Source organism: Brumicola pallidula DSM 14239 = ACAM 615 (assembly GCF_000428905.1).
GTDB lineage: Bacteria > Pseudomonadota > Gammaproteobacteria > Enterobacterales > Alteromonadaceae > Glaciecola > Glaciecola pallidula.
The window spans coordinates 115,343-230,685 of record NZ_AUAV01000008.1 but is presented as its reverse complement, the minus strand read 5'-3'; the positions used below and the strand labels follow the sequence as shown (position 1 = coordinate 230,685).

Below are 115,343 nucleotides of genomic sequence, written 5' to 3'. Positions count from 1 at the left end.
AAGGGTGTAGTAACTGATGCACGTGCTCTGACGATAGACCTAAGAAATCATCAATAGGCTCGTCGTTTTTTGCGTGCATAAACTGGTCAGTAAGTGACTGTAATTGTTCCAGTGACTCACCCTCAAACTGAGACAGAAACGCCGACAGCTCCTCGTTCACCTCACTCGCTAAACTGCTTCGCTCATTACTTTGCGTTAGTAAGCAACATTTTTTGTATTTCTTGCCGCTTCCGCAGGGGCATGGCGAATTTCTGTTGATTTTGATAAGCACAGCTCCGGATGACTTTTAGTCATGTAAATGCGACAAACATATCTTTTTCCAGTGTGTCATTTGAACAAAGGTCAGCAAATAACATACTGCATATTACATGTGCTACAAAATAGCTTATTTTCATATGAGCTGGATCATAAGCTGACTGCCACGGGTTACTCTAAACTAGGCAAAAAATTAACCGAATTAATCGCAGCCGGTGGGTATCCCTCAGCACTGAATCGAAAAAGGGCAAGCAGAAGAATGTCATGGTATAAAGACTTTACAAATACGCTCATTCAACGTGATATTAAAGACATCGCAAGCATTCAACATATCAATGTCATGCCTAAGTTATTGCGTTTGTGTGCCAGTCAAACAGCTTAACTATTCAACGTATCAGACCTCACTTCTCCATTTAATATTAGCCGCCCTACTATTAAGGAATATATTGGATTACTTAAACAACTATTTTTAGTTGAACAAATTCAGCCTTGGCACACCAACCGACTTAGCAGACTTATCAAAACACCAAAAATGCACCTTACAGACACACGTCTAATTTGTGCTTTACTCAATATAAAACCAGATGATTTAAAAACTGACCGAAACCTGTTAGGGCAACTTTTAGAAACTTACATATTTCAGGAATTACAGAAATATATAGGCTGGCAAGATTCGGCATTCGACGTTTATCATTTCAGAAATAAGGATAAAGTAGAAGTAGACTTCATATTACGAAACGGAAACTACATCACAGGTATCGAGGTTAAAGCTTCAGCAAGCATTCAAATGAACGACTTCAAAGGTTTGATTAAACTGCGTGATTCAATCGGTGATAAGTTTATCAAAGGTGTCGTATTTTATGATGGCGAATCGATTCTTTCTTTCGGCGATAGGCTATTTACGATACCTTATGGCGCTTTCCTTTTGAAATAAAAAAGCCCGTAGACTATAAAATCTGCGGGCTTTAATACTGCTACATTGCAATCTTATGCAATGCACGACAATGCAATCTAATGCAATCTAATGCAATCTAATGCAATCTAATGCAATCTAATGCAACTACATCATGCCGCCCATACCACCCATGCCGCCCATATCAGGCATTGCAGGGCTATCTTCTTTAGGAGCTTCAGCAACCATTGCTTCAGTTGTGATCATTAAGCTAGCAATTGACGCTGCAAATTGTAATGCAGAGCGAGCTACTTTAGTTGGGTCAAGAATACCCATCTCTAGCATGTCGCCGTATGTGTCATTAGCAGCATTGTAACCGAAGTTACCTGTGCCTTTTTTAACTGCATTAATAACTACAGATGCTTCTGCACCAGCGTTAGTAGCGATTTGACGTAGAGGAGATTCCATTGCGCGTAGTGCTAATTTAATACCCAATGTTTGGTCTTCGTTATCACCAGTTAAGTCAGCTAACTTCGCTGCGGCACGAACCAAGGCAACACCACCACCAGGTACAACACCTTCTTCAACTGCTGCGCGTGTTGCATGAAGTGCATCTTCAACACGTGATTTCTTCTCTTTCATTTCAACTTCAGTTGCGGCACCTACTTTGATTACTGCAACACCGCCAGCTAGTTTAGCTAAACGCTCTTGTAGTTTTTCTTTGTCGTAGTCTGAAGATGAATCTTCAATTTGTGCGCGAATTTGGTTGCAACGACCTTTAATCGCTTCTAGTTCGCCAGCACCATGAATAATCGTTGTGTTATCTTTTGTGATGACAACACGTTTTGCAGTGCCTAAATCTTCAAGCTGAACTTTTTCAAGTTCTAAACCGATTTCTTCAGAAATCACAGTACCGCCAGTTAATGTGGCGATATCTTGTAACATGGCTTTACGACGGTCACCAAAACCAGGTGCTTTAACAGCCGCAATTTTAACAATACCGCGCATGTTATTCACAACTAACGTGGCTAGTGCCTCGCCTTCAACGTCTTCAGCAATAAGTAACAATGGCTTAGATGCCTTTGCTACAGCTTCAAGCGTTGGCAACAACTCACGAATGTTAGTTACTTTCTTATCTACTAATAGAATGTACGGTGCATCTAGCTCCACAGTACCATTCTCTTGATTGTTCATGAAATAGGGAGAAAGATAACCGCGGTCAAACTGCATGCCTTCAACAACGTCTAATTCGTTGTGAAGTGCTTGGCCTTCTTCAACGGTAATGACGCCTTCTTTGCCCACTTTATCCATTGCTTCAGCAATGATCTGACCAATAATTTCATCCGAATTAGCAGAAATAGTGCCTACTTGTGCAATTGCTTTGGTATCTGCACATTCTGTAGAAAGTTTCTTTAGTTCTTCTACAGCAGCAATAACCGCTTTGTCGATACCGCGCTTAAGATCCATTGGATTCATGCCAGCAGCAACAGACTTAAGACCTTCAACTACGATAGCTTGTGCTAAAACAGTCGCAGTAGTTGTACCATCGCCCGCTTCGTCATTTGCTTTAGACGCAACTTCTTTGACCATCTGTGCGCCCATGTTCTCGAATCTATCTTCTAATTCGATTTCTTTAGCAACTGATACGCCGTCTTTAGTGATAGTTGGAGAACCATAAGACTTTTCTAAAATAACGTTACGGCCTTTTGGACCAAGCGTTACTTTAACTGCGTTTGCTAGAATGTTTACGCCATTTAACATTTTATTACGAGCATCAATACCGAAACGTACTTCTTTTGCTGCCATGATTAATTTCCTCTAAATTTATTGCTATCAACTTTTCGTTTTTGTGGGAATAAGACCCATAAAACAAAAAGTCCTAATTAAACGTTAATAATTAAACCGGAGTCGTTATTCAACAATCGCTAAGATGTCGTTTTCGCTAAGGATAAGCACTTCTTCGCCGTCTAATTTTTCAGTTTTCACACCGTAGCCGTCACTAAAGATGACCATGTCACCTACTTTTACGTCTAAAGCCTTAACGTCGCCGTTTTCTAAAACGCGACCGTTACCCACTGCGATGACTTTACCGCGAGTGGATTTTTCAGCTGCAGAGCCTGTTAATACAATGCCACCAGCTGATTTACTTTCTTGCTCTTCGCGTTTAATTATGACGCGGTCGTGTAAAGGACGAATTGCCATTTTCAAATCTCCTGAAAATTCCAATATAATTGGTTTAAGTTAAAACAACTGATTGTTACAAAATAATCAGCCGCGATTTTGTAGTAGTTTTACTACGAGTAAAATTTGGATTGCGTGTAAAATGGGGTTGCGCTCACATAACTCAAGGGGCTTTTATAAAATAATATCAATTTGGGCGATTTTTTTCTTTATTATCATCTAAATCGCTATTGCTTTGCACATCAGATGACGCTTTATAAGCAGACGGGTCGGATTTACTATCGTCTTTTCTATCAATTTTTTTATCAATTTTTTTATCAATGGAAGGCACATCAGTACTTGTTGTTGCCGAATTAGTCGTGTCCTCATACTCAGCATCGAATACACTGCCCTGTTGATCATTTCGATCGGACTTTGAGGACGCTGAAGCATTAAAACCTTGCTGATTAAATGAAAAACCTCCCTGTACTTTACCCGACTTCAAAAAAGATTTTACTAAAGCAGCCGCAATCGGAGTTCGGGTGAATGGAATGGTAAAGAGTAAACCAAGCACATCCGTAATAAAGCCAGGGGTAACCAAAAGCACTCCGGCAACCAGTAATAACAAGCCTTCGCTTAGTTCTTTACCTGGCATTTGTCCTTGTGCCATTTTTAGTTGCACATCACGCAAGGTGTTGGCGCCTTCTCTGCGCACAAAATAGGCACCAAAAAAGGCAGTAATAAGTACTATTGCAAACGTATTCCAGCCACCGATATTGTCGCTCACGTTGATCAACAACATGATTTCGAGAATAGGCAGTATTGCAAAAAGTATAAATAAGCGACCAAACATGCCGTCTCCTGATATCTTAAGTTTCTGTTAATAAACCTTGTATAAGGTATCTATATTAGGGCTGACGACATTATTTCAAGAGTAGCTTGCGTAACGGCCTTGCCCGTATATTTGCGCATCTAATTAACCTCCAATTGCGTATAAGAGTGCTAGGTGAAATATATAAATAGATGCTCGGTGCCTTCATCAGATACAGAATAAGATTAATTAGGCCTGCAAAATAATTCGAAAATAGTCAAACGTATGTGAAAGAAGACAAGGTTACAGCAGGTCTTGTTGCATGCAATGACTATAAAGAGACATACTGCATACAATTGGATAAGAGGTTACAACGTTTTATGAAGTTTTTTCAGCAATTCAGAATGTCACTAAGATCGTGGACGCTAGTTATGATGGCGGTTTTTATAGGCTATCCGCAAATTAGCCAAGCACAGATCGATGTGTCACCTCAAACTCTTTTCCAAGACACACCCAGTTTTCTAAAAGTAGACCAAGCCTTTCAAATGGATTTTGAACAATCCGGCAATGAATTAATTGTAAAGTGGGACATTGCACAAGGGTATTATTTATACAAGAAGCAATTTAGCATTGAAGCCGATGGCGCACTTTTAGGCGAACCTGTTTATCCGAAAGCAGAACAAATTGAAGATGAGTATTTTGGATTATCTGAGGTATTTAAACGAGATATTAAGGTTGTTTACCCCATTATTAGAGCAACTCAAGATGCTGTAATTAAGGTAAGATTTCAAGGTTGTGCGGAAGCCGGTCTATGTTACCCGCCAAAACAAAACGATATCTATCTCGACGCAGTAGCAGTTAATGCAGCGGCTACGAGTGCAGGGCAAGCTAGTCGATTTGCCGATGATACCAAAAGTAATAAGTCTGATAAAAAAGATTCATTACAAAGTCTATTTGACGATCAACCTACATTTTTAAAAGTGGAAGAAGCATTTGGTTTTGCATTTGAGCAAGTAGACGGAAAACTCGTCGTTAACTGGGACATTGAAGACGGCTACTACCTTTACAAAAAACAATTTAAAACAGTAGTCAAAAACGCAGAATTAAGCGAACCAACTTATCCAAAAGCCACCCAAATTGAAGACGAATTTTTTGGTATTTCAGATGTCTTTTTTGAAGATATGGTGGTTGAGTATGACATTATTTCTGCCCAGCAAGACGCTATAGTTAAACTTCGATTTCAAGGTTGCGCAACGGCCGGCTTATGTTATCCCCCGACGACCAAAGTGATATATTTAGACGCCGAAGGGGAGGCTTCACTCGCCTCTTCTGACGCAGGCGATCCAGCACCAGAATCAGAACAATTCCAACTAGCTGATCGTCTGCTCTCAAACGACAGCTTGTTAATCACCTTGAGTTTATTCGTTTTGCTTGGCTTAGGACTCGCATTTACTCCGTGTGTATTCCCTATGTACCCCATCTTGTCTAGCATTATTGTAGGTGCCGGTAAGGAAAAACTAAGCACATCCAGAGCATTTTTTCTCTCTTTTGTTTACGTTCAAGGTATGGCAATAACCTACTCTTTATTAGGTTTAGTTGTCGCTTCTGCTGGCGTACAATTTCAAGCAGCATTGCAGTCCCCGGTTATTTTAATCACTTTTATTATTTTATTTGTGGCGCTTGCTATTGCCATGTTCGGCGGCTATGAGATTCAGTTACCATCCAAATGGCAAGAAAAGCTCAATGGCGTAAGTAACAGCCAAAAAGCAGGTAATCCAACCGGTGTCTTTATTATGGGCGTTATCTCGGGCTTAGTTGCATCACCTTGCACCACCGCGCCACTAACCGCAATTTTACTAGTCATTGCACAAAGTGGAGACCTAACACTGGGCTTTACCGCTCTGTATGCATTGAGTATCGGTATGGGCATTCCACTCATCTTATTTGGTATGACTGGTGGTAAGTTATTACCTAAAGCGGGTCAATGGATGAACGTAGTGAAAGCAAGTTTTGGTTTCATGATGCTCAGCGTCGCCATTTTATTTGTAGAACGATTTATTATTGCAGATTGGACAGTGTTACTTTGGGTAGCACTCGGTTTGGCCGTATTTAGTTACTGGTTTGTAGTTAACCAAGATACCAAAACGACCTTCTTAAAAGGCCTTCGTACACTGTTTATAATAGTTGGATTGGTTCTATCAATTGTTGCTGGTATCAGCAGCACTGCGAAATTGGGTTGGCATAGTTTGTCGTTTCCAACGTCCAAATCAGAGGCACAAAACACGCAAAATGCGATTAGTGAATTAAGAGATGAAGCTGATCAATTAAGAGATGCAATTAATGCATTAATCGTATCGGGTCGAGACGAAAGTGCGCCCATAGCGCTGCTTGAAAAAAGCACAGCTACTGCGCTAAACGAAAAAGGTCATCCTGAATTCATGGTTGTTAAAAGCCTAGAAGACCTCTACGTTAAAGTCGCCGCAGCTAGCGCTGACGGCAAATCAGTGATGGTCGATTTATATGCTGACTGGTGCGTTGCGTGTAAAGAGTTTGAGGCCCGTACCTTCCCCGATCCAGGTGTTATCAAGGCGCTGTCGAATACAGTGTGGATGCAGATTGATCTGACCGTCAACACACCACAAGGACTCGAGTTTCAAGAGCAATTTAATATTACAGGATTACCCACCATACTGTTCTTCGACAAAAATGGTTACGAATTACCCCGTGCGCGAGTTACGGGCTTTATGAAAGCGGAGCCTTTTGCACAGCATGTAGAAAAATCTCTGAATTAAAGCGAAATGTTTATGATTTCAGTACGTCTCTATTGTTCTCTGGTTTCTTCAAAGATGGTTATCTTATTGCGGACATCTTCTTTAGACGCATAGAGTGTTTGGTCAGCTTGATTAACTGCATGAGGTAAACTTTCGTTTTGTGCCAAGCCAGCAACGCCGACACTAAATAGCCGTTTGTTGAGCTCTTTTATATTTTGAAAATGTTCAACGTTAAAATTAAACTCAGAAACCAATGCCGATATGGCGATCCCCGAAGACTTGACATCGTCAACAATCGCAATATTCATGCGTCGATTAGATTTTGCCGAAATGCTCGCACTTTCGCCAATTGATTGAAAGCTAAAAAAGTCATTATTTTCAATTAGCAAAGGCTTAGGTGTCTTTTGAGTGTTGAGAATAAGTTTATTCATCAGTGCGTCGATGCTGAATATTAAAGATCGATATTGAGGACTGACATCTGGCTTGTTGCATTCCTGATTTGTATCGAATGCGTGCATCATTAACTTGTCACGTACCGGTATTGGATTTTCCCTGTGGTTTAGTATGATCCCATCGCCTTAACTTCGCTGATTAGACCAGTAATTTGCTGAATCTTTGTAGCGATCTGTGTATATTTCACATATCAGATAATTTAAGAACGATTTTAAAAAAAAGCGACCGCTTATTGGCACCTCAGGAACTAAAATGTCAAAATACGGTCAACTTAACGACTTAATCAACGAAAATATAAGCATTTTAATGAATATTTTAGTTTTAAATGGGCCTAACCTTAATCTTTTAGGAAAACGCGAACCGGAAGTTTATGGTTCAAAGACGCTAGACGTTATCTTGGCTGATCTTACTGGTTATGCTAATAGCCAAAATGTGATGCTCTTTCACTTTCAGTCAAATGCAGAGCACGAACTTATTGATCGGATTCAATCTATCCTTATTGAGGGTGCAGCATCGAACGCGCCAATTGACGCTATTATCATCAATCCTGCAGCGTTCACTCATACCAGCGTAGCGCTGAGAGATGCGCTACTTGCAGTCAATCTGCCATTCATTGAGGTGCACCTTTCCAATGTGCATAAACGTGAAAGCTTTCGTCATCATTCCTATTTTTCAGATATCGCACAAGGCGTGATAGTCGGCTTAGGGGAACAAGGCTATCGCTTTGCTTTAGATGCATTAATAACAACATTACAGAATAAGAGTAAAAATTAAACTAGCCCAGTTAACACTGACTTCGGGTTTGTCACACAACTATTAATACAAAAAAGAGACAGAGTATGGACATTAGAAAAATAAAAAAACTTATCGAGCTTGTCGAGGAATCAGGCATATCTGAACTTGAAATTACCGAAGGTGAAGAATCGGTACGTATTCACCGCGGCGGTTCTTCTGCGGCTGTTCAATATGCACCACAAATGATGCACGCACCTATGATGCAGCCGCCTCCAGCGATGCCAGCCGCTGCACCAGCCGAAGTCCCAGCCCCAGTGCAAACGGGGCATATTGTTAAATCTCCAATGGTGGGTACTTTCTATCGTTCGTCTTCTCCCGAGTCAAAAACCTTCGTAGAAATTGGTCAAAGCGTTAATGTAGGTGATACTTTATGTATTGTCGAAGCGATGAAAATGATGAACCAAATCGAATCTGATAAAGCAGGTGTGGTCAAAGAAATCCTAGTGGATAACCAAGAACCTGTTGAGTTTGATCAACCTATGTTCGTTATCGAATAAGGCGACAACTATGCTTGATAAAGTACTCATAGCCAATAGAGGTGAAATTGCACTGCGGATATTACGCGCATGCAAAGAACTAGGCATAAAAACTGTGGCAGTACATTCAACTGCTGACCGAAATCTTAAACATGTTTTACTAGCAGACGAATCAATCTGTATTGGTAAGCCAGCAGCCAATGAGAGCTATCTAAATATACCGCGACTCATTGCTGCTGCAGAAGTCACAAACTCAGTTGCCATTCATCCTGGTTACGGATTCTTAGCTGAAAGCGCTGAGTTTGCTGAAGCCGTTGAAAAAAGCGGTTTCGTCTTTATTGGTCCCACAGCTGAAACTATTAGCTTAATGGGCGACAAAGTCTCAGCTATCGCTACCATGCGAAAAGCAGGCGTGCCTTGCGTACCAGGTTCAGATGGCCCATTAAGTGACGATATTGAAAAGAATAAAACAATTGCCAAGCGCATTGGCTATCCAATGATTGTTAAAGCCGCAGGCGGTGGCGGCGGTCGTGGCATGCGTGTTGTACGCAGTGAAGCTGAGCTAGAAGAAGCGATTAGCATGACGAAGGCGGAAGCGGGTGCTGCGTTTAATAATGACGTCGTTTATATGGAAAAATTCTTAGAAAATCCACGTCACATTGAAATTCAAGTGCTGGCGGACGGTCAAGGCAATGCAATTCATTTAGGTGAACGAGATTGTTCAATGCAACGACGTCACCAAAAAGTTGTTGAGGAAGCCCCAGCACCGGGTATTTCTGAGCAAATGCGCGAAAAAATCGGAGAACGTTGCCGTCGAGCTTGTATCGAAATTAACTACCGTGGCGCAGGGACATTTGAGTTTTTATATGAGAATGGTGAATTTTACTTCATTGAAATGAATACACGTATTCAAGTAGAGCACCCAGTATCAGAAATGATCACTGGCGTTGATTTAATCAAAGAACAACTGCGCATTGCGGCAGGGCAACCATTATCAATTGAGCAGTCGCAGATTCAAATTCGCGGTCATGCTATTGAATGCAGAATTAATGCCGAAGACCCACAAACTTTTATACCTTGTGCTGGTAAAATAACCATGTTTCACGCCCCAGGTGGGTTAGGCGTTCGTTGGGAGTCTCATATTTATTCTGGTTACACGGTTCCTCCGTATTACGATTCAATGATAGGTAAGCTGATCACCTACGGTGACACTCGAGACGAGGCTATAGCAAAAATGCGCCATGCCTTACGAGAGTTAGTAGTTGAGGGTATAAAAACTAATGTGCCTCTGCAACAGCTTATCATGGCCGACGAAAACTTCTCTAATGGTGGCACTAACATCCACTACTTGGAAAAAAAGTTGGGTTTGTTTTAAGCTCTGTTGACGAAAGAAGCTCTGTTGACGAAGGACGCTCTGTTGACGAAGGACGCACTGTTGACGCAAGACGCGCTGCATTAACCGCGTAAAAATATCAAACGCCCAGTTCATCGAAAGACTATTGGGCGTTGTTTTATAATGAGGTTCGACTATGCAGGCATTAAACGAATACTGAAGGGGATCCTCTTCGTCCATGATGAATTGACCATCAAGAAGTGAGTCAACAGTGCCCATGATCAATTTAACCTTGCAAGCGTATAAAGCTGATAATAATTTTAGGTAATAGGTAGCAAGATGAATGACAAATCTGATGCGTTTAGGTCTGTAATATCTCATATTAGAAATTCAGGTTTTTACAATGCGCTAAACGCTGATCTTAGCCTCTCAAGTCTTTTTATTTATCGCTACCTGCTCGATCAACCTAATGACATTGTTAACCTTCAGAAAGACATTCAAGACTTACCTTTTTTTCCAGAACGATTGAATGCAAGCTATCAGGACGAATGGATTATTTTTTGTAAAAAGGCAGTCAGTAAACTAGGATTCAAAGATTTGAGTAAACTTAACCTAGCATTTTTAACAGATGAACTGAATGCCCATGATCAGCAACGTTTGATAGATCAGGAATACCCGAGACCAGAGACCTTGATAGCGTTAAAAAAACGTTTTATGTGCATGCAAGAAAGTCAAGAGTTTGAGCAGCAATTTAAACAGCTCTGTCTAGTTGAAAGCCTATTTTCTAATAACGGAGTTGCAATATTAAAAAGCCAACAACAACGAAAAATAGAAGACTTTATTAAATAGTTAAAAAGAAGTGCACCAAAAAACAGCTTGTACGTATATATTTACACACTATAAAATTCAGGAAAAATTATGTTCGGTTTATTCAAATCTAGTCCAACAAAAAAGCTTCGCAAAGCTTACGACATGAAGCTTGAGCAAGCAATGCATGCTCAGCGTAAAGGCGATATCAAAACATATTCTATGTTAACTGCTGAATCAGAGTCCATATGGACCGAAATACAAACCATTGAAGAAAAGGAAAAAAATAAATAAGTATTAGGGCTCTCCCTACTTGCTGATTTTTGCAGCGAATGGCTATTGCATAGTAGCCATTGAGTCCGTTACAGTCTAAGATTCAATCAATCAGCGTACTATTTTTAAAGAAAAAGTCATAATGAAGTATTACCCCGCAGCCCATTTGATGTATATTCCCCCCCCTCGCTAAAACAGTTGGTAATTAACATGCGACAATTCGCAGAAAAAGACCAACAGCGACCGTTTTTGAATGATGAATTAAGGGTAATAAATGGCTTGGCAACAATTAAAAATAAACGTGAAAGCTGAACATGCTGAAGCCGTTGGCGATATGCTAACGGCCAACAAAGCACAGGCTGTCACTTTTGTTGATGCTAAAGACACTCCTATGTACGAACCTAAACCAGGCGAAGTATTACTATGGCCTGACACACAAGTAGTTGGTTTATTTAATGCCAGCGACGACCTGAGCTTAGTGATTAAGCGTTTGCAGAAAGCCAGAGTGCTGGGCAAAGATTTTGTGTATGTTGTCGACCAATTAGAGGACAAAGATTGGGAGCGCGAGTGGATGGTAAATTTCCATCCCATGCAATTTGGTAAACGCTTATGGATCTGTCCAAGTTGGTTAGATGCTCCGGACTCAACTGCCGTTAATATATTACTCGATCCCGGTTTAGCCTTTGGAACCGGCACTCACCCAACCACATCACTATGCTTACAATGGCTCGACCAAGCAGACGTAAAAGACAAAACAGTCGTCGATTTTGGCTGCGGCTCAGGCATCTTAGCCATTGCAGCACTTAAACTGGATGCTGAAAAAGTGATTGGTATTGATATTGACCCGCAAGCATTGCAGGCAACCATGGACAACGCCTCTCGCAACAAGGTAGAGAGTCGACTTTCAGTATTTTTGCCTGCCGACCAGCCAGAATTGAAAGCAGATATAGTGATGGCTAATATTTTGGCCGCTCCATTAAAAGAATTGAGTGCTGTAATATCAAATTATTGTGCCAAAAACGGGCAACTTATTATGTCTGGCATATTGATCGAGCAAGCCGAAGACGTAAAATCACATTATGAAAATCAGTTCACTTTTCAACCAACCGAAATACAGGGCGAATGGGTTCGACTCAGTGCACAAAAGACGTCTTAACTGGTCGTTTAAAACCACTTTTTGATCTATTAAGTACTTGTAATTAAAGGGATGCCTTGAAAAAAAATCAATTTAAAATTCACACTTAACTAATTGACATAAATCAAAATATTTTTTTTGAAGCATGTTATTCGGTTATTAAAAAAAACTTTGTGCTTTTTTTTTGTACAGAAAGTAGTAATATGCGCACATTGTAGCCCAAGGTAGACCAGTTACAATTTTGTGATTCTACGATAGTCGTTTTAATTTAGCATGCGTAGGAAAATAGGAATTCTAATTGAAAATTGGTCCTTACATCTTAGACAACAACTTGATACTTGCTCCAATGGCTGGAGTAACAGATAGGCCTTTTAGGCAGTTGTGTAAAAATATGGGCGCTGGTTTGGTTGTATCTGAAATGCTATCGAGTAATCCGAAAGTGTGGAACACAACTAAATCGCAACTAAGAATGAATCATCAAGGTGAATCGGGTGTACGTTCGGTCCAAATTGCTGGTTCAGAGCCATCATTGATGGCGCAAGCAGCGCAGTTTAATGTCGATAATGGTGCACAAATCATCGATATCAATATGGGCTGCCCGGCTAAGAAAGTGAATAAAAAGTTTGCAGGTTCTGCTTTGCTGCAACAACCCCAATTGGTTGAGGCTATTGTGAAAGCAGTAGTCGACGCAGTAGCAGTTCCGGTTACTTTAAAGATCCGTACAGGGTGGGACACTGATAACAGGAATGGTGTTCAGATTGCTCAAATTGCTGAAGCAAATGGCATTCAATCACTCGCAGTACATGGAAGAACGCGTGCCTGTATGTATAAAGGGAATGCGGAATACGATACGATCAGAAAGATTAAAGAGACTATCAGTATTCCAGTCATCGCTAATGGAGATATAATGTCCGTAGATGACGCGAAAGAAGTTCTTAGATACACCGGGGCAGATGGAATAATGATTGGCAGAGGAGCACAAGGTAACCCTTGGATTTTTCGTCAAATTAGTCATTTTTTGAGTACCGGAGAATATTTATTAGAACCATCAATCGCTGAAAAATTAGACGTGCTTACACAGCACATTCAAAATGTTCAGCAATTTTATGGCGACACGACGGGCGTGCGTATTGCTAGAAAACATGTTGGTTGGTATGTCGATAAATATGATTCTGATAGAACCTTTCGGCGCGCATTTAATGCTATCGAAGAGGGCGAAAGCCAAATTGAAGCATTAGTTGCTTATTTTTCGTCGCTGCCAGAGCTAGACAATTTGTCTGTATCGCCTGCGGCATAGTTTTTACTTAATAAAGAGCAGTAAAAGTATTATGTTCGATCAAAACTTAACTTCACCATTTACAACAACCGTAACTACGCCAACCCAAGCTCAAACTCAAAAGCCTCTTAGAGCGTCAGTTAAGCAAGCGGTTAATAAGTATTTAAAAGAACTAGAAAATCAAGATATCGACAACTTGTATGACTTAGTTCTGGCTGAAATTGAAGCGCCGTTGTTGGAAGAAGTAATGACATACACCCGTGGCAACCAAACAAGAGCAGCAAACTTGATGGGGATCAATCGTGGTACATTACGAAAAAAATTAAAACAGTATGGCATGAATTAATAAAGCTTTGATTGTTGTTTGGCATTATTAGATGCTGTCTTACATTGCCAAAACTCACTCCCAAGTTTTACATTTGTCAATAAAATTAAAGCTGATATGGATTAATCCACATCAGCTTTTTTATTGTCTTAACAAGTTACTCTAGACACCTGCAATTAGCTTTGCGCGTTAAAAATAATTAGCAAACGACTGCTTGACACTTTCGTAGTTGCGGATGGCACGAGAATGCGCATCTTGATATTCGGGAATAAGCTCAATAAGCTCAAGCATAGAGATTTCCAACGAGTCTATTTGCTGCCTAATTTCAAGTCTCTCGGCACGCACCAAACCATCAGCTATCATCAAATTATTTTTATCTAATATCACTTCTTCAAAATTTTCAATTCTTATATAAAGACGCTCTAAAGTTTCATCGGCTGAATCTATGACGCGCTGCGCAGAATAAATTTGCTTGCCATCGGTTAGGCCTCTTAAAAATACAGGCGCTAAATCTTGGGGGCAATTTCGATTATAATTTTGCCCTTTCATTCCAAGGAAAAAACCATTGGTCTGAGTGCAGTACTTTTTAGACCCTTTGTCGTGACCATGCAAATAATCCTCAATATTCGCAGTGATACCATATTTAGCACATTCTTGACGATGTTGCGAGAACTGCGAATCACGAGCACCAGCAGCACCGTCTTCATAGCCAATTGCTTGCCAGTTAGCTGTTTCGCACTGTGCTTGGTTCATATTTGCGCAGCCACTGATGCCAATGATGTTAAGTGTTACAATTGAAATTAACACTGACTTTCTTATGTTCATACGATTATCCTTCGTCATTCGTGGCTGCATCGTTAAATGTATCAGTACGCAAGGCCAAATTAGATTTAGCATTACTTTAAGTACAGTATAACAAGGTGATTACGAAAGAAGGTATAGTATTGTGCAACATCAACCAATATTTTTGATGCTAAAAACAGCAAAATTTAGTATCATCTGCTCCCATCCAGAGACCGTTAAATCCCTCAATTTGTTAGTTGTAAAACGCTGACTTTAGAATCAATAACGTTAAAGCTATTATCATAAAGCGAATAACCGTAGAGAACACAATGCAAAAAGCTAAACCTATCCAACGAGCCTTATTAAGCGTTTCAGACAAAACCGGTATCATCGACTTCGCTTCGGCTTTAGTTGACCTAGGCGTAGAGCTTCTTTCTACTGGCGGCACCGCCAAATTATTGAGAGAAAATGGGATCTATGTCAAAGATGTCTCTGAGCACACTGGGCAAGCAGAAATCATGGATGGTCGCGTCAAAACATTACATCCGAAAATTCATGGCGGTATTTTAGGTCGCCGCGATATTGACCAAAGTGTAATGCAAGAACAAAATATTACGCCTATCGATTTAGTGGTTGTGAACCTTTATCCATTCGCTGCTACTGTGGCAAATCCAGATTGTAGCCTGGCCGACGCTGTTGAAAATATAGATATTGGCGGCCCAACTATGGTGCGTGCTGCAGCTAAAAACCATAATGATGTCACGATCGTGGTGAACGTTAATGATTACACTAAAGTGATGCAAGAAATGCATGACAATCGCGGCAGCGTTACTTTCGCTACGCGTTTTGATTTAGCCATTAAAGCATTCGAACATACTGCTGAATATGACGGCATGATTGCTAACTACTTCGGCGCTAAAATTGAAGAGGTGAGTCAATCATGTGAGGAAGATTGTGGGCATGATCATAGCGAATTTCCGCGCACATTTAATATTCAAATGACCAAAAAGCAAGACTTGCGTTACGGTGAAAATAGCCATCAAGAAGCTGCTTTTTACGTTGAGAACGAAATACAAGAGGCGTCAGTTGCCACGGCAGTGCAATTGCAGGGTAAAGAATTATCCTTTAACAATATTGCCGATACCGATTCAGCACTTGAATGTGTGAAAGAATTTGAAGACCCAGCCTGCGTTATCGTTAAACATGCCAACCCCTGTGGTGTGTCAATTGCTGAGGATATTTATGCAGCATATGACAACGCTTATAAAACAGACCCTACTTCAGCGTTTGGTGGCATTATCGCATTTAACCGTGAGTTGGATGCTAAAACAGCCCAAGCCATTATTGACCGCCAGTTTGTTGAGGTCATCGTTGCCCCTGCCGTAAGCGCTGAAGCGCAAAAAATAATATCGGTAAAACAGAACATACGCTTACTTGTGTGTGGTGAATGGCAGGGTCAATTAACTGAAGGTTATGATTTTAAGCGCGTTAACGGAGGCTTATTGGTACAAGAAAGAGATTTCGGTATGGTCGAAAAAGATGACTTAAGCATAGTCACTGAAATGCAGCCGACTGATAAGCAATTAGACGACTTACTATTTTCTTGGAAAGTCGCGAAATACGTAAAATCAAACGCCATAGTATATTGCCGTGACGGCATGACTATTGGCGTTGGAGCTGGTCAAATGAGCCGTGTATATTCTGCAAAAGTAGCAGGTATTAAAGCGGCTGATGAAGGTTTGCAAGTTGATGGCTGCGTAATGGCCTCAGACGCCTTCTTCCCATTCCGTGATGGTATTGACGCAGCGGCGGCGGCTGGTATTAAAGCGGTTATTCAACCAGGCGGTTCAATGCGTGACAATGAAGTAATTGCAGCAGCCAATGAACACGGTATCGCGATGGTATTCACAGGTATGCGACACTTTAAGCACTAATATATGTCGCGATAATATAGTGTCGCGATAATATACGCATAAGAGAATTGTGCGGCAGCGTTCGAAGTACTGGTTTGGTTTTTATTCTTATTTTTATAAAAAACCAACGAATCCAAGTTAACAAAATTCAGTAAATTGAGAAAGTAAATGAAAGTATTGGTTATTGGTGGTGGTGGCAGAGAGCATGCTTTGGCGTTTAAAGTAGCGGAATCAAAGTTGGTCACCGACGTTTTCGTTGCCCCCGGCAATGCAGGTACAGCACTTGAATCTAAACTGACTAACATTGCGATAGCAGCTGAAGATAACCAAGCACTGTTAGATTTTGCTTTGTCTGAAAAAATAGGGCTTACTATTGTTGGCCCAGAAGCACCGCTAGTTGCTGGTATTGTTGATTTATTTCAAGCGCATGGCCTCGCTATTTTTGGCCCGACAAAAGGAGCTGCTCAGCTAGAAGGCTCAAAAGCATTCACAAAAGACTTTTTAGCTCGGCATAAAATCCCAACCAGCGACTATGCTAACTTTACTGAAATAGAACCTGCTCTTGCTTATGTGCGAGAAAAAGGCGCGCCTATTGTGATTAAGGCAGATGGCTTAGCTGCAGGAAAGGGCGTTATTGTGGCAATGACGTTGTCTCAAGCAGAAGATGCGATTAAAGACATGCTTGCTGGCAACGTGTTTGGCGACGCCGGGAGTCGTGTTGTTGTTGAAGAGTTTTTGGATGGTGAAGAAGCCAGCTTCATTGTGATGGTAGACGGTAAAAACATTCTGCCCTTTGCTACTAGCCAAGATCACAAACGTGCTTACAATCAAGACCAAGGGCCAAACACTGGCGGCATGGGCGCTTATTCACCCGCGCCTGTAGTCACGCCTGAAATTTTTGACCGGGTGATGCAAGAAATTATTGAACCCACTGTTGCGGGCATGGCTGACGAAGGTAATCCTTACTCTGGGTTCCTCTATGCGGGATTGATGATTGATGCTAATGGCACGCCAAAGGTCATAGAATACAACTGCCGTTTTGGTGATCCTGAAACGCAACCGATTATGATGCGCCTGCAATCTGACCTGGTGCAACTGTGCATGTTAGCTTGCAAGCAACAACTCGATACAGCACAAATTGACTTTGATGAGCGCGCTGCGGTTGGCGTGGTACTTGCTGCAGCGGGCTACCCCGGTGCGTATCCAAAAGATGACGAGATACATGGCTTAGAAGACGCCGCAGCATTGCCAGGTAAGGTATTCCATGCAGGCACCAAAATAGATGGTGATAAAATTGTGACCAATGGCGGTCGCGTTTTATGTGCAACCGGTTTGGGCAAAACAGTTACCGAAGCTCAGCAAAATGCATACGCCTTAGTTGATGCAATCGACTGGCAAGGTGTCATGTTTAGAACCGATATTGCGTACCGTGCAATTGCGCGTGAAAACAACGAGAACTGAAAAACACCTTGACTCCTGTTCAGGGTTGCTTATAACTAGGGTAATTCAATTACCCTAGAAGCCTATGTCATTAAAACATCCTATTATTGCAATAACCGGCTCATCCGGTGCTGGCACGACCACAACGACTAATGCTATAAGGCATATATTTCGAAACCTGAAGGTGAATTCAGCCTCTGTTGGCGGCGATAGCTTTCATCGTTTCACGCGTCCTGAAATGGAAGTTGAGATCCGAAAGGCACAGGAACAAGGTCGGCATATTAGCTATTTTGGCCCACACGCTAACGATTTCGAATTACTGAGTAAGTTGTTTGTAGAATACGGCGAAACGGGCAAAGGCCAGCACAGGCAGTATCTGCATAGCTTTGATGAAGCGGTGCCGTTCAACCAAATGCCCGGCACTTTTACACCTTGGCAAGACTTGCCTGAAAATACCGATTTATTATTCTATGAGGGCTTACACGGTGGCGTTAAGACCGACGAGGTTGATGTCGCCTCTCGCGTCGACTTATTAGTCGGCATGGTACCTATCGTAAACTTAGAGTGGATCCAAAAAATCGTACGTGATACCACCGACAGAGGGCATTCTCGCGACGCCGTCATGAGTAGCATTGTGCGTAGTCTGGACGATTACTTTCATTACATTACGCCGCAGTTTTCGCGTACCCATGTTAACTTTCAGCGAGTGCCTACGGTTGATACGTCGAACCCATTTAGTGCGCGCGAAATTCCGACTCAAGATGAAAGTTTTGTGGTCGTACGTTTTCGTCGTGAAATGAAAAGTGTTGACTACCCTTATCTCCTCAAAATGATCGACGGTGCATTTATGTCACGCATCAATACGATTGTTGTGCCTGGTGGCAAGATGGGCTTAGCTATGGAGTTAATTCTAACACCGTTAATTGAAGAGTTACTCGACCAAAAACGCCGAGCTGGTTACCAGATGGATTGGTTAGCAGAAAATAAATAGACTAATGTCTGGAGTGATGAATAAATTCCTCATTCGGACAATAAGTTAGCGCAAAATTTGAGCTTTTTCTAGCATTAAGTATTGTATAAAAATAGCAAAATGCTATCTTGTGGATGTAGTGAAGAAAAACAGCTAATTCGTTGATTGCGTGGATTAGTTGTACCGCCGTTTATCGGCGGTTTTTTTTGATTAAAATTCAGTCGTTGCATTATTTCGCTTGCACCAAGCAGGTATATATTGATATCTGAAATCATTTGTAACAATCATCACCCTATCGCCTCTTTCGACTTTGTCATTGATGGCATATAGTATGGGTTATTAAATAAAGAGTTGAGTAATAGCCATGGGTCAGGAAACCTCGAAGATTTTAGTTGTTGATGATGACATGCGTTTACGCTCTTTATTAGAGAGATACCTAGTTGAGCAAGGCTACCAAGTACGCACTGCTGCTAATAGTGAACAAATGGATAGATTGTTAGAACGCGAAAATTTCCATTTGATGGTTCTAGACCTAATGCTACCGGATGAAGACGGTTTGTCTATTTGCAGACGTTTACGTCAACAAGAAAATCAAATCCCGATCATTATGCTAACTGCAAAAGGTGATGAAGTAGATCGCATCATCGGTCTTGAAATGGGCGCAGATGACTATCTACCAAAACCGTTTAACCCCAGAGAGTTGCTTGCCAGAGCAAAAGCGGTTTTGCGGCGTAAAACGACCGAAGCGCCCGGAGCACCGTCGCAGTCCGAGCAAGTCGTTAGCTTTGGTAGTTACAAACTCAATTTAGCCACCCGCGAAATGTCAGATAATGGTAAACCGCTGACACTCACAAGTGGTGAATTTGCCGTTTTAAAATCGCTAGTAACACATGCTCGCGAGCCACTTTCACGCGACAAATTAATGAATTTAGCCCGCGGCAGAGATTACAGCGCATTGGAAAGAAGCATCGACGTACAAGTATCTCGACTGCGCAGAATGCTTGAAGAAGACCCGACTAACCCACGCTACATACAAACAGTCTGGGGCTTAGGTTATGTATTTGTTCCCGACGGTGCAGTAGACGTTTAATCCACGTGCGATTCCTTCCTAAGAGCACCTTTGGGCAAACAGTTATGTTGATTGCAGGTTTATTGCTAATCAACCAAATCGTTACCTACATATCCGTCATCAATTATTTTATTCGCCCCAGCTACCAGCAAATAAACGCCTTAGTTGCCACCCAAGTTGAACAGATATTTTTACAGGGCCTCAATTCCCCAGATAATCCCCTGCATGAAGAATTTATGGAGACCACTGGCACGCGCTTTCATACAACAGAAACGGCTATGCATGCTGGATTGCGAGACGCTACTTATTACAGCTTTATGTCTGATGAAATTTCACAGCGTCTTGGTGGTGAAACCGATGTTAGAACCACCGGTGGCGTTAATTATTTAATTTGGATACGTCCACCGCAAGACCCCAATATTTGGATTTCAATTCCAATGCAAGGATTGGAAGAAAGCGACTTTTCACCACTTACCATCTACCTCATTGTTATCAGTATTTTAAGTGTTGCTGGCGGTTGGTTATTCGTAAGGCGATTAAATAGGCCCTTGCAAGCACTGCAGAAAGCCGCACGTAAAGTGGGTAAAGGGCAGTTCCCCGACCCGTTGCCGCTTGAAGGTAGTAGTGAAATGGTTGCAGTAAGCAATGCCTTTAATAAGATGTCACAAGGCATTCATCAACTAGAAAGCGATCGCGTATTGATGACAGCTGGTATATCACACGACTTACGAACGCCGTTAACTCGGATCCGGTTGGCCAGTGAAATGTTGCCCGACGATCAGGATTGGGTGAAAGACGGTATTGAGCATGATATTGAAGACATGAATGCGATTATCGACCAATTTATTGACTATGCGCGGCAAGACCAACAAGAAGCATCTGAAAACGTCGACTTAAACCGCCTCATAAAAGAACTCATTGAAGGTCGATTGCTAGAATCTGGACATAATATTGAACTACAAATAACACAGTTACCAAATGCAAAATTACGCGTTATTGGCATAAAGCGCGTGCTCGATAATTTGATTGAAAACGCCTTTCGATACGGTAGCAAGAACATTTGTATTATCACTAAAGTTGATCATCAATCCAAATCCTTGATTTGCAATATACGTGACTATGGCAAAGGCATTCCTGAATCTGACATTCCCATGCTGTTCGCGCCATTCGCACAGGGCGACAAAGCACGCGGTTCAGTTGGATCAGGACTCGGCCTCGCGATAACCAAACGCATTGTCGAAAGCCACGGCGGTAAAATGCTATTCACAAATCACGCGTCTGGTGGCCTTTCTGCTGGCTTTAGCCTTCCCTATAGCAGCTAACTCACTTTTATGTTGCTGGCTTAAGCTTTTGCGCTGTCATAAAAATAAGAACAACGATAAGAACGACAAGAAGAGCAACAAAAAGAACAAAAAAAAGGCCCATCAGAATACCAACAACGCCATCATGAGAAACTCGCTTTAAGTTATTTTTACAAGATAAATATATCTACCGAGTTTTACTACAGAACAAGTGCAGTTCACTCTAAAAACGGTTATACGACTCTGTTGGGCAATGATGTGTTCGAAAAGAAAGCATCCAAATTGTCAGCCGCAACCATTCCCATCGCGGTACGAACTTCTTCGGTTGCAGAACCAACATGTGGCAAAAGCGTAACATTATCTAAAATGCGCAGTTCGTTAGGTACCACAGGTTCATCCAAGTAAACATCAAGGCCCGCGCCTGCGATTCGATTTTCGACCAGTGCTGCTACTAATGCTGCTTGATCAATACTGTCGCCTCGAGCTGTGTTTATCAAATAAGCTGTGGGTTTAAGTAGCGCAATATGTTTTGCCGTCACCGTAGGGGATGACCTACTGCCAGGCACATGCACCGACACTACATCAGCCGACGCCATAATTTGATCAATTGTATCTACTTGCGTTGCCTCGAAATCGAGTTTCGTAATGGGTGAACGATTATAAAAGACGACCTTCATTCCTAAAGCAAATAATGCACGGCGCGCCGTCGCTTGACCTATACGCCCCATACCGATAATACCAATAACTTTGCCCTGCATGCTTCTACCTAAACCGTCTATAAGCGAAAATCCCTCCCATCGACCTTCGCGCAACTTGCGCTCTGCAGCATAGGCGCGGCGTGTCACGCTCAGTATCAATAGCAACGCTATATCTGCTGTTGCGTCGGTCAGAACATCGGGTGTATTCGAAACCGTAATGCCTTCGTCACCTGCCGTTTTAGTATCGATGTTGTTATAGCCAACGCCAACGTTAGCAATAAGTTGAACTTGACGTTCACCGACCTTCAGCACACTTGCATCGAGCGGATCGCTGACTGTTGACACCAAAGCATCAAAATTCGACATCGCGACTGACAACTCTGCTTTGCTCATAGCTTGGTCAGTCGTATTAAGCGTTACTGCATACGTTAAACGCAAACGATCTTCCACCACCGTTGGCAGTTTACGAGTAACTAACACCTTTGGACGTGTGCTGTGCATATCCTCAGGTCCTTTGTGTTTCAAACTTAGCCCAAGCCGATTCAAGTTTTTCAATATTAAAGTCTTTTTGACGGGCTGGCTCGAGCACGATAGCTTCGTTGAAAACAACAGTTTCTATTGCCGCTTTGAGATGTGGGATCACGTCACTGGGGATCACTAGGGCACCATGACGATCGGCATGAATTAATTCACCTTGTGCCACAGTGAGACCAAATATATTAACGACTGTTCCGATTTCTAGCACATGAACGAAACCATGACTCACCCCTATTGATCCTGCCAATACTGGAAATCCGTCATCGATCACGTCAAGATCGCGCATTACGCCATTAGTAATGGCACCTTTGAGGCCTAAACCTTTATGCACGGCGACGTTCACCTCACCCCACCAACCGGCGATACAACTGGGATAGTCCGTATCTTGGATAACAGCCGCCGATGGACTCGGTCCAGCAGCCATCGATCTAAAATAATCCATTCTGCGCGAACGGATCACTGATGAAGGGTCATTAAATCATCGGGTACTAAGTGTTCAGCCATAATTTAATTTCTTTGTTGGTTAATTCGGATTGTTCCAATACTGGCAGATGACCAGCACCGGAAATGACGGCGAGGCGTGCCCCCGGAATCAAATCGCACATCATCACATGCCTTTCGAGCGGGCATACAGTATCCTGTTCACCACAAAGGATTAGCGTTGGCATATCGATTCCTCGCAAGGTATCGCACTGATCTGGTCGTTGCTGCAGGGCTCTGGATTGTTGCGTAAAAACGTCCTCGCCCAGTGCTTCAGCCATTTCCATACATAAATTGAGCAAATGTGCATTTTTTGAGCTATCAGCTAAGTAGTTCGGTAACATCTCGTCGCGCATTACCAATCTCAAGCCATTATTACGAACGCGATCTATTTGCGCGTCACGCTCCGTTGCGCGGGTCGCTCGCTCAGCCAAAGGATTGGTGTCCATTAAAGCTAAGCGCGAAACGCGTTCCGGTGCCTGACGGACAATTTCCATCGCGATAATGCCACCCATCGACAGACCCGCAAGCGCAAATCGGGGCGGCGCATGAGCGAGAATATCTTTAGACAGCGCTGCAAATGTTGATTGCCCGGTCAGAGCGGGGATCATTACAGGATAGTCTGCAGAAAACTCACTTATCTGTGCAGCGAATAATCGTGCGTCACACATCATTCCCGGTAGAAGAAGAAGTGGCTCGTTCACCCCTGTTCTCTGGTTTGCAGCAATATTTGTTTCCAGATAGCGATATCATCAATCAAGGTTGTTTCTCGACGCAGACCCCATGGCCCAAATTCAGCATGGCTGACTCCCATAACATGCACCTCTGCGCCAGTTGGCGCTCCATAGCGACCATAACCCTCATGTTTTCCCGTCAAGGACCAACGGATTGCACTGCGCGGACTTAGCATTTGGTCGTGGCGACCAATTTGGTGTTCAATTTTAAAGATCGCTGAAGGAAGTGCGCTGCGTAAACCAATATAAAATTCTTTAGCAGCAGAAGTACCATGTGCCTCCACGCCGCAAGGTAAAGCCAGATGACAAGCGCGATCATAGGTGTTTTCGATAATCGAAAATTCAGCATTCATGACCTGTTTTAATATCTCGGCATGTTTTTGTCCCCATTCATTGTCGTTGCCGGCACTGGTATAGGGTCCAACAACGTCGGAGTTTGGTGTCAATGGTAATGCTAGATCCCCTGAATCAATCTGAGCTTGGGCTGCTATTTGGGGAGTCTGCCCTAATTGTGTGGCGATCGCCCCATTATCACGTATCAACCATTCATCCCATACCCTATTCTGGAGACAGAATGTGTCGGCAATGGTACGAAAAGTAACAGGGCGTCCGGTTGCTGGGCCGAAGGAACCGCCGCAGTGTGTTGCCGTTGATACAATCCGATGAGACGATAGAAAACCTGACTGGTCATCGCCGCACCAAATCACATCTTCACCTAGCAATTGACGGTCTGGAAACTCACTGAGCGCTGCCATAGTGTTTGCTTTTCCTGCAGCACTGCCATGGTTTATGCCTGCTGGAGTTCTTACCATAAGATTTTCACCATAGTGCCAATCAAGCGCAGCTATATCACGACCTTCCCAGATCTGAGCAGTGCACTTGAGGATGTAGTCCGGTAAGTCTGTAAAACGAGGGTTAAAGCCTTTCACAAAGTCACCCGTTCGGAGTTCAAAAGACGGGTGGTTTTGTCATTACAATCCACATTGTGGTTGCTAGCATAGTCTTCTTTGGGCAGTGATTGTATTGAGGGAATTCGAAAGCCACTAAATTCGCATTTCATGTTTTTCTCTTCTATTATCTAATTGCAAGAATGAGTTCAACTATTTATGTTCTGATAAATATCCTTTAACTCAGACTGAGTAAAATCAGGCGGCCCATCATTAAGCTAACATCTTACTTCTTCTAGAATTTTTAAATCATTATATTAACAATATTGAACCAAGGATAATTATGGTACATTTTGACTTCGAATGCAATGCCGTGTAAATCAAAACAATATTGTTATATACCACTCTGATATATAACAATAATATTTATATTTTACATCTTAAAAACTTGAAATATTATTTGTGTTTCGACATGATTTTAACTTACGTGAATGAAGTTAAATAAGCACAAAATCTGCACCTAATTAATGCAGCAGGGGCGATATTTATTCAACTGAATATGACGCCACCGGCAATTAGTGCCTTTGTTCGTCAACCACCACGTTGTCGGCATGTATATTTTCAACATCAATCGCATCAAAACGATATTCTTGATGACAAAACTGGCAATTCATCACAACAGCACCTTCCTCAGCTACAATCTCAAGCAAATCAGCTTTAGACACATTTTGTAATGCAATGGCACTGCGCTCTTTTGAGCAATCACAACTAAAAGTAACCGGCTGAGAGTCGAACAGACGTATTTTTTCTTCGTGATACAAGCGATGCAAAATATCTTCCGTTGGCAAGCTAAATAATTCTTCAATTTTTAGCGTGTTCATCATGTGACCTAAATGTTCAAAATCAGGGTTTTCGCCGGCTTGAGATGTTTCACTACTTTCAGGAACCACTTGCAACAACATACCACCGGCAACAGCGCCGTTGTCATCACGTTGCGTGAACAAACTCACCTTTGTTAGTAACTGTTCAGATTGCAAAAAATAGTCTTCTAAGCATTCGGCCAATGTCGGCTTGTCCAGCGCTACAATACCCTGATAACGTTCACCATCTTTAGGTGCTAATGTAATAGCCAAATAGCCTTTTTTAAATAACTCGGCAAAACAAGAGGGCAACTTAAATTGTTCGTTCCAGCGCGCAACACCGCGTAACTTTTGGTCATGTGTGCCATTAATAACCACATATTTAACCAAGCCTTCGCTTTGAATTTGCAGGGACACTTCGCCTTCAAATTTCAGTGTTGCGGTTAACAAACAGGCAGCCGCCATTAGCTCACCCAAAAGATCTTGAATAATAGCGGGATAATGATAAGAGTCTAAAATACCCTGATAACTATCACACAATTTGACTAATTCGCCGCGCACATTGCGATCTTCAAATAAGAATCTATCTAACTGGTCTTGCTTAACTGTCATAAATCTCTACTTAAGTCATAAACTATCTACTGATGTTTAAATTGAATAATTTGTCGACGCTGCTTCTTATCCGGTCGACCGTCTGGTCTTGGGCTATGAAAAATGCTTAATTTTCTGGCCACTGCATTCTTTTCACGAAGTGCAATACTCTCTGCTGTCTCCTCATACAGCAATTGCGCCAATTGTGCGCTTCTACGTTGCCCGATAACCTCTTTGACTATTACTATTTTTTGATCAAAACCGGCTGGAATTTGAATTGTCGCGTCCAACTCAACCAACTTGCTGGATTTACAACGCTGTTTATTATACTGAACCTTGCCCGATTGCACTAATTCTCTGGCAATCGCACGTGTTTTACAGAACCGTGCAGCCCATAACCATTTATCAATTCGCACATTTTTTGCGTCTTGATCCGCCTTAGCTATATTATTTTGGCTGGCGTTTTTTTTGTTTGTATTTGCACTATTTTGTTTTTTCATTGTCTTTTAGCTATCACCAGTTATTTTTAAGTGTAAAAAATTGTATCTCTTATGAGCTTAGCTATTGTTCAGGTCCTTATGACTAGATATGATGCACACAGCTACAGTTCATAATATTAATATTACAGAGAAAATGACAGTAACCAATTTATCATTGCAACCTGCTTTACGAATGTATAGTCAGCACCAAAACAAAATCATACTTTTGATTGTTGTGCTGCTCTCGCTATATCTTATCGCATTCGCAGCCGAACTAACTTGGCGACTTGTCCCGCAGCCTGAATCGTCGCAATCGAGGCTGCTCAACAATTCTAACACTTCGACGGCCCAATCCGCATCTCGTTTGGATATATCGCCACTGACTAAATTGAATTTATTTGGCAACCCTGATGCAAAACCGATTGTCACTGCGTTAGCTGAGATCACCGATGCACCCGAAACTAAATTAAACCTCACACTGACTGGCGTAGTTTCCAGTACTGACCCAAAAGTGGGGGCAGCCGTTGTAGAAAACAATGGGAAACAAAATACTTATGGCGTGGGTGATAAGATTGATGGCACCAATGCCACGTTAGACCAACTGTATATTGACCGCGTAATTATCAAAAACGGCTTGGCTCGCGAAACACTGATGCTAGACGGCATTGATTTTAATGAAGCAAATCAAATTAGGCAACAAGGGTACCCTCAACAGGCGCAAGAATTTGAGACCCCACAAGGCCCTGTTGAATTTCAAATGCCGGACAGTGATCCAGATCAGTCTTCCGCTAGCGTTAGGGAAATGCGCGAGCAAATTAATCAGTCGCCAACCAGCTTCACCGACTTTATTGCCATCAAACCTCATGCACCGAATGGAGCGTTAATTGGCTATCAAGTGTCACCCGGCAAACAAGCTGAATTTTTCAGTAATGTCGGATTGCGCTCAGGTGATGTTATTACCCAAATCAATGGATTGGATTTATCTGATCCAGCACAATCACTAGAAGCAATAAACGTTCTTAGAGAAGCACAATTTCTGCAGATGGAAGTGCTAAGGGGCGATGAGGCTTTGTCACTTGATATCGACATTCCGTCGTCTGAAGAATAATTAAAAAGGTCGTATTATGAGGCAGGACAGCCAAAGAACCACCAGCATTCGTCAATTCTTAAAGATGACGACAATTGCTGCAAGTATAGCAGCGACCTTGTTCGTTGCCGGTAATGCTTACGCAACGAAATATAGTCCGAATTTTAAAAATACCGAAATTACTGAGTTTATTAATATTGTCGGTAAAAACCTGCAACGGACGATTATCGTCGACCCTAATGTGCGCGGTAAAATAACCGTTCGTAGCTACGACTTATTGACGGAAGAACAATACTATCAATTTTTCATGAACGTGCTGCAAGTATATGACTTCGCGGTTGTTGAGATGCCAAGTGGTATACTCAAAATAGTCCGTTCAAAAGACGCCAAAACATCAAATATCCCCGTCGTCGATGGCGATCTTCTGAAGGGCGATGAAATGATTACCCGAGTGCTTCCAGTATACAATGTGCCCGTACGTGAACTGGCACCTATTCTTCGTCAATTGAATGACCAAGCCGGTGGCGGTAACGTGGTGAGCCATGACCCATCAAATGTAATGATGCTAACTGGACGCGCGGCGGTGGTAAACCGCTTAGTAAAAATTATCGAAAGCGTTGACCGCGCTGGTGATGAAGAAGTAGAGGTCATCAAACTTAAATATGCGTCTGCGACCGAAATGGTGCGTATCATTGAAAGTATTAATAAATCGCAAGGTAAGTCAGCCGGTGGAGTGGGTAAATCAGACCCTCGTGTGGTCGCAGATGACCGCACAAACAGCATCATTGTCAGCGGCGATATAAAAGCGCGTCAGCGCTTAATTAACCTTGTTAGTCGCATGGATCAAGAATTGGAAACCAACGGCAATACGCGTGTGATTAGCTTAAATTACGCCAAAGCTGAAGACTTAGTCAACGTATTACAAGGCGTCAGCGCTGGTATTCAGGCCGATAACCAAGGTGGTAGCACAACCCAGCGTCGCGGTGGCAATAGCAATCGTGATATCAGTATCGATTCGCATGAAGACTCTAACTCATTGGTGATCACTGCTGAGCCCGACATGATGCGCTCACTTGAAGACGTTATACGCAGACTCGATGTACGTCGTGCACAAGTGCAAGTTGAAGCGATTATCGTTGAAGTATTCGAAGGCGACGGCACTACATTAGGTGTACAGTGGGTATCAGAAGAAGGCGGAGGTACACAATTTACGAATGGTGTCATTGGTGTTGGTTCACTCGGCGTTGCTTTGCGTGAAGCAGAAAGTACTGAAGTGAAAGGCTTTACGACTAATTCAAATGCTGACACAGTGGCAACAACCACTACTGTAGAAGGTAACTATGCGCCACTTGCTGCCTTACTTGGCGGTGCTAATGGTTTGCTTGCTGGCGTTGTCAACAATGGTTGGGGCGCCGTTGTGCAAGCGGTCAGCACAGACACCAATTCTAATATCCTAGCAACACCGCACTTAACCACGATGGATAACGAGGAGGCCTTTTTTATAGTCGGCCAAGAAGTGCCAATCATTACTGGCTCTGCTACCGGCTCGAATAACGCTAACCCATTCCAACAAGTTACGCGTCAAGATGTTGGTATTAAACTCAAAGTGACGCCGCAAATTAACGAAGGTGACGCTATTCAATTGCAAATAGAACAAGAAGTATCCAGTGTATCTGGTGCAACCTCGGTTGATATTTCAATTAATAAGCGTGAAATCAAAACCACGGTTATTGTGGATGATGGCGGTACAATTGTGTTGGGCGGCCTAATTGATGAGGACGTTCAAGAAAGTATTTCTAAAGTGCCTTTACTAGGCGATATACCCATTCTTGGCCACTTATTTAAGTCAACAACAGTGAGCAAGCGCAAACGTAATTTGATGGTATTTATTCGTCCTACCATCATACGAGACGGTATCACCTCAAATAAAATTAGCTTACAAAAGTATAATTATATTCGTGCAGAGCAGTTAAAACGTCAATCTGAAGGTGTACCATTAATGCCATTCACCGAAGGGCCTGCGTTACCTGCATGGGATGACTCGATGACTTTACCGCCTTCTTTTGATACTTACTTGCGAGACGAAGAAAAGAAAGCCAAACAAGGTAACGATTAGCGATGTCGGACGTTATCAATGATCTTAGTTTAGTAGAAACCGAGGCACTCGTTACCGACGAGGTTACGCAAGGCGCAATTGAAGAAGCTGAACCCTTAGCTGCACTGCAACTGCCATTTAGCTTTGCCAAACGCTTTAAAGTGTTAGTCGAGTCGGCGCACGAACCGGTTAAGGTCTACCATACGCCAAGCACCGAATTGTCTGTATTTGCTGAAGTTCGACGCTTTCTAAAGCAAACCTTTGTGCTTGAAGAAATTGCTGAAAACCGTTTTGAAGAATTGCTGACCAGTAGCTTTCAGCGCGATTCAAGTGCCGCCAAACAGTTAATGGAAGACTTAGGTAACGAAAGCGATTTGCTATCATTAGCCGAAGACTTACCCGACACAGAAGACTTACTTGAAAGTGAAGGCGACGCACCGATTATTCGCCTTATTAACGCCATGCTTGGGGAAGCAATTAAAGAAGGTGCTTCTGATATTCACATCGAGACCTTTGAAAATCAGTTAGTCGTTCGCTTCCGTGTTGATGGCGTGTTGCGTGAAATATTACGTCCTCACCGCAAAATGTCTTCTATGTTGGTGTCGCGTATTAAAGTCATGTCAAAAATGGATATCGCTGAAAAACGTGTACCCCAAGATGGGCGTATAAGCTTGCGGATCGCAGGACGTGCAGTTGATGTGCGTGTATCCACTATGCCCTCGAGTCATGGCGAACGTGTGGTATTGCGCTTACTCGATAAAAATAATGCGCGTCTTGATTTACAAGACTTGGGCATGACCCTAGATAATCGCATTCACTTCTCTGGTCTTATTCGCAAACCACATGGCATCATGTTGGTCACCGGCCCCACAGGCTCAGGTAAAAGTACCACGCTATATGCCGGTTTAAGCGAGATAAATTCTAAAGACCGCAACATTCTTACGGTTGAAGATCCGATTGAATTCGACTTGGAAGGTATTGGTCAAACACAAGTTAACCCGCGTGTTGACATGACGTTTGCAAGAGGCTTAAGAGCCATACTACGCCAAGATCCTGATGTGGTTATGGTCGGTGAAATACGTGATTTTGAAACAGCACAAATTGCGGTACAAGCAAGTTTAACCGGCCACTTGGTATTGTCAACGTTGCATACAAATACCGCGGCTGGCGCCATTACTCGCTTAGAAGACATGGGCATTGAGCCGTTTTTGTTATCGAGTAGTTTATTGTCAGTGTTGTCACAACGCCTAGTTCGCAAATTGTGCAAGGAATGTAAGAAGCCTCACGAACCAACCGTTACTGAGCGCGAAACATTGAATATTGCGAATGGCGAACAAGTGGTTATATATCGCCCCGTTGGTTGCACTGCTTGCAACCACACTGGCTACCGAGGCCGAACCGGTATTCATGAACAGTTGATCGTTGATGAACGTATCCGCGAAATGATGCACGAAGGCAAGGGTGAGCAAGCGATTGAAAAGCACATACGCAAAACCACTCCTTCTATTCGTCAAGATGGCTGCGACAAAGTATTACTCGGAGTCACTTCTTTAGAGGAAGTATTACGAGTTACCAGAGAGGAATAATATGGCAGCCTTCGCATATAAGGCCATGGATGCCAATGGAAAATCCAAAAACGGTGTATTGGAAGGCGATAACGCCCGCCAAATCCGCCAACAAATTCGTGAGCAGGGTTTTATTCCACTTGAAGTTGAGCAAGTAGCTGAGCAAGAGAAGAAGAATCAGGCCTCCTTCTCATTATTTAAAGCTAAGATTTCGGCCAGTGAACTGGCCTTATTAACACGTCAAATGGCGACGTTGATTGAGTCAGCTTTGCCCATTGAAGAAGCCTTACTCGCCGTTGCTGAGCAGTGCGAAAAACCACGTCATAAAAACATGATGATGGCGGTGCGCAGCAAAGTGGTCGAAGGCCACGGATTTGCCGAAGCATTATCTGAATTTCCTTATGTTTTTGATAACCTATTTCGCGCCATGGTCGCCGCAGGTGAAAAATCTGGACACTTGGATACCGTACTAAACCGACTCGCCCAATACACTGAAAATAGAGAAAAAACGCGTAATCAGATTATTCAAGCCTTGGTCTACCCCTTAATAATGATGACTGTTGCTGTTGCCGTTGTGATTATGTTGTTAGTGCAAGTCGTCCCTACTATTGTTGGCCAGTTTGATCAAATGGGACAAGAGTTACCCACCATCACCAACGTTCTTATTACCATCAGTAACGCGGTGCAAAACTACGGAATTTATGCGGCTATTTTGTTTGTGCTAATTATATTTTTAGTGGCGAAACTATTAACTATCCCTCGCATACGATTAAAATATGATAAGAAATTATTACGTATGCCCTTTGTTGGTCGTTTGACAAGGAGCACCAACACTGCAAGATTTGCTCGCACATTGAGCATATTAACCGCCAGTGCTGTGCCTTTATTAGAATCAATGCGCATTGCAGGCAACGTGTTAGAAAACCTTCACCTTAAAGGCGCAGTCAAAGAGGCAGCCTCAAAGGTAAAAGAAGGATCGAGCTTAAGAAGCGCGTTGGACCATGCCAAAATTTTTCCACCAATGATGATGCATATGATTGCATCCGGTGAGCGTTCTGGCGAGTTACAACAAATGTTAGCGCGAGCCGCCGACAACCAAGATAGAGAGTTTGAGTCGACCGTGAGCATCTCTCTGAAAATATTCGAGCCCGTGCTGATTGTTGTTATGGCCGGTGTTGTACTATTTATAGTAATGGCAATTCTAATGCCTATATTGGCATTAAACAGTTTAGTCTAAGAGGTAATTTTTATGAGTAATCAGGCACGTGTTATGGCGTTAAATGAACGCAAACAGGCAACTCGCAACGGCACAAAGCATGAGTTGGGTTTTACCTTAATCGAAATTATGGTGGTACTTTTTATTATCGGTATGATGGCTGCATTTGTGGCACCACAGATTTTCGAAAACCAAGGCACAGCTCAGATCAAAAAGGCGGCTGTTGATATTCAAACGCTCGAAGGTCAACTGGAAATGTTTAAGCTACGCACCAATCGTTTTCCGACCACAGAGCAAGGGTTAGACGCGTTGGTAACCATGCCTACCATTGAACCTATTCCAAGAAATTACCCGAACGAAGGCTTTATCAAACGTCTACCGCTTGACCCTTGGGGGAATCCGTATCAACTGCTTAGTCCCGGCGAAATCGATATCGTTGACATTTATTCTTTTGGACCCGATATGGAAGAAGGTACCGACGATGATATTGGTACTTGGAATATCAACGATTATCTTCAGTAAAAAAATCGACTTAATAAAAGCGAGGGATAACGTGCGCAAGCAGCAAACAGGTTTTACACTCATCGAAATAATGCTCGTACTTGCACTGATGGGTCTAATGATCTCTGTTGTTTCCTATACTGCTCTTGGCACCAACAACTACGACAAAGTCAACCAACAAGCAAAACGCTTTCAAGTCGTATTTGATATGGCCAGTGACTACGCCATATTGAATCAGGTTCAACTGGGCATTCGTATCGATGAAGAAGAAAACACCTATACCTATGTTGCCCTCGATGATGACGACGACTGGGTAGAGTTAGCCGGGCAAAAACTGTTTGAAAGCTATCAATTGCCCGAGGACATGACACTTCAGCTTTTCCTCGACGACTTGCCATGGCAGCAAGAAGAGCAACTATTTGACCGTAGCCTATTTGACGAAGAATTAAGCGTCAGTGACGACGGTGTTGAAATAGGCAATGAAGAGGACATTGTGCCGCCGCCACCGCAACTATTTTTGCTTTCAAGTGGTGACCTTACGCCATTTGAATTAACAATTACGTTTGAGGACACATTCAGCAACGAGGGCCCTATTACCTTTACATTACGAGCCAAAGACGTAACTCCAATAGAACGTATTGTGCCAGAGGACATGCAGCAATGAGTAAAGTATTAACCTGTGCAAAAGGTGTTCAGTTTAAGCCTCAACAAGCTGGTTTTACGCTACTCGAAGTCATGGTCGCTATGTTTATTTTTGCCGTTGCTGGCGCCGCTATTATTAAAACCACGACTGAGCACATCAATTCTGTCGGCAAGCTCGAGGAAATGACCTTTGCCACTTGGGTAGCTAACAATCAATTGACACGCGCGACATTGCAGTCTGAAAACACTTGGCCACCAAAAAATAATGAACGTGGCAGCGTCGACATGCTGAACCGAACTTGGTATTGGAAACAAGAAGTGCAAGCTACTACCGACGAAAAGCTCAAGGCGATTATCATCTCTGTGGGCAATGACCCTGAATATAAAGGCACTATTCTTTCAGTCACTACCTATGTAGCGAAGTCTAATGGGTAGACTCAATAAACACCCAATAAATACTAAGCAATCGGGTTTTACACTGATTGAAATTCTTGTTGCGATGGCTATTTTTGCGTTGATTGCGGTAGGTTCCGTTGCTATGTTGACCGCAGTTTCGGCTAAAAACGACTTATCAGACCAACGCATGCAATCACTGCAGGCAATGCAACGGGCCATGCTGATTATTGAGCGCGACTTTTTGCAAATGGTACCACGTAAGACCAGACTAGAAGGCGAAGTATCAGACACCTTAGTATTTGCCGGTAGGTTCGCCTTTGAAAGTGAAAGCGACGGTTTAGGCTTTGTGCGTTCAGGTTGGCATAATCCACAATTAACCTTACGCAGAAGTACATTACAATCGGTCGCCTACAGAACGCAGAACAAAGAACTTCAGCGTTTATATTCGACTTATGTTGATAATGCGATTGGTTTTGAGCCCAAAGTGCGCGTTTTGCTCGAAGGGGTTGAATCAGTAAGCTTCGAATTTTTAGAAAAATTTGATAAAAAATCATTTGAATGGGAAGAAGCAAAGTCGGTTGATGAACTCCCTATTGCAGTTGCCATTATTATTAAATCGGAAGTCTACGGCGAAATTCGACGCGAATTTAAGGTGCGTCGATGAAGCTAAATCGAGCCAACGTGCAGCGCAAGTATTTATCAAACCTGCAAGCTAGATCACAACGCGGCATTGCCCTTTTAGTTATTTTACTTATTGTCGCTATTGTGAGCGTCCTAGCCACTGAAATGATGGCGCGATTACAACTCAACATAGCCAGAACAGTAAACATCAAAGACAACAATCAAGCCTATTGGTATGCCGTTGGCGCCGAGCAATTTGCCGAAAAATCGTTGAACCAACTCATGACCTTGTCGCCTGATAGTATGAATTTAGGTCAACCTTGGGCTCAAGTATTTGAGTACCCAATTGATGGTGGTGGCATTCAAGCTGAATTAGTTGACTTGCAGTCTTGTTTTAATTTAAACACATTGAGCCTGCCTCAACCTCAGGAACCACAAGATCCAAACAAAGCAGCAAACGGCACGGCTCAAGCTTTTTATAAGCTCATGCTTTTAAGCATCGACGATGTTGACTCATTTACCGCTGACACAGTGCGCGATTCACTCATTGATTGGCTTGATGCCGACGGCGATATTACCGGTTATGGCGCTGAGGACGCAGAGTATGAGTCATTGCGTTTCCCCTATGTCGCAGCAAATGCATTAATGACAAATAAATCGGAATTACGTTTAATTAATGGCATTGAAATGAGTGATCTGCGTAATTTACTACCGCATGTTTGTGTTATTCCTGATTTAGCATTTAACATCATGGAAATAAATATTAACACCGTAACAGAAGAGAATGCGCACGTACTTGGCGCCATCCTGAATATTACGGTGGATGCCGCAAAACGCATTATAGCATCGCGTCCACTGGATGGATTTGCAAATACCAACGACTTTTTCTCTGAACCAGAAATTATGGCCAAACAACTAACCGATGATCAGAAAAAGTGGTTTGTTTTAAAAACAAATTATTTCATGCTATTGACTAAAACCCGTTACAATAATGCGACGTTTAAAATGACCAGCATTTTTAAACTCGATGGCGATAGTGGAAGCGTTAGCGTGATAAGTAGAGAATTTGGAGGCATTAATTAATGGAAAAACTAGCGATCCGTTTGGGTTCAACAGCCCACGACCCTGTTCACTGGTTGGTATGGTCTGATACTGAAAAAGAAATCATTGCATCAGGTGAACTGCCTAATATTGACGCTTTAGCACAACTAAAAGAACGCGCACCTCATGCTGAAGTGGTGTGTATTGTGCCTGGTTGTGATGTGGTATTAAAAACCGTGCAATTACCCGCTAGAGCAAATCGAAAAGTGCTAAACGCGATCCCTTTTATGTTGGAAGACGAAGTTGCGTCAGACATCGCAAAGTCATTTTTTGCATTCGGCAAACGCATCGGTGATTCCCAGCAAGTAGCCGTGGTTTTGCGTGAACAACTTGAATTTTGGCAAGACGCACTAAAACAAGCTGACTTATATTGCGATTTACTGGTTCCCGATACGCTCGCTCTGCCTTATTCAAAAAACACCATTAGCTTATTAAGTTTAGGTCGTCATGAGCAATCTGCATTTATTGTTAGGGCCGATGAATGGACTGGATATCAGGGTGAAAAAAGTTGGACCTCGGTGCTTTTAGAAAGACAATTAAACGCCAAACCACAGTCGGTGGTTACATATTCAGAGCAACAGCAGATTGAGTATTTAGAAGCATTTTTTGCACAAACTGATACCGCGGAGGAAGCTAAAAGCGACGCTCCAACGTTAACAGCAAACTACGATAAGCTGCCGATGCAACTATTGTTGGACGGCGCTTTAGACGCTAACTTTAATTTACTACAAGGCGATTTTGCGCTTAAACGAAAAACCACGGCCCAGTGGGACAAATGGCGCCTTGCTGCCGTGCTCGCGGCCGTCGCCTTGTGTGTCAACTTAGTCAGTAAAACGGTTGAATTAAACTCAATTAAAAGCCAACGCCAAAATATTGAAACGAGCTTACAAAGCAGTATTAATCAAGGCTTTCCTGAGTTACCCAAATCAAGAAATAAAGAAGTTGCGATTAGAAATGAAATGGCACGTCTGGAACAAGGTGGCGGTGGTATCTCAATGTTAGTGATGCTCACTCAAATGAGTCCATCTTTTGCCAACACCGGTGTTACGCCGCAGTCAATTCGTTATGATGCTACGCGCACTGAGTTGCGCATGCAATCGGTAGCCAGTAACTTTGAATCTCTTGAAAAATTTCGCCGCGAAGTTCAAGCCTTAGGCTTTGAGGTTGACCAAGGCGCTATTAATAATAAAGGCGACCAAGTGGTCGGAACGATCATTATCAAAGGCTAAACGCGCTATCACCGGCAGCGGTTAAGGCAAGCGATTAAGGTATGCTACTACTGTATGCCACTAAGGTAAAAACATGAAAAAATATTTTGGATGGTTTTATGCGCTCTCAGAGCGCGAACAAAAAATGGTCAGCTTGGCTGGCATAATTTCCGTCTTCGTGATTTTCTATTTCGCAATATGGGCGCCACTAAACAACACGTTGGCACAGCAAAAAGGCTTGCTTGAAAGTCAAACCGCGTTTGCTGCTTGGGTAGATGAACAGGCTGTTAGAGCCGCCAAATTAAGACAGTCAGCTTCTGGTGCAAGCTTTACAGGTTCACTTACACAACTAGTTAATCAAACCACTCGCACGAGCAACATACAGGTAGCGCGCATGCAACCGGTCGGTGACAACCTGCAAATTAGTATTGATGACGTGTTATTTTCCGACCTCGTCACCTGGCTCGATTTAATTGAGCGCCGCGGCGTTGTTGTCATTCAATCCGACATAACCGAAACAAACAATGCCGGCTACGTGCAAGTTCGTCGCCTACAATTAGGAAGTCGTTAAATGATCGAAATGAAGCCTTGGAAGTGGGTCTTATTAGCTATTTTTACTTATGTAATTTTACTCATTGCTTATATCCCTGCCATTCACATAGTTAACTACGTGCAAACTAATAATCCTTCATTACCTGTCGCGTTAGGTAAGGTTGAAGGCACATTGTGGACCGGTAAAGTAGACCAGATTATTACTCAAGGTATTGTTATGAATAACGTAACCTGGGAGTTATCGCCTTGGTTTTTATTCCTTGGTCAAGCAAATATTGACCTTAAAGGCGGCAAAATTAGAGAAAGCGAGCAAGCGTATGTGAGGGGCAATATTAGTGCGTCGCTGTTTAATCCAAAAAATGTAAGCGCACACGACTTAAAAGTATTTTTACCTGCACGCAGCGTAATGGCACAAGTACGACTACCCGTTCCCGTGACAGCCGATGGTCGTTTTAGAGTTGATATAAAAGAATTTGAGTTCGACAATGCATGCGTCAACTTAACTGGCAAAGGAAGTTGGTTAAAAGGCACGGTTAGTGGTCCTACGGGCGTGATTGATTTCGGCAATTTCGATGCAAATCTTGCTTGTGAAGGCGACCAATTTGCAATACAAGTGATGCCACAGAACAAACTAAACCTTGATGCCACGGTATTATTGTCTGTTTCTGGAAAATACAAAATTAACGGGCGGTTTAAGCCCTCAGATGATATGCCAAGAGAAGTCCATCAAGCAGCTAACTTTTTCGGAGCAGCGGATAATCAAGGATTTCGTAAAATCGACTTATAGAGGGCTTCATTATGCTCAATATTAGCGAACGATAGTCAACGATCCTGCCTTTATTAATGCAGCCGTTTGGAGTCATTAAACAAACAGTTCAGGGTAAAAGAACGCACTTAAAGTCAATAATGTCGCGCTCACATAGATACTTTCTCGCGTCTCTAGTCCATTGGTTAGTTGGCCAATGGCACCGCCTTTTTGCTTAATGTTTACCGTATTGAACATATTGTCCATTGCTGGGCCCAGCTCTTCGCCCATTTTAAGCTTTTGATATATTTGATCAGGCAATGGCAGTGATGCCGTTCTGCCAGTCTGCCGCTTTTTTGCATTGGCAATACAGACCACAGCATAGGTACTAGGGATATCATCTAAAATATCCACACCACCTTCATAACTCACGTAGTAATCTGCCTCATAGCGTTGTTGGCAATACGTCACTCGATTAACAGCGCCATCCCGAGTTTCTTGAGTACTCATCGGTTGGTCACTGACTAAGGAAGGCGCATCAACGGTAATGATTTCAATTTCATCATTAGCATAGGCCATACAAAAACTCTTTCGAACCGCTTCAATTTTAACCGGATTTTTAGACGCAATGATAATTTTCATAATGCTTTATTACTTCCTAAATTTGCAGGGCTAGATAAATGACTGTTGCTGTACCTTATATAATATCGTCCAACAAACGCAAATAGTCGTTAGTCGTTACATGCCCATGTAACTCGTTTTCTGGCATTTTGCTATCCGGGTTGGTAATCCCTAGGGTGTATCCAATACCGTACTCTTTTGCTGCATCTAGTATCACTTGGCTGTCGTCTACAAATAAGGTTTTTGCAGGATCAAACTTTAGATGTGCTTGAAGTTTCTGCCATAATAATTGAGACTCCTTAGTCACACCAAACTGATGCGTCGAAATAAGCTCATCGATATGCTCATCCAATTGTGTTTTTTCTACTTTTAACGACAAACTTCCGGGGTGTGCATTCGTCACCAATACCACTTTTTTCTTGTTTGCTCTTAATGCATCTAAAAACGGCAGTGTATCGGGACGAAGGCTAATTAAATCAGCTATTTCACGCTTCGCCTCAACGATATCCAAATCCAATTGCTCGGTCCAATAGTCGAGGCAGTACCACTGTATTTGACCTTGTACTTTGGCACAGGAATCGCGCATTTCTTGCCTGCATTGTTGTAAACTTTTACCGTGTTTAAGAGCCAGCTTTAACGGAATATGTTCAAGCCAAAATTGGTTATCAAAATGCAAATCGAGCAGTGTTCCATCCATATCGAGTAAAACAGTTTCTATGTTATGCCAAGGTAAGAGTGCCAAGCGAATTTCCTTGTGATAATGTAGCGATATGAGATGTTAACGAACCCATAGTTTATCGTGAATTCGGAGTGAGTAAAATAGATAATAAAAAAGAGTTACCTACAATTCATAAGACCGAAATAGTTGCTAAATCTAAGTTTTTCAAAGTAGAAAGGCTTGACCTTGAATTTAGTAATGGCGCAACACGCGAGTTTGAGAGAATGGTCGGCGGTGGGCGCGGCGCGGTAATGATTGTGCCATTAAAAGATGCTGATACCATGCTACTCATTCGTGAGTATGCCTGCGGTACGCATTCCTATCAACTTGGTTTTCCTAAAGGCTTAATTGACCCAGGCGAAACCCCAGAGCAAGCAGCTAATCGAGAGTTACAAGAAGAAGTCGGTTACAAGGCCAGCAAATTACATGCCTTGCACACAGTGCACATGGCGCCGACATTTTTTGATGCGAAGATGCATATTTTAATTGCTGAAAACCTGACACCGCAATCATTAGAAGGCGATGAACCTGAGCCTCTCGATGTTATCGAGTGGCCGGTATCAAAAGCTGATGAATTACTCGCAAGAGACGACTTTGTTGAAGCCAGATGCATAGCCGCATTGTTGTTATTACAAAAGTGGATGAAGGAAAATAGTTAAGTGCATCATTCTATTGCAGAATTACTAGAAATTGCCAAAGAAGCAGCCTGTATTGCGGGTCAAGAAGTACTGGATATTTACGACAAAGGCGTTTTTGAAGAATATGAAAAAGAAGACGAGTCGCCAGTAACGAGTGCCGATTATCGCGCTAACGACATCATTATGAAAATATTGAAAGAACAAACGCCAGATATTCCGGTGATGTCCGAGGAGACCCCTCAACTGCCTCTAGCCGAACGCGTAAAATGGACTCGATATTGGCTTGTTGATCCCATTGACGGTACGCAAGAGTTTATCGCCCGTTCAGGCGATTTTGCAGTAAATATTGCGCTTATTGAACATAACAAGCCGGTAATTGGAGTTATTTATTGGCCTGCCGGCGAAACTTTGTATTTTGCAAGCAGAGACCACGGTGCCTATAAACGCTGCAATATCGAAACTAAAAAGATTAACGTTAGGGAGTTTAAGGTGCCCAGCGAAGACGTGATCATGATCGCTATTAGTCGCCGACAATCGCGCGAAAAAGTGTTTGAGAGAATGTCGCAAAAACGCGTTTATCAGACTCTACCTGCTGGCAGTTGTTCCTTAAAAGCCTGCTTTATTGCCGAAGGCAAAGCCGATGTTTTCATGCGCTTAGGTGTTACTGGTGAGTGGGATACAGGCGCATCTCAATGCATTATTAACGAGGCGGGCGGAAGAATTGTCGCCGCTACATTTGATGAACTCAGTTACAATCAACGCGACTCAGTCGAAAATCCAGACTTCGTTGTCCTTGGCGACCAGCGTGTTAATTGGAAAGGCATTATTCGTTATAAGTAGTTAGCTTATAAGTAGTTAGCTTATAAGTAATTGGGTAATTAGCAAAGCACGACAATACCGGTTTTCTTGGATGACTTGGTGCCGTGCTTATATCTATATTTACCAGCTACAAACTTTCTAGGAATGCCAACAATGCAAGCTGATTTTCAGTTGTCATTGCCGCGTATGCTTGTTTGGATGCTTCGCCTTCCCCACCATGCCACAAGATAGCTTCATCGATAGTACGAGCTCTGCCATCATGCAAATAACCAATGCGAGTATCATCATCACTTCGACCCGCTAACGAAACTTCATCGTTTCCTTTTGCGTCACCTAACATAACACTTTTTGCATGGCCCAAGCCCCAAAGTGCAGCCGTACGCCACTCTGCACCAGAAGCAGATCCTTCAGCCAAGGTATCTGCCAGCCCTTCTCCCATATCGTGCAAGAGTAGGTCAGTATAGGGTTGAATAGTTTGATTTCGAAGCTCTGCCAAAGGATGAAAAGCGCTCGTCGTCATTGACGGCCGATGGCAGTTTGCACAACCTGCATTTTCAAATAATGTCTCGCCACTGCTAACATCATAGTCGCGGCGAGCACCAACACCGAGTAGACTTAGGTACTTAACCAGTTTGTCTAGCTCTTGGTTTGATAGCTCAATATCAGCACTTCCACAGTCTTGCTGCTCACTGCCACAATCAGGATTAGGCTGCATCGAGGTCATTACGCCGATATCGGTATTAAATGCACTAGCACTTTGATGTTTTACGCTAAAAGTACCTGCTTTGTAACCAAAACGACCGAGGCGTTGAACCCCCGTTGTTGGATCCTGGACTATTGAAGCTCGTCCCGAAATTCCATCGTTGTTGTTATCGTTGCTATCTACCCAACTTAGTATTTGTTCTTCTGGTACCGCTTCAAGTAAACCTAATCCAACCAGTTGCGGGGCTATTCGTGCGGAAAACTGAGCTGGAGTACGCCCAGAAAAAACATAGTTAGGTGAGCGTAATCCGTTTGCATGTTCAGTCCATTCACCGAGTGTTACGTTTCCTTCGGGAGTTCCGTTTGACTCTATTTTCGGTTGTAATACTCGTCCTATTAAACTGTCTGGATCACCATTTTCATCACCTACTTTGAATACCCACTTATCTAAGCTGCCGCCCACATCTTCAACCAATGCTTTACCATTTCTAACATGGCACCCCGCGCAAGAATGGTTGATATAATGATTTCCTATTTTACCAATTTGTTCTGTCCATACTGGGTTGTCGCTTCGCTCGTCATGCGTGCCGTCGTCAAAATTAGTATGGTGGACACGTCGACCTTCGACAAAAGCCTGTGCATTGTGGGAACTTAAGTTGGTCGCCATTTGCATAAATCTGCCTGCGGGCTCTTCGCTATAATTAAAACCAAGAGTTGTATTTCCTCCCAATAGGCCCTGAGATGGAATTGGGGTTCCATCATTTGAGCCACCCTGGTTTTCAATATCCCGTTGCCATTCAAAAGGAACCACACCAAGTTGCCCAACAACATAGACAAATGAGGTGCCATAATAATTTAAACGCGCACCAGCAGGCGGATTAAGTAAGAATTGGCTGACTTCAAATTCCATGTTAGTACCCGTTGCAAGTGCTGTCTGTACTTGACCTCCAGTTGCCCACTTGTTAACAATATCGAGTGTATACTTGTGTTGCGTTCCCTCATCACTAATTTTTTCAAAGTTATCGTTCCAAGTTCCTTTACCAACAAACACAACGCCGGTTTCATTTTGACTTACCTTTTCTTCCTCTTTTTGTGGGTTGAAGTGGAATTGGCCTGTCGTATTGCGACCCCAGAACCAGACTCGAAATTCTCTGGCACCTAATTTCGCTTCAGTAATAAAGGTCGCTCTAATCAAGCTTTGACCGCTTGGAACATAATCTTCAAGCTGAATTCGAGCCGTTCTAAACTGCCAATAGTGAGCTAGGTAATGGTCGTAGTGGTCTTGAATTGTAATATCTTTAGCGTGACGATCCCTGCCGCGGTCACCAATTCTTGTTACCAATACGCCGTCATCTCGAACAAAACGGCTCAGCGGCTCTAGGACAGTATTTTCATCAAACAACGCAACTACGCTTTGCGCGCTGCCATCTTCAGGAACAGTGCAACCGGTTGAATCGACAACATCTCCCGCAGGCGAATTTAAACAGGCGTCAGTGGAATCGACAACGCCATCATTATCTCCATCTTGAACGATCGGAAGCGGTTCAGGGATCGCCACCGGTGTTGCGCTACCGGAGTTGCCGCCACAAGAGGATAAACAAAAAATAACAGTAGCGCTTAATAATAGGGTAGATTTCATGAATATCCTGAGAATAAAAGTGGTGCCGATGGCGTCGCATAAAAATGAAACAAAAATGTAACATAAATGTTAATTATCGAGTAGGAAATACGATGGAAGGGTTTTCTTTAGGGTTAGGAGGGAGATAAACGCGGAGATACTCACTACTATATGAATACAACCACTTTATTGACACTGAATTAATTGTTACAGACATTTTGCTTATTGAATAATGATAAAAAGCAATCGCATTGTATTTGATGCAAGCTTAGGCTCGATTGTGAGCAAAGATTATTATTCGCCACGTAAGCGGGTCAAAAGATTGGTCATCTTTGGAACTTTTTAATGAATACCGGCGAAAAATAGATGACGTTATTAACGATTATCGTAATGTAATATCTACCGATTAACTATGCTCCCACGAAATATCTAGACCACTTACCTAATACTAATTTGCAGACATAGGCAGTGAAAACGCTGATAACGAGCACAAGTACTAGGTTTAAAATGGCGATTAACAGAATAAGCGCGAAACTTACCGGAACGGCGATTTTTTGGATACACCAATACGAGGATGTACCAAAAAAGAAAATCTCGCTCCTCCGGTGATCAAGTTCTTAGCAACTAAAGCAATGAAGAATAGAGCTATTTGCGCTGGCTCTTAATGTTTGCTTTGTCGGTTTATTAAGACTACGAACAAGTACCATGTACAGACCGCTAAATGACCAAAGCAAAAACTGCAGCCCAACAAACAAGATTAGCTATCGGTGATATTGACGCATCACAGCTACCATTTAAAACTCACTAAACTGCTTCCTCAATTGCGCTCGCTTATACATTAAATAGATCACGGGTAAAATTAGCAAGGTTAGCAGCAGTACACTAACCATTCCGCCGACCATTGGTGCTGCAATTCTACTCATCACCTCTGAGCCTGTGCCGACACCATAAAGTATCGGCATTAGGCCTATGATAATGGTCGCTGCAGTCATCATCACCGGTCGCACTCGCATTGCAGCGCCATGCAATACGGCGCTAAACAAGCTATCTCGGGTGGGTTGTATACCTTTTTCACTGCAATCTTTAAGCATGCTATTGAAAGACTGGTTTAAATAAACCAACATAATAACGCCTATTTCAACGGCCACCCCCGCTAAAGCAATAAAGCCGACACCAACAGCAACCGAGAAATTAAAGCCTTCCAAATATATCAACCAAATACTACCAATCATTGCTAAAGGCAGCGTACCCATAATCATGGCAACTTCAGCAATATTTTTGAAGTTTAAATACAATAAAACAATAATGATCATTAAAGTCAGCGGCAACACATATGACAATTTTTCTTGGGCTCTAAGCATGTACTCATATTGTCCTGACCATGCTATTGAATATCCCGCAGGTAAATCAAGTTGCTCATTCACCGCAATTTGAGCAGCGGCAACATAACTACCTAAATCAATATTCTCAATGTCGATAAAAACCCAACCGTTGGGTCGTGCATTTTCACTTTTAATGCCCGGCGGACCGTCTTCAATAAATATATTGGCAACATCAGCAAGCGCAATACGTTTTCCTTGCGGCGTAACAATCGGTAGTATAGCCAACGTTTCAGGAGAAGCACGGTAGGATTGTGGATAACGGATATTTACGGGGTATCTTTCTAATCCCTCTACGCTTTGGGTCACATTCATGCCACCGACAGCACTGGCTACGACTGATTGTACGTCGGCAATATTTAAACCGTAGCGTGCGGCTTTTTCACGTTGAATATCAACTTTGATATAACGCCCACCGGCAACGCGCTCTGAGTAAACTGATGCGGTGCCTTCAACTTCACTTAGTATTTTTTCAAGCTGTTGGCCAATTTTTTGAATTTCATTCAGATCTCGTCCACCTATTTTAATACCAACAGGGGTCTTAATACCCGTCGCCAACATATCGATACGGGTTTTAATCGGCATTACCCAAGCGTTAGTTAAGCCAGGAATAGTTAGCAAACTATTAAATTCATCAATCAGAGATCCCGTGGTTAGTCCTTCACGCCATTGCTCTTTGGGCTTTAATTGAATAAAACTTTCAATCATAGTTAGCGGTGCTGGATCGGTTGCTGTTTCGGCGCGCCCGACTTTTCCAAAGACGGTCTCAACTTCTGGAACACTGTAAATAAGCTTATTCGTTTGTTGTAGAATTTGTCTCGCTTTGCCAACAGATATACCTGCATACGTGGTCGGCATATACATTAAGTCGCCTTCATCCAGAGGCGGAATGAACTCGCTGCCAATTTTGTTAACAGGCCAAAAACCCACAAGCAGCAAAAGTAAGGCTGCGAACAACGTAGCTTTAGGGTTACTCATCACTGTTTTAAGCGCGGGTAAATAGATCCAGGATAAAAACCGATTAACTGGGTTTTTATGCTCTGGAAGTATCTTGCCGCGAATAAAGTAGCCCATTAATACCGGCACTAAGGTAATGGCGAGTACCGCAGCCGCGGCCATAGCATAAGTTTTAGTATAAGCAAGGGGCGCAAACATCCGTCCTTCTTGGGCTTCGAGCGTAAACACGGGTAAAAAACTAACCGTGATAATGAGCAAACTTGAAAACAATGCAGGCCCAACTTCAGTGGCAGAATTAATGACTATTTGCCATCTATTTTCATTCGTAAGGGGTGTCTTTTCGATGTGCTTGTGCATATTTTCTATCATTACAATAGCACCATCAATCATCGCACCGATTGCAATAGCAATGCCACCTAAGGACATAATGTTGGCATTGATACCTTGAAAATACATAATGATAAAGGCAATAAAAATACCGACGGGCAAACTAATGATGGCAACCATCGATGAGCGAACATGAAATAAGAACGCAATACATACAAGCGCTACTACAATGAATTCTTCGACCAGCTTACTACTTAAGTTATCCACTGCGCGCTCTATTAATGCGGAGCGATCATACACCGGAATTATTTCAACCCCTTCGGGTAAGCCCTTTTTCAATTCGTCGAGTTTTATCTTCACGGCATTAATGGTTTGCTGAGCGTTTTCGCCAAAGCGCATCACTACAATGCCACCAACGGCTTCACCTTCGCCATTCAGTTCAGTAACGCCACGACGCATTTGTGGACCAACAACCACGTTGGCAACATCCTTAATTAACAAAGTAGCACCTTTGCCGTTAGTGCTAGCACCTAATGGAATATTTTCAATGTCCTGTTGGTTTTGAATATAACCGGTTACTCGCACCATGTATTCCGCTTCGGCCATTTCAATTACTGAAGCGCCTATCTCTTGGTTACCGCGTTGAATTGCTATTTGTACATGCGACAACGGAATGCCATATGCGCGCAGTTTTTCAGGGTCAACTGTTACCTGATATTGTTTAACCATGCCGCCAGCGGAGGCGACTTCAGAGACACCAGGAACGGTTTGTAACTCGTATTTTAGAAACCAATCCTGCAAACTTCGCAGCTCACTGATGTCGTGCTGCCCCGTGGTATCGGTCAACGCATAAATATATACCCAACCCACGCCTGTTGCGTCTGGCCCTAATTGAGGTTTGGCGTTGTCCGGCAAACTCGGCGTGACTTGTGACAGATATTCAAGAACACGGCTTCTTGCCCAATATAAATCGGTATCATCATCAAAAATGACATACACAAATGAATCACCAAAGAACGAAAAACCTCTCACTGTTTTCGCACCCGGCACCGACAACATGGCCGTAGTTAGCGGATAAGTTACTTGATCCTCGACTACTTGTGGTGCCTGACCCGGATAGCTAGTTTTAATAATGACTTGCACGTCAGACAAATCTGGAATGGCGTCAATCGGTGTGTTTTTAAGCGTGACTAAACCACCACCGACGATAATAAAAGTGCACAATAGTACGAAGAATCGGTTATATACCGACCATCTAATAATAGCCGCAATCATGCTTTAATACCGACGACTTCGAACATTCCTGATACCGGTTTTTTGAGTGATACCTGCATCGTCTTGCCCGCTTCTAATTTAGTGAAATCGACCTCCTCAGCGACCATAAAAATCATGCTCATACCGGGCATTTCCCAAGCATCGATATCTTCATGCGTTAGTCGCACCATCCTGTCCTCTGGCATGACATCATCAACAGTGGCTTGAACCCATACAGCGGCGCTCATGTCGTCCACACCTTGGCTCTGCATATCACTCATATCAATTATCCCGTACGTATGATCATTCTCAACATGCCTGTCCGTTTGAGCAGACAGATCCGCGTCGCCACCAATACGGATAAAATCAGAGCTAATACTACTTTCAGAGTCCAATAAAAATTGAGCTGAGGTTACGACTAAATCATCCTCCATTAAGCCGGACAAAATTTCAGTGTAACTGCCTGTTGGTAATGGTTCGTGCATTGTTATGCCAGGCGCAGATGCAGGTAAGCTTGCATTAACCTCAACAACATTTCCTATCAGCACCTCCACCGACTTGAACTTACCATCGCCTAAGGCTAGTACAACTCGATTTTGCGACCCGGTGCGGATCACGGCTTCTGACGGTACAACGATGTTGGGTTGCTCGGCAGCACCGCCATTCATTGGAGGCAAACTCGTAAAAATACTTACTTGAGCAAACATATTGGGCTTTAAGAAATAGTCCTCATTGTTAAATCGCAACCTAACACGGAGTGTGCGGGTGCTTGCATCCAAAGTAGGATAGATATAATCTACTTTTCCTCGCCATGTTTTACCGGGTAGATATTCCATTGTCATCAGTACTGGCAATCCTAGCTTCACTAAGTTTGACTGACGTTCAAAAACCTCTGCATCAACCCAAACTTCATCCAAAGCACCAATGGACATAAGTGTCATACCCGGCTTGACGTATGAACCTTCACGGATATTGAGGTTGTCAATAAAACCAGTTTGCGGGGCAGGAAATACAACCGTTTGCTGCACTTTTTCAGACGCAATTAATTTTTGAATAGCAGCCTCAGGCATCTGTAGTGCTTTTAAACGAGATTTTGCAGCTGCCATTAAGTTTTTGTTAGCGCGCCTTACTGCCAGTAAAAACTCATCCTGTGCATTCACTAATTCAGGTGAATATAGCGCATATAATGGCTCTCCTTTTTTTACATATTCACCAGCAGCTTTAACATTCAGTACTTCTATCCAACCCTCAACACGGGGTTGAACATGCACCAGTGTGTCTTCGTTATACTGCACGTAACCCAATGTTTGTATTGTTAAATTCAATAACTTGCGTTGTACTTTAGCGGTTCTTACACCCAAATTATTCACCACATTTGGGTTAATCTTAATCGTTCCCGGGCTAGCTTGCTCATCACCACTAGCGGTATTTTCATATACCGGCACCAAGTCCATACCCATCGGCGATAAGCCAGGCTTGTCCCGTTTAAAATTTGGATCCATCGGCGCCACCCAATACATGGGTTCGTTAGGTGTGTTTTGAAGGCGGTCTGAGGACAGACTGTTTGGCTCCAGCACAAACGTGGCGATAGCGACGGTTAAAGCGACACCAACCGCCAAACCTATTCCAAGTAAGGTAAGAGTTGACAAGGACCGACGTTGAGTTTTATGTGTTTTGTTCATGCTTATTGCCCTACCTTAACTGCTGTTGCAAAAACGGCTGTTGCAAAAAAATAATTCAGCTCAACTTGTGCCTTTAATAGATCAACTTGAATATTAAGCACGTCAATTCGCACGTTTAAATCATCAATACGAGCTCGCACAACGTCAGAAAAATCGCCGTCGTCATTGGTATATGCCGTCAGGGAGGCTTCTGCTTGCTCTCTTATCTGCACTAAAATATTATCGTCAAATATGAGTTGGCGTTTACGCATCCGTTGGTAACCAGACCAGGTTGATTGTAATTGTGAAAGTAGTCCTCTAAGTGCAAGTAGTTTGTCAGTTTTAATAGCTTCAGCTTCTCTCACTGCCGCTGACACTTTTTTATCTTGTGAACTTTGCGTCAGCAAAGGCAAATCAAATGACACCCCAATCGAAAAGAAATCAGCCCGGCTTCGACCTAATTGATCGTCAGCCCTGTAGGCATAGCTTGCATTTACACCCCATTGCGACTTGTAGGATTGTTTGGCCAATTCGACAGCGGTTTTACCGGCATCAATACGTTGCTCAATGGCGAGAACAGCAGGGTGAGCGCCTAGCAATTGCGCGAGGCCTTGCCTATCGTTGGCGGCTAATAAGGTTAGCGCAAACGGATCTAATCTAGCAATCATAGGCAGTTTAGCGGACACGCGTTTATATTGCGTGAAGTCAGCCGAAGATAACTGCCAATCGTGACCATTACTCAACCATTCAAGCAGTTGCCCGCTCGCTTGTTCTTTTTGCGACATCAATGTATTTAGCCTGTCGTCAAGGCGCGTAAGTTCAAGCTGTGCACGCACAATATCTTGTTGACGCAGTTTACCCACTGCAGATGAGTAGCTGACTTGTATTATTTCGGCTAATTGCTGAAACAACGCTCTATCGTTTTCTATTAAAGCTACTGTTTGCTGGGCTCTGTAAATCTCGAGCCAAAGTGACGACACTATTACCTTGGTTTTAGCCATTCGGTCTTGTCGTAATAACGGATGTTGTAGGGCAAGTTCTTGCAGTTGCTTAACCTGAATATCAAGACTGTTGCCGCGCGGAAATTGTTGCATCACACCCGCTTTCAATTGCGTCATGGGTTCTTGGTCAAAAACCAAACCATCGGTGGGCAAGTTAGCTAAGCCAATAGAAACGATAGGATTAGGCAATGAATCAACAGCTTCACTGGTATCCATCATGGCCTTTTGACGTAACTCACTGCGGGCGAGCCAAGGGTCATTTTCAATCGCTATGGATACCGCTTGTGTCAGACTCAGTGGGGGCTGATTGTGGTTATTTTTATTGTCGCTTTGATTCGCGCTGACACTAAAACTCAGCATTGCGCTATTAAATAATATTACGCTAACCGATGCCACTCGCAGCGCACGTAAATGATCTACTTTGGAAAATTTCATGGTTGACTCTTTTTGGACTAAGACTAACTTTTGGCTTATGCCTAATTATGGCCTATGCCTAGATACTGTCGATTTAGGTAAATCAATGCGACACCTGACGAGTCTGTCGGCAATAACTTAACGCATAACTTCAAAGAATTGGAAGTCGACACTAAAACTCTACTAAGAGTGAAATGGAACCAATGTAGTTTTCACTTACTACAGTATTCAATCAACACTGTAATTAGGATCGAACAGGTAGTTTCAAAACATCAAGAAATGGCGAGATAGTCTCTTTGAAATTGCCAGACAGATCTAGGCTGCGAAAGATAAAGGCAATTTTGGGGGGCGTTTCTGACTTGGGATAAAGGCATGGACTAGACGACGTTCGCTGTCAATTTTTTGCTCGTCGGTTAAATGCGAAATGACTTGAATATTAATCTCAATAAGCACGGCAAGCGAAAGCATGCCCGCAGGACAATCGCAGTCTTGCTGGCAACATTCATGTTCGGTCATTTCTTTATTTACTGATGTCGGGCCCAACATGCCATCATTAATGGCCATTATGTGGCTCTGTTCAGCATTCATGGTCCCGACAACAACATGCTCGTCGCTATGCATCATGCTTTCACTCATCATCATTTTACGCTCGTGACTGAAACAAGCCATTGAAGAGACAGCAAAAGACTCTCCTGCCTGCGCGACGAGCAAAAGGATGACCATTGTGATACTGATGAAGCGATTAAACACGCTGTTCAAACCACCCTAATATTAGTATAAACGCACATTACGCTTTCGTATTATTGCGCTCATTGAATTAATTGCTATGGCATAAACCACAGAGTCGGGAAGCGAGTATAGTATTAATTTCAACAATAGTAAAAAAACATTAGATTTGACCAAGCTAATAATTAATAACAAACATACATTCGCAAAAGTTCATTTGCTAATACATGTTTACATAAAAACTAAATGACGACATGAAACAAACTATATTGCTTGTTATATTGTGCACTCCAAATAAGTCTAAGATTATTAGCACAACTACATTTAGTCTTGATGAAGGCGTGGCCGCGTTGCAACAAGTGGCGATGTTGAAAAGTATTTCTAAAGCGGTGCCCTTGAGTTTTAGCGCTACTTTTAATCAATAAAATAAATAAGTCCATCAATAAATAAGTCCATCAATAAATGAGTCAGGCAGTGAATGGATCAGCCAAGTCTCCTAAGTAGGGTTCAAAGTGAGTCCACTGCTCAAGCCCTGTTTTATAAATGGGCTGGCGGACTTGCTGAGCACTCGGCGTTTTTACTGCTCGTTTATTTTTGTGAAAGTCGATGCAAGCTAGCTCAAAAGGGAGGTCACAAAAATCGAGCAGACGCCTTATTTGTGTTTCAGTATCATTCACTACATCTTCATGGTTAACCTGTAAAATTTGATTCGGGAATACGTGTTGCCAGTGGTCCATTAGTTTGACGTAATTTTTATAATATTGCGCAAGATCACTTAACGAATAGCTAAATTCTTGGCCTTCGCCAAACAATTGCTTAAATCCACTAAAACAACATGCCATAGGCTCACGCCTGGCATCAACGATTTTTGCATTCGGCAAAATAAGTTTGATTAAACCTATATGCATATAATTATTTGGCATTTTGTCAATAAAGTACGCACCATTTTGTCTATATACTTGGGTGTCCTGAATGAATTTTTGGCCTAGTTGAGCAAAATAAGGTTCGGGAATACTGTCTATATTGTGTGGATAAACCGGTTTACTACCTTGCTTTTTACTCAAGTTACTGGCTAAGCCTAAAATCTCGTGCAGCTCCATAGTGCCATCTACTTCAGAGTGAGAGGCCAGTATTTGTTCAAGAAGTGTAGAACCTGCCCTCGGCATTCCGACAATAAATATGGGGGACGGGTCCGGATGACCTACTTTTGCGAATTTTGTAACTAGTTCAGGTGTGAATGCGCTAATTTGTGATTGTACAAACTGCGCGTGGTTATCACTAGAGTAAGTTAATGTTGTACTCTGTAATTTATTGCCCAAATCGTAGTGTAAAAAAGAAGGCGCATATTGCTTCTCATCTTCATAAGCTTTACCTAAAGCAAAATGTAAATGCACTTTGTCTTTTAAGCTAACATCACTGCTTTCCGTTCCAGCCAGCATATGTTGTATTTCTTCGGCGTTAAACTGGTAAGTTTTTGTATTGGCTAAACTCCAATATGCATCACCGCAGTGACGCTCGAGTTTATAAGCCTGCTGATAAGCTATTACCGACTGTTCAATGTTGCCTTGGGTTTTATATGCATGACCTAGTAACAAATACACATTCGATTCTGCTTTATTGTCATTAACGATCTGTAGATAAATATCTATGGCTTTTTGAATGCCTCCCACACCCACTAATGCCGTCGCTTTCGCTACCCGATAGAAAATGTTGTTAGAGTCTTGTTGAACTAGGATGTCTCCCAAAGAGAGTGCTTTAGCAAACTTGCCTAATTTGCTATAAATTTTAAATAATTGATAGTGGGCCTCCAAATTAGTTGGCGATAACTGTATGCAAGTTTCTAATATAAATTCGGCCTCAGATATCGCTTTTGAAGACACTGCGATTTCTGCTAACAACATCAAGCCATTTAGGGAATGTTTATTTTCTTGCAGGTAACGACGGCATAATGCATCAGCCTCGACTATGTTGCCTTCATACAACAGGTCAGTTGCGGATAGTAAGGACTTGGGTAATCCACTCAAATGGGTAATTTGGTTTGTACATAACACAAGCGCTTCTTGCTGATCCGCTTGTTGATAAATCGGCAGTAGGGCCTGCCATGCAGATAATAATGCTGGGTTTAGCTTAGTCGCCTTATAAAAATGAATACTAGCTAACTTACCTTTTTGTAAAGTACGGTAGTTATAGCCTAACTCTTGATGCGCCCTAGCGTGCTCGGTGTTGATTTTGAGTAACTGCTGAGCCGCGTCAATGGCAGTCTCATGTTGACCTTGAAGTCGTCTACATACAGCCAATAAATACCAGCACTGTGTTTGTGCTTCAACATCAATCTTGTGCCTCAATAATGCAATAGCGCTTTGTTCAGCATCGACGAATTTACTTTGTTGAAGCAATTGCTGAATGCGTTTGAGTTCATTCTTAGGAGATAGTGTTTGTACTGACATAGTGTCTGACATAGTGTCCCAAATAGTTGCCTAAAATTATTTTATTCGTTCGCGTAATCTAACACAAAAAAGCCCCTTAAAAAGGGGCTTAAACATACTACAATGACAAGTTATATCATGTTACTTAGAAAAAGTCGTATGATAATCTGAAGCCAATAGTACGTGGTCTGTTACTCACAACCTTCGGTGTGAACTGCTGATTGTCTATATGCAGGATAGCGCGTTCATCAAACAAGTTATCAATGTATATCTCCGCTTTCCATTCATCATTAGTAATACCAAAGGCAACGTTAGCGAGTACGTAACTATCTTGAATGTAGCGTCCACCTGCGAAGAGCTCTCCGTTAGTGTCTCTGTAGCCAACACCTTCAAATACGCTGGCTTCATTTTCAATACTTAGTCCACTACCTGTGCCGTACACAAGTCTTGTTGTATCTTCAAGTACGTAAGCATCCATTGTCATACTGGCTAAACGGTCACCTGTGTAAACAAGTGAACCATTCACAAAACCGGTTAAACCATTGTCCATTTCATAGAAATAACGCGCTCTGATATTACCAGAGAACGAAGCTGAATAAGGTAACTCACTGCCCACTGGCGGCGCAATACCATCTAACTCAGAATTAACGCGAGTAAGCTCTGTGTTTAACAGACTGAAAGACGCATCTAAAATTAAGTTATCAGTAGCAAGCCACGTAATATCACCGTCAATACCTTGGATTTCAGCATCACCAACGTTATCGGTAAATACTAAGAAACTAATATTGGTCGGGTCAAATCGAGACGTTTGTAAGTCAGTAATCTCAGAAAAGAAAGCCGTTGCGTTAACACGGAAAATACCGTCAAAGAAGTCCGCTTTCATACCGAACTCGTAGTTTGTAAGCGTATCTGTGGTTGAATAAACGGGAATTCTGAAACCATCAAACGCGCCCTGTTGATTGGTCGCTAAGCCACCACCAACTCGGTTAGTTACCGGCGGTCTGAAACCTTCACTATAAGTAGCAAAAAACAGCATATCACTACTTGCTTTCCAATCGACAGATGCCTTATAAATGACATCATCAACAGTAAGTGCGCCGTCGTCATCTAGTAACGACACATCTAACTGTCCGCTCGCTATAGCTGCGTCAATCGCCGCTGGGTCTTCACCCACTTCAATCAGTTCAGCAGGGTCCAATGTGCCAAACGCTCTGAGTCTACGGGTAACGTCTACCGTAGTCGTGGAACCCTTGTAGCTATCCTCGATTTCATACCAACGAGCACCTAAGCTTACCGTTAGCGTATCGGATAGGTCATATTCTGCTTGGCCGAAAACCGCAATTTGGTCGATACCGTGGGTTACATCATTAACGAAACCAACTTCTGATTCAAACGGGCCGCCATCGCTGTTAATGCCTTCTTGGCCAACGGTCTTTCTGGCTAGATCAGGAAAAAGCTCGGTATTGGGTATTTTAAATTTACCCACTGTGCTCAATTCCTGTGAATCGTAGAAAATACCAGCGGTAATGCGCCAATCTCTGCTAGCATCAGTGTTGAGTCTAAGTTCATGGGTTACGCGCGACGTATCTGTTTCTTCTTTATAGAATTTGCTTGGATCTAGGCATTTTACATCAGCAGGTGTGGCCGCTGTGTAATGGTTGCACACATAATATGCGGCAAATAAGCCACCATTCGTATAGCCAGTATAATCTACAGTAGACGCGATATCGCGATTCAATAAGCCACCTGTGTAAACTATGTCAAGTTCGTCTAAACGTCCGCTAAGCGTCCATGTAGTTAAACCAAATACATCTGAGTTTTTGTCTGCTTGAAAGCGATTGACCGACTGGGTGCCTTCAAGGTTAGGATCGTATGCAAATACGCCTTCAGTATCTAACTGCTGCTGAGTATGCTGAACTAACAAATCCCAGTCATCGTTCACTTCGTAAGCAACACCGAGTCTAAAACCGGCATAACTTGCGTCGTTAGCATCTTCTTCAACTAGGTTATCATTATTGGGTGCAATTACTTCTATGTTGTCAGGATCAGTCAGTACACCACCTGAAATTCTGTTAATAACGACGGCGCTTCCACCAAAACCACCTTGCTCCGGATCGTTACGAATATTATCTATCCAACCACCTTGGTTATCGTTATATACAGTAACACGAACAGCTAAATCGTCAGCTGGGGTGAAGTTTAAAAAGGCTTCAACAGAGTTGCTCATTTCACCGTCTTTTGTGAAACTTGAGCCTAAATCGACGCCACCAGCGAAGCCACTAAAATTAGGCTTGTTGGTTATCATGCGGACCGTACCGGACTGCGAACTTGCACCAAACAAAGTCCCTTGAGGACCAGGTAAAACTTCAACTCGTGCAACGTCAGCAGCATAAATATCAAGGTTTCGACCTTGCATCGACACTGGTTGCTCGTCTAAGTAAAAGGCAACCGACGGCTGCAGGGCCTGCACCGTAGATACGGCTATATTGGTTTGCGATGTCGCAGCACCACGAATATATATTTCATTTTGGCCAGGGCCTGTGCCTTGGAATACAACGTTAGGTAAAAACTCGACGTAATCTTGAAAATTATCGACCCCTAAATTTTCTAACGCTTCGCCGCTCAAGGCACTGACGGTTACTGGAATTGCCTGAATTGATTCAGTACGTTTAGTAGCTGTCACTTGAATTGTTTCAATAACACGGCCGGTTTCAGTTTCGTCAGTGGCTTGCTGCGCCATAGCGAACGATGAAGTACCTAGGGCTGTGACAATGGCATAACTAAGCTTGTTAATTTTCAATGGTTTCACCTGTTTAAATAACGTTTAACTAGTAATATTTTATATAATAATTAGTATACTAAATATTAGGAGTGTATCTATTAGCCTGCAATATAACACACTAATTTGAATATTTTTAGGCCTACACGCGATCTTTTGTTGACTTTATCACTTCTAGGGTGAAACTAATCTCACATTTACAATAGAATAATCGTGTTTAATTCAATGCAATGTAATATGATTGAAGCTCTAAATAATTAAGGGGTAGTAAGTGAATAAAGATGAACCAGGCAAACTAAATAGTGCGGTGTTTTACCCTGCTTCCCTTTTAGTCATCAGCTTACTTTTGTTTACACTCATCTTTCCGCAAGCATCAGCCAGTTTTTTTGCTTCATTGCAAAGTTCTATTGTCGAAAATTTTAGTTGGTTTTATGTATTTACAGTTGCCGTCATTCTCGTTTTTACCCTGTATTTAGGTTTTTCGAGATTCAGTGATGTGAAACTCGGACCGGATCATGCAACGCCCGACTACTCATACGTTAGTTGGTTATCCATGTTATTTGCAGCGGGCATGGGTATTGGTTTAATGTTTTATGGCGTTGCAGAGCCGTTAATGCACTTCTTAGTCCCACCCACAGCAGATCCAGGCACAGTTGCCGCAGCGAAAGAAGCAATGAAAACCACGTTTTTCCATTGGGGTTTGCATGCTTGGGCAATTTACGCGATTGTTGCTTTAACCTTGGCTTATTTTAGTTTCCGGCATGACCTACCACTGACATTGCGCTCAGCTTTGTACCCGTTAATTGGTGATAAAATTTATGGTTGGCGGGGCGACTTAGTCGATATCTTCGCGGTAACTGGCACATTATTCGGCGTCGCGACATCCTTAGGCCTTGGCGTTTTGCAGATAAGCGCGGGACTGAACTATTTATTTGAGTTTCCTACTACCACCATTGCACAAGTCGGTTTAATTATCGGTATCACTTGTATTGCGATTATCTCAGTGGCGAGTGGTTTAGACAGAGGCATAAAGATACTGTCCGAATTCAACATGATACTCGCAGTTGGCTTATTAGCACTTATCTTAATCTTAGGACCAACCGTATTTTTGTTCAAAGCACTAATGCAAAATACCGGGGCTTATTTGTCGGATCTGGTGCTTAATACTTTTAACTTATTCGCTTATCAAAAAACCGAATGGATCGGTGGTTGGACCATATTTTATTGGGGTTGGTGGTTGGCTTGGGCTCCATTTGTGGGTATTTTTATTGCTCGTATTTCGCGTGGACGTACCATTCGAGAATTCATTCTTGGTGTCTTGATTGTTCCCACCGTATTTACCCTTATTTGGATGAACATATTCGGTAATAGTGCGATAGACCTAGTACTTAATCAAGGCAATGAGATGCTGGGAGCCTTAGCAACTGATAACACACCGGTTGCGTTATTTTTATTCTTGGAACAATTTCCATGGTCGAGCTTTTTATCTGGGATTGCAGTATTAATGATAGTGGTATTTTTCGTCACATCATGTGACTCGGGTGCAATGGTAATAGATATGCTATGCAGTCATGGTAACAATAATACGCCCTTATGGCAGCGTGTATATTGGACTGCTGGTGTGGGTGTTATCGCCGCTGTATTGCTTCTGGCTGATGGCATTAGCGCATTGCAAACCATGACTATTGCCAGTGCTTTACCCTTTGCGGTGGTGCTGTTAATTGCGATGTTTGGTTTAATAAAAGCGTTAAGGGTCGAGGCTTTTAAACAAGATAGCCAGCAGTACACCCCGATTATTTTGCAAGGTAACAGCAATGAAGAGAATTGGCGTGAACGTCTAAAAAGTATCGTTGATTTTCCCAGCAAAAAACGCGTAACGCAATTTATTAATGAAACTGGGTCGAGCTCTTTTTTAGCCGTGAAGAAAGAATTAAAAGAATTAGATATAGAAGCGGAAGTAGAACAAACCGAAGCTGGGATCACTATTTCTGTAAAACAAGGTGAAGACCAAGGCTTTAGTTATGCGATCCTTCCTAAATTGCATGCGCAGCCTGACTTTGCCAATGATAACAATACTTCTCAAAATGAAGTTTATTACCGTGCAGAAGTCCACCTTGGTGAAGGCGGACAAGATTATTGTGTCATGGGATGGTCAAAAACAGCTTTAATCAATGATGTTGTTGACCAATATCACAAACACTTGTATTTTCTGCATCTGATGCGATAAGGAGAATTCAGTTCAATGTTAAAAAAAGACGAAGAATTGCTAGTAGCGTTAAGGAAAATCATTCGCGCTATTGGTATGCGGTCACGCCAATTGAGTAAAGAAGTGGGGTTAACAGGCCCACAATTAATGATATTACAAAAGGTGGGTAAACAAGCAGGTGTGATGGTGCGAGAAATCGCAGAAGACATTAACCTTAGTTCGGCTACTGTCACCAATATTCTGGATCGCATGGAAGCGAGAAATCTAGTTGAAAGGATCAGAAGCACAGAAGACAAACGAAAGGTCGGTGTATTTTTAACAAAAGACGGTGAACAATCTCTGTCGACGGCTCCATTGCCATTACAAGAACATTTTACCAATCGCTTTAAAGCAATGGAAGAATGGGAGCAAAGCCAAATGGTAGCGACCTTGCAACGCATTGCGTTAATGATGGATGCGCAACATGTCGACGCTTCACCCATTCTCGAAGTTGGAAACATTATTGAAAAATAAAATGAAGCTCAAGCAATAGAGTTATTTTGTAAGACGAGTTTCCTACTTTGTGTACTCATACACTATTTTTGGGTACGAAGCTCGTTGAACAACATCACTAAATGGGTCGAAATGACTCATTTTAGGGTTTTCGGTTTGTGCTTACGGGTATTACATAGATTTTAATCGCGCCGGCCATGGGTTGGTTTGATACCGTTGCTCCTAAGTCCCTATAAATACCCGGTAATACCGCTATTTAAAGCGCTGCTGCACATACTTAATAATCTCCGAAGACTCATACAACCATGTTACCTCGTCTGCCGTTTCAATGCGCAAACAAGGGGTTTTTATTTTGCCGCCACCTTGCAGCAATTCGTCGCGGTATGGCGACCCCTTAGATGCGCTACGCTTAACGATAGGTAGGTTCATTTTGTACATTGCTCGTCGAGTTTTAATACAAAAAGGACAGGCGAAAAATTGATAAAGTGTTAGTCCTGCTACGTCTTTTTCAACTTGCTGTTGTGCCTCCCTGGTGCGCTTTAATTTTGCGCCGCGCGTGATAACATCAAAAAAAACCATGATGCCACCGAGTAAGTTACGAATTAAGGAAATTATGAAGCTCATTTACACTACTTTATGGGTGATAAAAATCAGAATGATCGAGTATACCTAAAACTGCTTTAAAACTATATGCAGGAGCAATACTGAATAAACACTATTTTGCATTACTGTGTAAAGTATCTTGGCTTTTGGTACGTTGTCTTGGTAGCTGGGTTGACTGATAGTTGATTATAAATAGCACCTGATTGGACCTCCGTGGTCGCTGGTAAGAACGGTTCTATTGCTTTCCCCTTACAGCAGAAATAACAGTCGCTACGATCACAAAAGAAAGCGACATCAATAAAGCTAAAGAAATCGTGCTCATCAGTGCTGGATTGCTCTCGGGGCCAAAATTAGCGTCTCCAATGTAATAGTGCATCATCAAATTCACCAAACTCATACCAACTAAATTCCCGATCGTCCGCGATAAGTTCATGGATGCGGAGGCGACACCAACTTCTTGTTCCTTCACCGCACCCATTATTGCGCTGTTATTGGGTGTTGAAAACAGGCCAAAACCTAAACCAACTAAGCCGAGTGAACCGCCGATATAAAACGCAGTTGTTTGTGTATCAATTTGAATAAGAAACATAAAACCGACGGCAACGATAGCGCAGCCTAGCGTGGCAATTATTCTAGGTTGAAAGCGGTCTGCTAGCTTACCCGCAATAGGCGCCATAATTGCCATACAAAGCGCCTGCATCAACAAAATTTGGCCAGCATACGCGGGACCAAAACCTTTAATATATTGTAAATATAAACTAAGCAAAAAGATAATCGCAAAGTTACTGCCATACATTAAGAACGAGGTAGATAAGGATAAACTAAATACTCGACTTTCACGAAACATCTGCACCCGGATCAAGGGTTGCTTGTCACGACTTTGATGCACGATAAAAGCCGCTAAGCTCAGTAAAGACGAGGCAAGTAAACCGACACCTAACAGACTCGGTAATTTACTTAAGCCATAAACTAGGGTGCAGGCAAAAGTAATAAATATAGCCGACCCTATCCAGTCAAATCGTGAGTGATGTTGGTTTTTCCATTCGCCATGCAGCTTATATTTTATAAATATTAGTAGGGCGATAACCAGTGGAATTTGAAAATAGAACACCGCACGCCAGCCTAATAATTCGGTTAGCCAACCACCCACTGCAGGGGCGAGAGTAAGACCAATATATACACAAGCAGCCAAAAAACCTAGCGCAGCGCCTCTTTTCTTAGAGGGAGTCACTGAGGTAATAATCGCCACACCAGTACTAAAAATCATAGCACCGGCGGCGCCTTGAATGAAACGCCAAAACAAAATCCAATCAATGTTGGTACCTATTGCGCACATGAACGCGCTTAGAGCATTGAGTGAAAGCCCCAGAGCATAGATACGTTTCCTGCCAAAATTATCGGCTAATTTGCCAAAAGGCAGCATAAAGGCAACGTTAGCTAAAATGTACAAGGTTGGTAGCCAAGATACTTTTGTCGCACTTGCTTGCAAATCTTCAGCTAAAACAGGGATCGCTACATTCACTGCAGCCAAGCCCATTGGTGCAATAAGATAGCCAGTGCAAACTGCAATTAGTGCGATGGTAGTAACGGGGAGTCGTGACAATACGGGTTCCAAAAGTTATAAGGTGAAAATAAGCCGCTTTTACAGTATCTAATGGCGTTTGTAACTGATAACGATGGCGTTATGGTTTTTTAATAATATTCACACTTTCGTGTTCTTCTGAATATTCGATTACAATATCACCCAGCCTGAGTTGCTCAATAATCTGATCCACTTTTTCTTGCATACTAATTTCTACTTCACCATAGTCTGTGCCCTCGCGCAAAACGAAGCTTTCAACCAGGCTTTGTAGTGTTTCATTGTCAATGGAGTCAGCGGGAATGATCATACGTTCATCTCAGTTTTCTTTGTTGTTTCGGCGGCTAAAATTCGTTGATGCTGTTCTTCCAAAAACTCGGATATGCGCTCTTGCAACCAAAGCTTTGGTCTAAAAGGCGTGCCATGCAAAAAACCAACATGACCTCCTTTTTCGCTTAACTCATAAGCTACTGAATTGGATAACTGATTTTCACTTGGCACCACCGCTTCAGTCATAAATGGGTCATCTCTGGAATGCAATACCAAGGTGTTGGTGGTTATATTCTTAAGCATCGACATGGCGCTACAATGAGCATAATAATCGTCTGCGCCCTCGAAACCATGTAATTTTGCGGTGACATCCTGATCAAACTCTCTAAAAGTAGACAAGGCTTTTACTTTGCTTTCGTCGATGTTCAACGAACGACGGATATCTAGAAACCGCATTTTTTCCAGCAATTTATTTTTCATACTGTTAAGTAAGTAGTGCTGATACAAACGTGAAAATCCACGCTGCATTCGAAGTGCGCATTCGGCCAGCAATAATGGCGCTGAGACGGCCACGGCGGCGCAAAGCACTTTTTGCCCAGCGGTTTCACTCAGTAGCTTTAACAACATGTTGCCGCCCAGTGAATAGCCAACGGCAAATACGGGCAAGTTGGGATAACGCTGTTTAACATGGCTTATCGTTTGTATCGGGTCAACTGTTTCTCCAGAGTGATAGGCGCGTGGCGTCATATTTGACTCGTGGCTACAGCCTCTAAAATGCATTAGGGCGACAATAAAACCGTCTTCTTTTATGCGATTTATAAGGTGTCTTGCATAATGCGAGTTAACCGAGCCTTCAAGACCATGGAATACCACCACAACACCTTTTGCGCTTTGTGCTAGGATATCGTCAGGCAGACACCAAGCAATATCCAAAAAATCACCATCGGGTGTGCTGATGCGTTCATTCTGTGTATTTAACTCTGGCTTTTTAATCAGGTAACGCGGCCAAATAGTTTGAACATGTGCATTGCGAGCCCAACTGGGTGCCTGAAATGTAGACGATACTACCTTACCGAATTTGCTCCTAAACATGCTTCCCCACCATATTAATCAACTATTGTTGCCTTGCTTGGTTTTATTAACCACCATTTGCGGAAAATACTGCCAGCATATTGCACCATTCATCAGCCTACAAACTCTTCTCAAATTCTGCCGAAGCTGCTTCTAATTGTTCTTGTGCATCAAGCCATGACAGCTCAATCGCTTCTAACTCAACTTTGCAGCCAGCTTGGTTACTTAATACTTCATTAAGTCTTTTTTTGTTTTCTGCATCATACAAGCTTGCATCACTTAATTCAGTTTCTAGCTTGCTTAATTGTTGATTACACGTTTCCATTCGCTTTTCTTCCTTGCTGATCACGTCGCGAAATTGCTTCGTGGTTTGGCGAAAATGGGCTTCCATTCGCTTACGCGTTTTCTTATCGACATCACTATTCGCTTTTTGCGCTGAAGTTTCTGAATGTTGAACAATGGCAGTGGTGACATTATTTGTTGATGCAGTCGTTAGTTTATCCGCAGTTTTATTACTAGCCGCAGCACTAAACAACCATTTTTTATAATCATCGAGATCGCCATCAAACACGTTCACACCACCTGCATCGACAAGATAAAATTCATCACACACTGTTGATAACAAAAATCTATCATGTGATACCAATACCATCGCACCTTCAAAAGCTTGTAACGCGAAGGTTAATGCATGTCGCATTTCCATATCTAAATGGTTGGTTGGTTCATCAAGTAACAACAGATTTGGCTTTTGAAACACAACAAGTGCTAAGACCAGTCTGGCTTTTTCACCACCCGACATCGGTGCAACTGCTTTTAAGGCATCATTACCCTGAAAACCAAAACCACCTAAGTAGTCCCTGACTTGCTGTTCAGTTTGAGTTTTGTCTAATCTGAAAACATGCTCGTAAGCTGAACTTTCTAAGTGCAATAACTCAACCTGATGCTGGGCGAAATAACCGATAGTTAAGCCCGCTGAGGTGGCATATTCGCCGCGCAACGGTTGCAGTTCGCCAGCTAATAATTTGATAAAAGTAGACTTACCCGCGCCATTTTTACCCAATAAGCCAATGCGGCTGCCAGGAGCTAAGTTCATTTTCACTTGCTTGAGAATAATGTTATCAGCATAACCCACCTGCACTTCTTCCATTCGCACCAAAGGATTAGGTAATTTTTCAGGTGGCTTAAATGAAAACTGAAACCCTGAAGTTTGGTGTACGGGTAAAATATCCTGCATCTTCTCGAGTTGCTTCACTCTGCTTTGCGCTTGTTTTGCTTTGCTTGCTTTAGCCTTAAAACGAGTAATAAAAGAGTTTAAATGGGCTTTTTTACGTTCTTGCTTTTCGTACTCACTGGCTTGCAAACGCATGCGCTCCGATCGCTGATGCTCATAACTTGAATAGTTACCAGAGTAGCTGATGAGGTTTTGTTGTTCAAAACTAACAATGTTGTTCACACAGGCATCTATAAATGATTTGTCGTGCGAAATAAGCAGTAGTGTGCCTTTATAACGCTGGATCCAAGTCTCTAGCCAAATTACCGCATCTAAGTCAAGGTGGTTAGTTGGCTCATCCAATAACAGCAAGTCAGAATCACATAACAAAGCCTGAGCCAAATTTAGACGCATTCTCCAACCACCTGAAAAATGACTAACCGGCAATTGAAGTTGTTCGTTTTTGAAGCCCAGTCCAGACAGAATAGTAGATGCTCGAGCCTCAACATCATAAGCACCCGTTTGTGCGAGTAAATCATGCAGATGACCGATCTTGTCACCATTATGTGACATTTCTGCTTTCACCAAATCGGTTTGTAATTGACGTAATCTAGCATCACCATCAATCGCATAATCAATTGCTGAACGGTCCGTACCGGGTGTCTCTTGCGCAACTGACACAATATGCCAGCCTTTAGGCACTAGGCAGTCTCCCATATCTGGTTGTATCTCGCCTCGAAGCAAACCAAACAGAGTTGATTTTCCGCAGCCATTCGGACCAATAACCGCGGCCTTGTGACCCGGATAGATTTCAACATTGGCTTGTTTAATTAGTTCTTTTACACCGCGTTGTAGCGACAAATTTTGTATTTGAATCATGTCTTAGTTATAGCTTCTTAACGAATTATGCAGGGCCGCCTGTATACATAGGATAACATTCAACAGTCTAGGTCAAAAGAACAATAAAGAAGCAGACATTGTTTACTTCTGGCTTGGTTCTCGTTTGCGCCTAATTTGTATAAATATTGCTTGTCAGAAAGTTAAATTAGGAACTTTTTGCACTGTTACACAGACAAGGGCGTATACTACCCAAAATAGGTCATTAGTATAGAGGGTTATGAGTAATAAAAACCGTAAGCGATTCATTGCAGGTGCAACGTGCCCGTCATGCAAAAGCCAGGATTCACTGATGTTATATTTCGAGCACAATGTTGAGAAACTGGCGTGTGTTAAGTGCGACTTCAAAGAAACTCAAACTGATCCCAAAGTTGCTGCCGCTACACGGCCATCCGAGAGCGTTATTGGGATTTTCAAACCTTAGCAAATAAAGTCGCTCTGTTAAGTAAAAACATAATGGCAATACACTACTCCTATGTCATTAAGAATGGGTGCATTAGTTGGTATTTATTCTGCGCCGGAAGTCACTTCACATAACCCACAAAGCTATTAAGGCGTAATATGATCCCATGGGTTCGACTAGGCAAAGCACACATTCCTAACAATGGCGGCGAATTAACATTTTCTCAGCGAGCTGAAGAATTTTCTATTCGTCTGTCAGGTATCCGCGGTGAGTTGATGAACAGCCGGGTTTATAACTCAGAGAAAGAGCTCTCGCAAATGGGCTGTGCACATATAAAGTTGACAGAAACTAGCAAGGTATTGGTCGGCGGGTTGGGTATGGGATACACCCTGTCGGAAGCTCTTAGGATGGTTTCTACAAGCTCTCAGGTCACAGTGGCAGAATTAATTCCTGAGGTTATTGAATGGAATAGAGGGCCACTAGGGAATTGCGCCAACAATCCGCTGGACGACCCGCGCACAAAGGTCCACATGGGCGATGTAAGAGAGCTCCTTACAACTCATCAACCCACATTTGATGCTATTTTGTTGGATATTGACAATGGCCCAGAAGGGTTAACGCACTCTGACAATAATTGGATATATTCTTTACCGGGCCTACGAGATATTTATACAGTGTTGCGACCTAAAGGTATGTTGGCAATATGGTCAGCAGGACCGGACTATCTGTTTACTACACGGCTTAAAAAAGCAGGATATGAAGTGAGCACTCGAATTGCCAGATCGCGCAAGGGAAAGGGCAGTAAGCACACCATATTTCTTGCCAAAAAGCGCTAGCGACAAAGTTTATGACGTGAGTCTATATAACGCCAATTGTGCGCCTTGCTATTTTAGCATCTGCCCTCAAATATATTAAATGATAAAATCGTCTCTTAAAAACAGTATGCTAATAACCGCTTTTGCAGTGGGTATTGTATGGTGTATAAAGTCCTCTGAATTTATCTTTCTTATCGACCTCTCTTGGCTGGGTGTTTACCCGCAAACCTGGCACGGTCTAATAGGAATATTGACAGCCCCGCTAATTCACGGCTCCCTTGAACATATATTTAATAACACGCTTCCTATGCTTATATTGGGTACATTATTATTGTATGGCTATCCCAAGAGTCGTTGGCGAGTTTTAGCAACTGTATGGCTACTGTCCGGTGTTGGGGTTTGGATATTTGGTCGAGAAAGTTATCATATTGGAGCCAGCGGGTTAACACACGGTGTGTTCTTTTATCTATTGGTGGTTAGTATTTTCCGTCGTGACAAACGTTCGGTCGCAATCATGATGACCGCATTCTTCTTGTACGGTGGTATGACAATGACTATTTTCCCAAGAGAAGCTAGTATATCATTCGAATATCACTTCTTTGGCGCACTTTCCGGTGCGTTGTGCGCACTACTTTGGCATTCACTCGATCCCAAGCCAATGATGAAAAAGTACGAGTGGGAAAAGCAGCCTGAAGCAGACGATCCGATCATTGGCGATGCGTGGCAAATGGAAGAACAATTACTAAGCTCCGATACTAAAAACGGTAATCAAGCCATTAAAGAGGAAAAATAATAACATGCACGTAAAAACCTCTCCTGTTTTGCAGTTACTATTTTGAGTTCGTTACTTTGAGCATGATTTCCAAGCGATTACGTTTAATATAAGCACTCAATAATGCGGTGGTAAATCATCTCCTTGATCGTTATCAGAGTCAGCAACTTGCATGGTTTTAATTTTATCAACTACCCCTTTTAGAAGGTGCGCTTGGCGATCAATTATAAATTGTTGATTTGTGATTATTTCATTCATTTGTTCAAAATTATCTTCTTGATAAGCGACCTTAAATTCAAGCTGTTCGATGGCTACCTTCATCTGCTCAATGGTTTCGTTTGATATATTTGTCGCTTTCTTATCCGTCACTTTTCGCTCTCGTTCAGTTTATTTGTTATTTATAAGCCCAATGCTCAAGGTTGCCACTACTCGAAATTGATACAACTTCATTACCAATCAGGCCAATGCCGTAAACAACCGCAGATTGTGGCGCGGGTCCATTCGAAGGTGCAACACGCCACTCTTTTACCACATCCCCTGTATTAACATCCCACAGCGCCAGTCTTCTTGCTGGTGATCCTGTTAGTAAGTACTTGCCATCATCAGAAAATTTTGCGCTCGTAAAAACCCATTGCCGTTCAATAAAGTGCAATTGACTAATAGCTTTACCTGTTTGTGCATCCCAAATCTGACTGTCGCTTTGGCTATCGGAAGTAAACAAGAATCGCGCTTGGTCGTCAATAACCACCTTCGTGACTCGATTAGCATGATTGAAAACATGAATGATTTGGCCACTTTCCGTACTCCACAAATACGCTTTGTAATCATTGCCACCACTCAATGCATACTTTCCGTTGGGCGATATATCTACGCTATTTACCTTTTCTTCATGCCCTAAAAACTCGAGACTGCGGCCAGTCTCTGGCTCAAAAAACATAACGTTGCCATTCGCTTTACCCACCAAAATGCCTCGGCCTCGATTGCTAACAGCAATATCACGAATAGAAGACTCATCTATTCGCCAAAAACCAACGGGGTCGCCACTGGCCTTGTTCCACAATGCAAAATTTTCATTGTCTGCGGTTACAACATGGCTTTCGTCAGCTGAAATATGAATATTAGCCACGATATTGCGACCTTTCTCCTGATGTCGCCAACTAAATAAGGTCTTATTTTGTGTTAGTGACCATACCGAAATATCCGCATTAACTCTGGAAATTACAGCAAAATCGCCTGAATTACTAATATCTGCCGAGTACACGCCGCTTTCTGAAACAGATGATATAGCATCAGGCTCAGTTTCAGGAATAGAGCAACCTGTACAAAAAAGTACAAAAAGGCAACAAAAAAGTAAAAAGACTGTCTTATTCATTTAAAAATGGGTTTCGCTTTTAGTTTCACACGTTTACTATTAGCGTAGTATATCTTGAATAGCAACTAACAGCATACAGCTGATTATGGAGAAAATAGAATGAAAAAGGCTACATTGGCCCTAGCAGTATTGGCAGCACTGGCTTTGACTGCCTGTCAAAAACAAGAAGCAACTGACAAAACAGCTACTGAGGCTGCTTCAACAGAAGTTAACGAGGCAGTAACGGGCGAAAAAGAAGACGTTTATGGTACTGAAAAAGAAAAATATTCATATGCATTAGGCGCAAGCATGGGTTTATTCGCTCAAAATAGATTAGAGCAACAAACCGATCTTGGTATTGAACATGACGAAGCCGCATTAATGGCTGGCTTTAAAGACGGTCTAGCTAACGCTACCAAGTACACTGTGCCTGAATTACAAGCTTTTACCCGTGCTTCTGATGAGTTACTACAAACCAAGCAAGATGAAAAAGCGACCAACGCCTCTGCTACTAATATCTCGGAAGGTTTAGCTTATTTAGCCGAAAACGCTAAAAAAGAAGGTGTTGTAACGACAGAGTCGGGGCTTCAGTATGAAGTGCTAACCCAAGGCGATGGTAAAAGCCCCGCTTCTCCAACATCAACGGTAAAAGTACATTATAAAGGTGCTTTATTAGACGGTACTGAGTTTGACTCTTCTTACGCTCGCGGAGAACCTGCTACCTTCCCATTAAATCGCGTAATTGTAGGTTGGACTGAGGGTGTTCAGCTAATGCAAGTAGGGTCTAAGTATCGTTTTACTATTCCATCAGATATGGCATATGGAGAACGCGCAACGGGTAAGATCACTCCAAACTCGACACTTATTTTTGAAGTGGAACTACTCGAAGTTACCGAGTCTGAAGCAGCAGCGACTGAGCAATAAGAACACCTTGCCCAATGCAGAAATATTAATTGTAGCGGGCAACAGAAAATGTAGGCGGGTGACACTGAATAGGTGTTACTTTGTGAACAATAACCCTTTAATTCAGCATTAGAATTATGTGTTAGAGGGTTATTTCTTGTCTGCCTCGTCTCAATGCTTTTCTACCTAAATAAGCAGCTATCAAGCCAATACAAGCTATAAGCAGAATACGGCTAGAAAAAGGCAATAAAAACGACGCTAGCAGCGCATAGCCAAAGCAAATCAAACCTGTAATAAAGGTTACAAATCCAAAAAACAAAATAAATTGTTGCCCCACAGGTATTTGCTGTAGATGCTCTGTGTTTTGATGCTGTATATGCATTCCTAGTTCACCTCATTAATGCGGCTACCTCTCAGTAAACAGCATGTACTTCGAATTTCGGGCTCCTTCCCAGTGATGACACGTTATCGATTTTCTAAATCATCATTACAATGGACTGAAGATAAATTGTTCTAACCGCAATTAGTCAACTTTCACCAGTACTTGGAAAATTTGTACGAATATTACTATGTTTTAGTTTACATTCTTTACTTTTAGTTCAATTTAATTGTTTAAACTTTAAGCAGTTAAATTATTAATTTATACTCTTTTTCTAAAAGAATGAATGATTAAATAAACCAAAACGTCAACAAATCATGCTTACCTTGGATATTATATTTACTCCGCAGTTATAAGGCACGGTCAGAAGAGCCATATTAAACGAACGAAAAATAAACTATTATTTACAAATTCAAGCTATGAGAGACATTAGTCTTAAATCAACGCTGCCGCTATGGATCAGCTTTACCATCTCGTGATGATTACAATGTTTCAGAATAAAATAGCGAGTGTTACAGCACTCTCTCATCTTTTCTTGACTCAAGCGCCAAAATGACGAAGATGGTCATCCATTCAATGCACAAATAAGCTTTATTCCATGCTCAATGAAATTCGCTATCAGTTCTCCTCGGCATCAGTTGCCAATCGTTTTTTAAACGAACTCAAGCACTGGTCAAAAGCAGAAGTGAAAGCTAAACTATTTAAAGCATCCAATTCAGTCTCCGTTTCATATGAGTATGAAGTAGGCAAATTTGATTATACCTGTTCTGATCTTGATGACTTAGCTAATCAACACGATGGCACTGAAATTTAGCAATGTCAGTTTTATGCAACTTCGCTGTACACAAAGCAATTGCAATTATTGATGCGTAAAAACAAAAAGGGCAGACCCAATAAAGCAGGGGCTGCCTTTCTGTAATGATAATTTCTTTGCTATCCTGTGTTAGGGTTTCTAAAGCTCAAATATATCGTCAATACGCTGCATCATTGCAGGCGTAAAGCTGCCTTTTTCAAGTAACAATGTCACTTCCCTACTTTGCTCAGTTTGGGCCTTGCGGATTATGCAGCTCGCTACCACTGCGTCAACGATCACTTGCGGCGCCAATGTACGTTTACTGTCCCTCAATAACTCAGTTACCAACGATTGATTAGCGCAACGTACCTGAATAGGTGGTTGGTTGGCAATACAATAATCATCACCATTCAAGTCGGTAAATGTGTTGTCATTACTCATTCTGCATATGGTTTGTTGGCCTTTCACAATAGTGAAAGTTTGTAAATCACCACGCAAAAAAGACTGTAAATTTCTATACGCTTGAATTTTACTTTCGCCATCAATTTGCACTGCATTAAAATCAACAATGATAGCGTCATTGGTTTCAACTAAAATGTCTTGGATACCTGCATTATCATTGGTACCGCGTGTCCCTTTGCGATCAAACAAAATTTCGGTGTGTAGGGTCTTTGATGATTGCTTTAACACAATAGAATCTGGCGCACATTTATGTCCGCACAGTGCCACAAATTGGCTAGGATTAGCTAACCCTGTTTGACTACCATCCTTTAAAAATGCAAGTAAATGGTGATAGTAAACAACGTAATTTTTAACGTCTGCATGTGAACCTGACTCAAGTGCAAAGTGTTTATCCAGGTATGCTTTTGCATTAGCATTAGCATTAGCTTTTGCATTAGCTTGTGCGCCATCGGCGTCAAAAAGACTAGTCCATTGACTATTGGCAGCTTGAATAAGTTGCTGACGGTCAATAACCGGTGCAATTTTTGCGTTCGCGGCTGGTGAGTTATCTTGTTCTGCATTAATATAAACATCGGGCCGACTTGAATAATCAGCAATTAGATCCTCAATTGCTTGCCAGAAGACATTGACCTCAACGCCGCACGCTGGCAATACCTCTTCGTTAATGAAGGTGTAAAAGCCCTGATGAATTTGACTGTATTTCAAAGCTGGCATGTTCATATTCAATTCCTCTAATTCTTAGCATCTAATTCTTAACATCTAATTCTTAACAAGTAACCCAGACCTACTGATCTGCGCTAAAAGTAAGTAATGCTCGAAATGCATATTTACTTGACTTGCTGACTAGCATAGAGTAATTTTTTAAATAATTTCACAATTAAAATTACACACTGTAAATTTTACAAAATGTGTAAAGTGTATAAAAAATGAAAAATACAAAGTCATTAAGTCGAAAGTCCCATTTAATGGGCACCAAAATTCGTAACTTGCGAAAGCGTAATAATCTAACAATGGAAGACTTGTCTGCTCGCTGCATTAGAGTGAACGCCGAAATTGCACCATCGGTATCTTATCTATCCATGATAGAGCGCGGAAAACGCGTGCCAAGTGAAGATATGTTAACGGTTATCGCGTCTGTTTTTCAAAAGCAGATGGATTGGTTTTTAGATGATGTACCTGAAGAAAAAGCGATTACGCCAATCAAAGGAAGCCGCGGCGGGATCAGTGGCATTGCGCTGGAACCTAGCTTTTTATTTTCAAATGAAATACTGCAAATTGCGATCCCAGAAATGCTATCTCAAACCGGCACCAGCGGAAGACAATTTGCGCATTTACTGATCCGCGCGCATCAAGAACATCATCAAAATCATTTTCCTGACCTAGAACGAGCTGCTGAAGAAGTCGGTTTAAAGCGCATGCCATTGAGCGTTGACGATTTACTTGAGATCGCGAAACAGCAGGGCTTGATGATCAAGTGGTTCAAAAAATTACCTGCTGCAGTAGCCAAAGAGATTGGTGTCATATCATCCACCGGCGGAAATAGTTTAGTTACCAGTTTTTTTGACTCACCTAGCACTATTTACATTAATCAAATATTGAAGTCATTCACTAACCGCTTGAAATACGATCTTGCAGTGCACATCGGGCACAGTGTTTTACATAACAGAGACGGGCTGAAGAGCGTTTTATTAACTGGTCTGAACCCCAACAATACGTTTTCAGAGGGTGGTAGCCAACTAAAACAATCTTCAACTCTCGACGCACAAGATATCTTGCATGCATGGCGTGACTTTGAATCCAGCTTTTTTGCAGGTGCGTTGCTTTGTCCGAAAGTACCTTTTCGGCAATTACTTGACCGCCAAGGCTACGAAATCAAAACGCATGAACAAGTCGGGGTCTCGGCTTCTGTTGCTATGCGCCGCATGACAGCCGTATCTTCCTATCGCCATTGGCACTATTTTGACGCCTATGCACCGGGTAAGCTCAAAGCAGTTTATCGGGGAAATGGTATCCCATTGCCTTGGGGGAATATGCGAGAAGTAGAAGACCCTTGTCAACATTGGGCGGTATTTCGCATGATAAATACACCAGTTAAAGGCAGTAGTGCGCAAATATCTATCTTAAACGTGGGCGATGAACCGAGAATTTATTGTTGCGAATCAACCAACGTCAAAGACATGTCAAACAACAATCGTGTGTTGTGCACGGGCATAGACTTAAATCCAGCAATTGATGCGCAAGGCGGTGATTCAGCGTCTATTGCTGAGGATCTTAAGCAGGCTTGTGTGCAAGGAGGTGGCTCGTCGGCAATCTCTGCCAGTATAAAGTCACAGCTAACGAGTGTAGCCCGGATTTTAAATATCAACTGGGTTGAACGCGGTATTGAAAGTGACGCTCGCCTAATCTGTGCTCGCGGTGCGGTTTGCCCTAGAAAACCCAGCTGTTACAGCAAATGCGGTGACTAGCTAGCCTGAGCATAACGTCGACTATTCTTCGCTTGCTGGTTTAGCTGGCTTGGCTTGCTTAATCGAATTGCCGCCTGTAACGGCTATCCGCATAGCGGTTTCTACATCAATTGACAGTTCAGTTATTTTATCTGCATCCAAATACAGTGTATACCCGCCTATTTGGTAACTAAAAGGGACATACACTGCGGTTTTATTTTGTCCCGGATACAGCACTTCAGCAATTGAATCACCGGTAATAAAACCAATTAAATTAACGCCTTCAGATACCTGCACAGAAACAGCTTTCTTGGTATTTTGGTCTTGCTTAACTTGAAATAAATCGACGGCATCTTTTATTGCGCCGAATACCGTTTTTATTAAAGGGACGCGGTCAAATAGGCTGTTGGCTTTTTCGATAATCAGTTTTATAACATATAAATTAACGATAATACCAATAGTGGCTAGTACCAGAAGCGCTAAGCCAATACCTAGCCCAGGAAAGTAATAGGCTTCCGCTATCAAGGTTGAAAGTAAGGTTTCGGTAGTATTGATAAGCCACGTCAATAAATAGATCGTGATCACGAAAGGGAGAATGGTGAGTAAACCTTTAATCACTAATATAAACAATTTGTTGAACATCGGGTTACGCTGACCTAATTATTAAATTCTGGGATATGCTAGCGCGATTATGCCTAAAAGCCGAGATAAAGCGTTAACTCTTCTGATACTCAATCGAATTGATATACCATTCACTTGTGCCTTTGGGTGTGTTCACCTTAAATACATCGTCTACTTCTTTTTTCAGTAATGCTCTGGCCATAGGAGAGTCGATTGAAATATAGTCTTTAACGTCGCCATAAATCTCCTCGGGTCCAACAATCCTAAAGCGCTTGGTGTTGCCCTCGCCGTTTTCTATCTCTACCCAAGCCCCAAAAAATACTTTTCCTGCTTGTTCTGGGCGATAGTCAATAATCGATAATTCAGGTAATAGCTTGCGTAAAAACCGTACCCGACGGTCAATTTGTCGAAGTACTCTTTTGTTGAAGGTGTAGTCGGCATTTTCTGAGCGGTCACCCAAACCGGCAGCCCAAGTCACTATTTTGGTAATTTCTGGTCGTTTGGTATACCACAAATGGTCGTGCTCGTCTTTTAACTTTGTGTAACCTTCGCGTGTGATCAGTTTAGTTTTCAAGCAGTTATCCAAAGTAAACGGGGGTGAATATCAATTCTTATATATTAATGCATAAAGTACTTTAACCGCTATCACTGAATGCTATAATCAATGATATAAACAGTAAGCCTCTATGCTATTTATTGCAAAGGTAGTTTTCACCGAGTTATTAATATCAGTTATTGCAAAAATTTTATAATAAGTACAAGTGACAAAAACTATGCAGAGCGCCTTATTCAATCCAATCCTCTATTTCAATTATTGAGTTGTTCATGATCATCGAGAAAATCGCTTCCGAGTTAAACGCGTCGCCAAAACAAATTCAAGCCGCAGTGGCTTTACTAGACGAAGGCGCTACAGTGCCCTTTATCGCTCGTTACCGTAAAGAGGTAACCCAAGGATTGGATGACACTCAATTGCGCAACTTAGAGCAGCGCTTAGGCTACTTACGCGACTTAGAAGCACGTCGTAAAGTGATTTTAAAATCGATTAATGAACAAGGTAAATTGGAAGAAGGCTTAAAAGCAAAATTACTTGCAGCTGATAATAAAACCACCCTTGAAGACTTATATTTACCTTACAAACCGCGCCGACGCACTAAAGGCCAAATAGCTATTGAAGCAGGTTTAGAACCACTCGCCAACGAACTATACAGTAATTCAGACGCGCAACCTGAAACGCTTGCAGAGCAGTATATTAGCGCCGAACATAGTATCCTAGACACTAAATCTGCTTTAGATGGCGCCAAGTTTATTTTGATGGAACGCTTTTCTGAAAATGCCGATTTACTACAAAGCGTTCGTCAGTATCTTACTCGTAATGCACACGTGAAAAGCGCTGTTGCCCCAGGAAAAGAGACTGAAGGGCAAAAATATAAAGACTATTTTGATTACACTGAAAAGTACGCAAAAATTCCGTCACATCGTGCCCTAGCTATGTTCAGAGGTCGTAATGAAGGCATTCTGCAAATTAATATCGATGCCGATCCGCAGCAAGAAGAAGGTGCTCGTCGCTCGCATGGCGAAGAACTAATTGAGCAATCTTTGAATATGCGTTTAACAGATTCTGCGCGTGATAAATGGCTAACATCAGTTGTTCAATGGACATGGAAAATTAAAATTCTTTTGCATATGCAGACTGAACTTTTCGGTACGTTGCGCGAACAAGCTGAAGCCGAAGCGATAAAGGTATTTGCGAAAAATCTTAACGACTTATTAATGGCGGCACCCGCAGGGCCAAAAGTCACCATGGGCTTGGATCCAGGTATTCGTACCGGTGTGAAATTAGCCATCGTTGATGCCACAGGCAAGGTCATTCATACCACTACCTTTTTCCCTCACGCACCGCAAAATCAGTGGGATAAATCAAAGCGCACGCTTTCTACTTTATGTAAACAGCATAAAGTAGACTTGATCAGCATCGGTAATGGCACTGGCTCGCGTGAAACTGACAAGCTGGTTGGCGAAATGATGAAAGCCGAACCCGAATTAAAAGTACAGCGCATTGTGATAAGTGAAGCTGGCGCGTCGGTTTACTCCGCCTCGGAACTTGCCTCTAATGAACTGCCGGGTATGGATGTGTCATTGCGTGGCGCAGTGTCAATTGCACGCCGACTACAAGACCCATTAGCCGAACTCGTGAAAATTGAACCAAAAGCAATTGGTGTTGGCCAATATCAGCATGACGTTAGCCAAAGTCAGCTGGGTAAATCGTTGGACACTGTCATTGAAGATTGCGTAAACGCGGTCGGAGTTGACTTAAATACAGCGAGCCCAGCGTTGTTATCGCATGTGTCGGGCTTAAACAAAACTTTAGCCAATAACATTGTCATGTTTCGTGATGCTAATGGTGCTTTTGCAGACCGTAAAGCGCTAAAGAAAGTCGAAAGATTAGGGCCTAAAGCGTATGAGCAAGCCGCTGGTTTTCTAAGAGTGATGAATGGTAAGAATGCACTCGATGCTTCCGCCGTTCACCCGGAGGCTTACGCCTTAATCGATATCATTGCATCAAAGTCCAACATTGCGGTTAATGACATGGTCGGCAATACTGAGCTCTTAAAGCAGCTTAATCCTGAAGAATTTGTCACTGAAGAGTTTGGTTTACCTACGCTAAAAGACATTTTAAAAGAATTAGATAAACCAGGACGTGATCCACGACCTGAGTTTAAAACCGCGAGTTTTAAAGAAGGGGTCGAAACCATGAAAGACCTCAAAGAAGGAATGATTTTAGAAGGCGTTGTCAGTAATGTGGCAAATTTTGGTGCATTCGTCGATATTGGCGTGCATCAAGATGGTTTGGTTCACATATCGTCAATGACAAATACATACATTAGCGACCCTCGTGAAGTAGTAAAAACCGGCGATGTGGTCAAAGTAAAAGTTATGGAAGTAGATGTTGCGCGCAAACGAATTTCATTATCCATGCGCATGGATGACACGCCAACAGCATCTGATAATGCGCCTAAAGGCAGACCTGAACGCTCTACTAAAACAAAATCGCAAAACCAAGCGCCTGCACGTGCACAGAAACCGGCAGCCAAACAAAGTAGCGGAAATGCGGCAATGGGCAATGCGTTTGCCGACGCATTTAATAAAGCGAAAAAATAGCTATGGCCGCAGTGATGTCCTCGGTAGGCAATGGCTTAGCCAAGTTTTTAACTAAGCCCACTGCGCATTACAAAACGTTTTCAGTGTTGAGTACTGAGCAACTCCAAGCCAATCTCCGTCTTGGCGACCTCATTTTGGTTGAGGGTAATAATCGCATTAGCTCAGCCATAAAGTATCTCACTCAATCTACATGGTCACACGTGTGTATTTTTATTGGCGAGCAACCCGGCTTGTACCCTATTCTAGAAGCGGACCTAGTTGAAGGTGTGATTACGGTACCGCTGGACAAATATGACGGCTTCAACTTACGCATTTGCCGCCCTGTCAATTTGACCGCCGAAGATACAACAACCTTATTGAGCTTTGTCATAGAGAGGATCGGGCATCAGTACGACACTAAAAACATCTTTGATTTGATGCGTTATTTGTTGCCAACACCACCGGTTCCTCAACGTTTTCGGCGCAGTATGTTGGCCTTCGGCAGTGGCGACCCAACCAAAGCGATTTGTTCAACCTTAATAGCACAGGCATTTCAGTCAATTCGTTATCCTATTTTACCTATGCAAATCGATGTGTGTGAAAATTTAATGCAAACCGACGCGAGTGCGCAAAGCCACCTGAATAAAAGCAAATTGGGCAGTGCAAACAGTATTATTAAACAACACAATGATGGCAAAGAAACAACACTAATAAACCTTAGAAAGGTCATCCGGCTCAAAGATGAGCAGCTTTTAACTAAACGCCATTTTAGTCATTTTACGCCAAGGGATTTTGACTTATCGCCATACTTTGAAGTGGTAAAGCCCACATTAACGGCCGGATTTGATTATCAAGATATTCAATGGTCTCAGAGCGAATAAACGAGGCACTCTTCAGCGTTTATGTTTTGCCAAGGATATGCAATACCAAAACGACCGAGCATTACACCGTAAAGCTCAAGCTACTTTTTGATTGTGCAAAAACATTGGCGTAAAAACCGCTAACTACGGCTGCCGTTTGCTGTGTTTGTTGACTTATTTCCAGCCCTGCTTTCAATGCTTGAGCTCCTGCATTGCGTTTGCCGTCTTCAATTTTTTGCTGCTCTTGCTTCGATTCCGCGTTTTCTTTACCCGCGTTTTCTTTACCCGCACTTTCTTCATTCGCATTATCTTTGGTAGCTTGACCATTTAAGTTGTTCGCAAAAGCCTGACTGACTGATGGGCGATCGTACGTAGGATTTTGGAATAAGTTAGCTTGATTATTACGCTCGCCCTCGTTACCAATGCCTTTTTCTGCAGCGCCTCTTTCGCCTTGTGAAATTGAAGGGATCGCTTCACGCGCAACATTATCTCGACGCACGGCATCCGTTCCTGCACTATTGGTAGGATAGCCAAAGCTATTCGGGATGACCGTTACAATATTCATTTGTTGCTCTACACTCTCATCTTAATAAAACGTAGTAACTGCAAGTTAAGCGAAGGTATCAATAATGGTACCAAGCATCCCATCAGCCGTTTTTATGACTTTAGCTGACGCTTCTGCCAGCAAGTTTCCGGAGATTAATTCGACTGCAGTTTGGTTAATATTTATTGGCTTCTCACGACTTGAATTATTTGCTGAAGATAAATCAATCGTAGCTTGCCTAACTTGCTCAGCACCCTGGTTATAACCTTGAACGCCAGCATAGAAAGCACTTGATGAATTGCCAGTATCGATACCATTTGTCATTTGTTAGACCCTCTTTGCTAAGGATGGCAGGTGTCCATATCCTGCTTTTCTACATAGTTGAATGTATAGCGTTAAAAGTCTCAGCGTTACTATACACCTTTCCGTATCTGTGTTATCGGCACAGCTTTAGATTTCTTTAGCTATTATTTTTTATTTTTTTGCATTTTCTTATTTTTTTATTAGCAATCAGTAAGTTGTCGTACTCACATCATTAATAAAATCGACGATGTGCTTTGAAAATTCATTCGCATCAGTTAAAAACGGCGCATGGGAAGCATGCTTAAATATCAAATGACGACTGGCTGGTTGAAGCTGCTGAATTTGATTGATAATCTGATGAGGTACGAGACTATCTAGTCTTCCATAAGTGCGTAAAGTGGGTACCTTGATTTCTTTAATGCGCTGCCTAATATCTGCATCTTGCAGAATTTTTAAGCCACCGGATAGCGCAGTGATATTGGCAGTAGGGTAAACATCAATCGCATTAGTAATTTCTCTAATCAATACTTTTGCATTTTCAACACCCATCATTTGAATTGCCAAAAAGCGTGACATTGTTTTGTGATGGTTTTGTTTTAGTTGGCCCATAAATATGTCCAATACGTCAGGCTTAATACCAGGCCAATTATCTGCCATCTGAAACTTTGGCGTTGTCGCAATAGTCATCAGCCCAATCAAATTCGGATGTTGTTTAATGGCTAGATATTGTGCAACCAAGCCGCCTAAGGACCACCCTATTAATATCGTATTTTGTTTAATTTCTGGACTAATTGAATTGGTAATCCCAACTAAATCAAACGGACTAGGAACGACGCTATGCTTTTCACCGTGCCCTGGTAAGGTGATGGTATACAAATTAAAGCGTAAGTTACCGCTTATCTGACGTTGTTTTAATTGAGTTTGCAGGATCTTAATGAGTTGCGTAAATGCGCCAGAATTCATACCCCAACCATGCATAAATCCGATATTGACGTCTGTATTTTTGGTCAGGCTACTTGCAGAGAGCGACATGTTAGTCTTTATCCATTAGGACGTAATTTTCATAACGTGAATGCTAAATAATCAGGTATATAAAATAGTTAATTTGAGGCTAACACAACTGAGCGTCATTCTGCAGAAATTTTTAGTACGCTCTGGGTGGCAGTTTATTAGGGGGATTAAAGCCGCATATGGACATCAGCATTGTTACTTGTGTCACCAACATAGCTTTCAAATAGTCTGCCATTATTGCCTCGAGACATTGCTCGAAGATGGCTTTGGGCAACATCTTTCAGCTAGCCCAGATTTATTGCGAAATCCCAACGCTTTAAAAAACCTAGACACCCCAAACTATGACCATTTATTCGCGATCGACAATTACGTTTGGCCTATAGACAAACTGGTCCTAGATATGAAGTTTGGTAACAAGCCAGTTGCAGCCAAAGCATTAGCGATGATGTTTATGCGCTTTGTATTCTGGCCTTGCATAGCGCGAACCAGCATAGCGCCATATTCCCCAGCACCAGAGCGCGCTTGTAGCTCAATTTATGCAGCCAATGCAGCAAATGGTGTCCCACAATTATTAATCCCCGTGCCACTATCTAACAAACGTTATTGGCAACGACACTATAATCAGGCTCAGTTGTTATGCGATTGCTTGAGTATCGCGACGCACATTCCTAACCAACCGATTGTTCGACGGGTTAAACATACTTTGGCGCAAACAGAGTTAAATAAACAGCAACGCATAGATAACGTCTGCAATGCGTTTGAATGTGATTTAATTATAAACGCCAAGCATATTGCGGTTATAGACGATGTCATTACCACCGGGGTGACTATTAATGCTGTTTGCCAGGCTATAAAAACACGTAATCCTACGATAAAAATTTCAGTATGGACCATGGCTATTACCTTACTAAAATAGAAAAGCACCCTGATGAAAAAACATAACCAGAGTGCTTATTGTTGCTTGCGGCTGAAAAATTTACTCAATCAGCGGCGACATATACAAGCTATTTGCCATCAATTTACTGGTGCCATCCCAGTAGCCACGGAAATGAATGTTGTCAACAAAACCAATTACAACACCATTACCAAGGGGCTTAGCGACGATTGCGGTCGTTTTGCCTATCAATTTTTGCAGTTCATCAGCAGTGTAGCCAGCAACAAGTGGCTTTTCCTGATAAGTGGCAACCTCATTGAAAGGGTTATTTGAGGCTTTCATTACCATATTTGTGGTTTTAAATAAGGGTAAATCATCGTCTTCAAAACCGAACATAAGCGGATGACTAAGATCAACGTCAGCACGATAAACCGCACCCGCGATTAATTTTTTAGCGGCAAACGCATCTTTATCACCAAAACTAAGACCCTTGGTAGTGAACGCGTCGTCCACTTTACTGGTTGCTATAACGTCATTATCAATCCATTTTTGCTGACTAAACCAACTTACAGCAGATTTCTGGCCAATCAGCACACCGCCTTTTCTCACCCATTCTTTTATAGCTGCGGTTGTGTCATCGTTAACGGTAGTATAAGAGCCCGAAGCAAAAACAAGATGCGTATACTCAGCAATGTCTACGTCATTCAAATCAGACAAATCCAATAGCGTTGCTGGTAACCCTACGCGTGTATCTAAATAATGCCAGATTTCGCCCACTTCATATTGTGATGTTCCTTTCCCACCAATTAATAATACTTTTGGTAAAGTCACGGCAGCAAACTGTCTGCTACCCAAATCAATCCCTTTTGAGGTAAGACCTGAAGCAACGTTATATAAATTAATATTGAGTTTTTTCGCTTGCGTCGACAATATATCAAGCAAATTAGTGGGTTGTTGCAATGCCATCGGGATGACGATCGCTCCTTTGGAGAAGTCTCTTGACACTATTGAACTCGCAGCAGCGACTTCAGCGGTAAAATCGGCACCCGCCACTCGCACTTGAACTTTATTGGTTAATAAATGCTGCAACAACGCAGGCGCCTTGTAATCGTGCCATTCAAATGCAAACGCGTAAGCATTAGCATCAAGCGTTGTTTGTGCAATTTTGCGCTCAACAGACTTTACTGTCGACAGTTTACGCATTTCTGATTTGCTAAGCGGCGAATAATTTAGGTTAAAGGCTAAGGGTAAATTCCAATTTGAAACGTCATAAAACGTGTTGTCAGTAAAGCGCTGTCGCTCGGAAAACAATGAGCGAATGAGGCGATATTGTGCTTGGTCAAGAGAAACAACTAACGCATTGTTCGCTTGTAACTCTAAACTTTCTACCTGCGTATTTTTTGACACCATGGAAAAATCGATTTGATGAGAAGACAAAATTTCTTGAACACGTTCAAATCTGCTCTGGTCTCGGCTACCTTGAATAACAAAAGCATTGATCTTGTCGTCTTTGATCAGTTTTTGCGTATCTGAATAAAACTGTTTTTGGTAAGCCAAAATCGCACTTTTGTTAGCCAATGAGCCTGCAAAAGTCGACAATGATGTCGTGACTTGATTCTGAATAGTGTCTGGGAAACTCAGCAAACCATTGACAGAGTCTTGTAGATGTCCACGACTACTTGCCTGCTCAAATAAGATCCCGATACTGCCATGCGCATCTGGGTAAGTAGAGCCTTTCCCATAGTAGAAATCATCAAAGCTTTCTTGAGTGAAGTAAAGCTGCTTTTGGCCATCTAACGCTTTCGCATGAAAGTCACCTAAGGCTGCAGTTAGCGTCACATTTGTATCCGGCGTCCAAGGATTTTTACGCGAGGAAATACCTGGCTGAAAGAAATACGTACTGTCAGTTCCCATTTCATGGAAGTCGGTTAAGACATGGGGACGCCATTGATGGAATTGAGTAATACGAGCTCGACTCTCTGGGTGAGTAAGCAATAACCAATCACGATTTAAGTCAAACCAATAATGGTTGGTCCTGCCTGAAGGCCAATGCTCTCTGTGTTCTCTGTGCAACTTGTCGCTAACTAAGGTTTTACCTTTATGCGAGTTTGCCCATTGTGCGAAGCGCGACAATCCATCCGGGTTTAACGCAGGATCGAGCAAAATAATATTTTCATTTAATAGCTTCTGTACCTCAGCACCATTAGAGGCAGCAAGGTGATAAGCCACTAACATTGATGCATTTGCGCCAGATGGCTCGTTACCATGTACGCTGTACCCCATGTTAATAATTAACGGTGCATCTGCAGGGGCAGGTTTTCCATCATCGATTCTGGCCACATGATCTGTGCGTAGCTGATCAATATTTGATTGATTAGAGGGACTTGTAATGGTTAGTAACAACAGAGGGCGCTGTTCGTGAGTACGACCAATCTCCTTAATAGTCACTCTGTCAGATGCTTCAGCTAATGCGTACATGTAGTTGACGAGTTGATCGTGGCGCACATGCCATGTTCCAACTGGATAGCCTAGTATATCGGCAGGCAAGGGTATGGCACTGTTGTAATTTTGTTCCTTAGGAAGGTAATCAAGGTCGTTACTTTTTGCGAAACTTTGTACTGTATACAATGTGCAAAACAGTAGAACAATAGTCACCAATGATTGGCGACTTATAAAATGTTGCGGATTAAACATATAAATTCCTTTGAGTACTGTCTTATTTATTCTTATCACAAGCGAACGTTAAGTTTCTAATTCCTGAGCATATTACCCTATATCCTAATATGTAAAAACACAGTATTTTAAGTTGATAATACAATTTATTATAAAATAGTTGTAAAAAGTCGAATACCCGACTGTTTTACTCAAGTAATTTTGCTATTATAGTCAGCATATAATAATTTAACTTGGGTAGGTCACTATGATCAATATATCAGAATCAGCACAAACTCACTTTGGTAAGCTTTTATCGCAACAAAGCGAAGCCACCAATATTAGAGTATTTGTGGTAAACCCGGGTACCTCAACAGCTGAATGTGGCGTGTCATACTGTCCGGCAGATGCCGTAGAAGAAACGGATGTTACACTTCCTTTCAACGGCTTTAATGCCGTCGTAGACCAAGAAAGTGCGCCGTATTTAGTAGAAGCAGAAATCGATTTTGTGACAGACCAAATGGGCTCGCAACTTACCCTTAAAGCGCCAAACGCAAAAGCCAAGAAGCTCGGCGATAATGCAAGCTTGGTTGAACGCATTAACTACATGATTGAGACCGATGTCAACCCGGGTCTTGCGAGTCACGGTGGTAAAGTGTCGTTAGTTGAAGTAACTGAAGACAAGACTGCCATACTGCAGTTCGGTGGTGGTTGTAATGGTTGTTCTATGGTCGATGTGACCTTGAAAAACGGTATTGAAAAACAAATGTTAGTAGAGTTTGAAGGCGAAATAGTGGCGATTAAAGACGCCACTGAGCATGAAGCTGGTGAGCATTCTTACTACTAAATATAATAGATATTATTAGCCATACGCAATAAACATGATTAAGCTGTTACCTTTAATTATGTTTTTGTGTGACGTGTAGTCGAGGCGCAGGCCGAATGAAAAGTCGAGGCGCAGGCCGAATGAAAAGTCGAGGCGCAGGCCGAATGAAAAGCTGGATAGATAAAATAACCCATGAACCACTTCGCCATTGGCAGCGTTTTATAAAAGGTTTTGCGGTTTTTATGGTTGGTGTTGCTTTATGGTATTCAGAATTAGCTTTAGTATACCTTGGACTTTCCGTCGGTGCAGTTTATACCTACAGTGACCCATCAAAAATTATAGCCCTCATTTTTCTATTCTGCGGCACTATTATATCGGTTATTGGCTATCTACAAATACTCATTTGCAGGCTGTTACCCAGCAAAACTGGACTTCAAAGTAATCAATAAAACGTTTTTGTGATGTTCAATTACTTTGCCTTACTCTTCTCGTTATTCAATTGCCTTCGTTAGACCCTTTAGGTTAACTATGCCGGCATCTCATGGCTATCGTTGAGCCCAACACTAATAGTGTTAACCACATCACACTGCCACCCCCCGTAACCTTTTCGACGTTCGACGTTCGACTTTTGCGACGTTATCCTCTTTTATTCGAGTTCTAAAATTTGCAAGTTCGATATCAAGGTATGCGCGAAACGCTAATTGAGATTGTTAACCCGCATTATTATCAAAAATACGCTGTTGCGGTTTACTTATTAGAAACACATACCAACTGCCTAAAATAGCCCCCCTGAAGGCTAAAAAGCTAAGCAGAGCAACCCACAAACCAACATTGCCTAAATCTGCAACAAACCACCAAATCAGGAAAAAACCAAATATAGCGCTTAGTATCATGGAGTCGCGCATTGCTTTTCCCTTGCTCAAACCAACAAATACGCCGTCAAATAGAAAGCACCAATGCGCAACAAGGGGCAGCAGGATCATGAGGCCGAGGTAGCTTGAAGCTTCTTTTTGCAACGCGGTCTGGTCCGTCAGTAACTGAATAATTTGTGCGCCAAATTGCCAAAAAACCAAGGCATAAACCACTGCGAATAAGCTAGACCACAATAGGCCGACTTTGACATGATAGGCTAAAGCTGTTTCGTTTTTTTTGCCTTTTTCCTCCCCCACTAGCGCTTCAACTGCATTGGCAACGCCGTCCAACCCGAGAGCGATAAGTGCAAAAAACTGCATCAATATTGCGTTAGTTGCTGCCACTTGTGCACCCATACCAGCCCCTGTAAAAATAATAAATGCAAGGGTAAGTTGCAGTGCCAAATTACGGAATAAGATATCAGAATTAAGCGTCAATAACGGTTTAAGTGACAGCCATTTTAACCAAGTCGATTGAAACAACGACATGTTAATAAGGCTCTTGGTTGCCAACAGTGATAGCCCTAGAAGTGCAAATTCCGCCACCACTGTTGCGGCAGCAACACCCTTAACGCCCCACTCAAATACGAAGACAAACAACAGGCTAAAAATAATATTGATGAGATTAACCGCAAGTTGAAGCATTAGCACGGTTTTAGTTTTTTGCTGACCTATTAACCAACCCACTAAGGCCATATTTGCAAGCGCGGCAGGAGCTCCCCATATCCTTACATTAAAATAGGCCTGCGTGCTTTGTGAAAGCAATTCTGACGATTGCGAAAAATACAATCCTGCATTCAAGATGGGTGTTTGCAGTAATATAAATAATATGCCCAGCAGCATTCCAAAAGAGACACCTTGCACCAGTACCTTGGTGCGTCTTTTTTGTTCCTGAACCTCAACATTACTGCGACCGGCCTGAGCACTTAAACCTGTGGTCGACATTTTTAGAAAGCCACAAATCCAATACAGTTGAGTTAAAATTAGGGTGCCAATAGATGCGCCTGCCAAATAATGCGTCGCATCCATATGGCCTAAAATGGCCGTATCCACCAACCCTAATAGAGGCGTTGTAATATTAGCCAAAATTAAAGGAATAGCTAAAAAAAAGAGATGCCAAACATGCGGTTTACGGCCGCTATACTCTGTTTGTTGCACCATGCTATTAATTACCTTTTACGATATGCTTGACTACTGATAGCATGAGAGACTAACGCCATTACGCGGAGCGAGCAATGATTAACGCCTTTTTAAGTAAATACAAAACGTCGCAACTAGCGGCAATATCAACCCTCGTTGTGGGCCTCTCTTTTTCAACTCATGCCTATCAAGTAGATATGTCTGAGCCGCTTATTCAGACCCCCAGTGAACCAGCTGTATCAGCAGCAGCAACAACACGAAATATTGTCAGTGCAACAAAAGTGGTATTAGACGTGCCTAGCAACGATCGTAGCTTCGTTATCCTGCAGTACCATCACGTTAGTACCGAAACGCCAAGGAGCACTTCTGTTTCGCCACAAGAGCTTGAGCAGCATATGGCTTATTTAGCTGAATATCATACCGTGATTTCATTAGAAACTGCCGTTAATGGGCTCACCAGTAAGACCCCATTCCCCAAGGGGGCCGTGGTGATAACATTTGATGATGGCTATAAAAATATATTGGACAACGGGCATCCTATTTTAACCAAATACGGGTTTGAATATACGATTTTTATTAACCCTGCTCAAATCGATACATTGAGCTCTCATCTGTCCTGGGAGGAGGTGAAAAAAATGAGCAACGAAGGGGTTACCTTCGCAAATCATACGCAAGACCATTTGCATTTACTCGACCGATATCCCAAAGAGAGTAAAGCTGATTGGTTGGCTCGTATTGAGCAAAATATTAACGCGGCTGAGGAATCATTAAGCCAACAACTTGGCTATTCAAAAAAATGGCTGGCATACCCATATGGTGAATTTGACGTTAACATTAAAGCCCTGCTCAAAGAGATGGGCTATATAGGATTCGGCCAACATTCCGGTGGCGTAGGTGAATTGAGCGATATGCAATCACTCCCTCGCTATCCAGCAGCGGGGCGCTTCGCAAACCTCGATACCTTACTAACCAAAATCAACAGTTTGGCTATGCCTGTAACGGAAGTAATACCGCATCGTTATGTGATGGCAATAGGAGAGGTAATCGGTGAAGTAAAAATTAATGTTTTACTAGATGATATTAGTTTTAATCGTATTGCCTGTTACTTTGGCGGAGATCCCCTGCCTATAACAAAAACTGAAAAAGGCTTTAGTATCAATATCGATAGCCCATTCTATGCTGGCAGAACAAGAGTCAATTGCACAGCGCCTAGTGTGCAACAGAGCAGCAGATTTTATTGGTATTCAATTCCATTTTTTACGCCGCAAGAAGACGGCACGTATCTTAATTAACCATTGGTGTCTGTCACTTCTTCTAATGGACATCGATTCAATACGTATTGTTCGCCATTTGCATCTTCAGAAATTAATTTAACCGGAAAGCCCCATAATTTATGAAGATGTTTCATGACCTCTGAAGTAGTCTCGTCCAAATTAATATTATTGGCTGTTATATGGCGAAGAGTGAGGGATCTATTACCACCAATATCAACATCATAAACTTCGATATTGGGTTCCTTCATACTGATATTGTATTGCATTGAAAGATTATTGCGAATTTCTTGATATCCAGCATCATTATGAATAGCGGTAATATTAAGTTCATTTAATCCAGCGTCGTCATTGAGGGCAAAAAGTTTAAAGTCCCGGATAACTTTAGGTGATAGGTATTGTGCAATAAAACTCTCGTCCTTAAAATTTCGCATTGCAAAGGTTAATGATTCATTCCAGGGTGTTCCTGCGAGTTCGGGAAACCATTTCTTATCCTCCTCAGTTGGTTTCTCGCAAATACGTCTGATATCAATCATCATATTAAAGCCTAAGGCGTAGGGATTTATGCCATTAAAATAGGGGCTATCAAAATCAGGTTGAGCAACGACGTTGGTATGACTTTGTAGAAATTCAATCATAAAACCGTCAGTAACATGACATCTATCGTATAACTCATTTAAAATCGTGTAATGCCAAAAACAAGCCCACCCTTCATTCATCACTTGCGTCTGACGTTGTGGATAAAAGTACTGTCCAGTTTTTCTTACAATTCGCACAATCTCTCTTTGCCATGACTTCATCAAGGGTGCGTTTTTCTCGATAAAATACAAAATATTCTCTTGCGGTTCACTGGGAAATCGAGTTTTGCCATCCTTACTTTGTAACTTTTCTGGGATGGTATTCCAAAGCTCATTAACCTGTGATTGTAAATATTGCTCCCGATCCTTTTGACGCTGTTTTTCTTCGCGCATTGATATTGGCGAAGGACGTTTATAACGATCAACACCATAGTTCATCAATGCATGACAAGAATCCAAAATACTTTCGACCTCATCAACACCGTACTTTTGCTCACAATCACTGATATAAGTTTTTGCAAACACTAAATAATCGATTATTGCTTCAGCGTCAGTCCAAGTTTTGAATAAATAATTTCCTTTAAAGAATGAGTTATGTCCGAAACAAGCATGCGCAATAACTAATGCTTGCATCATCATACTGTTCTCTTCCATTAGATAGGCGATGCAAGGATTTGAGTTAATGACTATCTCATAGGCTAGACCCATTTGACCGCGCCGATAGGATTGTTCATTACTAATAAAATGCTTGCCAAAAGACCAATGATTATATCCTATCGGCATACCGGCGCTGGCATACGCATCTAACATCTGCTCTGCAGATATAATTTCCATTTGATTCGGATAAGTATCCAAGCCAAAATCGTTGGCGATGTCCTCAATGGCAGCATAGTATTGATTAATAAGATCGTAGTTCCAGTCTGCGCCCCTTGAAATCGGCTTAGAGGCGGTCACTTTTTCAGATTTTAATCGTTTCTTGGACATCATAAACCTCCACTTTTAAGACGACTGTTGAATTTCGAATTAATGCCTTGTTTTTCAAAAAACGCTCTAAAGATAGGGTATATATCACTTTGTTGAGTGATTTTTTTGATGGCAATATTATCAAAATGTTCAAGCAAACTTTGATATTCATACCAAAGTGTTTGTGGTTCTCGCTCAGTTATTTCAACATACGCAAAGTATCGTATACGCGGTAAAATTGAGGTGCTCATTAAATTACGACACTTAAGCGAGTCAGTATCCCAATTGTCACCATCTGACGCTTGCGCAGCATAAACATTCCAATTTTCAGGATTATAACGATCAGCTAAGATTTCTTGCATTAGTATTAAGGCACTGGAAACGATGGTTCCACCGGTTTCTTGAGAATAGAAAAACTCATGTTCATCGACTTCTTTAGCATGGGTATGATGACGAATGTAAACAACGTCAACATCCTTATAAGAGCGCTTTAAGAACATGTATAGCAAAATATAAAATCGTTTAGCGATTTCTTTGGTTTCCTGATCCATTGAACCTGACACATCCATTAAACAGAACATAACGGCATTGGTCGTTGGTTGAGGTAATTTTGTGAAATGTTTATAACGTAGATCAAATGAATCGATATACGGTATCCTTTTAATTCTGCGTTTTAGAGCACTAATTTCGTCATTTAATCGTTTGCTCTGCACCCGCTCTTCGCTGGGGAGTTGTTGCAATGCTTGTTCTAGTTTTTTTAGTTGTTTTTTTAAGGGGCTTTTGATTGCTATTCTTCTTGCCAAAGAACCTTTAAGGGAGCGCACTATATCAATATTAGAAGGCGTACCGTCGGTGTTAAATCCGGAGCGAATATTTTTATAATTAATCAGTTTCTTAAGCTGGTTTATTTGAAGATTTGGTAATTCCAAATCTTCAAATAATATATTCATATATTCATCACTAGATAGTTCAAACATGAATTCATCATTGCCTTCACCACTATCACTAGAGCGTTTTCCCGCCTGCCCTTCACCTTGCATTGGACGAGATATTTTATCCCCTACCGAAAACGCTTTATTACCCGGGAAAACGCGGTTTCGGTTTCCTCCTTGACCATGCCGGAATGAAGGTTCACTTATATCCTTTGATGGGATAGAAATACTTTCATTTTTATCAACATCAGTAATGCCACGATTGATGATCCGATCAGCAATCGATTTTTTTATCTGCGAACGATAACGCCTAATAAAGCGTTGTCGGTTAACCGTACTTTTGTTCTTTTGATTTAGCCTTCGGTCTATTATCTGCATAGAGCACCTCCAGAATTAAGATGATTTTCTTACCCTGAGATACCACTCACAAAGCAGACGAACTTGTTTTTTTGTATAGCCTTTGGACACCATTCGACTAACAAAATCTTCATGTTTCTGGTTATCATCTGCTGAGGACTTGGCATTAAAAGAAATTACTGGAAGCAGATCCTCAGTATTTGAAAACATTTTCTTTTCAATCACGGTGCGCAATTTTTCGTAACTGTTCCATTTTGGATTAATCCCATCATTGCTAGCACGCGCTCTTAAAACAAAATTAACAACTTCATTTCTAAAGTCTTTTGGATTTGATATGCCGGCTGGTTTTTCTATCTTTTCTAGTTCGTCATTAAGTAGTTGCCGATCAAAATTTTCACCCGTCTCTGGATCTCGATATTCCTGGTCTTGGATCCAAAAATCAGCATAAATAACATAACGATCGAATATGTTCTGACCATACTCTGAATAGGATTCTAAATACGATGTTTGGATCTCCTTGCCTATAAAGTTTATATAGTTAGGTACTAAAAATGCCTTAATGTTTTCAATATATTGTTCATGAATAGCCTGAGGAAACTGTTCCTGTTCAATTTGTTTTTCAAGTATGTAAAGTAGATGTACCGGATTTGCCGCAATCTCAGTTGAATCGTAATTAAAGACACGTGATAAAATTTTAAATGCGAAGCGTGTTGATAGACCATCCATTCCCTCATCAACACCTGCATAGTCTCTATATTCTTGATAGGACTTAGCTTTTGGGTCAGTGTCTTTAAGCGATTCACCATCGTAGACCTTCATTTTAGAGTAAACACTAGAATTTTCGGGTTTAATCAAGCGTGACAATACTGAAAACTGAGCCAACATTTCTAGTGTGTTAGGGGCGCAGGGGGCTTCACATAGAGAAGAATTATTAATTAACTTTTTATAAATATTAATTTCTTCTTTAACACGCAAACAGTAAGGCACTTTGACAATGTAAACCCTATCCAGAAAAGCTTCATTATTTTTATTGTTCCTAAAGCTGGTCCATTCAGACTCGTTTGAATGAGCGAGCACAATGCCACGGAAAGGTAATGCCGACATACCTTCAGTGCCATTGTAGTTGCCTTCCTGAGTTGCTGTTAATAATGGATGGAGGACTTTAATAGGTGCCTTAAACATCTCAACAAATTCCATCATTCCCTGATTAGAACGACACAATGAGCCATCATAGCTATAGGCATCGGGGTCGCTTTGTGCAAATTCTTCTAATTTTCGAATATCAACCTTACCAACTAGGGCAGATATATCTTGATTGTTTTCATCTCCGGGTTCTGTTTTTGCAATGGCTATTCTATTTAAAATTGACGGTCTTAATTTAACGACTCTAAACTTTGAGATATCCCCAGCATAATCATTCAAACGTTTTACGGCCCACGGTGACATGATGTTATTTAGGCAACGTAATGGAATACCATATTCTTCATTGAGTATTTTACCGTCCTCCTCAGGGTTAAACAGTCCAAGTGGGCTTTCAAATACGGGAGAGTCTTTTATGGCATAAATGGATTGTATTTCCATCAACGATTTTAATTTTTCCGCAATAGAGGATTTGCCTCCGCCCACAGGACCCAATAAATATAATATTTGCTTGGTCTCTTCAAGGCCTTGTGCAGCGTGCTTAAAATAGGCAACAATTTGCTGAATTGAGTCTTCCATACCATGGAATCCCTTAAAAGCCGGATACTGATGCATGATTTTGTTAAAAAATATACGACTTAACAGAGGATCTTTAGCAGTATCAATAAGATCAGGTTCACCGATCGCCATTAACATTCGCTCAGCCGCATTGGCATAGACTTCAGGATTAGATTTACATAATTTCAAATAATCAGACAGCGAATATTCTTCTTGCTGATGGCTTTCATATCGTTGTTGGTATTGTTCAAAGATGCTCATTGGCAGTCTCCAATAGGTATTTTAAGCGAATATTTCCTTATATCCCTTTTAGGGAGTTATTATTATTATCAGCGTATAGTTACTTATGTTTGTAGTAGTGTTGTGTCTGGCTAATAGTTGTGTCTAATGGTCGTGTCTAATGGTCGTGTCTAATGGTCGTGTCTAATAATTGTGTCTAATAATTGTGTCTAATAGTTGTATTTAATAGTTGTATCTTATATTTGTGTCTAATGGTTGCTTCTAATAGTGTCTGTTCTGATAATGTTACTTCTAATAGAAATGCTAAAAATATGTATTAGTGAAAATTAATGCTTCTAATAATTAGTTTAGACTAAGTTTAAAAATATGCTCGACGGATCAACAAAATAGACCACAAAAGCGAGTTGACAATATGAACGTTTAAATTCGCAACGATTTTATCAACGCTAATTTCTTCATTAGCCGACTGCGTTGAATTCCTTGCATGATGCAGTGCCAACAAATCATTGGTATTATTGAAGACGAGAGACCCTGATGAGCCATAGTCGATAACAAAGATACATCTATTGCTCACGCAATAATCACACCGACAGCCCTGTTGAAAATCGATTTACTAACAGTGCATTAGCATCCACGGAGCGTAAAAGAAGAAAACATGAGGTCTTAGATAAGTAATCGCATTCGAGAGAATATTTGCTGCGTTGCTTCAAATCTGGTTTGTTTTATTTCATCAAAACCCGCTTTCAAATAGCATTGGAAGGCACCCGTATTTGCTGTCTCAACATCTAAAATAAGTTCGCGCTTGGTGTTTTCTTTGGCATCATGTAATACCTGAGCAATAAGGGCGGTAGCGATACCTATACGCCGGCTACTTGGCTCAATCGACACATGACCAATACAAATTTGATGGGGTGCAGGCGGAGCAAAGCATAAATCAAGTGATTCTTTGTAGGCAACAAGGTGAATAATTTGTTGTGCTGTTAACAAACCTCTTAAAGACGAAATCGTTCCTTGCTGAAATTCAATCGGCATTACACTAAACCAAGCCGCGCATATTCCCTTTATTGAGTTATTTTTTGCAGACGCAACCCAATGATAGCTTGCACTAAACTGCCCATGGGCTTGATGGCATGCTTGGTGCAAATAGGCTTTGCATTGAATTTCACCACCGAATAAGAAGCTAAGTAATCTAGGTTCAGAAGCAAATATTAGCTCGGCTATAACATCGGATTGCGACACATCACCGCGCTGGATATTCAATTATAAAACCGCTTTAACTCTGTTTAAGTAGAATGGGAACATCATCCTTTAACTCTTCCATATCGCTGATTGAGAGTTGACCGAGCTCCTGCTTTGGCTTGAATCGACCAACAACATTACCCTCAGGGTTGATCACAACAATTGAAGCACTGTGGTCAACGAGATAATTCGGATTGCTCATATCATCACTCATGGCGTACATCATGCCCATACTGCGAACGAGAGGGAATAACTGGTCATGCGGCCCGGTACTAGCAACAAAATCTTGGTTGAAGTAATTAATGTACTCATTTAAGCGCTCGGTTGTGTCTCTCTCTGGATCAACAGACAAGAACCAAATTTGCAGCGGCGTGGATGAAGCCTGTTGTGCTAATTCAGGATAAACTTTATTTATTTCGGCGAGTGTTACAGGGCAAATATCAGGACAGAATGTATAGCCGACAAATGCCAGTGTCCACTTCCCTTTAAGGTCAGCGTTAGTCATTGTTTCATTATTATGATTTGTAAGGGTAAAATCATGCAGGGCACGAGCTTGTGGATACCAACTCATGTGTTTAGTTTGTTCGCTGAGTGGTTTTTTCATACTGTCGGGCGGCGCAATGGTGATGGCCAGATAAATACCCAGAATTAAAGAAACAACGGCAACAACACCTACCCACTTATTTTGATTCATATCGACAACTTCTCATTCAAGGAATACACAAAGGTCTAATCACATAGACCTTATCTTAGCAGAATAGTTTACAAAGGAATGTAGTGATCAGCCAGCAATACCACGAATAAAATCATAAGATGGTAAATTGAGTATTTAAACGTATCCATCGCTGTTGTTGCAGTTGGATTATATTTTAGCTTTATAGCGTAATACATAAAACCCGCATTCAAAATAGTAGAACCCATGAGATAAATTAAGCCACTCATATCCACCAAATAAGGTAATACACATACCAAGCACAATAAAACCGTATATAACAAAACACAGGTTTTAGTGAAATCAATACCGTGCGTTACAGGTAACATTGGGATTTTAGCTTTGGCATAATCTTTTTCACGGTGAATAGCTAAGGCCCAAAAATGCGGAGGTGTCCACGTGAATACGATTAAGACTAACAACAGAGCGTAGGCATGAATATCGCCAGTAACTGCGGTCCACCCTAATAGCGGAGGCGCTGCGCCAGCTAAACCACCAATCACAATATTTTGCGGTGTCGCACGTTTAAGGTAAGACGTATAAATAAATGCGTAACCAACAAGGCTGGCCAATGTTAACCACGCAGTTAACATATTGACGAAAAGTGCCAACGACACAAAACCAATCGCACCGATAACAAAAGCAAAAATAAGCGCTTGTTTTGGTGAAACTTTACCGGTTGCAACTGGGCGGTTAAAGGTTCGTGCCATTAAACTATCGATTTTATGATCAACAACATGGTTAATCACGGCGGCTGAAGATGACAGCAAACCAATACCCAACATGCCAAAGACCAATATTTGCGGATCAATCCATGTTTCTGTAGCAAGGCACATACCGACCAATGCTGTGAGTAACAACAACATCACCACGCGAGGTTTGGTCATTTCATAATAGTCACGCCAGGTGGCTTGACGGCGAATGGATTTGGAAGCAATAGCTTGTTGGCTCATGCGCTTCTCCTTAGAAAATTGAATATAGTAAACTCAGTCATATTAATACTTCCGATACATTGTGTAGGTTAGGAGCACCATGACGAGTAATAAACAAGCGGCAACCGCATTGTGCAAAACAGCAACTGTTAATGGCAGGCTATAAACAACGTTGCTTACGCCCAACAATACTTGAGCACCTAATACCAAAGTCATCATTGTTGCTAGTCGTTTAACTAAACCTGAAGAAGAACGCTTGTACAGAGTAATAGCTAACCAACATAAGTAAATAAAGGTAATAATTGCGCCAATTCTATGCATAACATGCATGGTCGCGCGCTCTTGATAGTCATGCACTCCAAATTCATAATTTTCAGCAAACGGCACACTAAATGCGCCCACGATATCTAAATTTCCAAACCAATCACCTTCGCAAATAGGGAGTTCAGTGCAGGCAAGCGAGGCATAGTTTGCACTAGTCCAGCCGCCCAGCGCAATTTGCCAGACTACTATTGCGATACCCAGTGCACCAAACTTCGCATAAGGTCTAATTTGCGCATCACCACCAGGAATTCGATAGGGTGTTAATCTTAGGTAGAGTAAAAACAAACAAGACAGTACGGCAAATCCAGCGAGTAAATGTCCCATTACAACCACAGGTATTAAATTAAGGGTAACTGTCCACATAGCCAAAGCGCCTTGAAAACACGCCAAAACTAATATTAAAAAAGGTAGTTTCACCGGACCGCGTGAACCACGCATTTTTTTCGCTACTGATGTAAAAAATATAACGACGATGAAAAAGCCTAAGCCAGCAGCGAAATAGCGATGGATCATTTCGTTCCATGCTTTTTCAGCTTCCAATGGTCGTTCAGGAAAGGCTTGATTTGCACTCTCTACCAATTCTACAGACTGAGGAACCACCAAAGTCCCATAGCAACCAGGCCAATCTGGACAACCCAACCCTGCATCCATTAAGCGCATATAGGCACTAAGGATAATGATTAATAGTGCTAAAAAAATACTAGCAAGCACCAATTTCTTCATTATTCTTATATCCTGTTCTAACCGATTCGAGACAGCTTTAATAACTTGCGGAGATCCGCTAAAATGTCACGACTATCCATAATTGCTTGTTCACGTTCTAGCGTAGTATCAAATTTAAGTACTACGTTACCTAAGGTATCGACTAAGAAAATACCATTATTCCCGGTTTGTTGAAACATATTATTAACATTATTTATGTCAGTTTTTAACAATTTACCGAAATCATTTACTTCTAGATTTGTGACAGCCTTGGCGTCGCTATTGCCCGTCACAATAAACACAGCATCTACTCTGTCCATGGCACGACCCACGGCAGTGCGAACTTGGCTAATACTAAAGATAGCGTTCTCACATGCAGCGTCACACACATCAGGAACAATATAAGCTAAGCGCCAATGCGGCTCTTCGCCCGCAATGATAAACAAGTCGCCGGCTTCAATGATGGGGTTTAATAATTGCCCTTTATTGGTAGCGCCTTCGTTGAACCACCCGTTTTTCAATGCAATTTGAGCCAGTATGACTGGCAGGGTAAAAACTAAGATGAGCGCTAAAGCAGTGAGTTTTTTTGATTTTTGTTGCATGTTAATTCTCTTTATTATTTTTAGTGTTAAATAGCTTCATCAGGCTTAGAAGATAAATTGTCAGTGCAGCAATGCCTAAGCCAAACCATTGGACAGCATAACCTAAGTGTTTGTCGGGGCTCATCACAACGGGTTGCCAATTGCGCACAAATTCCGAATCAGGCTGCGGCGATAAATTGACAACGAAGGGAAAGAGTTTTCCTGACGTTAAAAACCCAGTAGCACTTAAGTGTTGTTTGATTTGCCTTATGTCTATTTGTTGCAGTAGTGCTGGAAACTCGCCAAAGGCAATATTAGTTTCCGATACCATGGTGTTCATTGATGGGTAACTCACGACCCCAGTAAATTGTCGTGATTGATTGCTAAATAAAGCCGTAACCTGCGAAGTTAACGACGGCAATTGACCCCGTCTGACGTTACCCCTAAGCCAACCAAAATTGGTCAGCACGATATCACCTGCAATCGTCATTACTGGCACCACAAGCTGATAGCCGGTCTTACCTGAGACTATTTTATTATCAATAAAAAACAAACTATCCATTTGCGCGGTTCCACTAAAGCTCACGGGGAAGTCTTGAATATCGGCATCTTTATTACTGACGGTCTGTTCAAGTAATAGTTCAAAGAGCTTGTAAGGCCTATTCGATTGGCGCTCATTAATTTGCGCTAAGCGGATATCTTTCTCTGCTTTTCGTTCTAATTGCCAAATACCCAAACCAAACATAATGACAACACACAATAAAGTGATTATGGTAGGTAGTATAGGAAGTTTTCGAATCCACATATTCTTATAATGACCTTTCAACATCCTTTGGAACTCTTTAACAGAGTGAACTAATATTTAGGGAGAGTGCAAATGTTATATGTAAAATTGACAATTGGCGGACTACTCATTTTCATGGTGTATAGTCTCTTTCAAGCAATGATGATCATGCTGAAAAACGATCAAAACCAAAACATGAGTAAATACATTGGTAGACGTGTACTTGCATCCGCCCTCATTGTTGGACTTATCCTCATTGCGGTAGCAACAGGTATCATCCAACCCAACCCAACACCGTATTAATTAACGTTAATAAAAAACTGACTAAATCGCGTTAATGAATAAACTAACCCTGCTCGCAAATATAAAGGCCATTTCTTTTGAAATAGCCTTTTTGTCTCTACAAAATATAAACAAAGAAAAATAGCATTACCCAAACGACGTCAACAAAATGCCAATACCAACTACCTGCTTGGAATGCAAAATGGTCTTTGGGCGTAAAGTGCCCTTTCCAACATCGACCGAATAAGACCATAAGTATGATTGTTCCTAACGTAACATGCATCCCATGGAAACCGGTTAATAGAAAAAACGTGTTACCGTAAACACCTGAATCAAGCTTCAAGCCCAAATCGACATAAGCGTGAACATATTCTTGAACTTGTAAAAAAACAAAAATACAACCTAATACAATAGTCGCTCCAAGTAATACCATCAGTTGCGTTCTTTTGACTTTTTCTAGGCCAACGTGGGCGTAATGCAATGTTACTGAAGAAGCTAATAATATGGCGGTGTTAATAAGCGGAAGTCCAGTCCACGGCATGGCTTTGGTTGAAGCCTCACCTGTCGTTATTGCATCCGCTGGGGTTATTAATAAAGGCCATGTGGCTTCAAATCCATTCCATAAGACTTCGTTTGTACTCGCATTATTAGATGCTCCGCCTAACCATGGAATACTAATTGTTCTAGCATAAAATAAAGCACCAAAGAATGCGGCAAAGAACATGACTTCAGAAAATATGAACCACACCATACCTTGTCTATAGGAACGCCCTAACTGGGCGCTGTAAAGACCGCTCATTGACTCGTCGATTTGGTTTTTGAACCAGCCCGTGAGCATGATTAGCAATAAGGCAAAGCCTGCCATGAGCGTATAGAAACCATAGCCACTTTTATCACGGGTAGTTTCGATAACAAAATTGCCAGCACCAACGGCGATTAAAAATAACGCCACAGCGCCAATGATGGGCCAGATGCTTTGATCGGGTACATAATATTTTTCGTGTTTCTCTTCAACCATTTTATTCTCCATTAGCTATTGTCCATGGCAACGACAACAGCAGGTTGTACTGTTGCAGATATGTCATATAGCGTGTACTGCAATGTAAAAAACGTAAACTCTTTTGGCAGTTGTGGGTCAACATAAAACTTCATGGGCATTATTGCCTCTTCACCGGCTTTTAGTGGTTGATGTTTAAAGCAAAAACACTCTGTTTTGTTAACATACAAAGCAGCAATCCCGGGTGATATTGAAGGTATAGCTTGTGCGATAATGTCATGCTCAGTTGGATTACGAACATAAAACTCAACTTCACCCATTTCGCCTGGGTGTAATCTAATTTCAGCAGTCTGCGCACTAAATTCCCAGGCCATACCAGAATGCGTACGCGTAATAAATTCAACTTTTATCGTCCTAGACTCGTCTATTACGACCGATTCATAAACAGCCGCCTCGTTTGATGGTTTGCCATTAATGCCGGTAAGATCACAAAACACATCATATAAGGGCACTAAGGCAAAACTAAAACCCAACATACCAATCACAACAAACACCAGTTTCTTGGCTGTTTTGGCGTTTTCAGACGCCATCTGAGCACGTGTTTTTGGTATCTCAGCATGCGCTGTTCGCTCATTCTCGAGCGCAACATTGGGTTTTTCAGCTGTACTTTTAGATTCAGGCTGTTCAGACATACCTTAGCTATCCTCGTTTATTTTATAAGCGGTGGTGTTGAAAAAGTATGGTAAGGCGCAGGAGATGGAATTTCCCATTCTAAGCCTTCAGCACCTTCCCAAACTTGATCAGATACCGGTTCACCAATTTTCCGGCACGCTTTGATAATTAGCGCTAGGAAAATCAATTGAGATAAGCCAAACGCGAACCCGCCGATGCTGATCCACTTGTTGAAGTCAGCAAATTGCAATGCATAGTCGGGAATACGACGAGGCATGCCTGCTAGTCCTACAAAATGCATAGGAAAGAACAACACGTTAACCGAAATCAGTGAGCACCAGAAATGCCATTTTGCTAAGGTAATATCGAACATTTTACCGGTCCACTTTGGCAACCAATAGTAAACCGCCGCCATAATAGAGAACAAAGCGCCTGTTACGAGCACGTAGTGGAAGTGAGCAACCACAAAATAAGTGTCATGATATTGGAAATCAGCAGGTATAATCGCAAGCATCAAGCCAGACAAGCCACCAATAGTAAATAAAACAATAAAGGCAATCGCAAACATCATTGGCACTTCAAAGGTCAACGATCCGCGCCACATCGTTGCTACCCAATTAAATACCTTCACACCGGTTGGCACTGAAATTAGCATGGTAGCAAACATAAAGAACATCTCTGCGGCTACCGGCATGCCCGTGGTAAACATGTGATGCGCCCAAACAATGAATGACAATAACGCGATAGACGCGGTTGCGTATACCATTGAGGCGTAACCAAATAGCCGTTTACGTGAGAATGTGGGCACAATAGCCGAGATAATACCGAAAGCAGGCAATATCATGATGTAAACTTCGGGGTGACCGAAGAACCAAAAAATATGTTGGAACATTACTGGGTCGCCACCACCGGCGGCATCAAAGAAGCTAGTACCAAAGAACTTGTCGGTGAGTACCATTGTTACCGCACCTGCAAGCACTGGCATAACGGCAATAAGTAAAAATGCGGTGATCAACCAAGTCCAGACAAACAGTGGCATTTTCATGTAGGTCATACCTGGCGCACGCATGTTTAGAATGGTCACAACGACGTTGATCGCACCCATAATCGATGAAATACCCATAATGTGAACTGAAAATACAAATAAAGCGGTACTGTCGCCACTGTATTGAGTTGATAGAGGCGCGTAGAAAGTCCAACCAAATGCGGGACCGCCGCCATCCATAAATAATGAAGAAAGCAGAATTATGAAGGCAAATGGAAGGATGTAGAAGCTCCAGTTATTCATCCGTGGCAATGCCATATCTGGCGCGCCAATCATCATAGGTATCATCCAGTTAGCTAAACCTGTGAAGGCCGGCATAACGGCACCAAAAACCATAATCAAACCATGTACTGTGGTCATCTGGTTAAAAAAGTGAGGATCAACTATTTGTAGGCCCGGTTGAAATAATTCGGCGCGAATAACCATGGCCATTGCACCACCAATCAAAAACATGATGAAAGCAAACCAAAGATAAAGTGTTCCTATATCCTTATGGTTAGTGGTGAATAGCCATCTTAAAATGCCTTTAGGAATATGATGCTCGTGATGGGCGTCGTGGCCATCGGGCGAATCATGTGCGTCGTTTAAAGTTTCTGTACTCATTTTGATGACCTCCTATTTACCGTTAATCACAAAATTAACATCTTTGGCCTGCACCATGTCGCCGGTATTATTACCCCAAGCATTTCGCTCATAAGTAACCACAGCGGCTATTTCAGACATGGATAACTGCTTGCCAAAGGCTGGCATATTATTTTTACCGTTAATGATATTGTCTATATGTACCGGAATATTTTGTTTTTCTATGGCAATTTTGCTGCCTTTTAAGGCTGGGAACATGGGTGGTAAACCGCCACCGTTTGCTTGGTGACAAGCGACGCAGGCCGTGTCATACACTTTTTTACCCTGCGTCATCAACTCTTCCATGCTCATGTTCATCGCAAGTAAACGTTGCTCTTCTTCGTTTGCTCTTCTCGCTGCGCTCTCTTGTTCTTGCACCCATGCACTGTATTCAGCAGGCCCTTTGGCAATCACCACAATCGGCATAAAACCATGGTCTTTACCACAGAGTTCAGCGCATTGACCACGATAGATGCCGGGCTCATTTACGTTAGTCCAAGCTTCATTGATAAACCCAGGATTAGCATCTTTTTTAATCGCAAAATCAGGTACCCACCACGAATGAATAACGTCATCGGAGGTGATCAAAAAGCGGACTTTTTTACCTGTTGGGATGACTAATGGACGATCTACTTCTAGCAGATAATTGTCGCCTTTAGTGAATTTGTTGCTAATTTGTTCTCGCTGGGTTGCAAGTAAAGAAAAGAATTCAACTTCTGGATTATTTTGATATTTATAATGCCATTTCCACTGCGAGCCGGTCACTAATATCGTAACCTCAGCCTCACTGGTATCTTCCATCGCTATAAGCGTTGTTGCCGCTGGCCAAGCCATGGCAATCAGAATAATAAACGGAATAACAGTCCACAAAACTTCGACTTTTACGTTTTCATGAAAATTAGCGGCTTTCGCGCCGGTAGATTTACGATGCATCACCATCGAATAAAACATCACCCCGAACACGAGGACTCCAATGACAACACAGATCCAAAGCATCAGCATGTGCAACTCATAAACCTCCAAACTGATGTCACTTGCTCCTGGGCGCATGTTGACGTTGGAACGCTCTGCGGCGGTTGTGGCTATTGCTGAATTACTAAACGTCAACATAACGCCGATTAGCAATGTAAATATTCGATTCACTTTGGTACTCCTCTCTAATCTTCTTCGTCGAGTTGTTAATTTTTAACATTTAGTGTGAAGATTTTGTTTGTTTTGTTATCTTGATGTAAATCACAGTGCAATGATTAAACAAAGTCCCTGCATAGTCTAGTGTTTTCTTGAAATTAGATTGAATATGCTTATAGCGATTAATTTTTAAACACTACGTTTATAAACTAGTCGAATTTAGCTGGACCGACGTGTTCAATGAATAAGCAGTAATGCGTATCAAACGATTTATCGCATTTACTTGTGCTTTTGTTAGCCCCATTATTGTACTCTTCGATTAACCCTGTAGAAAACAGATAATGCACGCAAGCTAATGAAATACCATGCAATAATAGGCAAATGGAACTCGTAATATTGCATATCAATGTTGCTAATATACAGACAGATTCTAGGGTGCCCAAGGCAAGAATGATGGCCATTATGAACAGACTTAAAACAAAGGGGTATTTATAGGTTGGATATTGCGACGGGGCCTAAGGAAAAAAAAACCGCTAAATAGCGGTCTTTTAAACTACGATATTTTTTATTTGCGAGTAAGCATATATAGCTTGCCCAACACTACATCCATTCTGAATTTCGGATAACGCCCACAGCAATTCCTTCAATATTGAACGGCTGAGAAGCTAAATCAACTTTAATAGGAGCGAATGCTTCGTTCTCTGCATGCAGTAATACTTGGCTACCGCGTTTTTCGAAACGTTTTACCGTGACATCTTCGTCAACCCGAGCCACCACAACTTGACCATTGTGAACGTCTGTTGTGCGATGCACCGCCAGGATATCGCCATCCATAATGCCGATATCTTTCATACTCATACCGCTGACTCTTAACAAAAAATCGGCATTTGGCTTGAACAGATTAGGGTCAATTTTGTAGTGACATTCAACATGTTCAGTTGCCAAAATGGGTTCACCCGCCGCAACGCGACCAATGAGTGGTAAACCTTCTTGGGCTTCATCGTCCAAGGCGCAATTCAACCTAATGCCACGCGATGTTCCAGGAATAATATCGATCACGCCTTTCTTAGCGAGTGCTTTTAAATGTTCTTCCGCGGCATTAGCCGATTTAAAACCTAAATGACGCGCTATTTCAGCACGAGTGGGCGGCATGCCCGAATCGATCATCGTGCTCTTAATGAGGTCGAGTACTTCTTGTTGCCTGGGAGTTAGTGGACGCATAAACAGCCTGTTTTTCTATACAGTTAAATTCAAGTATATACGGGAAAACGCAAATGGCAACGATCAAATCATTATTTGTTTGAAAACGATCGTAAAAACAACAATCACTTAAGTATGCAATTTGTATATAAACGAACTAAAGCAATGCTAAACTGTCGTGATATTATTATGGCGTATTGACTTTTATCTGGAAAACTTCATGACTGGCGCACGCGCATTTTTTCTTAAAATATTCACTTTACCCATTCGTTGGCTGATTTCTGTTAACAGCGTTCCTGCGAATATTGAAGTTGAACTAGGTATAGATAAAAAGAAACCTCTCTTGTACTTGATTCAAACCGAATCAATTACTGACCTCGCTGCTTTGCAAAAGTCGGCAGCCGGTTTAGGCTTGCCTGATCCCACTTCATCTATTGAATTCTTGGGAGAAGAGCATAAACGTTGTTACTTCTTAACTCGACCGCAAAGCTTACTATCAAGAAAAGTGAAGAAGACCAGCATTGAGGATGTGTTTACAAACATGTTCCATTTGCATCGCGAAAATCCGGATCTTGATTTACAAGTAGTGCCCGTGTTTATCTCTTGGGGCAGATCAGCTAGTAAAAAGTCCTCTGGGTTTGCGCAATTATTAGCCGACAGAGCCTCTCCTAGTTGGTTGAGAAAACTCCTCATTGTTATCTTTTTGGGGCGTGACAATGTGGTCAGTTACAGTAAAGCCGTATCCACAAAGCAGATGGGACAGCTGCATGGTTCAAATCAAAAGATATCTCAAAAATTAGTCCGCGTAGCAAGGACTCACTTTCAACGCAAGCGCCAAGTTTTGAACGGTCCAACACTTTTAGAACGTTCAACCTTGTACAACTCATTGCTAGGCTCCGATTCAGTTAAACAAGCCATGTTAGACACCATGCGGCAGAAAAATATCAGCACCCAAGAAGCAAAAAAACTAGCCATCGGCTATATCGATGAAATTGCAGCGGACTATCGCGTGGGTCTTATTCGCATCAGCGAACGCATATTGGGCCGCATTTGGAATAAAATCTATAACGGTATACATGTTGGCCACGCTTATCGAGTGCGTGAACTGGCGCAAAATGGTCATGAAATTATTTACGTACCTTGTCATCGCTCGCACATGGATTATCTATTGTTAACCTATGTAATTCATCATGAGGGCTTGGTTACGCCCCATATTGCAGCCGGTATAAATCTCAACTTTTGGCCAGTCGGTAAGATATTTAGACGTTGCGGTGCATTTTTTCTACGCCGCAGTTTTGCCGGTAATAAACTTTACACAGCGACCTTTAGAGAATACTTAGAGCTACTATTTAACCGCGGGTATTCAGTTAAATATTACCCAGAGGGTGGACGATCACGAACCGGACGCTTACTGCCTCCTAAAACGGGTATGCTAGCAATGACCCTGCAAGCGGCGCTTAAAGGCATCAATCGACCGGTTTCGATTGTCCCTGTTTACTTAGGTTACGAGCATGTAATGGAAGTAAAGAGCTATCAAAAGGAGCTCAGAGGAAAGGGCAAGAAAAAAGAATCGCCAACTCAGGTATTTTCAGCAATTCGCAAACTCAAAAACTATGGCCATGGTTTCGTGAACTTCGGTGAGCCCTTGCAGATTAACCAATTCCTGGACAAACACGTAGAAAATTGGAGCGTAACAACATCGGATGACCCGGATAAGAAACCGGCGTGGCTAACACCGGCAGTAAATGTGCTTGCTAACACCATCATGACGCGAATTAACCGAGCCGCAGCATTGAACGGCACTGCGTTAGTTGCGCTATGCTTGCTTTCATCGAAAACTCACGCTATGAGTGGATCAGAACTAACTAGAGCAATCAAAGATTACTTATCACTGTTGACAGAAGTCCCTTTTAGTGTCGATTTTACACTGCCAAAAGAACCGGCACAGGAATTAGTGCAAACCACGCTGGCACTCAATCGATTTCAACAATCAAGCGACCAATACGGAAAATTAGTCGCCGCCAAAGAGGATACCGCGGCACTACTTACTTACTATCGCAACAATATTTTGCACGTGTTCGCTTTACCAAGTTTGATCATGGCGGTGATTTTCAATCACAAAAAAACGCAGAACTCAGCGGTCATTGAGATGGTTGCCAAACTCTATCCTTTACTAAAACGTGAATTCTTTATGCATTTCTCTTTAGAGCAAGCTCTTGAACATGCTGAAGCGCTTATTGTGCAAATGAAAAAGCAGGGTTTATTGAAGCAAGACGGAGACTTTTTATCACCACCCTCGTCGAGTGACGACGGTTTCCACTCGGCTTGGTTATTGAGTCGTGCAATGCAAGAAACCTGGCAACGTTATGCGGTCGTATTAAGAGTTTTGGAAAAAGAAAAAACCATTGCCCGCTCTCATTTAGAGAAGCAAAGCTGTGTTATTGCCGAACGCCTTTCAACACTTTATGGAATGAGCTCACCAGAGTTTTATGATAAAAATGTATTGGGGTCGTTCGTAAACGCATTGCGTGAAAACAAATTACTCAACACGCTCGAGAGCGGGACCCTAGAATTTTCAGAAGACAGCTTAGCCTTAAAAAAAGCCATTATGGAGTTAGTTTGGCCTGAAATCGCCCAGCATTTAGAGAAAATATAAGCAAGAAGGCAGATTAATTCTGCCCTGATAAAAACAATCTATACGCAGGATTATCTTTGTGTTCATGCATTTCAAAGCCAAGCTCGCTGACATGCAAATCAAATAACGAGCGCTTATCGTCATCAATATCAAAGCCGGCTAAAACTAAACCTTCGGCGGCACCATGATTGCGATAGTGGAACAGCGTGATATTCCATTGCTCTCCTAATTTTGTTAAAAAGTGCATTAGCGCACCAGGGTATTCAGGGAAGGAAAAAGAGAATATATGCTCGTTGATATGCTCTTGCGGCTTACCACCGACCATATGTCTAACGTGCAACTTGGCTAACTCGTTATCCGACATATCGAAACACTCGTAACCATTTTTATTCAGTCGCTTTAACAACGCTTGCAACTCTAGCATACCGCGTTTTAGCTTAACCCCGACAAAAATGTGCGCTTCGTCACTTTTTGCATAGCGATAATTAAATTCAGTTATTGTGATACCACCTAACATGGCACAGAAAGCCTTAAATGAGCCTTTTGCCTCGGGTATTTTTACGGCGAAAACAGCTTCTTTTTGCTCGCCTAATTCACAGCGTTCGGATACATATCGAAGTGTGTGAAAATTAATATTCGCACCACATAAAACACCGCCAATCACCGCGCCTTGAAGCTTGTATTGCTTGGTATATTTGCGAATACCAGCCACTGATAAGGCCCCCGCGGGTTCAGCTATCACTCGCGTATCGTCAAAAATGTCTTTAATTGCGGTACAAATTTCATCATTTGAAACGGTAATTACATCATCCAAGTATTCTTGGCATAATCTGAAAGTTTCGCTGCCAATAGTTTTCACTGCAACGCCATCTGCGAAAATACCGACGGTCGGCAAAGTAACAGGTGCACCTTTCTCCATTGCCGCGGTTAAACAGGCAGACTCAACAGACTCTACACCAATAATTTTGATGTCAGGACGCAGTTGCTTTACGTAAATCGCGATCCCAGCAGCCAAACCACCACCACCCACCGCCACAAACAAGTATTCTAAGTTGGGGTTTTGTTCCAACATCTCTTTCGCTATCGTCCCCTGTCCTGCAATGACATCAGGATGATCAAAGGGCGGTATCATCGAATAACCATTTTCAGCACACAATTTTTTGGCTAAATCACTGGCCTGATCAAAACTTGTCCCCGATTGCACTACTGTGACGTTATTACCACCAAAACGCTTTACCGCCTCTACCTTAATCTCAGGCGTGGTTTCGGGCATTATAATTGTCGCTTTAATATTTAACTTTTTAGCAGCATAAGCGACACCTTGTGCGTGATTACCTGCTGAAGCAGCAACAATCCCTGCTGCTTTTTGTTCATCAGTGAGGTGGCGAATACAATTATAAGCCCCTCTAATTTTAAACGACTTAACCGGCTGTTGATCCTCACGTTTCAAATAAACTTTGTTTTTAAGCTCAGTCGACAAACTAGCTAAATAATCCATATCCGAATTAATTGCGGCCTCATACACAGGTGCGCATAATATTTTAGTTAAATATTGATATGGCGACAGTAGACTTGTGGCTGTCGAACTCTTTGGAGCCGCGTTGTTCATATTTACGTTATTTGACTGCATTAATAATCCAATTTTGATGGCTCACGCACATTGCCTTTAACAGCGTGGCTTACTTGACATTTATTATCAAAGCTAAGCCCCGCATCTATGCGTTGAACAGTGCATCTTATCTACCCGCTTTTGCAAACACCACTTTTACAATGTGTTAGCAAATCTAAAGCAAGATATCCGTTAAAAGAGTAAGGGCGTTAAAACCAAAAAACCCTCTTCAGTCGAGGGTTTTGTGGATCCTGAGAATGCACTGCGCCCTCGCTCAACTACCGTCATTGCACATTTTGTGTGTATGTCGGTGTTACGAAGATGCTTGAAAATATTGATTCATAGGGTCGTCACATGAACAATGTGCCCTAATTCTAGGTGCTTCGCAAGGGTTTCTTAAGAATACTCTCACAAAGGTCAGCTGTTTTTATTGCGTCCATCCAATAGGCTATGGTAAATGAAATCAATAGGATTTACTGCATGTCTTTATCCATCGTTTACACCCGGGCTAATTTGGGGGTTGCTGCACCGCTAGTGACAATTGAGGTGCATTTGTCAAATGGACTACCCGCATTTAACTTGGTGGGCTTGCCAGAAACGACCGTAAAAGAATCAAGAGACCGTGTCCGCAGCGCCATTATCAATTCTGACTTTGAATTTCCTGCAAAAAGGATCACGGTAAACATGGCGCCTGCCGATTTACCAAAAGGAGGAAGTCGCTTTGACTTAGCCATTGCGATTGGCATCATCGCGGCCAGTGAACAACTTAAAAGAGTCGATTTGAGCCAATATGAATTTGTCGGCGAGTTGGCTTTGTCGGGCAATTTACGCCCAATACAGGGTGCATTACCTATGGCATTTGCAGCCTCAAAGTCAAACAGACAACTAGTGCTACCAAAGAGCAACGGTGATGAAGCAACCTTAGTAAGTGCAGCGCAAATTATCGCCGCCAATTCACTCACAGAGGTGTATTTGCACCTTTGTAACAAACGTAAAATAAGTGCCCACATCACCAAAAAAGTAAAAGTAACGCCCTCTATATATGGTGACATGTCGGAAATTGTCGAGCAACAGCACGCCAAAAGAGCCTTAGAAATTGCCGCAGCGGGGGCCCACAACATTCTATTTTTTGGCCCCGCCGGAACAGGGAAAAGTATGTTGGCGAATAGACTATTGTCAATTATGCCAGAGTTGGACGAAGAATCAGCATTAACATCAGCTTCCATTCGGTCTATTTCGGGTGATCAAATTTGTCCATCAACGTGGCGTAATCGCGCATTTAGGCAGCCTCACCATACCTGTTCAGCTATTGCACTGGTGGGTGGGGGCAGCTATCCAAAGCCAGGAGAGATTTCACTCGCACACAAAGGAGTTTTATTTCTGGATGAACTACCTGAGTTCGGCAGGCACATATTAGATGTGCTACGCGAACCCATGGAAACCGGTGAAATCAATATTTCACGCGCGGCACAGAAAGTGGTTTATCCAGCTGACTTTCAATTAGTCTGCGCCATGAATCCAAGCCCAACGGGTGATATAGATGATCAACGCTCAAACCCCGACCAAGTACTTCGTTATTTGAATCGAATTTCGGGTCCTTTTCTTGATCGCATTGACCTCCAAGTCAATGTGCCAAAAATCGATTTGAGTAAAGCCTTAAAAATAAAACACCAAAGCAAATCTCTTATTGATACCAAGCCAACAAATATAAGCAGTAATGTCCATCTTTTGAAAGTATCGTCAAATTCGGAGCTCGCCTCCTGTATTGATCGACCCTATGATGAGATCCCCGCCTCTGGATCCCCCATTAGTAATGAGAGCTCTGGTATTGAGAGCTCTAGTATTGAGAGCTCTGGTATTGAGAGCTCTGGTATTGAGAGCTCTGGTATTGAGAGCTCTGGTATTGAGAGCTCTGGTATTGAGAGCTCTGGTATTGAGAGCTCTGGTATTGAGAGCTCTGGTATTGAGAGCAGTGCAATCGTTAAAAGCCGTGTAGTAGCGGCTCAAGAACGCCAATTAAAACGTCAGGGCAAGTTAAATAAAAGCTTAAGTGGTAGCGAAATTGAGCAGTATTGTCCATTAAGTGAAACGGAAAGTTTATTTTTAAGTAAAGCTATGCAGAGTATGAATTTATCGATGCGTGCTTATCACCGAACAATGCGAGTGGCACGAACTATTGCAGATTTAGCATGCGTTGAACGCGTGAATCAGCAACATTTGGCCGAAGCTCTTAGTTTTAGGAGCTTTGACCGAATGTTAACTGAACTCACTGAGTGAACTAGCTACCCTGATCCACTTAAAAAATTGCTTCATTTTGCGTGTCCAATCGCCTCATAGGGTTAAACGCAATAGACAAAACAGGGCCGCACTAGCCTTTATTTCAAACTACACACATTAACTTTCGAAAAGGTCAATCATGACACGCATCAAAGCTTCGTTTTCCCGTTCGCGCAAAAAACACAGACCTAAGGAGTAAGGCTCAATATCTTCTACCTCAACACTGGTGACTTTGGTTTTAGCTACCGAGTTGTCTAAAACAATTTGTGGTACAAAACCTATGCCTAAACCTAAAGCGACCATACTAACAATAGCTTCGTTTCCTGACACACTGGCGTACACTTTTGGTTTAACGCCATGTTCAGCGAACCAGTTGTTTACGGTTCTTTTAGACGGTCCACCAGCTGGCATTACGACGTTGTGTTCATGCCATTTCACATCACCAATATTGGCTATCTGCAGTGTTTTAGGAACAATCAGAACCAAGGGTACTTTATCAATTTGTATAAACGATAAATGATCAGGAAATTCCGGGGTGTGAATAGCAATAGCAATGTCGGCTTTGTGCTGCTCAATAGTATCTATGGCAAGAGAATGATCGCCTGTGTCTAGTTGCAGTTCGATTTGAGGATATTGTGCCTGTAACTTATCCAATAACTTGGGCAAATGACTTTGGCTTGCCGTTACCGAGCAATATAACGATAGTGCCCCCCTCAATTGGGTTTGCTGTTGGCCAATATCAGCGCGCACCTGCAACCAAGCATTTATAGTTAATTCAGCGAATTCTAAAAATCGTTGTCCTGCTGCGGTCATTTTAACACTGCGATTATTACGCACAAACAGGGCAGCACCGCATTCTTCCTCTAACCGGCTGATGGCTCGCGACAAGGTCGGCGGTGAGACAAACATAGCGCGAGCCGTTTTGCCAAAATGCAGGCTTTTGGCCAAGTGACGGAACATTTGTAGCGTCTTCAATTCCATTTTTATCACCTGTTTTAAACATCAACTAATAAAATATTAAAATTAACGTTTCATTTTATGAAATATTAAGTTTCAAATATATCACTTTATAAAACAAAATGTTTTACCTATTATAAAAGGATGTCGTCACAGACACAAAAATTGACATTCAATCGGCTTTAAATTATTTAGCAGTTTGAGTGAGATGCTTGAAAAGCAGATTCAAAAAATTATTGGACAGAAAATGACAAATTATTTTAACACCTTACCGTTACGCAAGCAGCTAGACCAACTCGGTCAGTGTCGCTTTATGCACAAAAACGAATTCGCAGACGGATGTGATTATCTTAAAGGCCAGTCAATTGTCATCGTGGGCTGCGGCGCACAGGGTTTAAACCAAGGTTTGAACATGCGTGACTCTGGTTTAAACATCAGCTATGCATTACGCCAAGCCGCTATTGATGAAAAGCGCGATTCGTTTTTACGAGCGTCCTCAAACGGTTTTACCGTTGGGACTTATCAAGACTTAATCCCCAGCGCAGACCTAGTGTATAACTTAACGCCCGACAAACAACATTCAAGCGTCGTTGAAGCAGTGATGCCACTCATGAAAAAAGGCGCAACACTCAGTTATTCGCATGGCTTCAATATAGTTGAAGAAGGACAGCAAATCCGTGCTGACATTACCGTCGTTATGTGCGCGCCCAAATGTCCAGGAACTGAAGTTCGGGAAGAATATAAGCGTGGGTTTGGTGTACCAACACTGATTGCTGTGCATCCAGAAAATGATCCTGAAAATAAAGGCTGGACGACGGCTAAAGCATTAGCAAGCGCAACTGGTGGCGATAGGGCCGGTGTACTTGAAAGCTCTTTTGTTGCTGAAGTAAAGTCAGATTTAATGGGTGAACAAACCATTTTATGTGGTATGCAACAAACAGGCGCAATACTCGCCTTTGATAAGATGGTAGCCGACGGTGTCGATCCAGCTTATGCAGGTGCGTTAGTTCAATATGGATTAGAAGCCATTACTGAAGCGCTTAAAATCGGCGGCGTAACCAACATGATGGATAGGTTGTCTAATCCTGCAAAAATTGTTGCTCACGAATTATCAGTTGAACTGACGACAATGATGCGACCGCTATTTGAAAAGCATCAGGACGATATTATTAGTGGGCATTTCTCAACCAATATGATGGAAGACTGGGCCAATGACGACGCCAATTTATTAAAGTGGCGCGAAGAAACGGGTCAATCCGGTTTTGAAAACGCACCTACGTATGGCGGTAAAATTTCCGACCAAGAGTTTTTTGATAAAGGCATTTTGCTTGTTGCAATGATTAAAGCGGGCGTTGAGCTAGCCTTTGATGTGATGGTTGAAGCCGGTATTCTACCTGAGTCAGCTTACTATGAGTCATTACATGAAACACCACTTATCTCAAACACAATAGCGAGAAAGCGTCTGTATGAAATGAACGTGGTTATTTCAGATACGGCTGAATACGGAAACTACTTATTTACAAACGCGGCGTTGCCCTTGCTGCATAAACAGTTAATGCCAAAAATTACCGCCGAACATATTGGCGGTGGATTAACGGAAAAATCCACGGGCGTGGACAACAAGAAGCTAGTGCTAGTTAACAAAGCAATTCGTGCTCATGGCGTGGAAAGTGTTGGCGAAAAACTTCGCGGATACATGATCGACATGAAAGCTATTGTAGCGTCTGCGTAAGCGAGGATCGTGTGCTCAGTTTGTTATTCCCGGACTGACTACATCATTTTTTGCTAACACAGCAACGACCATTAGTTTCAACCCTTTTCTGTCGTTAGGTGCTTTAACTAGCTCCTTTTGCCCGGCCTTTGGCCGGGCTTTTTCTTTCTAGTTGCAATAAGCCCTGTTCACTTCTCAAAACTTAATGTTGTTTATGAAAAATCTGATTTTCTAGGGTGTTGCCATTAACCAGCTGTTGATATTGCCAACCTTGTTGATGACAGCATTGAAGCAATTGAATGTCGAAAGCCTCACCTGACTTTTCATATTCAATTACATACTCTTTAGCCTGACTATTATGGACATTACGCACTCCTGCTAACGCAAAAAGTATTTTCTCTACATCCTCATATTTTTGGGCCAGTCGTAATGTGACGAAGCACTGATTACTTGTACCTTGACTTAATGCGCTATGTTCGGTCAATTTACCTTGGTCTAGATGCAATATTTGACCGCACAAACGTTCAAGCTCACTTAGGTCATGAGAACTCAAGATAAAAGTAGCTTCATTGCTTAAGGTACTAATCAATTCTCTTATTTCGCGGGCATGCACTGGGTCAAGCCCAGCAGTAGCCTCATCAAGCAGCACAATTTGTGGAGCACCAATCAGTGCTTGAGCGATGGTGGCACGCTTGCGCATACCATGAGATAAATCATTGGGCCGTTGATCCACAGCGTCACTCAAGCCTACCAGTTCAAGCACCCTGTTACTCTCTTGTTTTGCTCGTGATTTGGTGAGCCCTTGTAACTGTGCATAAAACGTAAGTTGATGAATAATACTAAAACCAGGATCTAATTGAGCATCTTGCGGTAGTGCACTTAATTTGCCAAATAAATGAGCATTCCCTGGCTGTTGATGCATAATATTCAGTTCACCAGAACTGGGAAAAACATATCCACACAGTAGACTAAATAATGTTGTTTTCCCTGCACCGTTTGGTCCTACAAGCGCGACTGGCGCGCCTTTATTTATTTCAAAGTTCACATTACTGAGAGCAAGTTTAGAACCAAAGTACTTAGTTACACTCTGCGCCTTAATTAAAGTTCTCATAGTGAACTCCTTGCAAAAATACGCTCAGCGGCAATCAGTAATATTATAGTTTGTATCAGGGGCAAGCCCACAGCTAGCATTAACCCAGCATCTTGCGCTGCCATATCTGCCAATTGATAGCCCGGAAATACATAATTCAGCACCTCGAGTGCTGGAAACTGCCAGGTCAATAATCCGACGGTTATTTTGCCTCCAGCAAAAAATAAAATTGCGACTATAAAAGCCAAGCGTGCAGAACGTGAAAAGGTATTTATAAAGCCCATTAGAGCAATATAGGGCATCACTGCAACAACCAGATAGCCAAGCAGTATTAAACTGTGCGATGAAGCAGCAACAAACAACGATGGTTCACGATAACTAAGCATCGCGAGGGTAGCCACTAAGGTGATTGATAACAGCGCAATTAAGATTAATAACTGCCCTAGATATCGTCCAAAAATTATTTCAGCGCGGGTAGCACGTAATGATAAAAATCTAAGCGTGCCACGCTGTCTATCACCAACAGTCTGGTCGGCGCACAGAAACAAACAAAAACTAGGAAAACTATACAGTGCAATTAACCAATACACCGCCAACTCAGCCTCTGGCCAAGTCAATAATTTACTTAGGCCTATGGCACCAAATATCTGGTCAATGAATCCAGCAAAATCAGGTGAACTTAACAAATTTACCGCTTCACCGATGGCATAGCGCAACACTATCAGCCAACAAATTGAAAACACAGCAACGGCAAGTAAACCTCTTTTCGTTAAAAATAATCTGACTAGCTCAAATAACGCGATATTTACCAATCGCTTGGAATACAATTGCATCAAGCTATAACCCCAATTAAAAATCATAAGATTGCTCTAAGAATTAAATAGCTTAACTAAATAACGGATGAAAGTCTTACTGTTTACTCGCAATGCGATTTTAATTGGCACCATCCTAATGAGCGGTTTAGCGAGCTGACGTGTTTGAGGCTGACTTTGCGTAAAGAGTGATGAATTTATAGGCCATTTTGGCGCTTATTTGTATGCATTTTTGATCCGCTTACTGCAAGCACTTGGATTTCTTTTACAAGTCTTCCATTGAAATACATAGATTATATTGATTAGCCACCCAACTAGGGTGAATGAATAAGAACAATATATAGATCATTAAGACTATTATAGAAAATATCTCTGTTGTATCTCCTATAAAGAACTGAATAGCTTCACCTAACTTTGAATCTGGGCTTAAAGCAAATAAAGAGTACGCTAGCCAGGCAGCTAATTTTGTAAAAATTGATAACATAAAACGTCTCTGTATTACCTAACATCGTAGCTCGATGGTTAGCAACAGGCCAGATGCCCTTATAAAAGACTGTTTTCTTGATACAAATAACGCGCCTAATAGAGCTAATTACAATCATATATAAGCTCAGTATTATTAGGCCTTATTTGAAGATTTACCCATAAACTCCATTAAAAGCACCAATCCAACGCCTATCAACATTAACCCCAAAGCATATACAAAATAAGCGGGCTGACCGCTTAATGATTCAAACGTTTGTGGTAACACATTGCGTTCAACCAAAGAAATTTCTTTACCATGACGGTCGATAACCGACTCTAACGTTTGCTTCCAAGGCCACACCTTGTTTAAAGAGCCAAGCATAAAGCCACCGAGTAATGCGAGTGTCAGGCTTTTGTATTTGGTGAACATCCAGTCTAGAACATGTGAAAAGCTGAGCAAACCAACCACGCACCCACATGCAAATAATATCAATATGCCAAACTGAAACTCTTTGACAGCTAACATAACGGGTCCATACATGCCCAGTAGCAGCAAAATAAACGCGCCCGAGATACCTGGAAGAATCATCGCGCATATGGCCAGCATGCCGGACAAAAAGAAATATAGTGGACGGGGCTCAATTGCCGTGGGGGTAATTATGGTGACCGAGTATGCGATAGCAGTTCCTATCATAAACGACAAAATTAGGCTCCAGTCCCACTTTT

General features: G+C 42.0%; 103 protein-coding genes and 2 pseudogenes (2 of these 105 running past the window's edge). 48 read left to right on the top strand and 57 right to left on the bottom strand.

The window, feature by feature from the left end; all coding sequences use genetic code 11:
* Window positions 1-160, bottom strand: partial view of a hypothetical protein gene (locus G399_RS21170; RefSeq protein ID WP_006009389.1) — the beginning only. Its footprint begins 776 nt before the window's first position; the window shows 160 of its 936 coding nt (coding positions 1-160); the start codon lies at window positions 158-160; its stop codon lies off the left edge, out of view.
* Window positions 161-199: 39 nt separating this feature from the next.
* A pseudogene (locus G399_RS22895) lies at window positions 200-271 on the bottom strand (SEC-C metal-binding domain-containing protein); the annotation flags it as partial.
* Window positions 272-298: 27 nt separating this feature from the next.
* On the opposite strand from G399_RS22895, the gene G399_RS21165 reads away from it, so the two are divergent.
* Window positions 299-637, top strand: a complete 339-nt coding sequence (locus tag G399_RS21165; RefSeq protein ID WP_052006390.1) for a hypothetical protein — start codon at window positions 299-301, stop codon at window positions 635-637.
* Between the two features lie 12 nt (window positions 638-649).
* A pseudogene (locus tag G399_RS21160) lies at window positions 650-1,189 on the top strand (ATP-binding protein); the annotation flags it as partial.
* Window positions 1,190-1,315: 126 nt separating this feature from the next.
* On the opposite strand, the gene groL reads toward G399_RS21160, so the two are convergent.
* From groL to G399_RS0102615, 3 genes are all read right to left on the bottom strand, one after another.
* On the bottom strand, window positions 1,316-2,953 hold the full coding sequence (gene groL / locus G399_RS0102625) for a chaperonin GroEL (RefSeq protein ID WP_006009388.1): 1,638 nt from the start codon (window positions 2,951-2,953) through the stop codon (window positions 1,316-1,318).
* Window positions 2,954-3,058: 105 nt separating this feature from the next.
* Complete coding sequence (locus tag G399_RS0102620) at window positions 3,059-3,349, bottom strand: co-chaperone GroES (protein WP_006009387.1); 291 nt, start codon at window positions 3,347-3,349, stop codon at window positions 3,059-3,061.
* Window positions 3,350-3,515: 166 nt separating this feature from the next.
* A complete protein-coding gene (locus G399_RS0102615; protein WP_006009386.1) occupies window positions 3,516-4,160 on the bottom strand; it encodes an FxsA family protein in 645 nt (214 codons plus the stop codon).
* Between the two features lie 362 nt (window positions 4,161-4,522).
* Between G399_RS0102615 and dsbD the strand changes: the two genes are divergently transcribed.
* Window positions 4,523-6,910: a protein-disulfide reductase DsbD gene (gene dsbD / locus G399_RS0102610; RefSeq protein ID WP_026843389.1), complete on the top strand. Its 2,388-nt coding sequence runs from the start codon at window positions 4,523-4,525 to the stop codon at window positions 6,908-6,910.
* Window positions 6,911-6,939: 29 nt separating this feature from the next.
* Here dsbD and G399_RS0102605 read toward each other — a convergent pair whose 3' ends face one another.
* Complete coding sequence (locus tag G399_RS0102605; protein ID WP_006009383.1) at window positions 6,940-7,410, bottom strand: hypothetical protein; 471 nt, start codon at window positions 7,408-7,410, stop codon at window positions 6,940-6,942.
* Between the two features lie 238 nt (window positions 7,411-7,648).
* Between G399_RS0102605 and aroQ the strand changes: the two genes are divergently transcribed.
* The 8 genes from aroQ to fis all read left to right on the top strand — a co-directional run bounded on the left by aroQ (window position 7,649) and on the right by fis (window position 13,783).
* A complete protein-coding gene (gene aroQ, locus G399_RS0102600; RefSeq protein ID WP_026843388.1) occupies window positions 7,649-8,116 on the top strand; it encodes a type II 3-dehydroquinate dehydratase in 468 nt (155 codons plus the stop codon).
* 65 nt (window positions 8,117-8,181) lie between these two features.
* Entirely contained in the window at window positions 8,182-8,634 is a 453-nt protein-coding gene (gene accB, locus G399_RS0102595; RefSeq protein ID WP_006009380.1) for an acetyl-CoA carboxylase biotin carboxyl carrier protein, read from the top strand.
* Between the two features lie 10 nt (window positions 8,635-8,644).
* Entirely contained in the window at window positions 8,645-9,988 is a 1,344-nt protein-coding gene (gene accC / locus G399_RS0102590; protein ID WP_006009379.1) for an acetyl-CoA carboxylase biotin carboxylase subunit, read from the top strand.
* Window positions 9,989-10,285: 297 nt separating this feature from the next.
* Window positions 10,286-10,795: a hypothetical protein gene (locus tag G399_RS0102585; protein ID WP_006009378.1), complete on the top strand. Its 510-nt coding sequence runs from the start codon at window positions 10,286-10,288 to the stop codon at window positions 10,793-10,795.
* A 69-nt stretch (window positions 10,796-10,864) separates the two neighbouring features.
* The gene (locus G399_RS0102580; protein ID WP_006009377.1) at window positions 10,865-11,047 is read left to right on the top strand and encodes a DUF6435 family protein; all 183 of its coding nucleotides are present in this window, start codon (window positions 10,865-10,867) and stop codon (window positions 11,045-11,047) included.
* Between the two features lie 253 nt (window positions 11,048-11,300).
* Complete coding sequence (prmA, locus tag G399_RS0102575) at window positions 11,301-12,182, top strand: 50S ribosomal protein L11 methyltransferase (RefSeq protein WP_006009376.1); 882 nt, start codon at window positions 11,301-11,303, stop codon at window positions 12,180-12,182.
* 277 nt (window positions 12,183-12,459) lie between these two features.
* Window positions 12,460-13,458 (top strand): tRNA dihydrouridine synthase DusB, encoded by a 999-nt coding sequence (dusB, locus tag G399_RS0102570; protein ID WP_006009375.1) that lies wholly within the window; start codon window positions 12,460-12,462, stop codon window positions 13,456-13,458.
* 31 nt (window positions 13,459-13,489) lie between these two features.
* Complete coding sequence (gene fis / locus G399_RS0102565; RefSeq protein WP_006009374.1) at window positions 13,490-13,783, top strand: DNA-binding transcriptional regulator Fis; 294 nt, start codon at window positions 13,490-13,492, stop codon at window positions 13,781-13,783.
* Between the two features lie 168 nt (window positions 13,784-13,951).
* On the opposite strand, the gene G399_RS0102560 is transcribed toward fis, so the two are convergent.
* A complete protein-coding gene (locus G399_RS0102560; RefSeq protein WP_006009373.1) occupies window positions 13,952-14,587 on the bottom strand; it encodes a DUF2799 domain-containing protein in 636 nt (211 codons plus the stop codon).
* A 287-nt stretch (window positions 14,588-14,874) separates the two neighbouring features.
* Between G399_RS0102560 and purH the strand changes: the two genes are divergently transcribed.
* From purH to envZ, 5 genes are all read left to right on the top strand, one after another.
* Complete coding sequence (gene purH / locus G399_RS0102555) at window positions 14,875-16,479, top strand: bifunctional phosphoribosylaminoimidazolecarboxamide formyltransferase/IMP cyclohydrolase (RefSeq protein ID WP_006009372.1); 1,605 nt, start codon at window positions 14,875-14,877, stop codon at window positions 16,477-16,479.
* A 147-nt stretch (window positions 16,480-16,626) separates the two neighbouring features.
* Complete coding sequence (gene purD, locus G399_RS0102550) at window positions 16,627-17,919, top strand: phosphoribosylamine--glycine ligase (RefSeq protein ID WP_006009371.1); 1,293 nt, start codon at window positions 16,627-16,629, stop codon at window positions 17,917-17,919.
* A 64-nt stretch (window positions 17,920-17,983) separates the two neighbouring features.
* Window positions 17,984-18,889, top strand: a complete 906-nt coding sequence (locus tag G399_RS0102545) for a phosphoribulokinase (RefSeq protein ID WP_006009370.1) — start codon at window positions 17,984-17,986, stop codon at window positions 18,887-18,889.
* 343 nt (window positions 18,890-19,232) lie between these two features.
* On the top strand, window positions 19,233-19,958 hold the full coding sequence (gene ompR, locus G399_RS0102535) for an osmolarity response regulator transcription factor OmpR (protein ID WP_006009368.1): 726 nt from the start codon (window positions 19,233-19,235) through the stop codon (window positions 19,956-19,958).
* Window positions 19,959-19,963: 5 nt separating this feature from the next.
* A complete protein-coding gene (envZ, locus tag G399_RS0102530) occupies window positions 19,964-21,259 on the top strand; it encodes a two-component system sensor histidine kinase EnvZ (protein ID WP_081585729.1) in 1,296 nt (431 codons plus the stop codon).
* Between the two features lie 212 nt (window positions 21,260-21,471).
* On the opposite strand, the gene G399_RS0102525 is transcribed toward envZ, so the two are convergent.
* The 6 genes from G399_RS0102525 to hslR all read right to left on the bottom strand — a co-directional run bounded on the left by G399_RS0102525 (window position 21,472) and on the right by hslR (window position 26,525).
* Window positions 21,472-22,437 (bottom strand): 2-hydroxyacid dehydrogenase, encoded by a 966-nt coding sequence (locus tag G399_RS0102525; RefSeq protein WP_006009366.1) that lies wholly within the window; start codon window positions 22,435-22,437, stop codon window positions 21,472-21,474.
* A gap of 4 nt (window positions 22,438-22,441) precedes the next feature.
* Window positions 22,442-22,915, bottom strand: coding sequence for an RraA family protein (locus G399_RS20000; RefSeq protein WP_081585727.1), 474 nt, complete (start codon window positions 22,913-22,915; stop codon window positions 22,442-22,444).
* Between the two features lie 46 nt (window positions 22,916-22,961).
* Window positions 22,962-23,657, bottom strand: coding sequence for an alpha/beta fold hydrolase (locus G399_RS0102515; RefSeq protein ID WP_026843387.1), 696 nt, complete (start codon window positions 23,655-23,657; stop codon window positions 22,962-22,964).
* Window positions 23,654-24,616, bottom strand: coding sequence for a nuclear transport factor 2 family protein (locus G399_RS0102510; RefSeq protein ID WP_006009363.1), 963 nt, complete (start codon window positions 24,614-24,616; stop codon window positions 23,654-23,656). The genes G399_RS0102515 and G399_RS0102510 overlap by 4 nt, the downstream gene beginning before the upstream one ends.
* Before the next feature lie 533 nt (window positions 24,617-25,149).
* Complete coding sequence (hslO, locus tag G399_RS0102505; protein WP_006009362.1) at window positions 25,150-26,046, bottom strand: Hsp33 family molecular chaperone HslO; 897 nt, start codon at window positions 26,044-26,046, stop codon at window positions 25,150-25,152.
* Window positions 26,047-26,072: 26 nt separating this feature from the next.
* Entirely contained in the window at window positions 26,073-26,525 is a 453-nt protein-coding gene (gene hslR / locus G399_RS0102500) for a ribosome-associated heat shock protein Hsp15 (RefSeq protein ID WP_006009361.1), read from the bottom strand.
* Window positions 26,526-26,613: 88 nt separating this feature from the next.
* On the opposite strand from hslR, the gene gspC reads away from it, so the two are divergent.
* The 12 genes from gspC (at window position 26,614) to G399_RS0102440 (ending at window position 38,275) form a co-directional block, all read left to right on the top strand.
* Complete coding sequence (gspC, locus tag G399_RS0102495; RefSeq protein WP_006009360.1) at window positions 26,614-27,612, top strand: type II secretion system protein GspC; 999 nt, start codon at window positions 26,614-26,616, stop codon at window positions 27,610-27,612.
* A gap of 16 nt (window positions 27,613-27,628) precedes the next feature.
* Window positions 27,629-29,707, top strand: coding sequence for a type II secretion system secretin GspD (gspD, locus tag G399_RS0102490; RefSeq protein ID WP_006009359.1), 2,079 nt, complete (start codon window positions 27,629-27,631; stop codon window positions 29,705-29,707).
* A gap of 2 nt (window positions 29,708-29,709) precedes the next feature.
* On the top strand, window positions 29,710-31,272 hold the full coding sequence (gene gspE / locus G399_RS0102485) for a type II secretion system ATPase GspE (RefSeq protein ID WP_006009358.1): 1,563 nt from the start codon (window positions 29,710-29,712) through the stop codon (window positions 31,270-31,272).
* A 1-nt stretch (window position 31,273) separates the two neighbouring features.
* A complete protein-coding gene (gspF, locus tag G399_RS0102480; protein ID WP_006009357.1) occupies window positions 31,274-32,488 on the top strand; it encodes a type II secretion system inner membrane protein GspF in 1,215 nt (404 codons plus the stop codon).
* 33 nt (window positions 32,489-32,521) lie between these two features.
* Window positions 32,522-32,989: a type II secretion system major pseudopilin GspG gene (gspG, locus tag G399_RS0102475; RefSeq protein ID WP_051288465.1), complete on the top strand. Its 468-nt coding sequence runs from the start codon at window positions 32,522-32,524 to the stop codon at window positions 32,987-32,989.
* Window positions 32,949-33,632, top strand: coding sequence for a type II secretion system minor pseudopilin GspH (gspH, locus tag G399_RS0102470; RefSeq protein ID WP_006009355.1), 684 nt, complete (start codon window positions 32,949-32,951; stop codon window positions 33,630-33,632). The genes gspG and gspH overlap by 41 nt, the downstream gene beginning before the upstream one ends.
* Entirely contained in the window at window positions 33,629-34,045 is a 417-nt protein-coding gene (gene gspI, locus G399_RS0102465; RefSeq protein WP_006009354.1) for a type II secretion system minor pseudopilin GspI, read from the top strand. Before gspH ends, gspI begins: the two co-directional genes overlap by 4 nt.
* The gene (gene gspJ, locus G399_RS0102460; protein WP_006009351.1) at window positions 34,038-34,670 is read left to right on the top strand and encodes a type II secretion system minor pseudopilin GspJ; all 633 of its coding nucleotides are present in this window, start codon (window positions 34,038-34,040) and stop codon (window positions 34,668-34,670) included. Before gspI ends, gspJ begins: the two co-directional genes overlap by 8 nt.
* The gene (gspK, locus tag G399_RS0102455) at window positions 34,667-35,710 is read left to right on the top strand and encodes a type II secretion system minor pseudopilin GspK (protein ID WP_006009350.1); all 1,044 of its coding nucleotides are present in this window, start codon (window positions 34,667-34,669) and stop codon (window positions 35,708-35,710) included. Before gspJ ends, gspK begins: the two co-directional genes overlap by 4 nt.
* Entirely contained in the window at window positions 35,710-36,957 is a 1,248-nt protein-coding gene (gene gspL / locus G399_RS0102450; protein WP_006009347.1) for a type II secretion system protein GspL, read from the top strand. Before gspK ends, gspL begins: the two co-directional genes overlap by 1 nt.
* Before the next feature lie 73 nt (window positions 36,958-37,030).
* Window positions 37,031-37,507 carry a type II secretion system protein GspM gene (gspM, locus tag G399_RS0102445; protein ID WP_006009345.1) on the top strand — a complete coding sequence of 159 codons (477 nt, stop codon included), beginning with the start codon at window positions 37,031-37,033 and terminating at the stop codon, window positions 37,505-37,507.
* Window positions 37,508-38,275 carry a type II secretion system protein N gene (locus G399_RS0102440; protein WP_006009343.1) on the top strand — a complete coding sequence of 256 codons (768 nt, stop codon included), beginning with the start codon at window positions 37,508-37,510 and terminating at the stop codon, window positions 38,273-38,275.
* Between the two features lie 75 nt (window positions 38,276-38,350).
* Here the strand turns inward: G399_RS0102440 and yjjX are convergent, their stop codons facing one another.
* Window positions 38,351-38,875, bottom strand: a complete 525-nt coding sequence (gene yjjX / locus G399_RS0102435) for an inosine/xanthosine triphosphatase (protein ID WP_006009341.1) — start codon at window positions 38,873-38,875, stop codon at window positions 38,351-38,353.
* Between the two features lie 55 nt (window positions 38,876-38,930).
* Window positions 38,931-39,596, bottom strand: coding sequence for a GMP/IMP nucleotidase (gene yrfG, locus G399_RS0102430; RefSeq protein WP_006009339.1), 666 nt, complete (start codon window positions 39,594-39,596; stop codon window positions 38,931-38,933).
* A 68-nt stretch (window positions 39,597-39,664) separates the two neighbouring features.
* Between yrfG and nudE the strand changes: the two genes are divergently transcribed.
* Both nudE and cysQ read left to right on the top strand, forming a co-directional pair.
* Window positions 39,665-40,231: an ADP compounds hydrolase NudE gene (gene nudE / locus G399_RS0102425; RefSeq protein WP_006009338.1), complete on the top strand. Its 567-nt coding sequence runs from the start codon at window positions 39,665-39,667 to the stop codon at window positions 40,229-40,231.
* Window positions 40,232-41,050, top strand: coding sequence for a 3'(2'),5'-bisphosphate nucleotidase CysQ (gene cysQ, locus G399_RS0102420; protein WP_006009335.1), 819 nt, complete (start codon window positions 40,232-40,234; stop codon window positions 41,048-41,050).
* 106 nt (window positions 41,051-41,156) lie between these two features.
* On the opposite strand, the gene G399_RS19995 is transcribed toward cysQ, so the two are convergent.
* From G399_RS19995 to G399_RS0102375, 7 genes are all read right to left on the bottom strand, one after another.
* Window positions 41,157-43,370: a di-heme oxidoredictase family protein gene (locus G399_RS19995; RefSeq protein WP_006009333.1), complete on the bottom strand. Its 2,214-nt coding sequence runs from the start codon at window positions 43,368-43,370 to the stop codon at window positions 41,157-41,159.
* Window positions 43,371-44,143: 773 nt separating this feature from the next.
* Window positions 44,144-47,287, bottom strand: a complete 3,144-nt coding sequence (locus tag G399_RS0102405; protein WP_006009327.1) for an efflux RND transporter permease subunit — start codon at window positions 47,285-47,287, stop codon at window positions 44,144-44,146.
* On the bottom strand, window positions 47,284-48,915 hold the full coding sequence (locus tag G399_RS0102400; protein WP_081697509.1) for a copper-binding protein: 1,632 nt from the start codon (window positions 48,913-48,915) through the stop codon (window positions 47,284-47,286). Before G399_RS0102400 ends, G399_RS0102405 begins: the two co-directional genes overlap by 4 nt.
* Before the next feature lie 35 nt (window positions 48,916-48,950).
* Window positions 48,951-50,363 (bottom strand): TolC family protein, encoded by a 1,413-nt coding sequence (locus G399_RS0102395; protein WP_006009325.1) that lies wholly within the window; start codon window positions 50,361-50,363, stop codon window positions 48,951-48,953.
* 294 nt (window positions 50,364-50,657) lie between these two features.
* Window positions 50,658-51,092 carry a hypothetical protein gene (locus tag G399_RS0102390; RefSeq protein WP_006009321.1) on the bottom strand — a complete coding sequence of 145 codons (435 nt, stop codon included), beginning with the start codon at window positions 51,090-51,092 and terminating at the stop codon, window positions 50,658-50,660.
* A 443-nt stretch (window positions 51,093-51,535) separates the two neighbouring features.
* The gene (locus G399_RS0102380; protein ID WP_006009318.1) at window positions 51,536-53,527 is read right to left on the bottom strand and encodes a sulfotransferase; all 1,992 of its coding nucleotides are present in this window, start codon (window positions 53,525-53,527) and stop codon (window positions 51,536-51,538) included.
* 112 nt (window positions 53,528-53,639) lie between these two features.
* Entirely contained in the window at window positions 53,640-56,294 is a 2,655-nt protein-coding gene (locus G399_RS0102375; RefSeq protein ID WP_006009316.1) for a TonB-dependent receptor, read from the bottom strand.
* Window positions 56,295-56,544: 250 nt separating this feature from the next.
* On the opposite strand from G399_RS0102375, the gene G399_RS0102370 reads away from it, so the two are divergent.
* Both G399_RS0102370 and G399_RS0102365 read left to right on the top strand, forming a co-directional pair.
* On the top strand, window positions 56,545-58,500 hold the full coding sequence (locus G399_RS0102370; protein ID WP_006009314.1) for a BCCT family transporter: 1,956 nt from the start codon (window positions 56,545-56,547) through the stop codon (window positions 58,498-58,500).
* Between the two features lie 15 nt (window positions 58,501-58,515).
* Window positions 58,516-58,992 carry a MarR family winged helix-turn-helix transcriptional regulator gene (locus G399_RS0102365; RefSeq protein ID WP_006009312.1) on the top strand — a complete coding sequence of 159 codons (477 nt, stop codon included), beginning with the start codon at window positions 58,516-58,518 and terminating at the stop codon, window positions 58,990-58,992.
* Window positions 58,993-59,223: 231 nt separating this feature from the next.
* On the opposite strand, the gene G399_RS0102360 is transcribed toward G399_RS0102365, so the two are convergent.
* The 5 genes from G399_RS0102360 to G399_RS0102340 form a co-directional block, all read right to left on the bottom strand.
* The gene (locus G399_RS0102360; protein ID WP_026843379.1) at window positions 59,224-59,595 is read right to left on the bottom strand and encodes a glutathione S-transferase N-terminal domain-containing protein; all 372 of its coding nucleotides are present in this window, start codon (window positions 59,593-59,595) and stop codon (window positions 59,224-59,226) included.
* A gap of 214 nt (window positions 59,596-59,809) precedes the next feature.
* On the bottom strand, window positions 59,810-61,177 hold the full coding sequence (locus G399_RS0102355) for an MFS transporter (RefSeq protein ID WP_006009308.1): 1,368 nt from the start codon (window positions 61,175-61,177) through the stop codon (window positions 59,810-59,812).
* Between the two features lie 79 nt (window positions 61,178-61,256).
* The gene (locus G399_RS0102350) at window positions 61,257-61,463 is read right to left on the bottom strand and encodes a YheU family protein (RefSeq protein ID WP_006009307.1); all 207 of its coding nucleotides are present in this window, start codon (window positions 61,461-61,463) and stop codon (window positions 61,257-61,259) included.
* Window positions 61,460-62,515 carry a hydrolase gene (locus tag G399_RS0102345; RefSeq protein WP_006009306.1) on the bottom strand — a complete coding sequence of 352 codons (1,056 nt, stop codon included), beginning with the start codon at window positions 62,513-62,515 and terminating at the stop codon, window positions 61,460-61,462. The genes G399_RS0102350 and G399_RS0102345 overlap by 4 nt, the downstream gene beginning before the upstream one ends.
* Before the next feature lie 97 nt (window positions 62,516-62,612).
* Window positions 62,613-64,583, bottom strand: coding sequence for an ATP-binding cassette domain-containing protein (locus tag G399_RS0102340; RefSeq protein WP_006009304.1), 1,971 nt, complete (start codon window positions 64,581-64,583; stop codon window positions 62,613-62,615).
* Window positions 64,584-64,821: 238 nt separating this feature from the next.
* On the opposite strand from G399_RS0102340, the gene G399_RS0102335 reads away from it, so the two are divergent.
* The 3 genes from G399_RS0102335 (at window position 64,822) to G399_RS0102325 (ending at window position 66,612) form a co-directional block, all read left to right on the top strand.
* Entirely contained in the window at window positions 64,822-65,025 is a 204-nt protein-coding gene (locus G399_RS0102335) for a YheV family putative zinc ribbon protein (protein WP_026843378.1), read from the top strand.
* A gap of 137 nt (window positions 65,026-65,162) precedes the next feature.
* Window positions 65,163-65,840 carry a spermidine synthase gene (locus G399_RS0102330; RefSeq protein ID WP_006009300.1) on the top strand — a complete coding sequence of 226 codons (678 nt, stop codon included), beginning with the start codon at window positions 65,163-65,165 and terminating at the stop codon, window positions 65,838-65,840.
* A 79-nt stretch (window positions 65,841-65,919) separates the two neighbouring features.
* Window positions 65,920-66,612, top strand: a complete 693-nt coding sequence (locus tag G399_RS0102325) for a rhomboid family intramembrane serine protease (protein ID WP_026843377.1) — start codon at window positions 65,920-65,922, stop codon at window positions 66,610-66,612.
* 96 nt (window positions 66,613-66,708) lie between these two features.
* Here the strand turns inward: G399_RS0102325 and G399_RS0102320 are convergent, their stop codons facing one another.
* Window positions 66,709-66,960: a SlyX family protein gene (locus tag G399_RS0102320; protein ID WP_006009296.1), complete on the bottom strand. Its 252-nt coding sequence runs from the start codon at window positions 66,958-66,960 to the stop codon at window positions 66,709-66,711.
* A 25-nt stretch (window positions 66,961-66,985) separates the two neighbouring features.
* Window positions 66,986-67,963 (bottom strand): WD40 repeat domain-containing protein, encoded by a 978-nt coding sequence (locus G399_RS0102315; protein WP_006009294.1) that lies wholly within the window; start codon window positions 67,961-67,963, stop codon window positions 66,986-66,988.
* 99 nt (window positions 67,964-68,062) lie between these two features.
* Between G399_RS0102315 and bamJ the strand changes: the two genes are divergently transcribed.
* Window positions 68,063-68,866: a BamJ family beta-barrel-assembly machinery protein gene (gene bamJ / locus G399_RS0102310; RefSeq protein WP_006009292.1), complete on the top strand. Its 804-nt coding sequence runs from the start codon at window positions 68,063-68,065 to the stop codon at window positions 68,864-68,866.
* Between the two features lie 121 nt (window positions 68,867-68,987).
* Here the strand turns inward: bamJ and G399_RS0102305 are convergent, their stop codons facing one another.
* A complete protein-coding gene (locus tag G399_RS0102305; protein WP_006009290.1) occupies window positions 68,988-69,227 on the bottom strand; it encodes a hypothetical protein in 240 nt (79 codons plus the stop codon).
* A 595-nt stretch (window positions 69,228-69,822) separates the two neighbouring features.
* Between G399_RS0102305 and G399_RS0102300 the strand changes: the two genes are divergently transcribed.
* Window positions 69,823-70,038 (top strand): hypothetical protein, encoded by a 216-nt coding sequence (locus G399_RS0102300; RefSeq protein WP_006009289.1) that lies wholly within the window; start codon window positions 69,823-69,825, stop codon window positions 70,036-70,038.
* 138 nt (window positions 70,039-70,176) lie between these two features.
* Here the strand turns inward: G399_RS0102300 and G399_RS0102295 are convergent, their stop codons facing one another.
* Window positions 70,177-71,199 carry an aldolase/citrate lyase/malate synthase family protein gene (locus tag G399_RS0102295; protein ID WP_006009287.1) on the bottom strand — a complete coding sequence of 341 codons (1,023 nt, stop codon included), beginning with the start codon at window positions 71,197-71,199 and terminating at the stop codon, window positions 70,177-70,179.
* A gap of 206 nt (window positions 71,200-71,405) precedes the next feature.
* Between G399_RS0102295 and G399_RS0102290 the strand changes: the two genes are divergently transcribed.
* Window positions 71,406-72,944, top strand: a complete 1,539-nt coding sequence (locus G399_RS0102290) for a DUF3612 domain-containing protein (protein WP_026843376.1) — start codon at window positions 71,406-71,408, stop codon at window positions 72,942-72,944.
* 21 nt (window positions 72,945-72,965) lie between these two features.
* On the opposite strand, the gene G399_RS0102285 is transcribed toward G399_RS0102290, so the two are convergent.
* Together G399_RS0102285 and greB are read right to left on the bottom strand one after the other, a co-directional pair.
* Window positions 72,966-73,565, bottom strand: coding sequence for a DUF502 domain-containing protein (locus G399_RS0102285; protein WP_006009283.1), 600 nt, complete (start codon window positions 73,563-73,565; stop codon window positions 72,966-72,968).
* Window positions 73,566-73,638: 73 nt separating this feature from the next.
* Complete coding sequence (gene greB / locus G399_RS0102280; protein ID WP_006009281.1) at window positions 73,639-74,118, bottom strand: transcription elongation factor GreB; 480 nt, start codon at window positions 74,116-74,118, stop codon at window positions 73,639-73,641.
* Window positions 74,119-74,369: 251 nt separating this feature from the next.
* Here greB and G399_RS0102275 point away from each other — a divergent pair, with 251 nt between their 5' ends.
* Together G399_RS0102275 and G399_RS0102270 are read left to right on the top strand one after the other, a co-directional pair.
* Window positions 74,370-76,703, top strand: a complete 2,334-nt coding sequence (locus G399_RS0102275) for a Tex family protein (RefSeq protein ID WP_006009279.1) — start codon at window positions 74,370-74,372, stop codon at window positions 76,701-76,703.
* 2 nt (window positions 76,704-76,705) lie between these two features.
* Window positions 76,706-77,563, top strand: a complete 858-nt coding sequence (locus G399_RS0102270) for a YiiX/YebB-like N1pC/P60 family cysteine hydrolase (RefSeq protein ID WP_006009277.1) — start codon at window positions 76,706-76,708, stop codon at window positions 77,561-77,563.
* 61 nt (window positions 77,564-77,624) lie between these two features.
* Here the strand turns inward: G399_RS0102270 and G399_RS19990 are convergent, their stop codons facing one another.
* From G399_RS19990 to bioH, 3 genes are all read right to left on the bottom strand, one after another.
* Window positions 77,625-78,107 carry a hypothetical protein gene (locus tag G399_RS19990; RefSeq protein WP_006009275.1) on the bottom strand — a complete coding sequence of 161 codons (483 nt, stop codon included), beginning with the start codon at window positions 78,105-78,107 and terminating at the stop codon, window positions 77,625-77,627.
* Window positions 78,108-78,152: 45 nt separating this feature from the next.
* A complete protein-coding gene (locus G399_RS0102260; RefSeq protein WP_006009272.1) occupies window positions 78,153-78,410 on the bottom strand; it encodes a hypothetical protein in 258 nt (85 codons plus the stop codon).
* Window positions 78,411-78,596: 186 nt separating this feature from the next.
* Window positions 78,597-79,421 (bottom strand): pimeloyl-ACP methyl ester esterase BioH, encoded by an 825-nt coding sequence (gene bioH / locus G399_RS19985; RefSeq protein ID WP_006009271.1) that lies wholly within the window; start codon window positions 79,419-79,421, stop codon window positions 78,597-78,599.
* A gap of 73 nt (window positions 79,422-79,494) precedes the next feature.
* Here bioH and G399_RS0102250 point away from each other — a divergent pair, with 73 nt between their 5' ends.
* Window positions 79,495-80,316, top strand: coding sequence for a ComF family protein (locus G399_RS0102250; RefSeq protein WP_226988916.1), 822 nt, complete (start codon window positions 79,495-79,497; stop codon window positions 80,314-80,316).
* Between the two features lie 60 nt (window positions 80,317-80,376).
* Here G399_RS0102250 and G399_RS0102245 read toward each other — a convergent pair whose 3' ends face one another.
* Window positions 80,377-82,968: a M14 metallopeptidase family protein gene (locus tag G399_RS0102245; protein WP_006009268.1), complete on the bottom strand. Its 2,592-nt coding sequence runs from the start codon at window positions 82,966-82,968 to the stop codon at window positions 80,377-80,379.
* Between the two features lie 226 nt (window positions 82,969-83,194).
* Here G399_RS0102245 and nfuA point away from each other — a divergent pair, with 226 nt between their 5' ends.
* On the top strand, window positions 83,195-83,773 hold the full coding sequence (gene nfuA / locus G399_RS0102240; RefSeq protein ID WP_006009266.1) for a Fe-S biogenesis protein NfuA: 579 nt from the start codon (window positions 83,195-83,197) through the stop codon (window positions 83,771-83,773).
* A 95-nt stretch (window positions 83,774-83,868) separates the two neighbouring features.
* Window positions 83,869-84,201 carry a hypothetical protein gene (locus G399_RS0102235; protein ID WP_006009263.1) on the top strand — a complete coding sequence of 111 codons (333 nt, stop codon included), beginning with the start codon at window positions 83,869-83,871 and terminating at the stop codon, window positions 84,199-84,201.
* Window positions 84,202-84,462: 261 nt separating this feature from the next.
* Here G399_RS0102235 and G399_RS0102230 read toward each other — a convergent pair whose 3' ends face one another.
* The gene (locus G399_RS0102230) at window positions 84,463-85,824 is read right to left on the bottom strand and encodes an MATE family efflux transporter (protein ID WP_006009260.1); all 1,362 of its coding nucleotides are present in this window, start codon (window positions 85,822-85,824) and stop codon (window positions 84,463-84,465) included.
* A gap of 74 nt (window positions 85,825-85,898) precedes the next feature.
* Here G399_RS0102230 and G399_RS0102225 point away from each other — a divergent pair, with 74 nt between their 5' ends.
* Complete coding sequence (locus G399_RS0102225; protein ID WP_006009258.1) at window positions 85,899-87,095, top strand: polysaccharide deacetylase family protein; 1,197 nt, start codon at window positions 85,899-85,901, stop codon at window positions 87,093-87,095.
* Here G399_RS0102225 and G399_RS0102220 read toward each other — a convergent pair.
* From G399_RS0102220 to G399_RS0102180, 9 genes are all read right to left on the bottom strand, one after another.
* Complete coding sequence (locus G399_RS0102220) at window positions 87,092-88,639, bottom strand: SpoVR family protein (protein ID WP_006009256.1); 1,548 nt, start codon at window positions 88,637-88,639, stop codon at window positions 87,092-87,094. The genes G399_RS0102225 and G399_RS0102220 overlap by 4 nt on opposite strands.
* Window positions 88,636-89,925 (bottom strand): YeaH/YhbH family protein, encoded by a 1,290-nt coding sequence (locus tag G399_RS0102215; protein ID WP_006009254.1) that lies wholly within the window; start codon window positions 89,923-89,925, stop codon window positions 88,636-88,638. The genes G399_RS0102220 and G399_RS0102215 overlap by 4 nt, the downstream gene beginning before the upstream one ends.
* A 15-nt stretch (window positions 89,926-89,940) precedes the next feature.
* The gene (locus tag G399_RS0102210) at window positions 89,941-91,863 is read right to left on the bottom strand and encodes a PrkA family serine protein kinase (protein WP_006009252.1); all 1,923 of its coding nucleotides are present in this window, start codon (window positions 91,861-91,863) and stop codon (window positions 89,941-89,943) included.
* A 642-nt stretch (window positions 91,864-92,505) separates the two neighbouring features.
* Complete coding sequence (locus G399_RS0102205) at window positions 92,506-93,102, bottom strand: GNAT family N-acetyltransferase (protein ID WP_006009248.1); 597 nt, start codon at window positions 93,100-93,102, stop codon at window positions 92,506-92,508.
* A 13-nt stretch (window positions 93,103-93,115) separates the two neighbouring features.
* Window positions 93,116-93,775, bottom strand: coding sequence for an SCO family protein (locus G399_RS0102200; protein ID WP_006009246.1), 660 nt, complete (start codon window positions 93,773-93,775; stop codon window positions 93,116-93,118).
* A gap of 68 nt (window positions 93,776-93,843) precedes the next feature.
* The gene (cyoE, locus tag G399_RS0102195; protein WP_006009244.1) at window positions 93,844-94,746 is read right to left on the bottom strand and encodes a heme o synthase; all 903 of its coding nucleotides are present in this window, start codon (window positions 94,744-94,746) and stop codon (window positions 93,844-93,846) included.
* Window positions 94,747-94,788: 42 nt separating this feature from the next.
* Window positions 94,789-95,772: a COX15/CtaA family protein gene (locus G399_RS0102190; protein WP_006009242.1), complete on the bottom strand. Its 984-nt coding sequence runs from the start codon at window positions 95,770-95,772 to the stop codon at window positions 94,789-94,791.
* 17 nt (window positions 95,773-95,789) lie between these two features.
* Entirely contained in the window at window positions 95,790-96,353 is a 564-nt protein-coding gene (locus G399_RS0102185) for a hypothetical protein (protein ID WP_006009241.1), read from the bottom strand.
* 1 nt (window position 96,354) lies between these two features.
* Window positions 96,355-97,137, bottom strand: a complete 783-nt coding sequence (locus G399_RS0102180; RefSeq protein ID WP_026843373.1) for an SURF1 family protein — start codon at window positions 97,135-97,137, stop codon at window positions 96,355-96,357.
* 72 nt (window positions 97,138-97,209) lie between these two features.
* Between G399_RS0102180 and G399_RS0102175 the strand changes: the two genes are divergently transcribed.
* Window positions 97,210-97,419: a DUF2909 domain-containing protein gene (locus G399_RS0102175; RefSeq protein WP_006009238.1), complete on the top strand. Its 210-nt coding sequence runs from the start codon at window positions 97,210-97,212 to the stop codon at window positions 97,417-97,419.
* A 97-nt stretch (window positions 97,420-97,516) separates the two neighbouring features.
* Here the strand turns inward: G399_RS0102175 and G399_RS0102170 are convergent, their stop codons facing one another.
* The 5 genes from G399_RS0102170 to lexA form a co-directional block, all read right to left on the bottom strand.
* Complete coding sequence (locus G399_RS0102170) at window positions 97,517-98,416, bottom strand: cytochrome c oxidase subunit 3 (RefSeq protein WP_006009236.1); 900 nt, start codon at window positions 98,414-98,416, stop codon at window positions 97,517-97,519.
* Window positions 98,417-98,427: 11 nt separating this feature from the next.
* Window positions 98,428-99,087, bottom strand: a complete 660-nt coding sequence (locus tag G399_RS0102165) for a cytochrome c oxidase assembly protein (protein ID WP_006009234.1) — start codon at window positions 99,085-99,087, stop codon at window positions 98,428-98,430.
* A gap of 17 nt (window positions 99,088-99,104) precedes the next feature.
* On the bottom strand, window positions 99,105-100,715 hold the full coding sequence (ctaD, locus tag G399_RS0102160) for a cytochrome c oxidase subunit I (protein ID WP_006009233.1): 1,611 nt from the start codon (window positions 100,713-100,715) through the stop codon (window positions 99,105-99,107).
* Window positions 100,716-100,727: 12 nt separating this feature from the next.
* Window positions 100,728-101,843 carry a cytochrome c oxidase subunit II gene (coxB, locus tag G399_RS0102155; RefSeq protein ID WP_193362902.1) on the bottom strand — a complete coding sequence of 372 codons (1,116 nt, stop codon included), beginning with the start codon at window positions 101,841-101,843 and terminating at the stop codon, window positions 100,728-100,730.
* A 618-nt stretch (window positions 101,844-102,461) separates the two neighbouring features.
* Window positions 102,462-103,082, bottom strand: a complete 621-nt coding sequence (gene lexA / locus G399_RS0102150; RefSeq protein ID WP_026843371.1) for a transcriptional repressor LexA — start codon at window positions 103,080-103,082, stop codon at window positions 102,462-102,464.
* 199 nt (window positions 103,083-103,281) lie between these two features.
* On the opposite strand from lexA, the gene plsB reads away from it, so the two are divergent.
* Entirely contained in the window at window positions 103,282-105,717 is a 2,436-nt protein-coding gene (gene plsB / locus G399_RS0102145) for a glycerol-3-phosphate 1-O-acyltransferase PlsB (RefSeq protein WP_006009228.1), read from the top strand.
* 13 nt (window positions 105,718-105,730) lie between these two features.
* Here plsB and ilvA read toward each other — a convergent pair whose 3' ends face one another.
* Window positions 105,731-107,305: a threonine ammonia-lyase, biosynthetic gene (gene ilvA / locus G399_RS0102140; protein ID WP_051288462.1), complete on the bottom strand. Its 1,575-nt coding sequence runs from the start codon at window positions 107,303-107,305 to the stop codon at window positions 105,731-105,733.
* A 480-nt stretch (window positions 107,306-107,785) separates the two neighbouring features.
* On the opposite strand from ilvA, the gene G399_RS19980 reads away from it, so the two are divergent.
* Window positions 107,786-109,582, top strand: a complete 1,797-nt coding sequence (locus G399_RS19980; protein WP_026843369.1) for a YifB family Mg chelatase-like AAA ATPase — start codon at window positions 107,786-107,788, stop codon at window positions 109,580-109,582.
* Between the two features lie 117 nt (window positions 109,583-109,699).
* On the opposite strand, the gene ilvY is transcribed toward G399_RS19980, so the two are convergent.
* On the bottom strand, window positions 109,700-110,563 hold the full coding sequence (gene ilvY, locus G399_RS0102130) for an HTH-type transcriptional activator IlvY (protein ID WP_006009222.1): 864 nt from the start codon (window positions 110,561-110,563) through the stop codon (window positions 109,700-109,702).
* A 223-nt stretch (window positions 110,564-110,786) separates the two neighbouring features.
* Here ilvY and ilvC point away from each other — a divergent pair, with 223 nt between their 5' ends.
* Window positions 110,787-112,271 carry a ketol-acid reductoisomerase gene (ilvC, locus tag G399_RS0102125; protein WP_026843368.1) on the top strand — a complete coding sequence of 495 codons (1,485 nt, stop codon included), beginning with the start codon at window positions 110,787-110,789 and terminating at the stop codon, window positions 112,269-112,271.
* 181 nt (window positions 112,272-112,452) lie between these two features.
* Here ilvC and G399_RS0102120 read toward each other — a convergent pair whose 3' ends face one another.
* The 3 genes from G399_RS0102120 to G399_RS0102105 form a co-directional block, all read right to left on the bottom strand.
* Window positions 112,453-113,361: an ABC transporter ATP-binding protein gene (locus G399_RS0102120; protein ID WP_006009219.1), complete on the bottom strand. Its 909-nt coding sequence runs from the start codon at window positions 113,359-113,361 to the stop codon at window positions 112,453-112,455.
* Window positions 113,358-114,173, bottom strand: coding sequence for an ABC transporter permease subunit (locus tag G399_RS0102115; protein ID WP_034895913.1), 816 nt, complete (start codon window positions 114,171-114,173; stop codon window positions 113,358-113,360). Before G399_RS0102115 ends, G399_RS0102120 begins: the two co-directional genes overlap by 4 nt.
* A gap of 598 nt (window positions 114,174-114,771) precedes the next feature.
* A protein-coding gene (locus G399_RS0102105; RefSeq protein ID WP_006009215.1) for a polyprenyl-phosphate transporter crosses the window boundary here: on the bottom strand, window positions 114,772-115,343 show its 3' portion. Its footprint extends 373 nt past the window's final position; the window shows 572 of its 945 coding nt (coding positions 374-945); the start codon falls outside the window, past its right edge; it ends in the stop codon at window positions 114,772-114,774.

What these genes read in the sequence shown, in the direction of transcription:
- G399_RS21165 (WP_052006390.1), top strand. Translation starts at nt 299, where the DNA reads ATGCGACAAACATATCTTTTTCCAGTGTGTCATTTGAACAAAGGTCAG.
- groL (WP_006009388.1), bottom strand. Translation starts at nt 2,953, where the DNA reads ATGGCAGCAAAAGAAGTACGTTTCGGTATTGATGCTCGTAATAAAATG.
- G399_RS0102620 (WP_006009387.1), bottom strand. Translation starts at nt 3,349, where the DNA reads ATGGCAATTCGTCCTTTACACGACCGCGTCATAATTAAACGCGAAGAG.
- G399_RS0102615 (WP_006009386.1), bottom strand. Translation starts at nt 4,160, where the DNA reads ATGTTTGGTCGCTTATTTATACTTTTTGCAATACTGCCTATTCTCGAA.
- dsbD (WP_026843389.1), top strand. Translation starts at nt 4,523, where the DNA reads ATGTCACTAAGATCGTGGACGCTAGTTATGATGGCGGTTTTTATAGGC.
- G399_RS0102605 (WP_006009383.1), bottom strand. Translation starts at nt 7,410, where the DNA reads ATGATGCACGCATTCGATACAAATCAGGAATGCAACAAGCCAGATGTC.
- aroQ (WP_026843388.1), top strand. Translation starts at nt 7,649, where the DNA reads ATGAATATTTTAGTTTTAAATGGGCCTAACCTTAATCTTTTAGGAAAA.
- accB (WP_006009380.1), top strand. Translation starts at nt 8,182, where the DNA reads ATGGACATTAGAAAAATAAAAAAACTTATCGAGCTTGTCGAGGAATCA.
- accC (WP_006009379.1), top strand. Translation starts at nt 8,645, where the DNA reads ATGCTTGATAAAGTACTCATAGCCAATAGAGGTGAAATTGCACTGCGG.
- G399_RS0102585 (WP_006009378.1), top strand. Translation starts at nt 10,286, where the DNA reads ATGAATGACAAATCTGATGCGTTTAGGTCTGTAATATCTCATATTAGA.
- G399_RS0102580 (WP_006009377.1), top strand. Translation starts at nt 10,865, where the DNA reads ATGTTCGGTTTATTCAAATCTAGTCCAACAAAAAAGCTTCGCAAAGCT.
- prmA (WP_006009376.1), top strand. Translation starts at nt 11,301, where the DNA reads ATGGCTTGGCAACAATTAAAAATAAACGTGAAAGCTGAACATGCTGAA.
- fis (WP_006009374.1), top strand. Translation starts at nt 13,490, where the DNA reads ATGTTCGATCAAAACTTAACTTCACCATTTACAACAACCGTAACTACG.
- G399_RS0102560 (WP_006009373.1), bottom strand. Translation starts at nt 14,587, where the DNA reads ATGAACATAAGAAAGTCAGTGTTAATTTCAATTGTAACACTTAACATC.
- purH (WP_006009372.1), top strand. Translation starts at nt 14,875, where the DNA reads ATGCAAAAAGCTAAACCTATCCAACGAGCCTTATTAAGCGTTTCAGAC.
- purD (WP_006009371.1), top strand. Translation starts at nt 16,627, where the DNA reads ATGAAAGTATTGGTTATTGGTGGTGGTGGCAGAGAGCATGCTTTGGCG.
- G399_RS0102545 (WP_006009370.1), top strand. Translation starts at nt 17,984, where the DNA reads ATGTCATTAAAACATCCTATTATTGCAATAACCGGCTCATCCGGTGCT.
- ompR (WP_006009368.1), top strand. Translation starts at nt 19,233, where the DNA reads ATGGGTCAGGAAACCTCGAAGATTTTAGTTGTTGATGATGACATGCGT.
- G399_RS0102525 (WP_006009366.1), bottom strand. Translation starts at nt 22,437, where the DNA reads ATGCACAGCACACGTCCAAAGGTGTTAGTTACTCGTAAACTGCCAACG.
- G399_RS20000 (WP_081585727.1), bottom strand. Translation starts at nt 22,915, where the DNA reads ATGGATTATTTTAGATCGATGGCTGCTGGACCGAGTCCATCGGCGGCT.
- hslO (WP_006009362.1), bottom strand. Translation starts at nt 26,046, where the DNA reads ATGACAGTTAAGCAAGACCAGTTAGATAGATTCTTATTTGAAGATCGC.
- hslR (WP_006009361.1), bottom strand. Translation starts at nt 26,525, where the DNA reads ATGAAAAAACAAAATAGTGCAAATACAAACAAAAAAAACGCCAGCCAA.
- gspC (WP_006009360.1), top strand. Translation starts at nt 26,614, where the DNA reads ATGATGCACACAGCTACAGTTCATAATATTAATATTACAGAGAAAATG.
- gspD (WP_006009359.1), top strand. Translation starts at nt 27,629, where the DNA reads ATGAGGCAGGACAGCCAAAGAACCACCAGCATTCGTCAATTCTTAAAG.
- gspE (WP_006009358.1), top strand. Translation starts at nt 29,710, where the DNA reads ATGTCGGACGTTATCAATGATCTTAGTTTAGTAGAAACCGAGGCACTC.
- gspF (WP_006009357.1), top strand. Translation starts at nt 31,274, where the DNA reads ATGGCAGCCTTCGCATATAAGGCCATGGATGCCAATGGAAAATCCAAA.
- gspG (WP_051288465.1), top strand. Translation starts at nt 32,522, where the DNA reads ATGGCGTTAAATGAACGCAAACAGGCAACTCGCAACGGCACAAAGCAT.
- gspH (WP_006009355.1), top strand. Translation starts at nt 32,949, where the DNA reads ATGATATTGGTACTTGGAATATCAACGATTATCTTCAGTAAAAAAATC.
- gspI (WP_006009354.1), top strand. Translation starts at nt 33,629, where the DNA reads ATGAGTAAAGTATTAACCTGTGCAAAAGGTGTTCAGTTTAAGCCTCAA.
- gspJ (WP_006009351.1), top strand. Translation starts at nt 34,038, where the DNA reads ATGGGTAGACTCAATAAACACCCAATAAATACTAAGCAATCGGGTTTT.
- gspK (WP_006009350.1), top strand. Translation starts at nt 34,667, where the DNA reads ATGAAGCTAAATCGAGCCAACGTGCAGCGCAAGTATTTATCAAACCTG.
- gspL (WP_006009347.1), top strand. Translation starts at nt 35,710, where the DNA reads ATGGAAAAACTAGCGATCCGTTTGGGTTCAACAGCCCACGACCCTGTT.
- gspM (WP_006009345.1), top strand. Translation starts at nt 37,031, where the DNA reads ATGAAAAAATATTTTGGATGGTTTTATGCGCTCTCAGAGCGCGAACAA.
- G399_RS0102440 (WP_006009343.1), top strand. Translation starts at nt 37,508, where the DNA reads ATGATCGAAATGAAGCCTTGGAAGTGGGTCTTATTAGCTATTTTTACT.
- yjjX (WP_006009341.1), bottom strand. Translation starts at nt 38,875, where the DNA reads ATGAAAATTATCATTGCGTCTAAAAATCCGGTTAAAATTGAAGCGGTT.
- G399_RS19995 (WP_006009333.1), bottom strand. Translation starts at nt 43,370, where the DNA reads ATGAAATCTACCCTATTATTAAGCGCTACTGTTATTTTTTGTTTATCC.
- G399_RS0102405 (WP_006009327.1), bottom strand. Translation starts at nt 47,287, where the DNA reads ATGATTGCGGCTATTATTAGATGGTCGGTATATAACCGATTCTTCGTA.
- G399_RS0102395 (WP_006009325.1), bottom strand. Translation starts at nt 50,363, where the DNA reads ATGAAATTTTCCAAAGTAGATCATTTACGTGCGCTGCGAGTGGCATCG.
- G399_RS0102380 (WP_006009318.1), bottom strand. Translation starts at nt 53,527, where the DNA reads ATGTCAGACACTATGTCAGTACAAACACTATCTCCTAAGAATGAACTC.
- G399_RS0102365 (WP_006009312.1), top strand. Translation starts at nt 58,516, where the DNA reads ATGTTAAAAAAAGACGAAGAATTGCTAGTAGCGTTAAGGAAAATCATT.
- G399_RS0102360 (WP_026843379.1), bottom strand. Translation starts at nt 59,595, where the DNA reads ATGAGCTTCATAATTTCCTTAATTCGTAACTTACTCGGTGGCATCATG.
- G399_RS0102350 (WP_006009307.1), bottom strand. Translation starts at nt 61,463, where the DNA reads ATGATCATTCCCGCTGACTCCATTGACAATGAAACACTACAAAGCCTG.
- G399_RS0102345 (WP_006009306.1), bottom strand. Translation starts at nt 62,515, where the DNA reads ATGTTTAGGAGCAAATTCGGTAAGGTAGTATCGTCTACATTTCAGGCA.
- G399_RS0102340 (WP_006009304.1), bottom strand. Translation starts at nt 64,583, where the DNA reads ATGATTCAAATACAAAATTTGTCGCTACAACGCGGTGTAAAAGAACTA.
- G399_RS0102335 (WP_026843378.1), top strand. Translation starts at nt 64,822, where the DNA reads ATGAGTAATAAAAACCGTAAGCGATTCATTGCAGGTGCAACGTGCCCG.
- G399_RS0102330 (WP_006009300.1), top strand. Translation starts at nt 65,163, where the DNA reads ATGATCCCATGGGTTCGACTAGGCAAAGCACACATTCCTAACAATGGC.
- G399_RS0102325 (WP_026843377.1), top strand. Translation starts at nt 65,920, where the DNA reads ATGATAAAATCGTCTCTTAAAAACAGTATGCTAATAACCGCTTTTGCA.
- G399_RS0102315 (WP_006009294.1), bottom strand. Translation starts at nt 67,963, where the DNA reads ATGAATAAGACAGTCTTTTTACTTTTTTGTTGCCTTTTTGTACTTTTT.
- bamJ (WP_006009292.1), top strand. Translation starts at nt 68,063, where the DNA reads ATGAAAAAGGCTACATTGGCCCTAGCAGTATTGGCAGCACTGGCTTTG.
- G399_RS0102305 (WP_006009290.1), bottom strand. Translation starts at nt 69,227, where the DNA reads ATGCATATACAGCATCAAAACACAGAGCATCTACAGCAAATACCTGTG.
- G399_RS0102300 (WP_006009289.1), top strand. Translation starts at nt 69,823, where the DNA reads ATGCTCAATGAAATTCGCTATCAGTTCTCCTCGGCATCAGTTGCCAAT.
- G399_RS0102295 (WP_006009287.1), bottom strand. Translation starts at nt 71,199, where the DNA reads ATGAACATGCCAGCTTTGAAATACAGTCAAATTCATCAGGGCTTTTAC.
- G399_RS0102290 (WP_026843376.1), top strand. Translation starts at nt 71,406, where the DNA reads ATGAAAAATACAAAGTCATTAAGTCGAAAGTCCCATTTAATGGGCACC.
- G399_RS0102285 (WP_006009283.1), bottom strand. Translation starts at nt 73,565, where the DNA reads ATGTTCAACAAATTGTTTATATTAGTGATTAAAGGTTTACTCACCATT.
- G399_RS0102275 (WP_006009279.1), top strand. Translation starts at nt 74,370, where the DNA reads ATGATCATCGAGAAAATCGCTTCCGAGTTAAACGCGTCGCCAAAACAA.
- G399_RS0102270 (WP_006009277.1), top strand. Translation starts at nt 76,706, where the DNA reads ATGGCCGCAGTGATGTCCTCGGTAGGCAATGGCTTAGCCAAGTTTTTA.
- G399_RS19990 (WP_006009275.1), bottom strand. Translation starts at nt 78,107, where the DNA reads ATGAATATTGTAACGGTCATCCCGAATAGCTTTGGCTATCCTACCAAT.
- G399_RS0102260 (WP_006009272.1), bottom strand. Translation starts at nt 78,410, where the DNA reads ATGACAAATGGTATCGATACTGGCAATTCATCAAGTGCTTTCTATGCT.
- bioH (WP_006009271.1), bottom strand. Translation starts at nt 79,421, where the DNA reads ATGTCGCTCTCTGCAAGTAGCCTGACCAAAAATACAGACGTCAATATC.
- G399_RS0102245 (WP_006009268.1), bottom strand. Translation starts at nt 82,968, where the DNA reads ATGTTTAATCCGCAACATTTTATAAGTCGCCAATCATTGGTGACTATT.
- nfuA (WP_006009266.1), top strand. Translation starts at nt 83,195, where the DNA reads ATGATCAATATATCAGAATCAGCACAAACTCACTTTGGTAAGCTTTTA.
- G399_RS0102235 (WP_006009263.1), top strand. Translation starts at nt 83,869, where the DNA reads ATGAAAAGTCGAGGCGCAGGCCGAATGAAAAGTCGAGGCGCAGGCCGA.
- G399_RS0102230 (WP_006009260.1), bottom strand. Translation starts at nt 85,824, where the DNA reads ATGGTGCAACAAACAGAGTATAGCGGCCGTAAACCGCATGTTTGGCAT.
- G399_RS0102225 (WP_006009258.1), top strand. Translation starts at nt 85,899, where the DNA reads ATGATTAACGCCTTTTTAAGTAAATACAAAACGTCGCAACTAGCGGCA.
- G399_RS0102220 (WP_006009256.1), bottom strand. Translation starts at nt 88,639, where the DNA reads ATGATGTCCAAGAAACGATTAAAATCTGAAAAAGTGACCGCCTCTAAG.
- G399_RS0102215 (WP_006009254.1), bottom strand. Translation starts at nt 89,925, where the DNA reads ATGCAGATAATAGACCGAAGGCTAAATCAAAAGAACAAAAGTACGGTT.
- G399_RS0102210 (WP_006009252.1), bottom strand. Translation starts at nt 91,863, where the DNA reads ATGAGCATCTTTGAACAATACCAACAACGATATGAAAGCCATCAGCAA.
- G399_RS0102200 (WP_006009246.1), bottom strand. Translation starts at nt 93,775, where the DNA reads ATGAATCAAAATAAGTGGGTAGGTGTTGTTGCCGTTGTTTCTTTAATT.
- cyoE (WP_006009244.1), bottom strand. Translation starts at nt 94,746, where the DNA reads ATGAGCCAACAAGCTATTGCTTCCAAATCCATTCGCCGTCAAGCCACC.
- G399_RS0102190 (WP_006009242.1), bottom strand. Translation starts at nt 95,772, where the DNA reads ATGAAGAAATTGGTGCTTGCTAGTATTTTTTTAGCACTATTAATCATT.
- G399_RS0102185 (WP_006009241.1), bottom strand. Translation starts at nt 96,353, where the DNA reads ATGCAACAAAAATCAAAAAAACTCACTGCTTTAGCGCTCATCTTAGTT.
- G399_RS0102180 (WP_026843373.1), bottom strand. Translation starts at nt 97,137, where the DNA reads ATGTGGATTCGAAAACTTCCTATACTACCTACCATAATCACTTTATTG.
- G399_RS0102175 (WP_006009238.1), top strand. Translation starts at nt 97,210, where the DNA reads ATGTTATATGTAAAATTGACAATTGGCGGACTACTCATTTTCATGGTG.
- G399_RS0102170 (WP_006009236.1), bottom strand. Translation starts at nt 98,416, where the DNA reads ATGGTTGAAGAGAAACACGAAAAATATTATGTACCCGATCAAAGCATC.
- G399_RS0102165 (WP_006009234.1), bottom strand. Translation starts at nt 99,087, where the DNA reads ATGTCTGAACAGCCTGAATCTAAAAGTACAGCTGAAAAACCCAATGTT.
- ctaD (WP_006009233.1), bottom strand. Translation starts at nt 100,715, where the DNA reads ATGAGTACAGAAACTTTAAACGACGCACATGATTCGCCCGATGGCCAC.
- coxB (WP_193362902.1), bottom strand. Translation starts at nt 101,843, where the DNA reads ATGTTGACGTTTAGTAATTCAGCAATAGCCACAACCGCCGCAGAGCGT.
- lexA (WP_026843371.1), bottom strand. Translation starts at nt 103,082, where the DNA reads ATGCGTCCACTAACTCCCAGGCAACAAGAAGTACTCGACCTCATTAAG.
- plsB (WP_006009228.1), top strand. Translation starts at nt 103,282, where the DNA reads ATGACTGGCGCACGCGCATTTTTTCTTAAAATATTCACTTTACCCATT.
- ilvA (WP_051288462.1), bottom strand. Translation starts at nt 107,305, where the DNA reads ATGAACAACGCGGCTCCAAAGAGTTCGACAGCCACAAGTCTACTGTCG.
- G399_RS19980 (WP_026843369.1), top strand. Translation starts at nt 107,786, where the DNA reads ATGTCTTTATCCATCGTTTACACCCGGGCTAATTTGGGGGTTGCTGCA.
- ilvY (WP_006009222.1), bottom strand. Translation starts at nt 110,563, where the DNA reads ATGGAATTGAAGACGCTACAAATGTTCCGTCACTTGGCCAAAAGCCTG.
- ilvC (WP_026843368.1), top strand. Translation starts at nt 110,787, where the DNA reads ATGACAAATTATTTTAACACCTTACCGTTACGCAAGCAGCTAGACCAA.
- G399_RS0102120 (WP_006009219.1), bottom strand. Translation starts at nt 113,361, where the DNA reads ATGAGAACTTTAATTAAGGCGCAGAGTGTAACTAAGTACTTTGGTTCT.
- G399_RS0102115 (WP_034895913.1), bottom strand. Translation starts at nt 114,173, where the DNA reads ATGCAATTGTATTCCAAGCGATTGGTAAATATCGCGTTATTTGAGCTA.